80 protein-coding genes, 2 tRNA genes and 1 pseudogene (2 of these 83 cut by a window edge) are annotated in these 115,343 nt (G+C 33.8%); 48 read left to right on the top strand and 35 right to left on the bottom strand.

Translation table 11 applies throughout. The features are described 5' to 3' along the window. Positions 1–1,032, top strand: partial view of an ammonium transporter gene (locus tag AC1Q5Z_RS00620; protein WP_198856788.1) — the 3' portion only. 285 nt of this gene lie to the left of the window's left edge; only the last 1,032 of its 1,317 coding nucleotides appear in the window; its start codon lies off the left edge, out of view; the stop codon is at positions 1,030–1,032. A 347-nt stretch (positions 1,033–1,379) separates the two neighbouring features. Here AC1Q5Z_RS00620 and AC1Q5Z_RS00615 read toward each other — a convergent pair whose 3' ends face one another. The 3 genes from AC1Q5Z_RS00615 to AC1Q5Z_RS00605 all read right to left on the bottom strand — a co-directional run bounded on the left by AC1Q5Z_RS00615 (position 1,380) and on the right by AC1Q5Z_RS00605 (position 6,282). Then, positions 1,380–3,461 (bottom strand): protein-disulfide reductase DsbD family protein, encoded by a 2,082-nt coding sequence (locus tag AC1Q5Z_RS00615; RefSeq protein WP_343586267.1) that lies wholly within the window; start codon positions 3,459–3,461, stop codon positions 1,380–1,382. Continuing rightward, on the bottom strand, positions 3,461–4,771 hold the full coding sequence (gene tilS / locus AC1Q5Z_RS00610) for a tRNA lysidine(34) synthetase TilS (protein ID WP_492443334.1): 1,311 nt from the start codon (positions 4,769–4,771) through the stop codon (positions 3,461–3,463). Before tilS ends, AC1Q5Z_RS00615 begins: the two co-directional genes overlap by 1 nt. A gap of 224 nt (positions 4,772–4,995) precedes the next feature. Beyond that, positions 4,996–6,282: an anthranilate synthase component I family protein gene (locus AC1Q5Z_RS00605; protein ID WP_492443332.1), complete on the bottom strand. Its 1,287-nt coding sequence runs from the start codon at positions 6,280–6,282 to the stop codon at positions 4,996–4,998. 301 nt (positions 6,283–6,583) lie between these two features. Between AC1Q5Z_RS00605 and AC1Q5Z_RS00600 the strand changes: the two genes are divergently transcribed. Beyond that, positions 6,584–6,958 carry a DoxX family membrane protein gene (locus AC1Q5Z_RS00600; protein WP_198856784.1) on the top strand — a complete coding sequence of 125 codons (375 nt, stop codon included), beginning with the start codon at positions 6,584–6,586 and terminating at the stop codon, positions 6,956–6,958. A gap of 61 nt (positions 6,959–7,019) precedes the next feature. Here the strand turns inward: AC1Q5Z_RS00600 and AC1Q5Z_RS00595 are convergent, their stop codons facing one another. Continuing rightward, a complete protein-coding gene (locus tag AC1Q5Z_RS00595) occupies positions 7,020–7,562 on the bottom strand; it encodes a lipocalin family protein (RefSeq protein WP_198856783.1) in 543 nt (180 codons plus the stop codon). Between the two features lie 345 nt (positions 7,563–7,907). Between AC1Q5Z_RS00595 and AC1Q5Z_RS00590 the strand changes: the two genes are divergently transcribed. After that, positions 7,908–8,396, top strand: a complete 489-nt coding sequence (locus AC1Q5Z_RS00590) for a hypothetical protein (protein ID WP_492443329.1) — start codon at positions 7,908–7,910, stop codon at positions 8,394–8,396. Positions 8,397–8,449: 53 nt separating this feature from the next. On the opposite strand, the gene lpdA is transcribed toward AC1Q5Z_RS00590, so the two are convergent. The 4 genes and pseudogenes from lpdA to AC1Q5Z_RS00570 all read right to left on the bottom strand — a co-directional run bounded on the left by lpdA (position 8,450) and on the right by AC1Q5Z_RS00570 (position 11,334). Next, complete coding sequence (gene lpdA, locus AC1Q5Z_RS00585) at positions 8,450–9,853, bottom strand: dihydrolipoyl dehydrogenase (protein ID WP_198856781.1); 1,404 nt, start codon at positions 9,851–9,853, stop codon at positions 8,450–8,452. 377 nt (positions 9,854–10,230) lie between these two features. Continuing rightward, a pseudogene (locus tag AC1Q5Z_RS00580) lies at positions 10,231–10,410 on the bottom strand (type II toxin-antitoxin system RelE/ParE family toxin); the annotation flags it as partial. Between the two features lie 100 nt (positions 10,411–10,510). After that, positions 10,511–10,756, bottom strand: coding sequence for a hypothetical protein (locus AC1Q5Z_RS00575; protein WP_492443327.1), 246 nt, complete (start codon positions 10,754–10,756; stop codon positions 10,511–10,513). A 119-nt stretch (positions 10,757–10,875) separates the two neighbouring features. Then, the gene (locus AC1Q5Z_RS00570) at positions 10,876–11,334 is read right to left on the bottom strand and encodes an Lrp/AsnC family transcriptional regulator (RefSeq protein WP_198856780.1); all 459 of its coding nucleotides are present in this window, start codon (positions 11,332–11,334) and stop codon (positions 10,876–10,878) included. A gap of 203 nt (positions 11,335–11,537) precedes the next feature. On the opposite strand from AC1Q5Z_RS00570, the gene AC1Q5Z_RS00565 reads away from it, so the two are divergent. Beyond that, a complete protein-coding gene (locus AC1Q5Z_RS00565) occupies positions 11,538–12,740 on the top strand; it encodes an aminotransferase class I/II-fold pyridoxal phosphate-dependent enzyme (RefSeq protein WP_492443324.1) in 1,203 nt (400 codons plus the stop codon). A gap of 328 nt (positions 12,741–13,068) precedes the next feature. Beyond that, complete coding sequence (locus AC1Q5Z_RS00560) at positions 13,069–16,992, top strand: starch-binding protein (RefSeq protein WP_492443322.1); 3,924 nt, start codon at positions 13,069–13,071, stop codon at positions 16,990–16,992. 65 nt (positions 16,993–17,057) lie between these two features. On the opposite strand, the gene AC1Q5Z_RS00555 is transcribed toward AC1Q5Z_RS00560, so the two are convergent. Beyond that, positions 17,058–18,152, bottom strand: coding sequence for a DUF695 domain-containing protein (locus AC1Q5Z_RS00555; RefSeq protein ID WP_492443320.1), 1,095 nt, complete (start codon positions 18,150–18,152; stop codon positions 17,058–17,060). Between the two features lie 149 nt (positions 18,153–18,301). Then, positions 18,302–20,236: an amino acid permease gene (locus AC1Q5Z_RS00550; RefSeq protein ID WP_343586248.1), complete on the bottom strand. Its 1,935-nt coding sequence runs from the start codon at positions 20,234–20,236 to the stop codon at positions 18,302–18,304. A 431-nt stretch (positions 20,237–20,667) separates the two neighbouring features. On the opposite strand from AC1Q5Z_RS00550, the gene AC1Q5Z_RS00545 reads away from it, so the two are divergent. Beyond that, positions 20,668–21,828, top strand: a complete 1,161-nt coding sequence (locus AC1Q5Z_RS00545; protein WP_492443317.1) for a Gfo/Idh/MocA family protein — start codon at positions 20,668–20,670, stop codon at positions 21,826–21,828. 221 nt (positions 21,829–22,049) lie between these two features. Here the strand turns inward: AC1Q5Z_RS00545 and AC1Q5Z_RS00540 are convergent, their stop codons facing one another. Beyond that, positions 22,050–24,956, bottom strand: a complete 2,907-nt coding sequence (locus AC1Q5Z_RS00540; RefSeq protein WP_492443315.1) for an FAD-binding and (Fe-S)-binding domain-containing protein — start codon at positions 24,954–24,956, stop codon at positions 22,050–22,052. 292 nt (positions 24,957–25,248) lie between these two features. Here AC1Q5Z_RS00540 and AC1Q5Z_RS00535 point away from each other — a divergent pair, with 292 nt between their 5' ends. The 3 genes from AC1Q5Z_RS00535 (at position 25,249) to AC1Q5Z_RS00525 (ending at position 28,104) form a co-directional block, all read left to right on the top strand. Next, positions 25,249–26,355: an acyltransferase family protein gene (locus AC1Q5Z_RS00535; protein WP_492443313.1), complete on the top strand. Its 1,107-nt coding sequence runs from the start codon at positions 25,249–25,251 to the stop codon at positions 26,353–26,355. Positions 26,356–26,465: 110 nt separating this feature from the next. After that, the gene (locus AC1Q5Z_RS00530; RefSeq protein ID WP_278022476.1) at positions 26,466–27,278 is read left to right on the top strand and encodes a mechanosensitive ion channel family protein; all 813 of its coding nucleotides are present in this window, start codon (positions 26,466–26,468) and stop codon (positions 27,276–27,278) included. Between the two features lie 592 nt (positions 27,279–27,870). Then, on the top strand, positions 27,871–28,104 hold the full coding sequence (locus AC1Q5Z_RS00525; protein WP_343586239.1) for a hypothetical protein: 234 nt from the start codon (positions 27,871–27,873) through the stop codon (positions 28,102–28,104). A gap of 98 nt (positions 28,105–28,202) precedes the next feature. On the opposite strand, the gene AC1Q5Z_RS00520 is transcribed toward AC1Q5Z_RS00525, so the two are convergent. Next, positions 28,203–29,159: a DUF3137 domain-containing protein gene (locus AC1Q5Z_RS00520; protein ID WP_343586237.1), complete on the bottom strand. Its 957-nt coding sequence runs from the start codon at positions 29,157–29,159 to the stop codon at positions 28,203–28,205. Beyond that, positions 29,159–29,716, bottom strand: coding sequence for a LemA family protein (locus AC1Q5Z_RS00515; protein ID WP_492443309.1), 558 nt, complete (start codon positions 29,714–29,716; stop codon positions 29,159–29,161). Before AC1Q5Z_RS00515 ends, AC1Q5Z_RS00520 begins: the two co-directional genes overlap by 1 nt. A 206-nt stretch (positions 29,717–29,922) precedes the next feature. Between AC1Q5Z_RS00515 and AC1Q5Z_RS00510 the strand changes: the two genes are divergently transcribed. The 16 genes from AC1Q5Z_RS00510 to AC1Q5Z_RS00435 all read left to right on the top strand — a co-directional run bounded on the left by AC1Q5Z_RS00510 (position 29,923) and on the right by AC1Q5Z_RS00435 (position 45,679). Continuing rightward, positions 29,923–31,131, top strand: coding sequence for an anhydro-N-acetylmuramic acid kinase (locus tag AC1Q5Z_RS00510; protein ID WP_492443307.1), 1,209 nt, complete (start codon positions 29,923–29,925; stop codon positions 31,129–31,131). Between the two features lie 338 nt (positions 31,132–31,469). Beyond that, positions 31,470–33,044: a glycoside hydrolase family 10-like protein gene (locus tag AC1Q5Z_RS00505; RefSeq protein ID WP_198856766.1), complete on the top strand. Its 1,575-nt coding sequence runs from the start codon at positions 31,470–31,472 to the stop codon at positions 33,042–33,044. Next, positions 33,031–34,302 carry an MFS transporter gene (locus AC1Q5Z_RS00500; RefSeq protein WP_492443305.1) on the top strand — a complete coding sequence of 424 codons (1,272 nt, stop codon included), beginning with the start codon at positions 33,031–33,033 and terminating at the stop codon, positions 34,300–34,302. The genes AC1Q5Z_RS00505 and AC1Q5Z_RS00500 overlap by 14 nt, the downstream gene beginning before the upstream one ends. Positions 34,303–34,323: 21 nt before the next feature. Next, the gene (locus AC1Q5Z_RS00495) at positions 34,324–34,665 is read left to right on the top strand and encodes a tetratricopeptide repeat protein (protein WP_198856764.1); all 342 of its coding nucleotides are present in this window, start codon (positions 34,324–34,326) and stop codon (positions 34,663–34,665) included. A gap of 84 nt (positions 34,666–34,749) precedes the next feature. After that, on the top strand, positions 34,750–36,363 hold the full coding sequence (locus tag AC1Q5Z_RS00490) for a glycoside hydrolase family 3 protein (RefSeq protein ID WP_492443302.1): 1,614 nt from the start codon (positions 34,750–34,752) through the stop codon (positions 36,361–36,363). A gap of 125 nt (positions 36,364–36,488) precedes the next feature. Continuing rightward, positions 36,489–37,127, top strand: coding sequence for a peroxiredoxin (locus AC1Q5Z_RS00485; protein ID WP_012024184.1), 639 nt, complete (start codon positions 36,489–36,491; stop codon positions 37,125–37,127). Between the two features lie 185 nt (positions 37,128–37,312). Further along, entirely contained in the window at positions 37,313–37,621 is a 309-nt protein-coding gene (locus tag AC1Q5Z_RS00480; protein ID WP_008462030.1) for a thioredoxin family protein, read from the top strand. Between the two features lie 67 nt (positions 37,622–37,688). Further along, positions 37,689–37,946 (top strand): DUF6952 family protein, encoded by a 258-nt coding sequence (locus tag AC1Q5Z_RS00475; RefSeq protein ID WP_008462029.1) that lies wholly within the window; start codon positions 37,689–37,691, stop codon positions 37,944–37,946. Positions 37,947–38,379: 433 nt separating this feature from the next. After that, positions 38,380–38,877: a thiol peroxidase gene (gene tpx, locus AC1Q5Z_RS00470; protein WP_144214976.1), complete on the top strand. Its 498-nt coding sequence runs from the start codon at positions 38,380–38,382 to the stop codon at positions 38,875–38,877. Between the two features lie 14 nt (positions 38,878–38,891). Continuing rightward, complete coding sequence (locus AC1Q5Z_RS00465; RefSeq protein ID WP_198856762.1) at positions 38,892–39,266, top strand: diacylglycerol kinase; 375 nt, start codon at positions 38,892–38,894, stop codon at positions 39,264–39,266. An 18-nt stretch (positions 39,267–39,284) separates the two neighbouring features. Further along, entirely contained in the window at positions 39,285–41,744 is a 2,460-nt protein-coding gene (locus tag AC1Q5Z_RS00460) for a DNA translocase FtsK (RefSeq protein WP_343586225.1), read from the top strand. Positions 41,745–41,817: 73 nt separating this feature from the next. Beyond that, positions 41,818–42,444, top strand: coding sequence for an outer membrane lipoprotein periplasmic chaperone LolA1 (gene lolA1 / locus AC1Q5Z_RS00455; protein WP_479724222.1), 627 nt, complete (start codon positions 41,818–41,820; stop codon positions 42,442–42,444). Between the two features lie 8 nt (positions 42,445–42,452). After that, positions 42,453–43,907 (top strand): LptF/LptG family permease, encoded by a 1,455-nt coding sequence (locus AC1Q5Z_RS00450; protein ID WP_289056917.1) that lies wholly within the window; start codon positions 42,453–42,455, stop codon positions 43,905–43,907. A 2-nt stretch (positions 43,908–43,909) separates the two neighbouring features. After that, positions 43,910–45,043: a 3,4-dihydroxy-2-butanone-4-phosphate synthase gene (ribB, locus tag AC1Q5Z_RS00445; protein ID WP_198856759.1), complete on the top strand. Its 1,134-nt coding sequence runs from the start codon at positions 43,910–43,912 to the stop codon at positions 45,041–45,043. Position 45,044: 1 nt separating this feature from the next. After that, positions 45,045–45,443 carry an acyl-CoA thioesterase gene (locus AC1Q5Z_RS00440; protein WP_125721663.1) on the top strand — a complete coding sequence of 133 codons (399 nt, stop codon included), beginning with the start codon at positions 45,045–45,047 and terminating at the stop codon, positions 45,441–45,443. A 151-nt stretch (positions 45,444–45,594) separates the two neighbouring features. After that, positions 45,595–45,679, top strand: a tRNA-Ser gene (locus AC1Q5Z_RS00435). A 268-nt stretch (positions 45,680–45,947) separates the two neighbouring features. Here AC1Q5Z_RS00435 and AC1Q5Z_RS00430 read toward each other — a convergent pair. The 3 genes from AC1Q5Z_RS00430 to AC1Q5Z_RS00420 all read right to left on the bottom strand — a co-directional run bounded on the left by AC1Q5Z_RS00430 (position 45,948) and on the right by AC1Q5Z_RS00420 (position 50,097). Continuing rightward, the gene (locus tag AC1Q5Z_RS00430) at positions 45,948–46,898 is read right to left on the bottom strand and encodes an aldo/keto reductase (protein WP_492443294.1); all 951 of its coding nucleotides are present in this window, start codon (positions 46,896–46,898) and stop codon (positions 45,948–45,950) included. Positions 46,899–47,109: 211 nt separating this feature from the next. Next, positions 47,110–49,041 carry a glycoside hydrolase family 97 protein gene (locus tag AC1Q5Z_RS00425; RefSeq protein ID WP_492443292.1) on the bottom strand — a complete coding sequence of 644 codons (1,932 nt, stop codon included), beginning with the start codon at positions 49,039–49,041 and terminating at the stop codon, positions 47,110–47,112. Positions 49,042–49,065: 24 nt separating this feature from the next. Then, positions 49,066–50,097, bottom strand: a complete 1,032-nt coding sequence (locus AC1Q5Z_RS00420; RefSeq protein ID WP_492443290.1) for an aldose epimerase family protein — start codon at positions 50,095–50,097, stop codon at positions 49,066–49,068. 137 nt (positions 50,098–50,234) lie between these two features. On the opposite strand from AC1Q5Z_RS00420, the gene AC1Q5Z_RS00415 reads away from it, so the two are divergent. The 3 genes from AC1Q5Z_RS00415 (at position 50,235) to AC1Q5Z_RS00405 (ending at position 56,011) form a co-directional block, all read left to right on the top strand. Beyond that, the gene (locus AC1Q5Z_RS00415; protein ID WP_343586207.1) at positions 50,235–51,143 is read left to right on the top strand and encodes an AraC family transcriptional regulator; all 909 of its coding nucleotides are present in this window, start codon (positions 50,235–50,237) and stop codon (positions 51,141–51,143) included. 128 nt (positions 51,144–51,271) lie between these two features. Beyond that, positions 51,272–52,678 (top strand): sugar porter family MFS transporter, encoded by a 1,407-nt coding sequence (locus AC1Q5Z_RS00410; protein WP_343586204.1) that lies wholly within the window; start codon positions 51,272–51,274, stop codon positions 52,676–52,678. A gap of 18 nt (positions 52,679–52,696) precedes the next feature. After that, complete coding sequence (locus AC1Q5Z_RS00405) at positions 52,697–56,011, top strand: DUF5107 domain-containing protein (protein ID WP_343586201.1); 3,315 nt, start codon at positions 52,697–52,699, stop codon at positions 56,009–56,011. Positions 56,012–56,176: 165 nt separating this feature from the next. Here the strand turns inward: AC1Q5Z_RS00405 and AC1Q5Z_RS00400 are convergent, their stop codons facing one another. The 11 genes from AC1Q5Z_RS00400 to AC1Q5Z_RS00350 all read right to left on the bottom strand — a co-directional run bounded on the left by AC1Q5Z_RS00400 (position 56,177) and on the right by AC1Q5Z_RS00350 (position 81,094). Beyond that, positions 56,177–58,444, bottom strand: coding sequence for a GH92 family glycosyl hydrolase (locus tag AC1Q5Z_RS00400; RefSeq protein ID WP_492443287.1), 2,268 nt, complete (start codon positions 58,442–58,444; stop codon positions 56,177–56,179). 73 nt (positions 58,445–58,517) lie between these two features. After that, positions 58,518–60,851 carry a glycoside hydrolase family 95 protein gene (locus tag AC1Q5Z_RS00395; RefSeq protein WP_488754159.1) on the bottom strand — a complete coding sequence of 778 codons (2,334 nt, stop codon included), beginning with the start codon at positions 60,849–60,851 and terminating at the stop codon, positions 58,518–58,520. A 127-nt stretch (positions 60,852–60,978) separates the two neighbouring features. Then, entirely contained in the window at positions 60,979–63,924 is a 2,946-nt protein-coding gene (locus AC1Q5Z_RS00390) for a discoidin domain-containing protein (RefSeq protein ID WP_492443285.1), read from the bottom strand. 190 nt (positions 63,925–64,114) lie between these two features. Then, positions 64,115–65,647 carry a RagB/SusD family nutrient uptake outer membrane protein gene (locus tag AC1Q5Z_RS00385; protein ID WP_198856749.1) on the bottom strand — a complete coding sequence of 511 codons (1,533 nt, stop codon included), beginning with the start codon at positions 65,645–65,647 and terminating at the stop codon, positions 64,115–64,117. A 26-nt stretch (positions 65,648–65,673) separates the two neighbouring features. Continuing rightward, on the bottom strand, positions 65,674–68,700 hold the full coding sequence (locus AC1Q5Z_RS00380) for a SusC/RagA family TonB-linked outer membrane protein (protein WP_492443282.1): 3,027 nt from the start codon (positions 68,698–68,700) through the stop codon (positions 65,674–65,676). A gap of 439 nt (positions 68,701–69,139) precedes the next feature. Further along, entirely contained in the window at positions 69,140–70,732 is a 1,593-nt protein-coding gene (locus AC1Q5Z_RS00375) for a solute:sodium symporter family transporter (RefSeq protein ID WP_492443280.1), read from the bottom strand. A gap of 3 nt (positions 70,733–70,735) precedes the next feature. Next, on the bottom strand, positions 70,736–71,752 hold the full coding sequence (locus AC1Q5Z_RS00370) for a GntR family transcriptional regulator (protein ID WP_198856746.1): 1,017 nt from the start codon (positions 71,750–71,752) through the stop codon (positions 70,736–70,738). A gap of 69 nt (positions 71,753–71,821) precedes the next feature. Beyond that, complete coding sequence (locus tag AC1Q5Z_RS00365; protein WP_488754163.1) at positions 71,822–74,026, bottom strand: alpha-galactosidase; 2,205 nt, start codon at positions 74,024–74,026, stop codon at positions 71,822–71,824. 18 nt (positions 74,027–74,044) lie between these two features. Further along, positions 74,045–76,009, bottom strand: coding sequence for a sialate O-acetylesterase (locus AC1Q5Z_RS00360; RefSeq protein ID WP_343586187.1), 1,965 nt, complete (start codon positions 76,007–76,009; stop codon positions 74,045–74,047). Positions 76,010–76,019: 10 nt separating this feature from the next. Beyond that, a complete protein-coding gene (locus tag AC1Q5Z_RS00355; protein WP_343586185.1) occupies positions 76,020–77,975 on the bottom strand; it encodes an alpha-galactosidase in 1,956 nt (651 codons plus the stop codon). A gap of 437 nt (positions 77,976–78,412) precedes the next feature. Beyond that, entirely contained in the window at positions 78,413–81,094 is a 2,682-nt protein-coding gene (locus tag AC1Q5Z_RS00350) for a T9SS type A sorting domain-containing protein (protein WP_343586183.1), read from the bottom strand. 334 nt (positions 81,095–81,428) lie between these two features. Between AC1Q5Z_RS00350 and AC1Q5Z_RS00345 the strand changes: the two genes are divergently transcribed. Both AC1Q5Z_RS00345 and AC1Q5Z_RS00340 read left to right on the top strand, forming a co-directional pair. After that, a tRNA-Ser gene (locus tag AC1Q5Z_RS00345) sits at positions 81,429–81,513 on the top strand. A gap of 162 nt (positions 81,514–81,675) precedes the next feature. Next, a complete protein-coding gene (locus tag AC1Q5Z_RS00340; RefSeq protein ID WP_343586180.1) occupies positions 81,676–83,280 on the top strand; it encodes a class I SAM-dependent methyltransferase in 1,605 nt (534 codons plus the stop codon). Between the two features lie 377 nt (positions 83,281–83,657). Here AC1Q5Z_RS00340 and AC1Q5Z_RS00335 read toward each other — a convergent pair whose 3' ends face one another. The 5 genes from AC1Q5Z_RS00335 to AC1Q5Z_RS00315 form a co-directional block, all read right to left on the bottom strand. Further along, positions 83,658–85,475, bottom strand: a complete 1,818-nt coding sequence (locus tag AC1Q5Z_RS00335; protein WP_492443276.1) for an alkaline phosphatase — start codon at positions 85,473–85,475, stop codon at positions 83,658–83,660. Positions 85,476–85,873: 398 nt separating this feature from the next. Further along, the gene (locus AC1Q5Z_RS00330; RefSeq protein ID WP_492443274.1) at positions 85,874–87,409 is read right to left on the bottom strand and encodes a RagB/SusD family nutrient uptake outer membrane protein; all 1,536 of its coding nucleotides are present in this window, start codon (positions 87,407–87,409) and stop codon (positions 85,874–85,876) included. Between the two features lie 19 nt (positions 87,410–87,428). Then, positions 87,429–90,797, bottom strand: coding sequence for a TonB-dependent receptor (locus tag AC1Q5Z_RS00325; protein WP_492443272.1), 3,369 nt, complete (start codon positions 90,795–90,797; stop codon positions 87,429–87,431). A gap of 70 nt (positions 90,798–90,867) precedes the next feature. Then, a complete protein-coding gene (locus tag AC1Q5Z_RS00320) occupies positions 90,868–91,788 on the bottom strand; it encodes a FecR family protein (protein WP_492443270.1) in 921 nt (306 codons plus the stop codon). Between the two features lie 121 nt (positions 91,789–91,909). Then, positions 91,910–92,467, bottom strand: a complete 558-nt coding sequence (locus AC1Q5Z_RS00315; protein ID WP_492443268.1) for an RNA polymerase sigma-70 factor — start codon at positions 92,465–92,467, stop codon at positions 91,910–91,912. Between the two features lie 464 nt (positions 92,468–92,931). Here AC1Q5Z_RS00315 and AC1Q5Z_RS00310 point away from each other — a divergent pair, with 464 nt between their 5' ends. Further along, positions 92,932–93,861, top strand: a complete 930-nt coding sequence (locus AC1Q5Z_RS00310; RefSeq protein ID WP_343586165.1) for a bifunctional helix-turn-helix transcriptional regulator/GNAT family N-acetyltransferase — start codon at positions 92,932–92,934, stop codon at positions 93,859–93,861. Positions 93,862–93,945: 84 nt separating this feature from the next. Here AC1Q5Z_RS00310 and AC1Q5Z_RS00305 read toward each other — a convergent pair whose 3' ends face one another. Beyond that, complete coding sequence (locus AC1Q5Z_RS00305; protein ID WP_492443266.1) at positions 93,946–94,941, bottom strand: toxin-antitoxin system YwqK family antitoxin; 996 nt, start codon at positions 94,939–94,941, stop codon at positions 93,946–93,948. Positions 94,942–94,971: 30 nt separating this feature from the next. Then, positions 94,972–97,986, bottom strand: coding sequence for a hypothetical protein (locus AC1Q5Z_RS00300; protein WP_492443264.1), 3,015 nt, complete (start codon positions 97,984–97,986; stop codon positions 94,972–94,974). A 409-nt stretch (positions 97,987–98,395) separates the two neighbouring features. Here AC1Q5Z_RS00300 and AC1Q5Z_RS00295 point away from each other — a divergent pair, with 409 nt between their 5' ends. The 8 genes from AC1Q5Z_RS00295 to AC1Q5Z_RS00260 all read left to right on the top strand — a co-directional run bounded on the left by AC1Q5Z_RS00295 (position 98,396) and on the right by AC1Q5Z_RS00260 (position 107,280). Then, a complete protein-coding gene (locus AC1Q5Z_RS00295) occupies positions 98,396–100,336 on the top strand; it encodes a hypothetical protein (RefSeq protein WP_492443262.1) in 1,941 nt (646 codons plus the stop codon). A gap of 577 nt (positions 100,337–100,913) precedes the next feature. Continuing rightward, positions 100,914–103,238: a pyocin knob domain-containing protein gene (locus AC1Q5Z_RS00290; RefSeq protein ID WP_492443260.1), complete on the top strand. Its 2,325-nt coding sequence runs from the start codon at positions 100,914–100,916 to the stop codon at positions 103,236–103,238. A gap of 375 nt (positions 103,239–103,613) precedes the next feature. Continuing rightward, positions 103,614–103,808: a hypothetical protein gene (locus AC1Q5Z_RS00285; protein ID WP_308853162.1), complete on the top strand. Its 195-nt coding sequence runs from the start codon at positions 103,614–103,616 to the stop codon at positions 103,806–103,808. A 19-nt stretch (positions 103,809–103,827) separates the two neighbouring features. Then, the gene (locus tag AC1Q5Z_RS00280) at positions 103,828–104,298 is read left to right on the top strand and encodes a hypothetical protein (RefSeq protein WP_492443258.1); all 471 of its coding nucleotides are present in this window, start codon (positions 103,828–103,830) and stop codon (positions 104,296–104,298) included. Between the two features lie 21 nt (positions 104,299–104,319). Next, a complete protein-coding gene (locus AC1Q5Z_RS00275) occupies positions 104,320–104,877 on the top strand; it encodes a DUF6046 domain-containing protein (RefSeq protein ID WP_343586150.1) in 558 nt (185 codons plus the stop codon). Continuing rightward, on the top strand, positions 104,870–106,171 hold the full coding sequence (locus AC1Q5Z_RS00270; RefSeq protein ID WP_343586148.1) for a hypothetical protein: 1,302 nt from the start codon (positions 104,870–104,872) through the stop codon (positions 106,169–106,171). Before AC1Q5Z_RS00275 ends, AC1Q5Z_RS00270 begins: the two co-directional genes overlap by 8 nt. 9 nt (positions 106,172–106,180) lie before the next feature. Further along, positions 106,181–107,029, top strand: coding sequence for a hypothetical protein (locus AC1Q5Z_RS00265; RefSeq protein WP_492443255.1), 849 nt, complete (start codon positions 106,181–106,183; stop codon positions 107,027–107,029). Positions 107,030–107,031: 2 nt separating this feature from the next. Then, positions 107,032–107,280, top strand: coding sequence for a hypothetical protein (locus tag AC1Q5Z_RS00260; RefSeq protein WP_343586143.1), 249 nt, complete (start codon positions 107,032–107,034; stop codon positions 107,278–107,280). An 88-nt stretch (positions 107,281–107,368) separates the two neighbouring features. On the opposite strand, the gene AC1Q5Z_RS00255 is transcribed toward AC1Q5Z_RS00260, so the two are convergent. Continuing rightward, positions 107,369–108,169: an XRE family transcriptional regulator gene (locus tag AC1Q5Z_RS00255; RefSeq protein WP_343586140.1), complete on the bottom strand. Its 801-nt coding sequence runs from the start codon at positions 108,167–108,169 to the stop codon at positions 107,369–107,371. A gap of 282 nt (positions 108,170–108,451) precedes the next feature. Between AC1Q5Z_RS00255 and AC1Q5Z_RS00250 the strand changes: the two genes are divergently transcribed. The 9 genes from AC1Q5Z_RS00250 to AC1Q5Z_RS00210 form a co-directional block, all read left to right on the top strand. After that, a complete protein-coding gene (locus AC1Q5Z_RS00250) occupies positions 108,452–109,027 on the top strand; it encodes a hypothetical protein (RefSeq protein ID WP_343586137.1) in 576 nt (191 codons plus the stop codon). Between the two features lie 78 nt (positions 109,028–109,105). Continuing rightward, entirely contained in the window at positions 109,106–109,285 is a 180-nt protein-coding gene (locus AC1Q5Z_RS00245) for a hypothetical protein (protein WP_343586135.1), read from the top strand. A gap of 353 nt (positions 109,286–109,638) precedes the next feature. Next, positions 109,639–110,967 (top strand): DUF2586 domain-containing protein, encoded by a 1,329-nt coding sequence (locus tag AC1Q5Z_RS00240; protein WP_343586133.1) that lies wholly within the window; start codon positions 109,639–109,641, stop codon positions 110,965–110,967. 103 nt (positions 110,968–111,070) lie between these two features. Continuing rightward, positions 111,071–111,496, top strand: a complete 426-nt coding sequence (locus AC1Q5Z_RS00235) for a hypothetical protein (protein WP_492443251.1) — start codon at positions 111,071–111,073, stop codon at positions 111,494–111,496. 246 nt (positions 111,497–111,742) lie between these two features. Continuing rightward, positions 111,743–112,087: a hypothetical protein gene (locus tag AC1Q5Z_RS00230; protein ID WP_343586128.1), complete on the top strand. Its 345-nt coding sequence runs from the start codon at positions 111,743–111,745 to the stop codon at positions 112,085–112,087. 39 nt (positions 112,088–112,126) lie between these two features. Continuing rightward, complete coding sequence (locus AC1Q5Z_RS00225) at positions 112,127–113,386, top strand: hypothetical protein (RefSeq protein ID WP_492443248.1); 1,260 nt, start codon at positions 112,127–112,129, stop codon at positions 113,384–113,386. Positions 113,387–113,389: 3 nt separating this feature from the next. Then, the gene (locus AC1Q5Z_RS00220) at positions 113,390–114,055 is read left to right on the top strand and encodes a hypothetical protein (protein ID WP_492443246.1); all 666 of its coding nucleotides are present in this window, start codon (positions 113,390–113,392) and stop codon (positions 114,053–114,055) included. Then, positions 114,052–114,795 (top strand): hypothetical protein, encoded by a 744-nt coding sequence (locus tag AC1Q5Z_RS00215; protein WP_492443244.1) that lies wholly within the window; start codon positions 114,052–114,054, stop codon positions 114,793–114,795. The genes AC1Q5Z_RS00220 and AC1Q5Z_RS00215 overlap by 4 nt, the downstream gene beginning before the upstream one ends. 458 nt (positions 114,796–115,253) lie before the next feature. After that, on the top strand, positions 115,254–115,343 hold the 5' portion of the coding sequence (locus AC1Q5Z_RS00210; RefSeq protein ID WP_492443242.1) for a hypothetical protein. Its footprint extends 105 nt past the window's final position; 90 of the gene's 195 nt are visible here — the first part of the coding sequence; it begins with the start codon at positions 115,254–115,256; its stop codon lies beyond the right edge, outside the window.

The raw sequence follows: 115,343 nt of genomic DNA, 5'->3' as shown, positions 1-115,343 counted from the left end.
TTGGCTTTTGGACCAACAATTGGTGGAATTATAGGAAACCCATCTCAGAATTTATTCTTTGCAGGAGTTGGAACTAACACAGCTTGGAGTCTTGCACCAACAATTCCATTTATTTTATTCGCATTATTTCAGGCAAAATTCGCCATCATTACTCCTGCATTAATTACAGGTGCTTTTGCAGAACGTATTCGTTTCTGGGCTTATCTGTTATTCATGGTTTTATTCATTATCTTAATATATGCTCCTCTTGCTCATATGACATGGCACCCTGATGGAGTTTTCTTCAAAATGGGAGTTCTGGACTTCGCCGGAGGAACAGTAGTGCATATGAGCGCTGGATGGGCTGCTTTGGCTGGAGCTATGTTCTTAGGAAAAAGAAAAGTTCAAAAAGTTAATCCTGCTAGAATTACTTATGTATTATTAGGAACAGGTTTACTTTGGTTCGGATGGTTTGGTTTTAACGCTGGATCTGCTTTAGGAGCAAATGGTCTTGCTGCTCAAGCTTTAGGAACAACAACTGTTGCTGCCGCTGCCGCTGCTATGGCTTGGGTTTTCCTTGATAAAATTTTAGGACATAAATTATCTGCTCTAGGAGCTTGTATTGGAGCTGTTGTTGGTCTTGTTGCTATTACACCTGCTGCTGGTTTCGTAAGTATTCCTCACGCAATCTTCATTGGTTTATTCTCTGCAATTGTAAGTAATATCGTAGTAAGCAAATTCCCTAAAGGAAAAATCGATGATGCTCTTGATGTATTTGCTTGTCACGGTGTTGGTGGTATGGTAGGTATGCTTTTAACTGGAGTTTTCGCTTCAAAAGCAGTTAATCCTGCAGTTGGAGATAATCAAGGTTTAATCTTCGGAACTCCAACATTGTTCATTAACCAATTAACTGCTTTAGTGATTGTTTCAATCTTTGCCTTTGTAGCTTCTTACGCTTTATTCTTCATTGTAAACAAAATTACTCCTCTAAGAGTTACTGAAGAAAAAGAAGAACTAGGATTAGACATCTCTCAACACGGAGAATTCTTATAAAAATAAATTCCCTTTCTCACATTACTTGATAAATAAAAAAGCACTCTAAATTTGACTTAGAGTGCTTTTTGCTTTTTGAATTAAAATCAAACCTTTTTATTTTTATATATTACTTTTTTTTGATTAAAACGAAAGAGAGCCAATGAACGAGAAAAAATAAACGAGACATAATATGCATAAAAAGATAATTATTAACCAAGATCTAAAAATCTCAGACTTTGTAATCGATTCATCATCTCCTTTTTCTCGACGTGTCTTTACATTATCTTTACTAGCTAAATACCATAAAAACGCAACTAACGCAAATGCTCCACTTATTATTAAATCTAAAAAAATAGAAAACTTCATTATTTAAAATTAGCAATTCCTTCTTTTAGCCATTCTAAATATTCATCAGCGTTTACGTAGCTAATTGTCGGTTTAGAAGTATTCATATTTTTTCCTTCCAAATCTGTAATAACATATAAAGGCTGTGTATTGGTTTTATATTTTGAGATCATAAAATCTGTCCATTTATCTCCAACTGTAATAATTTTATCTCCAGCGGCGGTTGTAAATTGCTCTTCTTTTGGCAATTCACGTTTATCATCAACATAAAGAGAAATTAAAACCACATCATTTTTTAGAATTGGTAAAATTGCAGGTTCAGACCAAACGTTATTTTCCATTTTTCTGCAGTTTACACAAGCATAGCCTGTAAAATCTAGCATGATTGGTTTGTTGATTTGCTTTGCATAAGCTAAGCCATCTTCGTAATCGTGGAAAACCATAATTCCGTGCGGACCTAATTCTGCCCCTTCAGGCAAACCTTTTCCTGCTTCTGAAGAAACTGCTCCATTTCCTGATCCTCCAACTCCAAACGGACTTTCACTATATTGCGGAGGAGGCGGGAATGCACTAATTAACTTCAAAGGTGCTCCCCAAAGTCCAGGAATTAAATACATCGTGAATACTAAAGTTAGTAATCCTAAATACAATCGTCCAACAGAAATATGGTGTGTTGGGCTATCGTGAGGCAATGTAATTTTTCCGAATAAATATAAGGTCAAAGCTCCAAAAATAGCAATCCAGATTGCGATGAAAACTTCTCTTTCTAAGAAATGCAATTGTAAAACCAAATCTGCATTTGATAAGAATTTAAATGCTAATGCTAATTCCAAAAACCCTAAAACAACTTTTACCGTATTTAACCATCCTCCAGATTTTGGCAACGAATTTAACCAACCTGGAAACATGGCAAATAACATAAACGGAAGTGCTAATGCCAACGAGAAACCTAACATTCCAACAATTGGCGCAATTCCTCCGTTTGATGCCGCTTCAACTAATAAAGTTCCAACAATTGGCCCTGTACAAGAAAATGACACAATTGCCAAAGCCAGAGCCATAAACAATATTCCGATTAAACCGCCTTTATCAGCTTGTTGATCTGCTTTGTTTGCCCATGAATTAGGAAGCATGATTTCGAAAGCTCCCAAAAATGAAGTAGCAAAAATGATTAAGATAACGAAGAAAATCAAGTTAAACCAAACATCTGTAGACAAAGCGTTTAAGGCATCTGCACCAAATATTTTAGTTACAATAAGACCTAAAATTACATAAATAGCAATAATAGAAAATCCGTAGATAATCGCATTTCTAATGCCTTTTGCACGGCTTTTACTTTGTTTAGTAAAGAAACTCACTGTCATCGGGATCATCGGGAAAACGCAAGGGGTCAACAATGCTGCAAATCCTGATAAAAAAGCAATGAAAAAGATTGAAAACAAACTTCTTGCAGGCGCTGGCGCAGGAATTTCTTCTTCAGCAGCTTCTGCTGTCTTTTCAACTTTTGGCTGAACAGTTTCTTCTTTTTTAACAGTATCAATAGCCAATCCAACCACTTTGGTTTCATCAGCTTTAGCTTCAGTTACAACTGGAATTTCATCTATTTTAAAAGTCGAAGGCACTGCAATCGAGAATTTCTTGTTCGAATTGATACATACTTCTTTACAAACCTGAAAATCAAAATCTACATCGACCGTTTTTAAGTTCGGGTTTATAATTTTTATTTCTTGCTCAATGTGTGCTTTCCCTTCAAAGAAAGTTTCATCTACACCAAAAACATCATTATAAGCTGTTCTGGTTTTACCTTCTTTAGCTTTTCCAACTAGTTCGTAATTTCCTTTTTGATTTTTAAAAGTTATTTCTAATGCCAAAGGTCCGCCGTCTGGAGTAAATTGCGAATACATATGCCAGTCTTTTTCGATTGTTCCATCAAAAATTAAAACTGCATTGTTTCCTTTTTTCTCAATTTTAGAAGTCCATTTTACGGGTTCTAATATTTGTGCATTACCTTTTGCAAAAGCAAAGAAAAACACGAATAGTAAAATGGTTTTAGTCCAAATATTTTTTGACAAATTTGTCTGAAGATTTCGAGTAAAGTTCATTATTGTAATTCTATTTTTAGTATTTGATTTGTGGTTTTCTCTATTTTAAAACGTTCGTCCTGTCTTATTCCAACAACCCAAACGATTTCATTTTCAGAACATAAAATCCAAGTTTTTTCTTTTTCAATTAATGATAATTTTTCGTCTTTAAAAAGCTTGCTAACTTTTTTAGATTTTCCTCTCATTCCAAAAGGCTGAAAAACATCTCCTTCTTTCCATTTACGTAAAATCAAAGGAAAGCGGATTTTATCGGAATCGACAAATATAACCTTATTTGAACCGAATGTTGTGTGACCAACGTTACAAAGACTCATTTTTAAGGGAAAATTAACTTCTGTCTCGTTTTCGCCAATTTCATATTCGCTTTCTTCTGGCATTTCAGAAAATGGACTTAAGATGAGTGTTTCTCTATTTTTTAGCAATCTAAATTCCTCCGAAAGAACTTGTTTTCCTGATTGTCCTTCAACTAAATCATAAATATCGTTCCATGCTGTAAAACCAAATTCATTAAGCCATTGATACAGATACGATTTATAATTCGGAAGTTTTTTTAGCTGATTTAAATCGAAATGAATGTCATCACCTGCTTCTTTTGCAACCTGCTGATAAATCATAATCGACGCATCTTCACCCATTTCTTTTGACTCTTGAAGAAATGACTGTGTCTTTTGAAAAGCATCTAAGAAATTAGGATTAATTTCTTTTAAGATCGGAACCAAATTATGACGGATTTTATTTCGCAAATATTTAGTAGAAGCATTACTGCTGTCTTCACGCCATTCTATCTTATTCTCTTCTGCATATTTCAAAATTTCTTCTCTAGAAAAAGGCAGAAGTGGACGAATAATTTTATCGTTTTGTTCTGGAATTCCAGTTAAACCTTCTAATCCTGTTCCGCGAGTTAAATTGATAATAAAAGTTTCCAAATTATCATCGGCATGATGCGCTGTGAGAATATAATCGAAGTTTTCTTCTTCCAAAAGTTCATAAAACCAACTGTAGCGAAGTTCTCTTGCAGCAACTTGAGTCGATAATTTATAATCTTTTGCAAAAGCTTCAGTATCAAAATGAGTGGTAAAAATCGAGATATTATTCTGATTGCAATAGTTTTGAATAAATTCCTGATCTCCAAAACTTTCCAATCCGCGAAGTTGAAAATTGCAATGTAAAACAGCAATCTCAAAAGGCATTTTACTTAATAAATGTAATAAAACCATACTGTCTAACCCGCCACTCACAGCCAAAAAAAGCTTTTTCTGTGCTAAAAAGGGAAATCTTGAAACGATATGATTTTGAAATTTTGAAAACATCTGATAAAAGTAAAAAATTAAATTCGATCTATTTTTAAACGAAATGTTAAGCGAATATATTTTTGCCACGAATTCCACGAATTCCACAATTTTTTTTTGCTAAATTCTATAAAATAGCCACAGATTAAAAGGATTAAAATGATTAAAAAATCTGTGCGAATCTTTTTAATCTGTGGCAAAAAAAATAATTCGTGCAAATTTGTGCAATTGGTGGCGAATAAAAATTACTGCAAAACTTCGTGCATTGCTTTTGCCTTTAGCAAACATTCTTCGTATTCTTTTTCTGGAACTGAAAGCGATGTTATGGCGCTTCCAACCGAAAATGAAACATATTTATTTTCTTGATTGTATAAAATACTTCTGATTACAACATTAAAATCAAAATCGCCAACAGGTGTAAAATAGCCAACTGCGCCACTGTATAATCCTCTTTTGGTTTCTTCTAGATTCTCCACAATTTCCATTACAGAAATCTTTGGCGCACCTGTCATACTTCCCATCGGAAAGGTTGTTTTTAAGACATCTACCGGAGAATATTGCGAATCTAATCTTGAAGTAATTGTAGAAATCATTTGGTGCACTTGCAGAAAAGAATAGATTCCGCAGAGTTCTTCAACCACAACCGAACCTTTTTGTGCTGTATGCGATAAATCATTTCGAACCAAATCAGTTATCATGATATTTTCTGCTCGTTCTTTGGCATCTGAAACTAAAATATTTTTCGACTTTTCATCTTCAATTGGATCAGAAAAACGTTTAGAAGTTCCTTTTATTGGCTGAGAAATGATCTTATCTCCTTCTTTTTTTAAATAGCGTTCTGGCGATGCAGAAAGCAGATAGTTTTTAAAGTTTTTAAAGAAAACCGAAAAAGGCGGTTGTGAAATCTCATTAAGTTTCTGAAATTTTTCTAACGGATTAATATCTGCATTTTCAGCATAAAATTCCATACAGAAATTCGCTTCATACATATCTCCAACATGTATATGTTCCAGCATTTTATTCACTTTCTGAACATATAATTCTTTAGAAATGCGTTGTTGAATATTTAGCTTTTCTTTACTTTCAACTTTCGACTTTCGACTTTCGACTATTTCATTAAAATCCTCTTCAAGTTCGTCATCACAAAACATTAAATATTGTATTTCAAGTTCATTTCCTCTCAGAATAAAAATCTTTTTAGGCTGAAAGAAAAACAAATCAGGAAAATGCAAACCATCAAAATTGTTCGATTGAAGTTTTTCGACATCATTCTTTAAATCATAAGAAAGGTATCCAAAAAGCCAGTCTTTTGTATTTTGCTGATATTGTTTTAAATCTTCAAAAGCATTGTAATAATCTGTTTGTAAAGAAGTAAATGCATCTACTGCCAATATGCAGTCAAAATTGGAATACTGCTGCGGATAAGAATTGCTGTCTAAAAAAACGACTTCGCGAAATTGCTGCGCCCAACTTAAAAGCTGCTCTTTAAACAGTTTTGGATTGGCAATATTTTTATGAATGGAAACTCTCAAAAATGGTAATTTTAAAGGTCAAAATTACGACAAAATTCTGTCATTAGCGGAAAGCGAAAAAAATAATCTAACGATTTGAATTACATTACAAAACTGTTAAAAAGACATTTATTTTATAAGAAAAAATTCGTTATATTTGATATACAATTAGATTAATCCTAAAACAGCCCTAATTTGATTGTAAAATCCTTAAAAAAGAATCTCAAAAAAAAATAATTTGCGATTCTATTTTGAGCTTTTAGACTGCATCTTTTCCAATGACTTAATTATATTTTTTAACCCTAAAAAAATCCTAAGTATTATGAAAATTGCCACAATTATTGTCCGTGTTTTAATTGGCCTTTTGTTGCTTTTTGCCTCTATCAGTTATTTTTTCCATCTAATGCCTGAGCCAGAAACTACAGGAGATTTTAAAGCCTTTAATGTTGGTTTAATGGCTTCTACGTATTTAATGCCTCTAGCAAAATCTATCGAATTACTTTGCGGAATTGCATTTGTAACTGGGCGTTATGTAACTTTAGCAAACATTTTGATCTTACCAATTACGGTAAATATTTTGTTTATCAATTATTTCCTAACACCTAACGGTCTGCCAATTGCAGCGCTACTATTTCTAGGAAATTTATTTTTGATTTACAGATACTGGGATAATTATAAAAGTGTTTTTACTGCGTAAATCATTTTTTAAATAAAAACAAAAAAGCCTGTCAGATTTTATCCGACAGGCTTTTTTTGTTTTAATTCATCTTATCGTGTTTCACCCAAACTAAATCGGTTACTTTATATCCAATTTCCTGAGCTTTGATAAGAAAATCTGCTTTGATACTTTCAGGAATTGTTTTTTCTCTAGAAAGTATCCACATGTATTTTAAACTTTCTCCAGCCACAAGCGCGTATTTATAATCTGTATCGATTGCTACGACATTGTAACCAGAATAAAAAGGACCAAAAAATGAGACTTTCAGCATACCAATATTGTCCTTTTTGACAAATTTAGCTTTCCCGACACTTTGTTCCCATTTGTCTTTTTTGACATCATAGCCCTTATTATCGACTTTTATTGTATTATCCTCGTTTAAAGAATATTCGGCAGTTACATTGTTCAAATCTCTTTCCCATTTGTAATCTAATCTGGCAATTTCATACCATTTTCCGAGATATTTTTTGCTGTCAAAGTTTGTTACAGCTTTAGCATTTTTTGGAATTCCGCCTCCACAAGAGTACAATGCGATTCCTATTCCTGCTCCAATTAGAATTGGAGCGATATATTTACTTTTCATAGCACTATCTTTTTAATAATCATAAAGATAGTTCCATAAATACACATCTAATTTACAAAATTTTTGTTCAAGTTTACATTTTTAAGAAGCAAAAAAAGCAACAGAATTCGAAATTTTTAAAAAGATCCCGTTACATGAGCTACAAAGCATTAAATTTGAGCGATAATCAATAACACAAAAATGAGAATCCATTTATTACTATTTTTTATTTTTTTTTCTTTTACCTGCCAATCTCAAACTATACAAACAGTAGATTCTTTAAATAACGAAATTTGCAAGTCATTAATTCAAAATAGAATTTTAAACGATGAGATAAGACTTAATAGCATTAACAAATCTCATGTAATGCCTTTTTTGGCAAAATTTAAAGATACGATAGCGCAACGTGAAGCCTTTGAAAAAATGATCTATCGCCTGCAAAAAAACTGTAATGAATTTAATGCAATTTTCCCTAAAGACTCTACACAAAATGGATGGGGAATGCAAAATGAAAAACCTTTGGATCACATTTCAAAAGAACAATGCAATAGTTTTGACGAATGTAAAAAATTCTATTATTGGGAGGAAAGAGAAAAAAAAGTAGAAGTTACTATAGATGGAAATTTTTGGATAGAAAAATTTAGCGACAACACGTTTTCTAAACTTTTCTATAAAAAAAGAGGCAATTGCGAATTTGAACTTGAATTTATTGAAAGTAACAATTTGTCACGAAAAAACCTAAGTGTAAAGGGCGATAAATATCGATATAAAATTTATGATGAAGCAAAAAACGTTTACAGTGTTTATTCCAAAAACAAAGAAACTTATTATACTTTCAAATTAATTAAAGAATAAAAAAACCGTCAGAGTAAATTCTGACGGTTTTTCTTTATAGTTTAACGTAAAAATTATACGTGTAAAGCTCTATTTTCTGTAGCTGCCAATGCTGCTTCTTTTACCGCTTCCGCGAAAGTTGGGTGTGCGTGGCTCATTCTTGAAATATCTTCAGCAGAAGCTTTAAATTCCATTGCAGTAACCGCTTCAGCAATTAAATCTGCTGTACGAGCACCAATCATGTGAACTCCTAAAACCTCATCTGTTTTTTCGTCAGCCAAGATTTTTACAAATCCATCTAAGTCAGCACTTGCTCTTGCACGTCCTAAAGCTTTGAATGGGAAACTTCCAGATTTATATTTCACTCCAGCAGCTTTCAATTGCTCCTCAGTTTGTCCAACTGCAGCAACTTCTGGCCAAGTGTAAACTACACCAGGAATTAAGTTGTAATCGATATGTGGTTTTTGACCCGCTAAGATTTCTGCAACCATTACTCCTTCTTCCTCTGCTTTGTGCGCTAACATTGCTCCACGAACAACGTCACCAATTGCATAGATATTTGGAGTACTAGTTTGCAAATGATCGTTTACTTCAACTTGTCCTCTTTCTGAAATTTTTACTCCAGCTTTGTCAGCATTTAATCCGTCTGTGTAAGGACGACGACCAACAGAGACTAATGAATAATCCCCTTCAAGAGTGATTGTTTCTCCTTTTGCGTTTTCAGCTTGAACCACAACAGCATCGCCGTTTCTTTCTACTGATTTTACTTTGTGAGAAACGTAGAATTTCATTCCTTGTTTTTTCAATACTTTAGTCAATTCTTTAGAAAGAGCTCCGTCCATTCCTGGAATGATTCTGTCCATGAATTCAACCACAGAAACCTGAGCACCTAAACGAAGGTAAACTTGTCCAAGCTCGATCCCGATAACTCCACCACCAATGATCACTAAGTGCTTTGGAACTTCTTTTAAAGCTAAGGCTTCAGTAGAAGTGATGATTCTTTCTTTATCAATTTTAATAAACGGCAAAGAAGATGGTTTTGATCCTGTAGCAATTACAGTATATTTTGCTTCGATAGTTTCTGAAGTTCCGTCAGCTTTAGCAACAGCAATATGGGTTGCATCTACGAAAGAACCTAAACCATTGAAAACAGTAATTTTATTTTTATCCATTAAGTAGTTAATTCCACCTACGGTTTGATCTACAACAGCTTGTTTACGCGCAATCATTTTCTCTAAATTGATTTTTACATCACCAGAAACTTCAATTCCGTGATCTGCAAAATGAGCAATTTCTGAATAGTGGTGAGAAGATGATAATAATGCTTTTGAAGGAATACAACCTACGTTAAGGCAAGTTCCTCCTAATGAATTATATTTTTCTACAATAGCAGTTTTGAAACCTAATTGTGCGCAACGAATTGCTGATACATATCCGCCAGGACCTGAACCTATAATGACTACGTCAAATGAACTCATAGTTTATCTTTTTATTTTAAGCGTCACAAATTTAAGGAATAAAGTTCTTTTTGAAGTTTAATTTTCAATGTTTTTTGCGTGAAATTTTGGGTGTGGGTTTTCTGCCACGAAGGCTCGAAGACGCAAAGTTTTTTTTGAATTGTTAGTTTAACCGCAAAGTGCGTTAAGAGTCACGCAAGGTTCGCAAAGCTTATCTTTATCAATGATTATAACGCAATATTGTCATTTCGACGAAGGAGAAATCCTAGCGAGAAGCTCGACAAAGATTTGGTTCTCGTTGCGGAGTTACTTGCGAGGATTTCTCCTTCGTCGAAATGACATAAAATGAGAACAAAAACCTTTGAACCTTTGTCACTTTGAATCTTTGAACCTTCTAGTTAAGGTTTCTTTTCAGGATTTCTTGAAGTGTGAAATACAGAATAAATTACTATTTCATTTCCGATGATCTCATAAACAATAACAAAGGGAAATTTAACCAAAGTCATTTCACGATAATCTGGTTGCTTTTTAATTTCAAATAATTCTGGATTTGTTTTTAAAACCTTGAGATAAGATCTTAAATAAGTTAAAAATTACTTTCCTAAACCTTTACTTCTGCTTTCGTAAAATTCAATAGATTCATCAATTTCTTTTTCTGCTAATGGTAAAATTTTAATTTTAAAAACGATATTTAGCATTCAAACGTTGCTCGACCTCTTCCCAACTATTTGCCTCTATTTCTCCAGACAGATATTTTTCTCTTTCTTCGGCAACTAAATTGTAATGTGAATCGGGAACAATTGACTCTTTTTCATCATGATTAATGGCATCAAAAACGCTTTCCAAAATTTCTAATTTTGAATCGTCGTCAATGAATTTACCAAAATCTTTTATAAGCTTACGTCTTAATTCCATCGTTTCCATTTTTATTTGCATTTAAAGATTTATAATGATTCAATTATGTTAAAACTTATTTTACGATACAAAGTCTCAGAGAAAAAACTTAGAATCTTAGTATCTTAGCATCTCAGTATCTCAGTATCTTAAAACGAAATCACCGTCGAATTCTTCACTTCACTAATCATAAACATACTTTGTGTACTTCCTATATGCTGTAATGAAGTTAGTTTTGTGACTAAAAACTCTCTGTAAGCTTCCATATCTTTTACCAAGACTTTCAGGATATAATCATAATCACCGCTTACATGATGGCATTCAAGAACTTCGTTTAATTTGATGACTTCGCTTTCAAATTTGGTCAGAAATTCTTTGGTGTGTTGAATGAGTTTTAAATGACAGAAAACCACAAATCCCTTTTCGATTTTAGATTTATCAACTAAAGCCACATAGCTTTTTATTATTCCTTCTCGCTCTAGTTTTTTGATTCGTTCGTAAACTGCTGTTACTGACAAATTGAGTTTTAAAGACAATTCTTTATTGGTCTTTTTACTGTCGGTTTGAAGCAGAACGAGGAGTTTTTTATCGATTTCGTCAAGAATCATATCTATTGTTTTTGAAGATGAAAGAAAATCTACAGAATTGCATTTTACATGTCAAATTTAGATTAAAAATCAACAAAAAATCATTTTTATAGTTTTAAAATCTATAAAAATAACTACTTATTGACATTTTTTCTAATTAAACTTTTCTTTGACCAAAAATCTAACAGAAACGATTTAAAACTTGAAACAAAAAACTAACTATAATGAAAGATTTTAAACCAGCAGATAAAATTCAGGATCTACAATATTTTGGTGAATTTGGCGGAGTAAATCCGTCGATTTCAGATTCTTCGACTTATACTTTTTTATCGGCAAAAACCATGTTTGATACTTTTGAAGGCAATATGGAAGGCTGTTATTTGTATTCGCGCCATTCTTCGCCAAGTAATTTATATCTGGATCAAGCTTTGGCAGCAATGGAAGGAACAGAAACAGCAAATGTTTCGGCTTCAGGAATGGGCGCTATTACTCCTACTCTATTACAATTGTGCGGTGCCGGAGATCATATTGTTTCGAGCCGAACGATTTATGGCGGAACTTATGCTTTTTTAAAAAATTTTACACCTCGCTTCGGAATTGAAACGAGCTTTGTTGACATTACAAAACTCGATATTGTTGAAGCTGCGATAACTTCAAAAACTAAAGTTTTGTATTGCGAAACAGTGAGCAATCCGTTATTAGAAGTTGCAGATATTAGCGGTTTGGCTAAAATTGCTAAAAAACACAATTTGAAATTGGTTGTAGATAATACTTTTTCACCTTTATCGGTTTCTCCTGCGAAATTAGGTGCTGATATTGTAATTCATAGTTTGACAAAATATATTAATGGAAGCAGTGATACTGTTGGCGGTGTAACTTGTGCATCTAAAGAATTTATTAATTCATTGAAAAATGTAAATTCTGGCGCGAGCATGCTTCTAGGTCCAACAATGGATAGTTTGCGTTCGGCAAGTGTGATGAAAAACTTGAGAACACTTCATATTCGCATCAAACAGCACAGTCACAATGCGCATTATTTGGCTGACCAATTTGAAAAAGATGGTTTAAAAACAGTTTATCCTGGATTGAAAAGTCACCCGAGTCATAAATTGTACAAAACAATGATTAATCCAGAATATGGTTTTGGCGGAATGCTGACAATTGATGTTGGTTCTTTAGAAAAAGCCAATGAATTAATGGAGTTAATGCAAGAACGAAATCTAGGTTATCTAGCGGTAAGTTTAGGTTTTTATAAAACCTTATTTAGTGCGCCAGGAACTTCAACTTCGAGTGAAATTCCGTTAGAAGAACAAAAAGAAATGGGACTAACTGATGGTTTGATTCGCTTTTCTATTGGTTTAGATAACGATATTCAACGCACTTACGAAATGATGAAAGCTTGCATGAAAGAGCTTGGAGTCTTATAAAAACGAAACATTTCTCTATAAATAAATTTGCACGATTTTTTATTAGTTTGTTTAAATCCGCTAAAGATTTTCTTCTCTTAGCGGATTTTTTTCGTTTATAAAAAAAAACATTAAAAACTCATTTACAACAACTTAAATAGTTCAAAAATGAATTACACACTAAAAACTAACAAATTTTACGATTAATGTTTTTTAACTCATCGTTTCTAATAAAGTTGTAAACACTAAAACGTTGTAGTGATTGAATTTCAGATTATTACGTATTTCAAATGTTAATAAAATATATTTTTGTCAGAAATTTAACCACTTAACTAACTAAAATGAAATTATGAAAAAACACCTACTTTTGTTTTATGCATTGTTTGCTCCTTTTTTATTTCTGCAAGCACAAGTGCATACATCTTATTTATGGCATCTTCACCAACCGACTTATTGGGGAGATATAAGTAAGAAAAACCCAAATCGCTATCAAATCGTAAAAGAATCGCAAGACCTGAAAGTTTCTGGTGCTAACAATGACAAAAACGGTCTGGCGCATCCAACAAACAATCTTGAAGAAATTTTTGGTGCCGGAGATCGTGTTGCCGCTTATCAATTTGCACCAAAAAATGCAATTAATTCTATTCGTGATTTGAGCAAAGCTGGAGCTCAAATTACTTACGGCGGTTCTTTGATGGAAAATGTGAATGAATTAGCCCAAGCAAATCAATGGGGATATTCTAATTCTTGGACACAGAATATCAAAGATGCAAAAGCTTGGAAAACTTCTGGCGGATTTTCTCGTATGGAAGTAGTTTCGTTCACTATGCATCATGCGCTTTCGCCTTTATTGAGTGATGAAGCTTTAAAGAAAGAAATAAAAGCGCATCAATATTACAGCGCTCAATTATTTGGAAGCCACGATTCTAAAGGATATTGGCCAGCAGAATGCGCTTTTTCTGAAAGAATTATAAAAACTTTAGCTGAATGCGGTATTGAATGGTCGGTAATTGCTAACAGCCATTTATCAAGAACTTTAGCTGATTATCCAATAAAATATGGCTCTGGCGGAACCATGTGTGATCTTCCAAACAAAGCCGATCAAGTTGAAACGCTTGGAGGGACTTGGTTCTCTGCCCAAAAAGATGCCCGTGGCGGACAGTTTGCCGTACCTTATTCTTATCTTCCGTATAAAGCGAAATATGTTGATCCAGAAACTGCTCAAGAATATAAAATCACTGTAGTTCCAATGGCAGATTACGAGAGTTATGAAGATGGATACGCTGCAATAGGCACTTCATTAATTGCTCCAATTGTGGCAAAAGCATCGACTTCGCCTAGACCTCCATTGGTCTTATTTGCTCATGATGGAGATAATGCTTGGGGTGGCGGATCGTCTTATTACAATGAATCGGTAACGGGATTTTCTCATGCATCTTCTGCAAATGGAAACATCGCTACTACGATTCCACAATATCTATATGATAATCCTGTTCCAGAATCGGCGGTTGTGCACGTAGAAGATGGCGCATGGGTAAACGCAGATGGAGATTTTGGACATCCGCAGTTTACCAATTGGCTTTGGCCTTTCTACGATCCTGTTAGCAAGAAATTCAATCCGAATGGCTGGACCGAAGATATGATGAATCAAGCGATAACAACTGCTGGAGAAAACCACGCAATTATGGCTGAACAATTGGAAGGCAATAATCTTAGAATGAGCGAAATTGTAAATCCGACCTCTGCAGTAAGTCCTGCTGAAAAAGCATGGCATTTTTTAATGGCTGGATATGACAGCGGAAATGCTTATTATGGATTAGCTGAAGATCTTGAAATAAAAACAACTCTTGCTGTTAATCGATGTGTGCAATTTGCAAAACCAACTTTAGATGCCCATCCTGGAGTTGATGCAACGAAACCATCTGTATTTATTCCGCAACGTTGGCCTTATAATCCTGGTGAAAAAGGATATGGAGCGCCTTACGCTTATAAAGATTTCTTAAACTCTGCCGATTTTACGGTATATACTTTTGCTTATGATGTAAGCGGTATTGAGAAAGCCGAATTAAAATACAGAATTGATGTTGATGGAAAAAATAGTCCTAATTCTAATCAAAATGAAACTTATGCTGGAGGAAGCGAAGTAGGAAGTTGGATAACATTGCCTATGGCAGAAAGAGTTTTTCCAAAAGGAAATGTTACCAATAATCCGCAAGCCGATTTATACATGCTTCCAGATGTAATTGCAAATCAATATTCTGCCGAAATTGCAGGAATATCAGAAAAATTATTAGACTATTATGTCGAAGTAACTGATAAAAAAGGAAATACCACTAAATCTAAAATTCAGCACGTTTGGGTTGGGAAAAACTTAGATGTTGCACCAAAAATAGCTTTTACGCCTGAGGCCGGAAATTCAACTACAGCCATAGATGTAACAATTACAGCAACAGACAGCACAGATCCGAAGCCAAAATTGTATTATACAATTGACGGCTCTACTCCAACAACAGCTTCGCCAGTTGTGGAGTTGACAAAAACAATCAACATTACACAGACTACAACAATTAAAGCTTTTGCTGTTGACAAAGATGGCAATCAATCTGATATTGTAACCAAAACGTATACGATTGGAGCACTTCCAGAATTTACGGTTTATTTTAAAAAACCATCCAACTGGAATTCTGCTGTAAAAATTTATTATTGGTCACCAACAGGAACTGCTCCTGCGGTAACTTATCCTGGAGTTGCAATGACTCAAGATTGTGGAGACTGGTATAAATATACTTTCCCATCAACAGTAAGCGCTTCAAATTTATTGTTTAATGACGGTTCTTTAAAAACTGGCGATCTAAATTCAACTGGCGGAATCAAATTTTATGATAACGGTTGGCTAAGTGCTGAACCTGCAAACAGATGTCCTTCTGTAGCACCAGATTTTACATTCTCGCAAGCAGGAGGAAATTTCACTACAGGAACAACTTTAAATCTAACGCTAACAGGAAACGAAAGCACTTCTGTAATTTATTATACTCTTGACGGAACAGATCCTACTACAGCTTCTGCCTCTGCCATTGGCACTAAAGCAATTACAATAACTAGCACAACAACATTAAAGGCTTTTGTTAAGAATGCAGCGGGAGTAAGTTCTGCTATAAAAACACAAACCTATACTTTTTCTACTCCTACTACATTTACGGTTTATTTTAAGAAACCATCCAATTGGAGTTCTTCGGTTAAAATTTATTATTGGTCACCAACTGGAACTGCTCCTGCAGTAACTTATCCAGGAGTTGCAATGACGCAAGATTGTGGAGATTGGTATAAATATACTTTTCCGTCAACAGTAAGCGCTTCAAATTTACTTTTTAATGATGGTAATCTAAAAACTGGAGATTTAAGTGCTACAGCAGGAATTAAGTATTATGATTCTGGTTGGCTGAATGCAGAACCTGCGAACAGATGTCCTGTTATTGCTCCAGATTTTACCAATTCTAAACCTGGAGGAACATTTACAACTGGAACTACTGTGAGTGTTGTTTTAACAGCAAACGAAACTTCTTCTACCATTTATTACACTTTAGACGGCACAACTCCAACAACGAGTTCAGCTTCTGCAATTGGCAGTAAATCATTCGCTTTTACGTCAAATACAACTTTAAAAGCTTTTGTTGTCAATACTTCTGGAGCTGCATCAGCAGTAAAAACAGAAACTTATACTTTTACAGCCGTTCCAACGCTTACTGTCTATTTTAAACCTCCTACAACTTGGACAACTACTCCAAAAATATATTATTGGAATGCTGTACCTTCAGGAAGTGTAACAAATGCTACTTGGCCTGGCGTAACAATGACAGCAGATACTAACGGTTTTTATAAATACACCATCACTGGGCCAACATCAATTAATATCATTTTCAATAATGGTTCTAGCGGTTCGGCAAATCAAACTGCCGATTTATTAAGTAAAACTGATGGCTACTCCTATACATGGGGTTCTAGCACTTCAAGAATGGCAATTACCCCAGACACCAAAGAAGAAGAAACCTATGCGGTACGACTTTATCCAAATCCAGTAGATCATACCTTGATGGTTAATTCTACTATTGCAATTAGCCAATACACTATTGTTTCTGCACAAGGAAGCATTGTTCAGGAAGGAAAATCTAATACAAGCAGTATTGATGTTAGCCGTCTAAGTTCTGGATTGTATTTTATTACAATCCGTTTAGAAAATGGTGTAGAAACAATGCAAAAGATTGTAAAAAAATAAACTTTTTAAATCACCATCAATTTCATAAAAAAGCCGTTCTGATAATTCAGAACGGCTTTTGAATTTTATTTGGCCTGAAAATGTCTAAATGATTGCCAATATTTATCTTTATAAAGTTCGTAGCTTATATCGAAAACTCCGCTGTATTTCTTAATTAGTTCATCAGCAATTTTAGCTGGTTTTCTAAAGTCTTTACAAGTAAAAAAGATTTCTCTTTTATTGTTTGCAGTTTCTCTTCCCAAATTTAAATATCCTTCAGAATCTGGCAAACAAGCGATAATTTCTTCTTCAATTTCATCTAGAAGCTTATATGTTTTTTCATCTGGTAATCCGCCATTATCACAATCATCAAAAGGAATTGCAACAATAAAAACCCACGGATGCGATGCTTTTTTATCCCATTCTAAAATTGTAGTATTAATTAAAGCCAAAACAATAGAACCATCTTCTCTTTTTCCTTCAAAATTGGCATAACCGTCATTTTCTGTATTATGTCGGGTTCCTTCATATTTTTCAACAAATTCTTTCTCTCTCCAAATTAAATAGTCTTTTAATTTTTCGATTGGAATTAATTCTTCAGAAACATTTTCTGGTCCTATAACAACCAAATTATCGATTAAGGCAACAGAATGCAATTCACCCAAATAATTGTCTAGAAAAATATACACTCCATTAGTGACATTAGATTTTTTCTCTTCAATAAAATGATCATAAACAATTACCAAATCTATTTCATCTGGGTAACCTTCATGGATGCGAGGATAAAATTTTAAGTTTTCTTTACTAAATTCAAAATCCTGATAGGTAATTCCAATATTATTAATATCCGAAGCTGGTTTTAAAGCTGTGAATTTCCATCCATTAATTTCTGGGGCGGCATTAACTAATTCTTCAATAACATAAATGTTTTTGATTGCTCCATCTGGCGTAAGAACTAATTCGGCAGTTTGATCATCGAACATTCCAGTAAGAAAATAAATTCCTTCATGAATTTCATCTAGTTTTGGCACTAGTTTATCAAAAAAGCCTTGATGTATATTTTCCCCACTTTGAACGGTTTTAAAAAACTCTTTTTCATTTGCTAAAAACCAATTCCAGAAATCATTATAAGATTGTATTGGAGCTTCATTTTTGCCTAATATTTTATCAAGAAAACTCATGTAATAAAAAAAATAAATTAAAAATTTGAGAGCCCAAATTAGAGAAAAAACGGACTTTCGGCAAGGAAAAACCTCTTTATCTTTTTCTCAAATAAAAAAGCCATTCCAGAGATATCCAGAATGGCTTTTTTATATATTTTTTTTTGAACTTATATTTTTTCTACAAAGTTTAATTTACTGTTTTTTCTACTATAAGTAAAGTAAATAAGAAGCCCGATCAATAGCCAAACTGTAAAATAAATCCAGTTCCAAACGCTTAATTCGGCCATCATATACAAACAACAGATTAATCCTAAAAGAGGAATTAAAGAAAGATTTTTTCTAAAAGCCCAAACTGCCAATCCAACCAGAACAAATAAGAAAATCCACATAGGAATTTTGTGTTTGAACAACTGGAATCCTGTTTCGTATTTTAATGAATCTTTAATTGGAAGTCCTTTTACAACCTCAGCATATTTAACCTCATCATCTTGATATTGGCTTAATAAATGCTCCAAATCTGAAGTTTCAGAAGTTTTATTATTTACATCGATGCTCTTTAAATAATTGAAAACTTTTTGAGAATCTTCTTTATCTAAAGAAGTTACAATTGAAGTTGCATCAAAAGTTTGTGCCTCATTATTAATGAATGCCATAGTAGCCTTGCTGTTGAAAGCAAAAGCATAATACAAGCCAACAATAATTAAAACTGGTAAAATGTATTTTGAATTGATATAAGGCGTTTTGAATTTTCCTCTTGGAATTTCGGGTTTATTTTGAAGAACTAATACTCCTGCGCAAACCAATACAAAGGCAAATAAAGTTCCTATACTACATAAATCGGTTACCATTGTTAAGTTTAAAAACAATGCTGGAACCGCTACTACAAATCCTGTAACAATAGTAGCAAAAGAAGGAGTTTTAAATTTTGGGTGAACAGTTGAGAATTTCTTCGGAAGCAATCCATCACGGCTCATACTCATCCAGATACGAGGCTGCCCCATTTGGAACACCAATAAAACGCTCGCCATTGCCACAACTGCACTGACAGCAATAATTCCTGACATCCATTTTAAGTTTAATTTATCGAAAACAAATGCTAGCGGATCTCCAACATTTAATTCATGATATTTTACCATTCCGGTTAAAACCAAAGCAATAGCAATATATAAAATGGTACAAATGATAATTGCCCACATCATTCCGCGTGGTAAATCGCGCTGCGGATTTTTACATTCTTCTGCTGTTGTAGAAATAGCATCAAAACCAATATAAGCAAAGAAAACTGCTGATACTCCTTTTAAAACTCCACTAACTCCATTTGGAGCGAACGGATCCCAATTTGCCGTATCTACATAAAATATTCCGACAGCGATAACTAAAAGAACCACACAAAGTTTTACAACAACCATTAAATTGCTCGCATTACGAGATTCTTTCATTCCTCTATAAACCAAAGCAGTAATCAAAATAATAATGAATAATGCTGGTATATCTGTTACAAAATGGAAAGATCCGATCGTTGGCGCTGTTGTCCAAGCTGTATGCGCTTGCTGTAAAGCAACACTTAAATTTTCAAATGATTTTCCGCCTCGCATTAAAGCCTCGGCATCGTTGAAGCCGTTTGAAGCTGTTAAGTAATCCATCTGGATCCATTGCGGCAAATGAATGCCGCCACTCTGGAGAAGTCCTGTAAAATAATCACTCCACGATATGGCCACGGTTATGTTTCCAACGGCATATTCCATGATTAAAGCCCAACCAATAATCCAGGCAATGATTTCTCCGAAAGCCACGTACGAATACGTATAAGCACTTCCCGAAACGGGAACCATCGATGCAAATTCAGCATAAGCAAAAGCGGCAAAACTACAGGCAAGAGCAGTAAAAAGGAACAAAAATATTACGGCTGGTCCTCCGTCTGCACTCGCTTTTCCGATCGTGCTAAAAATCCCCGCACCAACAATCGCAGCAATCCCGAAAGCAGTTAAATCTTTGGTTGTAAGGTGCTTTCCTAATGCTTCATGTCCATCTGCCTCGTTTTTTGCAACCTGTTTCAGAATATCCTGCACTGTTTTTTTTCGGAATAAACTTGAAAATGCCATATATGTTTTGCTATTATAAATTGATTTAATTCAGTCGTTCTGGTTTTATTTTGCAAATAATGCAAAAATTATCCTGATTTCAAATATATAAAACGATTTTGTTTTTTTGTGATTTTTTTTCTTGCCACGAAGACACTAAGACACTAAGTTTTTTTTTGCTACTAATTACACTAATTTCTCGAATTTTCTTTTTTAACATTGATAACTCTAATCATCACAAATTTTTGTTTCACGCAGATTTTGCAGATCTGAGCAGATTTTATTTTAAAAATTACAACAAATTAAATCTGTGATATCTGCCTAAATCTTTTTAAATCTGCGTGAAACAAAAAATCTTAACATTCATCACAGTTAAGTCAAATACAAATGTAACATTTCCCAAAATGAGCTTACTAATACAAATAGCATTTAATTTTTAAAGAATCATTTTTATGGAAAAAATCACGAGACGTTCTTTTGTAAATAAATTTGGACTTGGTGTGGGAGCTTCGGTTATCATGACTTCGCTTCCTTCTTTTGTAACCGAAACAGAAAAGATTCATAAACCCTATACTGGAAAAAAAATAAATATTGCTTTGTGTGGTTTAGGAAACTATGCTTCATTATTAGCTGAAGGCCTTCAGGTTTCTAAATATTGTCAACTTAGCGGAATTGTCACAGGAACGCCTTCTAAAGCTGAAACATGGAAAAAGAAATATAATATTCCGGAGAAGAACATTTACAATTATGAAAATTTCGATTCAATCATAAAAAACAAAGATATTGACCTTGTCTATGTTGTAACTCCAAACTCGCTTCATAAAGAATTTACCGTTCGTGCTGCTAAAGCTGGAAAACATGTAATTGTAGAAAAACCAATGGCAATTACTATTGAAGATTGTGAAGAAATGATAAAAGCCTGCAACGACAATAACGTTCAATTGGCAATGGGATATCGTTTGCATTATGAACCAAATCATCTAGAAGTAAAACTATTGGGGCAAGAAAAAGTTTTGGGACAAGTTCGTTATATTGAAACTTCTCTAGGTTATAGCACTTACGATATTCACGACGTAAATAAACCTGTTGATTTAAATGCTCGAAATGAATGGAGACTTACAAAAAAGTTTGCAGGAGGTGGCGCATTAATTAATTTAGGGGTTTATTGCATTCAAGTCTCTCGTTATGTTTTAGGAGAAGAACCAATTGCTGTCACGGCGCAATTTGGAACCATAAACAACAAAAACAGATTTGCACAAGTGGAAGAAAATATCACGTGGCAAATGGAATTTCCGAGTGGTGCCGTTGCCAATTGCAGTAGTTCTTACGGTTTTGGAATTGACCGATTTCATGCTGCCGCAGATGAAGGTTTCTTCGAAATGAGTCCTGCTGTAAGTTATGGTCCATTTGTAGGTAAAAGATCTGATGGAAAACCATTTAATTTCCCAGTTATAAATCAACAGCAAACCCAAATGGATGAGATTTGTAAAGTGATTTTAGCAAACCAAAAACTCCCAAATCATATTACAGGCGAAGAAGGAATTAAAGATGTAAAAATCATCAACGCTATTTATAAAGCTGCTGAAACTGGCAAAAAAATTAGTTTAAAATAGTTTTTTTTTGCCACAGATTAAAAGGATTAAAATGATTTTTTTTAATCTTTATCTAAATAATTTTTCACGCAGATTTCGCAGATTTAAGCAGATTTAATTTTAAACTAGCGATACTTAAAATCTGCGATTATCTGCTTAAATCTGTAAAATCTGCGTGAAATAAAAATCATTTTAATCCTTTTAATCTGTGGCAAAACTTTTTCACATTTACGAGACACATCTTACTTAAGGCAATTCCTCAAAATACTAACAGGATGCTGAGCCTCACGATTAGTTCCATCATAAATTTGATGACGACAACTTGTTCCTGCTGCAGCGATTTTTACATTTCCTGCTGTAGCACGTACTTTTGGAAATAATGTATCCTCTCCCATTTGCATACTCACTTGATAATGTTCTTTTTCATAACCAAAAGAACCCGCCATTCCGCAACAGCCTGAGTTGTAAATCGTAACTGTATTATTTTTTGGCAGATTCAGCATTGCAAAAGTCGCTTCAACAGAACTTAAAGATTTCTGATGGCAATGTCCGTGAATTTTAATTTCTTTACTTTCTTCTGAAAAAGAATCGGCCGTGATTTTACCATCTATGATTTCTTTTTTGAAGAACTCTTCAATTGTAAAAGCATTTCTCGACAACTTTTCCGCAGCTTCTTTATCATCGGCTAAACGAAGATATTCATCTCTAAAAGTCAAAATTGCCGAAGGTTCAATTCCAATTAAAGGTTCGTTTTCTAAAACCAAATCTTTAAAAACACTTACATTATGATTGGCAATTTTCTTCGCTTCTTCCAAAAATCCTTTTGAAAGATAAGTTCTTCCACTTTCCTCATGATCTACAACCAAAACCTGATAGCCTAATTTCGTCAATAATTCGAAAGCATCGATTCCGATATTTACATCATAATAATTCGTGAATTCATCTACAAACAGATACAATCTTCCGTTTGGAAAATCGGTTTGTGAAGGTTTATTGTTGGCGTACCATTTTCTGAAAGTCTTTTTCGCCAAAAGCGGAACTTGTCTTTCTGGCGCAATTCCCATTGTTTTTTTCACCAAAGACTGATTCGAAATAAAATTCGTAATCGACGGGAATTTACTTCCCATTTTGTTCAATTTTGCGTTATTGGCAAAAATCTTATTTCGGGTCGTAAAACCGTTTGCTTTTTGGTATTGATATAAAAATTCCGCTTTCAAAGTCGCTACATCCACGTTACTCGGACATTCGCTTGCGCAGGCTTTACAGCTTACACACAGCTCAAAAACTTCATATAATTCTTTCTGGTCAAATTTGTTTTCTTTTTCAGAATACGTCAAATATTCTCGCAACGCATTGGCTCTCGCACGCGTCGTTTCTTTTTCATTTCTCGTTGCACGATAACTCGGACACATTGCTCCTCCGCCAGACGGCAGTTTTCTACAATCTCCAGAACCGTTACATTTTTCGGCTGCACGCAAAATTCCTAAACTATCTGAGAAATCTTGAAACGTTTTAATATCTGGTTCAACTCTTCCCGAAACTACACGATGATTCTCGTCCATCTTCAAGGCATTGACAATCTTCCCAATATTCAAAACCGAATTTGGATCGAATGCCAACTTGATTCTTTTCAGTAATTCGTAATTCTTGTCGCCAATCATAAACGGAATAAACTCTCCGCGCACAATTCCGTCGCCATGTTCACCACTTAACGAGCCTCTATATTTTTTTACCAAATGCGCTACTTCGGTCGCAATGGTTCTGAATAATTTTAAATCTGATGTTTTCTTCAAATTCAAAACCGGACGCAAGTGCAATTCTCCTGCACCCGCATGTGCGTAATAAATCGCTTCTTGTCCGTGACGCAACATCATCGCCGAAAATTCTGCAATATAAGCTGGCAAATCGCTCAATTCAACTGCTGTATCTTCAATCGAATCTGCTGCTTTATCGTCGCCTACAATACTTCCCAAAAGTCCAAGACCTGCTTTTCTCAATTCATTGGCTTTGTCAATATCGTTTCCGTAGATTTTTACTCGAGCGTAACCAAAATTATTTTGCTCTAAATCGGCAATCAAAGCATCGGCTTGTTTTTCGGCATCTTCTAAAGTGTGCGATGCAACTTCAAACAACATAATTGCTTTGGGTTCTCCAACCAAAAAGAAACGATTTTTAATGTGTTCACGATTGGTTTTGGTACAATCCAAAATCGTATCGTCAATCATTTCGCAAGTGTACAAATGATGTTTCATCGCCACCACAACCGATTCTAAAGATTCTTGAATGGTATGATAATGCCCAACAACCATAATGCTGTGAGGCGGCGGCAGATCGTCCACTTTCAGCGTCACTTCGGTTGTAAAAGCCAAAGTTCCTTCACTTCCGCAAAGTAATTTCCCAAGATTTATTGTGGGTTCAGTTCCGCTAAACAATTCCGATTTTAACAGAATATCAACGGCATAACCTGTATTTCTTCTGTGAATTTCAGGTTTCGGAAACTCTTTTACAATTTCTTCCTGAGCTTCTTTTATAGTAAGCTCGTCGTAAATTGTTTTATATATTTTATTTTCTAAAGAATCGCCTTTTGTTTTTTCGATAAATTCAGCCGAAGTCAGGTCTTTAAAAACCACTTCAGAACCATCACTTAAAAGCGCTTTTACCTCAGCAATTTTATCACGCGTAACACCATATCGAATCGAAGTTGTTCCCGAAGAGTTATTTCCCACCATTCCGCCAATCATTGCGCGGTTTGATGTTGATGTAATTGGAGCAAAAAATACGCCGTAAGGTTTTAAGAATAAATTCAGCTCATCGCGAATTACGCCTGGCTGAACCGTTACGGTTTTCCTTTCGGCATCATAACCTAATATTTTAGTAAAATGCTTCGACACATCAACCACCAATCCGTCTCCTACCGCTTGTCCCGCTAGCGAAGTTCCCGCAGTTCTTGGCGTAATCGACAGCTTATGTTCTGCTGCAAATTGAATCAGTTTGGCAATATCTTCAGTCGTTTTAGGAATGGCCACCGCATTTGGCTTAATTCGGTACACTGAAGCATCTGTAGAATAAAGCATTTTATGAAGCTCATCGAATAAAAGTGTGCCTTCTAATGATGCTGACAATTGTTGTAACTCCTTAATTATTGACATTCTGTTGAATTTATCTCCTAAAACTGATCTTGTTTACAAATGCAAAAATACTTTTATTTCCTTTCTTTTTTGTTGTAAATTAAGAAAATTAAGTGTTGCTCTTCAATGTTTATGTTATTATTTCAAACACTTTATTATCTTTAAAATTAATAATCAAAAGTAAACATTGAAATAAAAAATATTATATTATTTTCTATTAAAAAATTCGCGCATCCAATTTTAGTGCGACTCAAAAACATTTAAAGCGAAGTTTAGGGAAAATTATTATTTTTGGCGACCTAAACTAAATATAATGATTAGCTTTCTAAAAATTGATGTTGGATGTAATAGAATTTTCGGTCTAGATATCCTTAGATGTTTGGCTATATTATTTGTAGTTTTTGGACACGGAAACCTGTTTTTTTCTGGCTTAACAGCAAGGTATCTTGATTACTTCGTACTTGATGGCGTTAGCATCTTTTTTGTTTTAAGCGGGTATCTAATTGGTAGCATTCTAATTAAGGAGCTTGAGAATAAACCATTTTCTAACGAAGTCCTTATTAATTTCTGGAAAAGGAGATGGTACAGAACGCTTCCTAATTATTTCTTAATTTTATCGTTACTTATTATTCTTAGTCATTTTTTTAGCAAAGATTTTCAAATATCCCATTCTTTAAAATATTATATTTTTAGTCAAAACTTATATTATCCTCACCCTAATTGGTTTCCTGAAGCTTGGAGCTTAAGTATTGAAGAATGGTTCTACTTAATTGTTCCAATAATTTTATTATTAATTATTAGATTATTCAGCTTAAGCACAAAAAAAGCCATTTTAATTACAGCCATTTTAATCATCTTATTTGCGACTTTTTTTAGATACGTAAAAAGTTTACAAATAATTTTAGAAAACAGCAGAGATTGGGACATAAATTTTAGAAAACAAGTTTTTACCAGAATAGATAGCATTATGTACGGAGTCTTAGGTGCGTATATTGCCTATTATCAAAACAATATCTGGCATAAATACAAAAAAACATTGTTTTCATTAGGATTGATTTTATTAATATCTAATAAATTTTTTATTAAAGCAGATTTAAATTCTTTATACGCGTGTGTATTCTCTTTTTCTTTAAACTCTATTGGAACACTATTTCTTTTACCTTTTTTAAGTGAAATAAAATCCGGCAAAGGAAAAATATATAAAGCAGTCACCTATTTTTCTCTAATTTCATACTCGATGTATCTCATAAATTTAACTTTAGTTAAAAATTGGATTGTGCTACATTTAGAAATAGATTTTATAAACTCTTATGTTACATTAGTTATTAAATATTTATTGTATTGGTTCTTCACAATTGTACTATCCATTTTACTTTATAAATATTTCGAAGTCCCGACAACCAAACTAAGAGATAAATAATCATTTTTAATTTTCCATCATATTTTATAAAATTCTAAGAGAATCCTGTAAAGCATTCGGCTTACTAAAAAGGTAATTTTAAAATTTTACTTTTTTACGCCTTAACAATTATGGAAAATTTCTTTCAAGACGTTATCAGCCACCTCGAAGGTTACTACAATAGCATTGTTGATCTTACACCAAAATTTATTCTGGCCGTTTTGGTCGTTCTCGTTTCATGGTTTATTGCAAGCCGTGTGGGTATTTTTGCAGGAAACCGACTAAAAACAAAAATGCACGATCGTCTTCTGGCGGTTTTTATTGCACGTTTAATTAAATCGGTTTTAATTATTATCGGAATCTTGTTTATGTTCCGAATTATTGGTCTTGAAGGCGTTGCGCAAAGCATGCTGGCTGGTGCCGGAATTTCGGCTTTTGTAATTGGTTTTGCGCTTAAAGACATTGGCGAAAATTTCCTTGCCGGAATTCTGCTCGCTTTCAAACGTCCGTTTTCTATTGGAGATATCATTGAAAGCAACGGTGTAAAAGGTGAAGTCATTAATCTTAACCTCCGTGATACCGAAGTAAAAAGCGATTCTAAAATCATTTACATTCCAAATGCGCTTCTTATAAAAAACACTTTAATTAACTACAACAGCGAAGGCTTTCTCCTTCAAACTTTCACCGTCGGATTAGAATATGGTTCTGATTATAAACACGCTATCGAAATCGTAAAAGAAATTCTAGGAAACAGCGAAGATGTAACCGAAAAAGACCATGAAAACGCTGCCGTAATTACCGATGTTATTGCTGGTGGTATTATTCAACTCAACATTCGTTATTGGGTGAAAACTGCATCAACAACCGAAAATTCAGAATGTCGTTCTAAAATTATTGCGGCGGTTTTGAATAAATTGAAGGAAAATGGGTTTGTACTTAAATAAGGCACATGCTAGCGCGAGCGTCTCGGTCGTGAACACAAAGTATCTAATTTTATATCTAGAATTAGTTTAATAATTAAATAATTTTTTAAATATGAAACATCTTTGCGGGCACGAGCGAGACGCTCGCGCTAGCGGGGCGGGGGTCGTCCAGTACGAAGCCAAAGAGTTTTTGAAAACCTACAAATCTCCCCAATCTTGTCATTTTGACGAAGGAGAAATCTTCGCAAGAAACTCGATAAAGATTGGCTTTTCTTTACGGAGTTACTTACGAAGATTTCTCCTTCGTCGAAATGACAAACTGTGTGGAAATTTAATCGAATTTATCTTTTCTCAGGATAATCGTTTTATATTTACCGCTGAAAGAAGATTTTTCTATTTCTTGTTCATTTGTTAAAGAATAAAAATATATTATTTTTCTTACTTTTTGTTGTTGTTTTTTAATACTTTTACAACTCTTAAACTACAACATTAAGAACGAAATAAGATTTGCCCTTGTATTATGTGTTCGGTATCGGAAACGACCGTAAGCGCTGTTGTAGGCGTTAGAAACACTAATCTACAAGGGTTTTTTACTTCTAAAACTACAACATTTATGAGTACCAACACAATTTCAAAACAAACCGAAATCAAGCTTTTGAATTTCTTCAACGACAGAATCGATCCTGTAGAAATGGCTAAAACTTTAAGGCAAGTAAATTTTACACTCGCTTTATGCGTTTTGAGCGAACATGAAACATTTCAAACCGAAATCATCAAATTAAGAGACAGCTTTTACTGGCTCAATGAATTGGCAGAAACTTTAAATCCTTATTTGGAGGTGGAGTAAAAGATTAAAAAGAAAACCCTCGATTATTTAAGTCGAGGGTTTTCTTTTTATCATTTAAATCGAAATCTATTAAAAGATTTTAAAAAATATTCAAAACCTTATTCCTTCCCCCAAATCCTAGTATTCAAATCTAGTTCATGAATAATGTCCTGCATAAACTGAACTATCGAAAGATCGTAAGTAAGTAAATCTGGTGCCAAAAGCGAAGAATGAATCGGTGCTTCAAAATAATTGTGCGACAGCGGAAAAGCGATATACATTTTAGAATGAATAAAAGAAATCGAAATTGTATCGTCAGATTTTCTATTTAAATCTAGAATTCTCTCCATCATTGCAGGTGTTAGAATGTATCTTGCCTCAATTTGATCTTTAGAAAAAGTTGCAAACTTATCGTCAAATTCGGTATTTTCTAGCTGTACCACTTCACTATTTCCGAAACTAAAAACGTTTTTGGAAAACCACGAACCAATGGCATCTGCAATACCTTTTGGACGTACAACAGTCGAAACATTAAAGTTTTTATTAAAATCGGCTACGAAAATAATTCCTTTAAAAATGGTATGCCAAGTTGTTTTTGTACCGTTTTTATCGCGAGTTTCCGTTTTATATTCTGCATGGACTTCGGCAAACCAAAAAGAAGTTTTATCGGCTATTCCGCTTATTAAATCCTGCGTTTTATAGCGATCGGGTTCCGTTGTAAAAAGTTCCGAACTAATAAACTCATATTCTGGGAGTCCGCTTTGTGGTGCAATAGTCAACGTTTCGTTAATGTCCTTTAAAGCGGTTCCAACAATGTTCATTTTATATGCCGATTTGTATTTTTTGGCATCGTCATCTATTCTAAAATACATCACAATTCCAATAATCAAAGGAACCAAACAGCCAATAATGCCCAATGCAGCAAATCGAATAAACAACCCAACAACTAAAATCAATATTGCAAGACCAAATAATATATAGCAAGTCTGATAAGTCTCGGCTATTTTTTTTCGATCAACTTCTAAGGTATTCAGAATTTCCTGCAGATTGGCTTTCGAATTTATTTCTGAATCCATTAATTATTAAATAGTTCTTTTGCACTAATATTTTTACGCTCTTCTTCTGGAGTTGCCAGTACATCAATTTTAGTATAACCCAACATTCCTGCAAACATATTGCCAGGAAACATCATAATGGCGTTGTTATAATCTGTTACCGAAGCATTATAAGTTCTTCTTGCTGCTGCAATTTGTTCTTCGCTTTCTGTCCAAGTTGTTTGAAGATTTAAGAAATTGGTATTGGCTTTCAAATCAGGATAATTTTCTACCGTTACCATCAAACCTTTTACAGCAGAACTTAATTCGGTATCCAAACTCGCTTTTTCTTCATCTGTTAAATTCCCAGAAGTTGCTCTAGCACGAAGCTCTACAATTTTAGTTAATGTGCTTTGTTCGTAATTTGTGTATTGTTTTACAACTTCAACAAGATTCGGAATTAAATCGAAACGTTTTTTCAACATTACATCAATCGCAGAGAAAGCATTCGTAACCTGATTTCTTTTTCCAATTAGTGAATTGTAGATTACGATTCCGATAATAAAAAGGAAAACAAAAAGTCCTATAATAACTAACATGATTTTATTTTTTTGAATTGGTTATGGGCAAATATATAGAAAAGGCAGTAAGTTTGGATTTTAATTTTTAAGATTTATATCACAAATTTTGATTTATTAAAATGACGTTCAAAAATAAAAATTGTCTAAAATCTATAGCTTTATATCCGAAATAATCCCATTTTAGCGTTATCAATAAACTGACTTCTATAAAACCTCATTTTATAATGAATAAAAATATATCTGCACTCTATACTACAGCTCAAAAAGAAACCCGAAAAATACTTGGTTTAATGTCTGGAACTTCTCTCGACGGACTTGATATTGCTTTATGTGCTGTTTCTGGTTCTGGCGAAAATACGAATGTGAAAATTCTTGAATTTGAAACCATTTCTTATTCTGAAGACATTAAAAACGAGATTAGAAAAGTATTTGCTCAGAGAACAATCGATTTTCAGCATCTGGCTTTATTAAACGAATGGATTGGAATATTGCACAGCGACATGATTAATGATTGTCTTTCTAAATGGAATATTTCGTCAAGCGAAGTGGATTTAATTGCTTCGCACGGACAGACGGTTTTACACGCTCCAAAGTTTTTACATCAGCAGGAAAAATTTCCAAACGCAACTTTGCAAATTGGAGACGGAGATCATATTGCAGTAAAAACGGGAATTATCACCATTTCAGATTTCAGACAAAAACATGTTGCAGCGGGTGGCGAAGGTGCGCCTCTTGCAGTTTATGGCGATTATTTATTATTCGGAAAAAAAGGAGAAAATAGAATCATGCTCAACATGGGCGGAATCGGAAATTATACTTATCTCCCAGCCTCTCTTAACGCCGAGGAAGTTTTTGTAACCGATACTGGAACTGCAAACACATTAATAGACATTTTTACCAAACATTATTTCCCTGAAAAAAGCTACGATAAAGATGCTGAAATTGCGCAACAAGGAACTGTAAATCAAGAACTTTTAAACGAATTAAAAAGCGATGATTTCTTCCAAAAAAGTTTTCCAAAATCAATTGGTCAGGAGTTGTTTAATTTCGATTTCGTACAGTCGGCTTTGGTAAAATGTGGTTTAGAAAATATTTCGGCATCAGATTTGCTGGCGACTTTAACACGTTTAAGTGCTGAAACTATTGCAGAAGCAATTTATTTCACCATAAAAAACACTTCAATTCCAGCAGAAGATTTTCATATTTATATGTCTGGAGGCGGAACGAATAATCCGCTATTGGTAAAATGGTTAAAGGAATTATTGCCTTGCCAGTTTCATACTAGCGACGATTTGGGCATTTTAAGCGATGCCAAAGAAGCTGTTTTATTTGCGCTTTTAGCCAATGAAACCGTTTCTGGAGGCGATTACAATTTTGGAAACAGCAAAGGAATTCCTTCTGTAACAATGGGGAAAATTTCGTTTCCTGATTAAAGAAATAAAATTGCCATGAATTGGCACAAATTAATGTTCTTTTTATGCCACAGATTAAAGGATTTCTGGAATTAATCATTTTAATCTTTATAATCTGTGGCTAAAAAAATTGCCACGAATTGGCACAAATTAATGTTTTTTTATGCCACAGATTAATGGATTTCTAGGATTAATCATTTTTATCTTTATAATCTGTGGCTAAAAAAAGTTGCCACGAATTACACGAATTTTCACGAATTCTTTTTTAAAAGAATAATTAAGAACAAAAATTAGTGCGATTAGTGTAATTCGTGGCAAAAACAAACTATTTTTGATTCCTGTTAAAATAAACATTTGAAATGCATAAAAATCAGCGCTTAATATTTTTTCTTTTATTTTCATTTTTCATTACTTCGATTTCTAATGCACAGGAAAGTAACATGCATCCTAAAAACGAATTTAGAGGTGTATGGATTGCAACGGTTGTAAATATTGACTGGCCGAAAACAAGTATGGATAATGTCGAAAAAGAAAAAGCTGATTATCTTGAAATTTTAGAAGCCTACAAAAAACTAAATTATAATGCCGTAATTGTTCAGGTTAGAAGTGTTGGAGATGCCATTTATCCTTCAGAATTTGCACCTTGGTCACGATTTTTGACCGGAAAAGAAGGTTTGGCTCCAAACCCCTATTACGATACTTTGGCTTGGATGATTGAGCAAGCACACAACAGAGGCTTTGAGTTTCACGCTTGGCTGAATCCTTATCGTGCAACTTTCGATTTGAATAAAAATCTTTTAAGCCCAAATCACGATCTTTTTAAACATCCAGAATGGATGATCGAATATGGCGGAAAATATTATTACGATCCTGCTTTACCAGAAGTTCAAGCGCATTTAACCAAAGTCGTAAAAGAAGTGGTTGACAAATATGATATTGATGCCATTCATTTTGATGATTATTTCTATCCTTATGCTGTTCCTGGAAAAGTATTTAACGATAATGCTTCGTACCAAAAATATGGCGCAGGTTTAAGCCGTGCAGATTGGCGTCGTGCAAATGTCAGCAACTTTGTACATGCCATTTCGGCTACCATTAAAGAAAGCAAACCGTGGGTTCAATTCGGAATTAGTCCGTTTGGAGTTTGGAGAAACAAATCTCAAGATCCAAAAGGTTCTGAAACACAGTCGACTTCAAATTATGATGATTTATACGCTGATCCGATGTTATGGATGGATCAGAACTGGATCGATTATATCTTGCCTCAATTATATTGGAGCATGAACAATACTAGAGCTTCTTACTCTAAATTGGTAAAATGGTGGTCTGAGAACGCTAATCCGAATACTGCTATTTACATCGGACATGCTACGTACAAAATTAGAGGCGACGGTGATAAAAGCTGGAATTATATGACCGAAATTCCAACCCAAATTGATTTCTTAAGAACTTTCAAAAATGTTTCTGGAAGCGCCTACTTCAGCTCAAAATGGTTTATGGGCAAAAACTTCGATGTCGTTCGTCATTTAGAAGAAAACCAATATAAATATCCTGCACTTCCTGCAGCTGTTCCAAATTTACGACATGTAATTATTGACACGCCAAAATTATTGGAGTACAAAAAAGACAGTATTAAATATGATTTCACATTCCAAAGTCCTCTAAATACAAAGGTTCGCTATATGGTAGTTTATGGAGCAGAACATATTTCGAAAATTGATACTAATGATGCAACAAAAATTATTGAGAAAGTAACGATAAAAGAAGTTGACGGAAAAATCAATTTCGCAATAGCGGCAGGAAAATTAAACCTTTACAAAGCCTGTGCAGTAACTTTTATTGATTACTATGCCAATGAAAGTACTCCAATTGCAATAGATTTAAAAAAGCCATTTAAAAACTATACACCAAATCAACCTAATGAAAACAGATAACAAACCTTGGTTTTGGATTCCGCTTCTTAACTTCGCTTCTGGATTACCGTATGCTATAATTATTTCCGTTTCGGTAATTATGTATAAAAATTTAGGGATTTCTAACGAAGATATTGGTGTTTACACCAGTTTACTTTATCTGCCTTGGGTTATCAAACCTCTTTGGAGTCCGCTTATTGAATTAATCGGAACCAAAAGAAAATGGTTTTTACTAATGCAATTAATCATTTCAATTGCTTTTCTGCTGGTCGGTTTTACCATTCCGCTCAACGGATTTTTCATAATGACCTTGTCTATATTCTGGGTTGCGGCTTTTGCTTCGGCTTCTAATGATATTGCTAGCGATGGCTTTTATCTATTGGTTCTTCCAGAAGACAAACAATCTTTCTTTATTGGTATTAGAAGTACTTTTTACAGACTTTCGATGTTAGCAGGAAACGGATTGGTAGTGCTTTTTGCAGGTTATTTAGAACATAAATTTGGAGACAATACCAAAGCTTGGTCATATACCATGATTTGTGTTGGTTTACTAATGACTTTCATTACCCTTTACAATTTCATTTTTACACCAAAGAATGAAATCAATGCTGTGACAACTAAAGAAACTGCACATTCTCAAGATTTTGCAACTATTTTTATCAGTTTTTTCAAGAAAAAACAAATCGGATTGATTCTAACTTTTATCTTGGTTTTTAGACTAGGAGAATCTCAATTGCTTAAAATGCTAAGTCCGTTTTTATTAGATTCGAAAGAATTAGGCGGAATGGGATTAGACACTGAAGCTGTTGGAATTATTTATGGAACTTGTGGCGTTGCGGCTTTAACCATCGGAGGTATTTTAGGCGGAATCGCAATCTCAAAACAAGGACTTACGAAATGGATGTTTCCAATGTTTTTAGCAATGCACCTTCCAATTTTAGGTTTTATATTATTGGCTTTCTTTCATCCTACTTCAATTTATTACATTTATGCCGTTGTAATTGTAGAACAATTTGGTTACGGTTTTGGTTTTACTGCCTTTATGATGTATTTAATTCATGTTGCCGAAGGAGAATCAAAAACAGCACATTATGCACTGGCAACTGGTTTTATGGCATTAGGAATGATGCTTCCAGGAATGTCAAGCGGATTTATACAAAAATATTTAGGCTATCAAAACTTCTTTATTTGGGTTTTGCTGGCTACAATTCCAGGTCTTATTTTATCACGTTTTTTAACCTTCCCAAAAGATTTTGGGAAAAAATCAGAAGAAGTTTAACACCCAAATCAAACTTTAACTATGGAAATCAATGAAAACTTGCAGAACGAACGAAATCTGAAAGGAACTGAGTTCGAGAAAAATGGAAATCTTGAAAAAGCAATTGAATTGTATGAAGAAAATGTTGCAGAAGGCTTTAAAGGAAATCACCCTTACGATCGACTAGCAACGATCTACAAAAACGAAAACGATTTGGATAATGAAATCCGCGTTTTAGAAAAAGCAATTGTGGTTTACGAAATAATCACTATTGAAGACCGATTAGAAGGATTGCCAAAGCTTTTCCGTTTCAAAAACAGATTAGAAAAAGCAATTGAAACTAAAAAGCAATTAGCCAAACAGAAAAAGGCAAAGTTGAAATAAAAAATCAAACTATATCATAATACCCAATTATCTGTTTTATAAAGAAATGGATAATAGTGTCTTTATGAAAAAGACTTTACAATAATGAAAATCACAGCCGAAGCGTTACGACAAAAAATAGGACAATTTTTCTTTCCAGCAGTATTCATCAATGATACAGAAGAAAATATTCAGGAAACAGAAAAACTTATTAGAGAATACAATATTGGAGGATTAACCTTTTTCCATAGTCGTGCGAGTGCTGCAACCAACTATGAAAGCAAGAAAAAAGTTGTTTTTAATGATGATAGTTACGAAAAGATCAAAACACTTATTTCTCGTTATCAAAAAGCCGCTTCTACTCCACTTTTAATTAGTATTGATGCTGAATGGGGTTTAGCAATGCGAATTGAAAAAACACCTCAATATCCGTATGCAATTACGCTTGGCGCTTTACCTTCAACTAAATCGAGTTTGGTTTACGAAGTTGGAAAACAAATTGGTTTAGATTTAAAAGCGGCTGGAATTCAGTACAATTTATCGCCTTTGGCAGACATCAACAACAATCCAAATAATCCAGTTATCGGATATCGTTCTTTTGGTGAAAACAAAGAAAAAGTAGCCAATTTTTCTATTGAATATTTAAAAGGAATGTCAGAAGTTGGCGTTTTAGGCTGTCTGAAACATTTCCCTGGACACGGAAACACCAATGTAGATTCTCATTTAGGTTTGCCTGTTTTAAAAGAAACTTTAGATGAATTATTAGAAAACGAATTATATCCGTTTATTAAAGGAATAGAAAATAATGTCGATTCGATTATGATTGGGCATTTGGCAGTTCCAAGTTTAAATGACGGAAAAGACACTTCTGCAACATTATCAAAAGCAGTGATTCAAGATCTTTTACGCGACAAATTAGGTTACGATGGTTTAGTAATTTCTGATGCTTTAAATATGCACAGCGTTTCTAAATTGTACGAAACCAAAGGTCAATTAGAATGGGAAGCTTTCAATGCAGGAAACGATGTTTTATGCTTTGCCGAAAATGTTCCAGAAGGAATTGAAGCGATCTACAAAAATGCTACACCAGACCGTATTTTCGAAAGCTATAATAGAATCTTGAAAGCCAAAGAAAAAGCAGGGATTCTTTCTGGAAATACAGCCGTTTCGGGCGAATTAAACTTCGAAAAAGCATCTCAATTAAATCTAGAAATTGCTCAAAATGCAATTACGAAAATCATTGATAACGGAATTTCAGATTTAGCTATTGACGCTCAGAAAAACAACAAATTAGCCAAACTAAGTTTATATAAAAATACTGAAAACACATTTTTCAAAACGCTCAATGCAAAACTTGATTCTCCAGAATTTGCTTTTGAAAGTTTAGAAACTTCGGATATTGTTGCAATCAAAAATGAATTAGAAAATTTTGAAACCCTCATCATTTCCTTATTTGTTCCAAAAGCAAAACCTTTGAATAATTTTGAAGTAAATGACGAAGTTTTCGAACTGCTTTCTAATCTTCTTCAAACAAAAAAATGCATTATTTACGTTTTCGGAAATCCTTACGTTTTACCACTTATTCCAGATCTAAAAAAGGCTTCAGGGTTAATTCAGGCGTATCAAGATTTTGAAGAATTTCAAAAAACCGCAGGAATTCAATTTTTTGAAAAAAATAGTTTTACAAGCGTTTTACCAGTAAATATTGATATTCAATAAATTACAATTCTAAATAGTCAAAATTTATCAACTTATAAGTTTTTATAATCACATCTTATTGTAAGAACCTGTACTTATGCCCTACTTTTGCACCAGAAATAAATATTTAACGTAAAACGAAAATTATGTCTTTAGTAGGAAAAAAATTCCCAAGTATTGCAGTAGATGCTATCTCAGAAATGGGTGACAATTTAAAAATCAACATTTTTGAAGAAGCAGTAAACAACAATAAAAAAGTACTTTTATTCTGGTATCCAAAAGATTTTACTTTTGTATGTCCAACTGAATTACACGCCTTTCAAGCTGCTTTACCTGAATTTGAAAAAAGAAATACTATCGTAATTGGCGCTTCTTGCGACACAAACGAAGTTCACTTTGCTTGGTTAAATACTCCAAAAAACAATGGTGGAATCGAAGGTGTTACTTACCCAATCTTAGCTGATACAAACCGTAACTTAGCTAACATTTTAGGTATTCTTGATATCGAATCTACAAGCTACAGCGAAGACACTGACTCAGTTATCATCGAAGGTTCAAACGTAACTTACAGAGCTACTTACCTAATTGACGAAACTGGAAAAATCTTCCACGAAAGCGTAAACGATATGCCATTAGGACGTAACGTAAACGAATACTTAAGAATGGTTGACGCTTACACTCACATCCAAACTAAAGGTGAAGTTTGTCCAGCAAACTGGGAAGCTGGTAAAGAAGCTATGTCTGCAGACAGAATCAGTACTGCTGAATACTTAAGTGCAAACTAATTTTTAATTAGTTTCTAAGATACTAAGATGCTAAGGTTCTAAGATTTACTCTTAGGCCTTAGTAACTTAGAAATCTAATCCTCTCTCAAAAAATCTCAAAAAATTATAGTTGCTAAAATCCACAAAGGTTCAAAAACTCAGAACCTTAGAATCTTAGCACCTTAGAATCTCAAAAAATAAAACTTATGTTAATCGACTTAAACGAAGATACATTAGCAGATTTAGTTGCTAAAAACGAAAAAGTAGTAGTACAATATTCAGCTTCATGGTGTGGAAATTGCCGTATTATGAAACCAAAATTCAAAAAATTAGCAACAGAAAATGAAGCTATCACTTTTGTTTTGGTTGATGCAGAAAACTCTCCAGAGTCTAGAAAATTAGCTAATGTGAGCAACTTGCCAACATTTGCCACTTTCGTAAACGGACAATTAGTTGGCGAAACTCAAACCAACAAACAAGAAGTTTTAATTGACTTAGTAAACGCTATTGTTTAATTGGTTATTTGTTTATTCGTTTAATCGATTAAACAAAAAAACGATTTAACGCTTAAACAAAAAAATTATGAAATTACCAGTAATTAAGCATTTAACACAATTTATCGAAGAAAACGATCAGGATTACATCATTGAAACGATCGAAGTTCTAGAAGCGATGACTGAAATTCCTTCTCTTAAAGATGAAGAATTAGACGTAATTGGTGAATTGATTTCAAATATGTACGGTGCCCTTGAAGTTCAAAAATTAGTTGCTCAAGGAACAGATAAAAAAGAAGCTTTAAATACGTTTATGAAACGTGTTTTAGGTTCTATCGATAAATAATCGAACCTCTTTTTTCAAAGAAAAAACAAAAAAACATGACGGAGAAAGCGTTTCTAATTGGAGACGCTTTTTTTTTAGTCTCAGGTTTCAGTTCCACGCTTCACACAATCTTTGTCAGGCTGAGTTTAGTCGAAGCCCACACTGGTAATTCCACAATCTTTTAGAGTTTCTAGCGCAGCCCTCCTTCGTCGGTATAACAAACTTTGCGAATAGAACTATGGCAAAGTTGGACATAAAGATGCAGAATAAAGAGAACAATATTTTCTCAAAATAAAAGTTATTAATAGAAATAATTTGCTAAAATAAATCGCAAATTCTTGAATTTATGGCTATCAAAAAGGACTCCTTAATCTCTCCTTAAACCGTTAACAAATACTTTTACATTCAAATATTAATCCTTACTTTTGAGCCTCATTAATTTTAAACAAAAATCATGGCATCTATCACATTAGGAGGAAATCCAGTTCATACATCAGGCGAATTACCTGCAGTTGGATCACAATTAGCTGATTTCAAATTAGTACAAAACGATTTATCAGTTGCTTCTTTAAGCACTTTCGCTGGTAAAAAATTAGTTTTAAATATCTTCCCAAGTGTTGATACAGGAACTTGCGCAACATCTGTTAGAACTTTTAATGCAAGTGCAAGCGGATTAGAAAACACAACAGTTTTATGTATTTCTAGAGATTTACCTTTCGCTCAAAAACGTTTTTGTGGTGCTGAAGGTTTAGAAAATGTAGTAAACTTATCAGATTTTCAAACTGGTGCTTTTGGAAAAGCAAACGGATTAGAAATCGTTGACGGACCTCTAGCTGGTTTACACTCACGAGCAATCATTGTTGTTGATGCAGACGGAAAAGTCCTTCACACAGAACAAGTTGCAGAAATTGCAAATGAACCAAATTACGAAGCAGCTTTAGCAGCACTATAATATTTACCTCTAAAATGGAGTTTCAAAAAGACAACACCTTTGTTACAGGCCGTTTAAAAAGCATGACTTATGCTTTTAACGGTGCTGTAAAATTAATTAAGACCGAACATAGTATTATGGTTCAATTTTCATTGGGAATCATAATGACTATTTTAGGTTTTTACTTTCATATTTCACAAACCGAATGGCTTTGTCAAACTTTAGCCATTGGCTTAGTTTTAGCTATCGAAGGATTAAATACAGCAGTTGAAAAAATTGCCGATTTTATCCATCCTGATTACAGCAGACGAATCGGATTTATTAAAGATATTGCCGCAGGGGCAGTATTTTTTGCTGCAATGACTGCAATAGCAATAGGCTTGATTATTTATATTCCAAAATTTATTTAGGCAAAGGAAAACGCAAGAATGGCAAAAAATAAAAAAGAAACTGTAGATAAAAAAAACGATAAACAAGAAGGAAATAAAAGATCATTTAAGATATCCAAACAACAAAAATTTGTTCTAGGATGTCTTTTGGTTCTTTTTTCTATTGCCCTATTAGTTGCATTTATTTCTTTTTATGTTAACGGACAATGGCAAAATGATCAAAGCATTGTAAACCAGCTTGGCGATCGTTCTGAAATTGCTGAGAATTGGCTTGGCAAATTCGGAGCTTATCTTGCCGATTTGATTATCTATAGAGGTTTCGGGTTGGCGTCTTTTATTTTCGTACGTTTGTTTTTCCTTACCGGAATGTTTTTAGCATTGGAGCTTTCTACTCAAAAGCTAAAAAATACTTGGTTCTGGGATATTTTTGCCATTATTATCGTTTCTGTACTTTTTGGCTTCTTTGCTACTTCTGCACCAGAATTAGGAGGAACAATTGGTTACGAACTCAATCTATTCCTTCAAGATTATATCGGAAAGACAGGTACTTTGCTTACACTACTTTTCGGTTTAATTGTCTATCTAATTTTCAAAATCAAATTATCGCCAGAAAAAATTCAGTCCTATTTTGATTCTACTAAGAAAGAATTCAAATCGGAATTAGATACTTTAAAACCTGCTGTTCAACAGCCCGAAAGCGCTTATAATCTAGAAGAATTTTCTATTAAAGAAGAAGCAGAAGAAGAAAATGATCCTGAATTGGATAATATTCATCTTAAAACTGTCGATTCTCAATTTGAAATCAATAAGGAGGCTTTAAAACCAACCATTTCTCATTCATCAGAAATTGAGCTAACTCCAACTTTAAAACCAATTCAACCGCCACCTACACAAATTACTGCCACGCCAGAAGAAGCATTTGTAATAGAAAAAGCGGAAGAAGAAGACATTATCGAAGAAAATTTAGCTTCTCGTCTAGTTGCCGATTTCGGATTATTTGATCCAACTTTGGATTTGTCAAATTACAAATTCCCAACCATCGATTTATTAAAAGAATATTCGACTGGCGGAATTACAATTAATCAGGAAGAATTAGAAGAAAACAAAAATAGAATTGTTGATACGCTTCGTAATTACAAAATTGAAATTGCACAGATTAAAGCAACCGTTGGTCCATCGGTTACTTTATATGAAATTGTGCCAGAAGCTGGAATCAGAATTTCTAAAATTAAGAGTTTAGAAGATGATATTGCTTTATCATTATCAGCATTAGGAATTCGTATTATTGCGCCAATTCCTGGAAAAGGTACTATCGGTATTGAGGTTCCGAACAAAAACCCTACTATGGTTTCTATGAAAAGCGTTATTGGAGCAGCGAAGTTCCAAGAAGCCGAAATGGAACTACCAATTGCATTAGGAAAAACCATTTCAAACGAAACTTTTGTTGTCGATCTTGCAAAAATGCCTCACTTATTGATGGCTGGAGCAACTGGACAAGGAAAATCTGTCGGATTAAATGCGGTTTTAACTTCATTGCTATACAAGAAACATCCTGCAGAAGTAAAATTTGTTTTGGTCGATCCGAAAAAAGTAGAGCTTACACTTTTCAATAAAATTGAAAGACATTATTTAGCTAAACTTCCAGATACAGAAGACGCTATTATTACTGATAACGCAAAAGTTGTCAATACTTTAAATTCACTTTGTACAGAAATGGATAATCGTTATTCTTTATTAAAAGATGCGATGGTTCGTAATATTAAAGAATACAACGAAAAATTCAAGTCTAGAAAATTAAATCCTGAAGCAGGACACCGATTTTTACCATACATCGTTTTGGTTGTCGATGAGTTTGCCGATTTAATTATGACTGCAGGAAAAGAAGTCGAAGTTCCAATTGCTCGTTTAGCTCAATTAGCGCGTGCTATTGGTATTCACTTAATTATTGCAACACAAAGACCTTCTGTAAACGTTATTACAGGTTTAATTAAGGCCAATTTCCCTGCCAGAATTGCGTTTAGAGTAACTTCTAAAATTGACTCTAGAACTATTTTGGATACTCAAGGAGCAGATCAGCTTATTGGACGCGGAGATTTATTATACACTAATGGAAACGACGTAATTCGTGTTCAGTGCGCCTTTATTGACACTCCAGAAGTGGAAAAAATTACCGATTTTATTGGCGGACAAAAAGCATATGCTACGGCTTATTTGCTTCCAGAGTTCGTTGGCGAAGAAAGTGGCATTAATCTTGATATAGATATTTCTGAAAGAGATACTTTATTTAGAGAAGCGGCAGAGATAATTGTCAATGCACAACAGGGTTCTGCTTCTTTATTGCAGCGAAAATTAAAACTAGGATACAACAGAGCCGGTCGTTTGATCGATCAACTTGAGGCAGCAGGTATTGTTGGTCCGTTTGAAGGCAGTAAAGCACGCAGTGTAAACATCTTAGATTTAAATGCTCTTGATCAATTTTTTAATAATGAACAAAATTAATCCAATCATGAAAGCAAAAATTCAAGAAATCAACAACAATTCTATCACAAACATGACCAAAAAGTGTTTTCAAATGGCAGTTATATTGCTTTTGAGCTTCACTTCTATTCAGGCTCAAGATAAAAAAGCGAAAGATTTATTGAACGAAGTAACTTCTAAAATAAAAAGCTACGACAATATTGTTATCGATTTTAAGTATTCTTTGAACAATGCCAAAGAAAACATCAATCAAGACAGTAAAGGAAACGTAACAATGAAAGGAAACCAATATGTTTTGAATTTCATGGGCGTTACTAAAATTTTTGACGGTCAGAAAACTTACACTATTGTTCCAGAAGACGAAGAAGTTACTATTTCTAAAGTAAACGAGAAAGATGATAACGCAATCACTCCTTCAAAAATGCTTACTTTCTTTAATTCTGGCTACAAATACAACATGGACATTGTTCAGAATGTAAAAGGAAGAAAAATTCAATACATCAAATTAGTACCAACTAGCGGAAAAGACCAAAGAAAAGAAATTTTGTTAGGTGTTGACGTTCAGACAAAACACATCTACAATTTGATTGAAACTGGAAAAAACGGAACAAAAACAACTTTAACCGTTAATTCTTTTAAAACCAATCAGCCATTATCAAAAAATCAATTTACCTTTGTAGCGAGTAAATACCCGAAATACTACATCAATAAATTAGATTAATCAGAAGGTTGAAAATACTAGACAAATACTTATTAAAAACATTCTTACTTACATTTACTACGGTATTTGTAATCTTATTTTTCATATTCATACTTCAAACAGTATGGCTATTTATTTCAGAACTAGCAGGTAAAGATCTCGACTTAATATTGGTCGTGAAATTCCTGCTTTTTTCTATGCCTCGTATTATTCCTCTAGTTTTACCTTTATCGGTTTTACTAGCATCGATTATGACTTTCGGAAATCTAGCCGAAAATTACGAGTTCGCAGCCATGAAATCTTCAGGAATCTCACTACAAAGAGCTATGAGAATCTTGATCATTTTTATTTGCGTTTTAAGTATTGTTGCATTTTGGTTTGCAAATAACGTTATTCCGTATGCAGAATATAAATTTGTTAATTTTAGAAAAAACATCGCACAAGCCAAACCCGCAATGGCTATTGCTGAAGGCCAGTTTAACGATGTTGGCACTTATAACATTAAAGTAAATAAAAAATCTGGCGAAAATGGCAACCGTCTTACTGGCGTAACAATTCACGAGAAAGCAAATAATATGGGTGAAAACAAAACCGTAATTAAAGCTAAAACCGGTTTGTTAGTTAGTAATGAAAAATCAAGCATTTTAAAACTGGTTTTAAATGATGGTTATTATTACCAAGACGTTACTCCAAAAAAATATGAAGATCGTGCGAAAATGCCTTTTATAAAAGGAAAATTTAAAACACAGATCATCAATATTGACTTATCTGAACTAAATAAAGTTGACGACAGCAAAGAAAGCATTGCAGGAACAAATGGAATGCTTAATGTTAATGAATTACGTTATACTTTAGACTCATTAAACAAGAATTTAAACAACGAAATTATTTCCTTCTCTGAGAATATTAATCAGCGTGTCGGAATTAAAAAATTCTACAGAGATACTCAAAAAAACATCAAGAAGAAACCACTTCCAAATGATCTTTTATCTATTTACTCTAACAAAGACAAGGTAGATATTTTAAAAATGGCTGGAAGCAATATAACGAGCAATATATACTCTATTGACACTACTCAACAAGATTTAAAGAACAAACAACGAGACATTAATAAACACCTTCTCGCATTATACGAGAAATTCGTTATTGCTTTTGCTTGCTTTTTAATGTTCTTTATTGGAGCTCCGCTTGGTGCGATTATTAGAAAAGGAGGACTTGGACTTCCTATTGTATTTGCGGTTTTAATTTTTATTACTTTCCATTTCATCAATACATTCGGAAAAAGACTATCTCAAGAAGGCGGAATGACCCCTTTTATGGGATCATGGATGTCATCTTTCATCTTGTCTCCACTCGCAGTATTATTAACCTATCGCGCCACAAATGACAATGGGCTAATTAATTTTGATGCGATTACAACTCCGATTTCAAAACTATTTCAGAAAATCTCTGAGCGGTTTTTACCTGCTCAAAAGCAAAAATAATTATGTCAACAACAAAAATACAACTGAATACCATTGAAGAAGCTATAGAAGATATTCGTCAAGGTAAAGTAATCATTGTAGTCGATGATGAGGATCGCGAAAATGAAGGAGATTTTTTGGCTGCGGCCGAAAAAGTAACACCAGAAATGATCAATTTTATGGCTACTCACGGACGCGGATTAATTTGTACACCACTTACAGAAAGCCGATGCAAAGAATTAGATCTTCGCGCCATGGTGACCAATAATACAGATCATATGGAAACTGCTTTTACAGTTTCTGTTGATTTAAAAGGCCAAGGAGTTACTACAGGTATTTCTGCTGCCGATAGATCAAAAACAGTTCAATCTTTAGTCGATCCAAATACAAAACCTCACGATTTAGCTCGTCCTGGACATATTTTCCCTTTAATAGCTAAACAAGGCGGTGTTTTAAGAAGAACTGGACATACCGAAGCTGCAATTGATTTTGCACGTTTAGCAGGATTTAAACCAGCAGGTGTAATCTGCGAAATTTTGAATGAAGACGGAACAATGTCGCGTTTGCCAGAATTGATTAAAGTCGCTAAAAAATTTGATTTAAAACTAGTTTCTATCGAAGATTTGGTTGCTTATAGAATGCAGCATGATAGTTTGATTGTTAAAAAAGAAGATTTTGATATCGAAACTCGTTTTGGAACATTTAGATTAAGAGCTTACGAACAAACTACAAATAAGCAAATACATATTGCCTTAACAAAAGGAACTTGGAATCTTGGCGAACCTATCTTAACGAGAATCCACTCTTCTCAGGTAAATAACGACTTGCTAGGCACATTGACTAATAATGCAGAACAGCAATTAGACGATATGTTTAAAGTGATTAATGAGAACGGAAAAGGTGCTGTTATCTTCATTAATCAAGACATGACAGCTGTTAACCTTTTAAACAGAATTTCTGAACTTAAATCATTACAAGCCAACGGAACTTTAAAAGCGCCAAAAGTTATTATTGACAGCAAAGATTATGGTATTGGAGCTCAAATTCTTCATGATTTAGATATTTCTAAAATTAGATTGGTTTCAAATACAGAACAAACAAAACGAGTTGGTATGATTGGATACGGACTTGAAATTACAGAATACGTTAAATACTAATATGGGAACAGTAGAAGAAAGAATTCAAAAATCAGAAACTCGAATTTTTAAAGCCGTTTTTCCTAGCACAACCAATCATTACGACACTCTTTTTGGAGGAACGGCACTACATCTTATGGATGAAGTTGCTTTTATCTGTGCTACTCGTTTTAGCCGTAAAAAAGTTGTAACGATTTCTACTGGTCAAATTGACTTTAAAAAAGCAATTCCGGCAGGAACTTTAATCGAATTAGTCGCAAAAGTAGATAGCGTTGGAAGAACAAGCTGTAAAATTCATGTCGATATTTTTATGGAACAAATGTATTCTGAGCTTCGCGAAACGGTTGTTTCAGGAACTTTTTCGTTTGTTGCTGTCGATGAAAACAAAAAACCAACGCCAATTTTAGACGATTTGGATTAATTTTTTAAAAAATCTCTTTTTCGGAAATACTGATACTTAGATACTTGAAAATTATTTTGAAAAACTTCAAAAAAAAGTCTAAAAAAAGTTTTCAGAACCGAAAAACCGTCTTATATTTGCACCCGCAATCAGACAATGAGAGCAACATACTGGAGAAATGGCAGAGCGGTCGAATGCGGCAGTCTTGAAAACTGTTGACTGTAACAGGTCCGGGGGTTCGAATCCCTCTTTCTCCGCTTCATGAGATTTCTAAGAAAATCTTCAAAAAACAAAAACCTTTAGATCTTACGATTTAAAGGTTTTTCTGCTTTTACAATTATGTTTTCAAGACTTCTGAAGTCACCTAAATCATAGCGCCAGATCTAGCAATCATTTGGAGGTTGATTTACTACTCTAAAAGACATTAATCACTCTTTTTTTGACAATAAAATAGCATTTTGTAACAGTGACACATTTTCTTTTAAACTTTTGTTTTCAATCTCCATTTTTTTGTATAAACCAACCTTAAGTCCATTCTGGAAACTGCGTTTTATTTAAGTCAAGCTTTTCAATTTCTTTTATATCAGCACTATCAAGTTTAAAATCAAAAATGTCAAGATTTTCTATAATATGTACTTTTTGAGAAGATCTCGGAATAGCTACAATACCACGTTGGTAATGCCATCTCAAACTTACCTGCGCAGTAGTTTTACCATGTTTTTGAGCAATTTTAGTTAATATTTCATTTGTAAAAAGACCATTACGACCTTCTGCAAAAGGAGCCCATGCTTGCATTTGGATATTATGCTGTTTTAATACCTTATAGTCATTTGTCTGCTGAAAATAAGCGTGTGTTTCAATTTGATTTATCACAGGTTTTACCTCAGCATAAGATAAAAGATCTGCTAGTTGTACCGGATCGAAATTGCTTATGCCAATCGCTTTAATTTTTCCTGCTTTGTAAAGTTCTTCTATTGCTTTCCAAGATCCTTTCACATCACCTCTTGGACGATGAATTAGATACAGATCAAGATATTCAAGTTGCAGTTTTCTTAGTGTCTCTTCAAAACCTTTTTTAGCATTTTCATAACCAGCATCATCAACCCATAGTTTCGAGGTAACAAAAAGCTTTTTCCTGTCAATTCCGCTTTGTTTTATGCCTCTACCCACTGCTTCTTCATTTCCATACACTTTTGCAGTATCAAGAAGACGATAACCTGCCGATATAGCTTCGGCAACTGATTGCTGGCATACTTCTCCACTAAGGCCATATGTACCAAATCCTAGTATAGGCATTTTGACACCGTTATTCAGCTTGACATCTGGAATCTGAACATCTTTTTTTTCTACGACAACATTTCCGAATAGTTCAGGCATTCCAAAAACACCTAAGTAAATTCCTGCGGCCGCGAATTTTGCACTGGTTTGTAAAAAACTGCGTCGGTTTATTTCATTTTTTTGGTTTTGAGAACTCATATTTCTTGTATTAGTCAATTACTAAAATCAATTACTAAAAGTAAATATTATATTTTAAAAATGAAGCTCATTTTTTTGAATTCCTAAGATCTTAATACTCTATATTTCTCTTACTAAACAAATCTTATCATTGTTATTTTTTTTACGCAATAGAAAAGGCGCTTAAAAAATTTAAGCGCCTTTTTTTGCAATTCATTTTACTAATCAATTATTACTTTACAAATTCAATAATAAAACCTCCTTTTGGAGCCATATTGTATTTCCACTTAGCATCAATTGGATGAGTTTCTACTTTAAAATCCATCAACGGATCTTTACCTTCAGAAATGATTCTGAATTTTGAATACCCTTTTCCGTATTTAGTCAGATCAATAGAAACAGGCAAAGCTGTGTTAGCTCCGTTTATCCCAATAATATAAGAAAGATTATCTTTTTTACGTGACAACACGATTGATTTTCCCGGTTCTGCCACAATAGCCTCAGTTTTATCCCAAGTAGCAGGCATTTCTTTCAACAAATCTTTAAGTTCATTTGGCAATGAATTAAAAACCTCTTCCGAATCGGCAAAATGAATAATCCCTGAGGTATAAATCATAGCCATTGCCAATTCATGAACCGAGGTATTTAAACGTGTATATTTTCTAAAAGTTAAAGCAAATGGCGTGTAATCAGCTGGACCAGCAACGTTTCTTGTAAAAGGCAATACGGTATTTTGTTCTGCTGCTTTTTCTGGAAATCTTGGTTCATAAAAATAACTTTCTGTTCCTAAAATAGCTTCTGCGGTTACAAAATTCGGCCATGTTCTATGCCAGCCTCTTGGAACTGTTGTTCCATGTAAGTTTACCAATAAATGTTCTTTTGCTGCATCTTCAAAAACACCTTGCAAAGCTGCCATAACTTCTTGCCTGTCTGAACACCAAAAGTCAATTTTCACTCCTTTTATTCCCATTTCAGCCAGTTCTTTAAATCTCTTTTTTCTTTTTTCTGAATCAAAGTATTCTGCTGAAAATCCCCAAACTAATGGCTGCACTCCTTTAGACAATGCATAATCTACAATTTTCCCTTCCTTGTTGGCTTTTTCCCAACCAGCATCAAAAAGCGTGTATTTGAAACCAAATGAAGCCGAAACATCCGTAAATTTATTATACATTTCTGGCGTAAAATCTTCTGGATGCGACCACCACGACCAAGCCGCTTTTCCAGATTGAATCCAAGAAACATCTTTAATTTTAGAAGCTGGAGCTAAATCAGTAATCATTGTAGACAATAAAATATTGCCTGCATTATCTCCAATCATTATAACTCTCCAAGGCATTGTCCACGGTTCTGCAGACTCAGGATATGCATTTCCTTTATCTGGTAATGGCAAAGTAAATTTCTCATCATTTTTAGCAAAGGCAATGGTGTACATTCCGTCTTTAGAATCTGGCGCTAAATGACAGCCTGGAAATGAACCGTCTGTACCAGATTCTGCAATCAGTACCCAGTTTTTAGCATCGTTTACATTAAAAAGTGCCGGCATACACCAACCAATAGATTCGTTTCGAGCACCGCTTATTGGATCTCCTGATTTTACATTTACATAAAAATCTTCATAACCTGGTGTATAATCTCCAGCCTTATTATAAGGTTGCAACCATCCTTTTGCTTTTTGATCAATATGGAATCCTGTTATTTCATTTTTAAGAACTTTTGATCCATTCACTTTATTATCAAACTTATATCTAAAAGCAACACCTTCTTCTCCTGCAATTAAGTCTATCGTCATCAAAGCACCTTGTTTGTTTTTGAAAGTGATGCTTTTGGTTTTAAAAACATGATCAGCTGTTTTATTATTAGCCACTTTAAGTTCATATTTCTCACGTTTTTCTTCTATTGGAGAAACATTTACAACAGATAATCCAGTAGTAAAATCATCATTTTCGAAAGTCAATCCAAGTGGAGAATCAAGTATAACAGCTTTATCATGACGCGTAACTTTATAAGACAATTGCCCGTCTTCGCTTAAAGACAGTGAAATCTGATTGAGATTGTCCTTAGATTTTAGCGAAAGTGATGTATTCTGTGCCTTACAATTCGTCAGCAGAAAAAATACTGACGGCATCAGGACAATTAAAAATCGGTTTACAAACTTTTTTTTCATTATATAAATATTTAAAGGTGATAGTTAAATTTTGTCAGTTACTATATCAAAAGTATAAGCAATGGTTTCATCGTAGATTTGACCTGCTCCAAATAAAGTGTTAGGAAAATGTTCATTATTGGGACTGTCAGGATAATATTGGCATTCTAAACAAAGTCCGTCAAAAGATTGGTATAATTTAGAATGTTCACCGATTAATGCACTGTCTAAATAATCTCCTGTATAAAGCTGCACACCCGGATATGAAGTATAAACGCGCATCACTCTACCTGATTTTTCTTCAATCAATTTACAAACAAGTTTTTCATCAACATGATTGCGATCTAAAACATAGTAGAGATTTAGTCCCTTGTTTTGCATTACGTCACCCAGTTTATCATTCAGAAATAAATATTCGTCAGCTAGTATAATTTTTCCTGTCGGAATATAATCGGCTGTACTTTCTAATATTTTTGATCCTTGAATGGTTAATCTATGATTGTGAATTTTATCTTGACAAGCAGATAAATTGAAATAAGAATGATTGGTAAAATTAAGCGGAGTCGATTCGCTGGCTTCCGCCAAAAACTGAATTTTCAATTCGTTTTGATCAGTCCATTTATAAATCACTTTTAGATTTACATCTCCCGGAAAACCGCCTTCTCCACTTCTGTTTTCAAGTGAAAAAATCACAGCATCGTTTTCTATTTTAAAATCGAATATTTTAGAATTAAATCCTGCTGAACCGCTGTGATTGCTATTTTTTCCGTCGTTTTTATCCAGATAATACGTTTTATTCTCAATAGAAAACGAAGCATTATTTATTCGGTTTGCAAAACGCCCGATTGTCGCTCCGATATAAGCCTTGTCTTTTAAATAACCTTCTAAAGTAGGAAAACCCAAAACCACATTTTCTTTCTTCCCATTTTTATCTGGTACAACTATGGATTTTACTATGGCACCATAATTAAGCAGCTCCACATAATTTCCTTGGCTGTTTGTAATAGTAAATTTGAAAACTTCTTGATCTGCAAACCAGCCAAAAGACTCGTATGCAATTATATTGGTAGAATTCATATTGGTTTAAAAAAGGTCAGAAAAGATTTAAGTTAGATTAGAATTTCAAATTTACTTTTGATAATTGTGCTTAAAATGGACATTTTTTTTGAAAGCATGGATTAAATTATGATATTTGAAAAACAAGATTCAGGAAAATGAAAAACGCATCGCAAAAGGAAAAAATAAAAGTTAAAGAAGGTTTTTTAGGACAGCGCATGATTGTAATTCCTAAAAACATACTTTCCAATATCAAAAAGAATCCGCTTATTTCGGGTTTGTATTTTACCGATATTGGCGTTTTTCCTAATGCGAGCCATCATTCCATGAAGCGAAAACACGGAAGCAAACAATATATCCTGATTTATTGTTATAAAGGAGAAGGCATTATTAGCCGAGAAAACAAAACCATTACACTCAAAGCCAATACCTTTTATATTATTCCGCCAGAAGTTGCGCATGATTATTATGCTTTAAAACAAAATCCGTGGAGTATTTATTGGATTCATTTTACTGGACCACAGGCACCTTATTTTTACGATAAATTCATAACCGAATATCCTGATACCGCTCCGCAATTATCGCTTGAAGAAAGACGTATCGAACTATTTGATAACATATTAGACGTTATGGAAGACGGTTACAGCTCCAGCAATCTAGAATTTGCCAATTTATCTTTATGGCAGCTACTGAATACCTTTTTGTATGAGAAATTTTTCATTCAAAAAAACCGAAAATTTTCAGAGGATAATACTATTGAGTCGGCTATTGATTACATGAAAAAGCATCTGGAACTTTCGTTAAAAATAAACGATGTTGCAGCTTATTTTAATTATTCATCATCACATTTTTTTACCTTATTTAAGAAACAGACGGGGTATTCTCCTATACATTATTTCAATTATCTAAAAATGCAGAAAGCCTGTCAATACCTAAGTTTTACGACTATGAGCATAAAAGAAATCAGTTTTAATTTAGGTTTTAATGATCCGTTATATTTCTCCCGTTTATTCAAGAAAATAATGAGTACATCACCTATTCAATATAGAACAGAATATAAGCAGTAACGCAATTGTTTTCGAATTTTAAAACATGATGCCAAAAAATCAGATTATAATCCATCTATTCAAAAAAAATATCCATAAATCAAAGGTTCCGATTCCGCTAATTTTACAAAAGCTATTAAAACCTTTTTATGAAAAATTACAATTATACCTTTTTACTATCAATTAGTCTAGTTGCAGCACTGGGTGGTTTACTCTTTGGCTACGACTGGGTTGTTATTGGCGGAGCAAAACCATTTTACGAAATTTATTTTGGCATTTCAGATTCTCCAGCTCTTCAAGGCTGGGCAATGAGCAGTGCTCTTGTTGGCTGTGTGGCAGGTGCCGCTGTTGCAGGAAAACTAGCCGACACTTACGGAAGACGTCCTCTACTGATTGCTGCCGCCGTATTATTCTCCTTATCGGCAATTGGAACAGGAGCTTCAGAAACCTTCAACATATTTATTGTCTGGCGTATTATTGGAGGAATCGGAATTGGAGTTGCTTCTACCATTTCGCCTTTATATATTGCAGAAATCGCACCTCAGGAAACCCGCGGACTTTTCGTGTCCATAAACCAACTTACCGTAGTTATCGGAATTCTTGCAGCACAGATTACAAACATGCTAATCACAGAAGTTATTCCAACTGGTTATTCTCACGCACAGATTCTTGCTTCTTGGAACGGACAAACTGGATGGCGATGGATGTTTTGGGCAGGATTTTTCCCGGCTGTTCTTTTCTTTCTATTAATGTTTCTGATTCCAGAAAGCCCAAGATATTTGGCTAAAAAAGACAATCAAAATTCGGCAGAAGATACTCTTGCTAAAATTGGAGGAATTGATTATGCTAGAGAAGAGCTTTCAAAAATTAAAGAAACTTTTACACACGAAAGCGAAAAGACCGATTTCAAAATATTATTCGACAAAAAAGCTTTTTCGATCTTAATTATCGGAATCGTATTGGCCGCTTTCCAACAATGGTGCGGTATTAATATCATTTTCAATTACGCTCAAGAAATCTTTGTTTCGGCTGGTTACAGCATAAACGATTTGTTCATGAATATTGTGATAACAGGAAGCATTAACTTGGTTTTCACTCTAGTTGCTATGGGAACTGTAGACAAATTAGGCCGTAAAAAACTAATGCTTTTTGGTTCTGGAGCACTTGCTGTAATCTATGCTTTACTAGGATATTTTTATTACACCAATGTTACCGGATTTCCATTATTGCTATTGGTATTATTAGCCATTGCCATTTATGCAATGTCTCTTGCTCCTATTACTTGGGTTATTTTATCTGAAATTTTCCCTAACCGAATTAGAGGTGTAGCAATGTCTATTGCCACTTTTGCTCTCTGGATTGCTTCTGCCATATTAGTACAGACCTTTCCAATTTTTAACAACTATCTAGGCACGTCGGGCACTTTCTGGCTGTATGGAATCATCTGTGCCTTAGGATTTCTATTTGTTTTCAGAAAACTTCCTGAAACAAAAAACAAAAGTCTTGAAGAGATTGAGGAGCTTATGGCTGCTGATCAATCAAAACATATTCAATAATTTAAATTTCATTACATCATGCAAAAAGTAAATGTTTGGAAGGAAAAAATAATCCTGCCAACTTATGAGGTGGGCAAACCTGAAAAAAATCCTGTATTTATTGAGAAAAGAGTGTATCAGGGAAGTAACGGATCAGTATATCCTTATCCGGTTATTGAAAAAATCGCGGACGAAAAAACAGATAAAGAATATCAGGCCGTATATCTTGAAAATGAATTCATTAAAATAATGATTCTGCCTGAACTTGGCGGAAGAGTTCATATGGCTTATGACAAAACTAAAAACCGTCATTTTGTATATTACAATCAGGTTGTAAAACCTGCATTGGTAGGACTTACAGGTCCGTGGATTTCTGGCGGAATCGAATTTAACTGGCCACAGCATCACAGACCAACTACATTTGATCCTGTAGATTTTACGATTGAAGAACATGATGACGGAAGCGCAACAGTTTGGTGCAGTGAAGTTGAGCGTATGTTTAGAACCAAAGGTATGGCTGGTTTCAGACTATATCCTGATAAAGCATATTTAGAAATTAAAGCACAATTATACAACAGAACTTCATTTCCGCAGACTTTTTTATGGTGGGCAAATCCTGCTGTAAAAGTAAACGACGATTATCAATCGGTTTTTCCGCCTGATGTAAATGCTGTTTTTGATCACGGAAAACGTGATGTTTCCTCTTTCCCAATTGCAAAAGGAACGTATTATAAAGTCGATTATTCGCCTGGAACAGATATTTCACGTTATAAAAACATTCCGGTTCCGACTTCTTATATGGCGATTGCTTCAAAATATAATTTTGTTGGCGGATACGAAAATGATTCAAAAGGTGGCTTATTGCACGTTGCCAATCATCATGTTTCTCCAGGAAAAAAACAATGGACTTGGGGACATGGCGATTTTGGACGTGCTTGGGACAGAAATCTTACTGATGAAGATGGTCCGTATATCGAATTGATGTGTGGTGTTTATACGGATAATCAGCCTGATTTTACTTGGATTATGCCAGGCGAGCAAAAAGATTTCACACAGTATTTTATGCCATATCGTGATTTGGGAGTAGTAAAAAATGCAACCAAAAATGCGATGGTTAACTTAGAAAACATCGGCGATCAATTAGTTATTAAAGCATACACAACTGGAGTTTATCCAAAAACGACGGTGACTTTAAAAAATAATGGCTCAGTTTTATTCCAAAAACAATATGATGCATCGCCATACAATTCATTTGAAGAAACAATTAATTTCAATACCTCATCAGGTTTAGAAGGATTGTCAATTACTGTAACAGATGCTGATGATAAAGTTTTAGTAGATTGGAATTACGAAGCTCAAAACGAAGATGAGATTCCAGAAGCTGCAAAACCTGCTCTTGCACCTGAAGATATTGAAAACAACGAGCAATTATTCCTGACAGCACAGCATTTAGAGCAATATAGACACGCTACTTATAGTCCGATTCCGTATTACGAAGAAGCGCTTAAACGTGATTCTGGTGATGTTCGTGCTAATAATGCAATGGGATTATGGCTGATGCGTCGAGCAAAATTTGCAGAAAGCGAGCCGTATTTCAGAGCTGCTATTAAAACGCTTACACAACGAAATCCAAATCCGTACGATGGAGAAGCGTATTTCAATTTAGGATTGTCACTTAAATATCAGAATAAAAACGAAGAAGCATACGATGCTTTTTACAAATCGACTTGGAATGCAGCTTGGCAGAATCAGGGTTATTTTTATGTAGCGCAGCTTGATGCTTTAAAAGGTGATTTCGATTCAGCTTTAACTCACATTCAAAAAGCGATTTCTAAAAATACAGAAGATCATAAAGCATTGCATTTGCAGGTGGCTTTTCTTAGAAAATTAAACCAAAAAGAGAAAGCGATTCAGCTTGCTAATGCTTATTTAGAGAATGATTCTTTCAATTTTGGATTACTATTCGAAAAGTATCTTCTAAGTAATGATAAACAGGATTTAACGTATTTAAATGCACTCATTCGAAACAATATTCATACGTATATCGAATATGCTTTAGATTACAATGCAGCAGGTTTATATCAAGAAGCTTCTGCTTTATTAAGTGAAGGATTGAAAGACGAAAATACCTATCCGATGGCTTGGTATTTTGCGGGTTCGTTTTATGAAAAGCTGAATGATTTTAATCAAGCCGAAAAATGTTTCAAGATGGCTTCTCAAGCAAAACCTGATTATTGTTTCCCAAATCAGATTGAAGCTGCTTTGGTGCTTTCAGAAGTTATCGAGAAACAGACTAACGATGCAAAAGCGCTGTATTATCTAGGAAACTTTTGGTATGCATCGAAATTTTATGCTGATGCGATTTCTTGTTGGGAAAAATCGGTTTCAATTGATGATAGTTTTCCAACTGTACACCGTAATCTTTCATTGGCTTATTACAACAAATTGAACGATGAGCAAAAAGCACTAGCAAGTCTGGAAAAAGCATTTTCACTTGATTTGGAAGATGCAAGAATTCTAATGGAATTGGATCAGTTATACAAACGTTTAAATAGAGATTTGGTTTTTAGGTTGGCCTTCTTAGAAAAACATTTAGAATTGGTTATTCAAAGAGATGACGTGTATTTAGAAAGAGTTGCTTTGTATAATCTTTTAGGGAAACACGATAAAGCACTTACGTTACTGCAAAACCGAATGTTCCATCCTTGGGAAGGCGGTGAAGGAAAAGTAAGCGGACAATATTTGATTTCTTTAACTGAAATTGCGAAACAGGAAATTGCGCAAGGAAACTATGATAAAGCCATAACGCTTTTGGAACAAGCACAAATTTATCCTGATAATTTAGGTGAAGGAAAATTACCTGGAGCACAGGAAAATGATATCCATTACTGGCTTGGTGTTGCTTATGAAAAGAAAAGCGATCTACAACAAGCTAATAATTGGTGGGAAAAAGCAACGCAAGGTTTAGAAGAACCAACAGCAGCTATTTTTTATAATGACCAACAGCCTGACAAAATTTTCTATCAGGGCTTGGCTTATCTGAAATTAAATGATTTTGCTGAAGCGAATAAACGTTTTGAAAAGCTCGTAGCTTACGCAAAAAAACACGTAAACGATCATGTTACGATTGATTATTTTGCGGTATCACTTCCAGATCTTATGATTTGGGAAGATGATCTGGACAAACGAAACAAAATTCACTGCTTGTATATGCAAGGATTAGGTCTTTTAGGTCTTGATAAAAAAGCTGAAGCAGAACAAACTTTTAATAGTGTTCTAGCAGAAGAAAAAAGCCATTCAGGAGTTACAATACACCTTTCGTTATTAAAAAATGAGGAATCGGTTTCAGTTTAAGTTAGTATTTTAAGTAGTAGACCTGACAGGCTTTTAAAACCTGTCGGGTCTTGTTTTTAGTACTCCTGCGAGGTTTTAAACCCCTTGTAGGTTTGCTCTTCTTTTCGATTACAACTTATATACCTACAAGGTTTTGAAAACCTTGCAGGAAATTTGAAATAAAAATTAATTAATCGGTTTATCGTCTTTTTTAACTCCCCAATTTTTATTTGGTTTTGATCCCATGACAAACTCTAAAACACCTCCATTATCAATATCCGATTGATGAATAAAAGTCTTCGTGTAAGTCTTTCCATTTAGTTTTGCGCTCTGAATGTAAACGTTTTGATCTGATACATTTTTGGCAGTTACTTTAAACGTTTTTCCGCCTTGCAATTCAATTATTGCTTCTTTCAAAATTGGAGAGCCAATAACATACATTCTGTTTGCTGGATTTACAGGATAAAATCCCATGGCACTAAAAATATACCAAGCCGAAAGTTCACCGCAATCGTCATTTCCAGAATAACCTGATGAAGTAGTATTGTACATCTTTTTCATGATTTCAGCAGTATATTTTTGTGTTTTCCACGGTTGACCTGCATAGTTGTACAAATACGCAATATGATGGCTCGGTTCGTTTCCGTGCGCATATTGCCCAATAAAACCTGAAGCATTATCATTTACTTCTTCTGGTTTATCTTCTAAAGTAAAAAATGTATCTAGTTTTTTAGTGAACAATTGATCATTTCCAACTAAGCCAATTAAGCCTTTTACATCCTGAGGAACATACCAAAAGTATTGCCATCCATTTCCTTCTGTAAACGGATAACCGCCATTAGCGCCATATTTTAAAGGATCAAATGGCCCAATCCAATTTCCTTTATCATCTTTAGCTCTAAAAAAACCAATTTCTTTATCGTATAGATTTCTATAAAACTGAGAACGTTTTGTAAAATGATTATAATCTTCTATTTTAACTAATTTCTTTGCTAATTCAGCCACACACCAATCATCGTAAGCCATTTCTAAAGTAAGTGAAACCGATTGTGATTTTAAGTTTTCTGGAATATATCCAAACTTTTCCCAGATACCAAACGGAGATCCAGGGTGTTCGCGCATTGCTGAGTTCTTAATAGCCTCGTAAGCCAAATTGGAGTCAATTCCTGATAAATTCTTCATTACTGCATCTGCAATTACCGGAATAGCATGATTTCCAATCATACAATAATTTTCCTGTCCCCATAGTTGCCAAATTGGTAAATAGCCAAAAACTTTATAATACGCCAGCATGCTGTTTACGAAATCGGCTGAACGTTCTGGCTGAATTAATGTGTATAACGGATGCGCTGCACGATACGTGTCCCACAAAGAAAAGGTAGAATAATAAGGTTTTGAAGCATTTTTAACCGTAAAATCTGCCGAAGGATAATCTCCATTTACATCCGACAAAGTATTTGGCTGAATATAAGTGTGATACAAAGCAGTGTAGAAAATCTGTTTTTGCTCGTCTGTGCCATCAATTTTTATTTTACCGAGTTCTTTTTCCCAAACGGCATCTGCCTCTTTTACCTTTTTTTCAAAATCCCAAGCAGGAATTTCAGACTCTACATTCAATCGTGCATTTTCTATACTTGTTGCAGAGATTCCCACTTTTACCAAAACTTCCTGCTGTCTGGAAACATCAAAATCTAATATGGCTCTTATAGCATTTCCGTTTACTATTCTAGCATTATCATAACTATTACCGCCGTCTTTAACATGATTACGAATTATAGGCTGTGAAAACTCTGCATGAAAATATACTTTTCGCATAGGCGCCCAACCTGTAATAATGCGATATCCTTCAACTGTATGATTATTTGGAAATGATAATTGGGAGGCAATAATTCGCGTGTTCCAATCTGATTTTTTCATCGAATGATCTAAATCGATGATAATATGCGCTTCTTTATTTTTAGGAAAACTGTATTTATGAAAACCCGCTCGTGTAGTTGCCGTTAATTCTGCTTTTATCTGATAATCTAATAATTGAACACTGTAATAACCAGGTTTTGCTGTTTCATTTTTATGAGAGAATTTCGACTGATAGGCATTTTCTCCTTCAGCTTCTTTCACAATTGCACCGCTAAAAGGCATCAGCATTATATCAAATAATTCGGCTACGCCTGTTCCGCTTAAATGAGTGTGGCTAAAGCCTGCAATTGTGGTGTCATTGTAATTATAACCGCAGGCTACACTCCAATCTGGTGTGCTGCGCGTATCTGGACTAAGCTGCACCATTCCAAAAGGAACTGTGGCACCAGGAAAATTATTTCCAGACAAAGGCGATCCATCTGCAGCTCCTGTTCCAATAAACGGATTAACATGTGAAGCAATTCTTTCTGAATTCTGCGCACTTGCTATCACAGAAGCGAATAAACTGCCTATGCTTATTATGTTTTTTAAAATCATGATAAAAATTTTGTTTTAAAAAATTAATCCTGCAAACTCAGAAAAGACCTTGCAGGATTAGGGTTGTTATTAACTACAATTTAGAAGAGGTGGTTTCTTTTAATTCTCCATTCACTTTGATTTTTACTTTTTCAGGTGATGGCGACAGTATTTCGTATTGTATTATTTTACCATTTTTCCATTTCATATTTATGGTAAAATTGCCTTCTGCTTTTAATCCTTTTACTTCGCCTTCTTTTAGCCAAGCGTCTGGCATTGCCGGCAATAATTCGATAAATCCTGCATGGCTTTGTATTAGCATTTCTCCAATTCCTGCTGTAGCTCCAAAATTTCCGTCAATTTGAAAAGGCGGGCCAGCAGAAAGCAGATTCGGATAAACTCCTCCTCCGGCTCCGTAATTGATATTTGTTGCAAGAGTTGGCCTTAAAATAGTTTTCAATAATTTATAAGCTCTGTTTCCGTCTTTTAATCTAGACCAGAAAAGCATTTTATAAGCAATTGACCAACTTGGGCCGTCGTCTCCTCTAACTTCTAAAGTTTTCTTTGCTGCTTCTGCTAAATCTGGAGTACTTTCTGGGGTTATTAAAGAGGCTGGATATAATCCGTACAAATGAGAAACGTGACGATGTTGCGGATCTGGCTCTTTATAAGGTTTCAGCCATTCCTGAATTCTTCCGTCTGGACCAATAACTCCTGAAGGCGGTAATAATTTCAGCCTTTTTTCCAAATCATTTCGCAATTCAGAATCGATTCCGAGTTTTTCAGAAGCTGTAATTACACCATTAAACAATTCACGTACAATTTGATTGTCGATTGTCGGCCCCATGCAAACATGCGCGTCCTGACCATTTGGAAGCAAAAATGAATTTTCTGGCGATACTGATGGCGAAGTTACTAGCCAACCTGTTTCTGGATCTTTTACCAACATGCTGTTGTAAAACTGAGCTGCTCCTTTGATTATCGGATAAATTTCTGCTAGATAATTTTGGTCTTTGGTATACAAATAATGATTCCATAAATTGTTGCAAAGCCAGCCTGATCCTGCTTTTGCAATTCCCCAAGAAGCGCTTTCTCCTGGTTCTGTAAATCCCCAGACGTTCGTGATTACATGCGCCACCCATCCATCAGCATTGTAATAGGCTTTTGCCGTTTTTTCTCCGTAAGGAACCATTCCTTTTACCAAATCTTTTAGCGGAAGATTCAATTCAGATAGATTTCCTGTTTCTAATGCCCAATGATTCATCTGAACATTTACGTCAAGATGATAATCGCCATTCCACGGAGTTTGAACTTGATGCGCCCATAAGCCTTGCAAATTTGGAGGCAGCAATCCGACTCTTGTACTGCTAATGCTTAAATAACGTCCGTATTGGTAAAACAAAACAGGAAGCTCAGTATCTGAATCTGGTTCTTTTAAAAACGCATCTAAACGTTCATTTGTAGGCAATGTTTTTTGAACTGGTTTTCCAAAATTTAAAGCCACGCGATTAAACAGTTTCTGATAATTTTGAATATGTATTTTCTTCTGATCGTCGTATTTTTTCTGCATCGCTACATCCAAAATTTTATCTACAGAAGACTCAAAACTTTTATCTTTAAAATCTGTTCCTGCTGAAATGTACAGAATTACTTCAGTTGCATTTTTTACTTCAATGGTATTATTGGCATAAAAAGCGCTTCCATCTGTAATTTTAGCTTTTACTTTGGCTTTATATTTCATCCCTTTTCCGTCAATTCCATTGTTCAATTGTCCTGTCATTACAAGAGAATTGTCATTTCCGTTTTCGGTTTTAAAATGTTCTGGTCTATTCAACTGAACTGTGAAATTCAATTTTCCTTTTTTGCTTGAAGTCAATTTTACAAAAAGAGCATCATCACCAAAACCTGCAAAATATTCCCGTTTATACGTTACTCCGTCAATCGCAAATTGAGTTGAAGCAAGAGCGGTTCGAATGTTTAGATTTCTGGTGTAATTTACAGGTTGAGATTTGGTTTTATAATCAAATTTTAATGTCATGTCAGCCAAAACCTGATAGCATCCAAATTGTACATTAGCACCGTCACCGCTTCCTGAACCAGGACCTGTACAAACAAAATTTTGATTGATAAGCTGTTCAGCTTCACTGTTTTTATTGGCCAATAATAATTCTCTTATTTGCGGCAAAAAAGTATAGGCTTTATAATTATTTGCATCTTGCGAAGATCCGCTCCAAAGTGTTATATCATTTAGGACTAATTTTTCGGTTTCAATTCCGCCATCAGGCATAATTCCTAAACGCCCGTTTCCTAAAGGCAATGTTTCTTCCCATTGAGAAGCTGGTTTTGTGTACCATAGTTCTAGCTGATTATTTTGCGAATAACCTAGAAATGGCAGTAGTACAAAAAGAAACCGTTTGATTATTTTCATATTCATAGTTTTATTCTTTTGCCACAGATTAAAGAAATTATAATAATTTTTAATCTGCCCTAATTTGTATTAAAAAACTTTAAAAAATTTCTACAAGGTTTTTAGAAACCTTATAGAAATAGAACTTTTATTTATTGTATGGAATCGCTTTTACAACTGGCTTTTCTCCATTTTTTAAAGCTGATTCATCAAATTCTATTATAACTTCTTTGCTTTCTCCTTTTAACAAAGTGAAATAGCTGTCGCTTGCAATTGCGGGTAATATCTGAGTTCCTGATTTATCATTTAAAACCTGCATCTGAATTCCAAAAGCAATTCCTGATGTACTGGAAACTTTTGCTTTTACCACATATTTTCCGTTTTGTTTTACCACTTTCGAAGTTACATTTACGTTTGCTTTTGGCATTTTGTTCAATGCTGTAAAATCTTTCATATTGGTTCCTCTCCAATAAAAATTCTCACTGATTACCTTGTTCTGAGCGTCTTTTAGCTTTAAGCGAATAAAATGCACTGGACTTAAATCTGAAGTATCTGTACTATTTTCTGCTCCAAAAACCTGAAAATCGTATAAAGAATAACCCCATCCAGAACCTCGTTTTATGCCTAACATTCGAACATAACGTCCTTTTACCTCATCAAATGCTATATTTTGAAGTCCTTGTTTTCCATCTTTTATTACACTTGCATCGGTCCAGTTTTTTGCATCTGAACTTATCTGAATTTTATATTCTTTCCCAAAAGCATTTTCCCAATTTAGAGTCACGCGATTGATCACGTATTCGTTTTCAAGATCTACGTAAATCCATTCATTGTCTGTTGAATTACTTGCCCATCTGGTATTAGAATCACCGTCAACAATGTCTTTTACATTTCCTCCATCTGTAGAAGATGCTGTAACATTCTTTTGAAAAGCCAAATCTTTCTGATTCGAGTAAAACGGAATCACAAAGCTTTCTGTTGCTGTATTTGAATAAGAATCTACAACGGCATTCTGTTGGAATTTCGTCACTGCTTTTCCATCTAAATTGTAGACAATAGCTTCTGCCTTTAGATTTTTATAATCGGTTCCTGTGGTATTAATTACTTTTACTGAATTATTCACAGGACTCCACTGAATGTGCATAGGCTCACAAGCCGATTTTACGCCCCAATAGGCCCCCGTTAAATCGTAATAATAATCGTAAGTCTGCCACACCATACTTGGATAAGACGACTGGCTCATCCAGATCATAATTCCCGAAGCGTCTTCCCACATATGGTCTAGCCATCCTTCGTACATGGCTTTGTTAGTTTCAATGTTTAATAATTGGGCTTTTCTTGTGTATTCTTCCAAATTATTAGGTTTTCCATAGCGCTCGTTTATGCTTTTATCATAATTATCCGGAGTTGCATTAAATGCTTTTTGTCCAAAGAAATGCTTGTCCCACATATCGTTTCTTGGCCACCAGTCTTTTTCTGGAATAAATTTCTTGAAGCTTTCTATATTAGGAAAAACGGCTGTTCCAATTTCAGATCTTAAACCCCAGCTTGGTCGGTCGCCTGTTCCTGCATAAGGTTCTGGATATTTTGTAAAATAGAATCTAGGATCTTTATTTCCCCAAAGTCCGCTTCCGCTTAAATTTCCTGTATTGGAGCATGGCTGATAATAACGATCGTTGTTGTCGAATGTTTTAATATTTTCGGCAATCCAACCATTTAATGGAGGTTGTGGAAGACCTTCGTTATTGCCGCACCAAAGTGCAATACTTGCATGGTTTCTAACGCGTTTTATTTTCTCGATTACATTACTGTTGAAAACGTGAATATCTAATGGCAAATTTGGATTGGCATTCAGCCAGAAATCATCCCAAACCATTATACCGTATTTATCGCAGGCTTGATAAAATTCGTCGTCTGTAGTTGATCCTAACCAATTGCGAATGATATTGTAATTCATTTCTTTATGAAGTTTGACTTTCAAGTCGTATTCTTCGCCTCTGCATCTCAGCATGTATTCGCTCATTCCCCAGTTTCCTCCTTTCAAGAAAACACGTTTTCCGTTAATGGAAATATGGAGCACGCCACCTTCTGTATCATAAGTATATTTTTTGATGCCAAAAGTTATTTTCTGGCTATCTGAAACTACATTTCCAATTTTAAACGTAAACTGACAAGTGTATAAATTAGGATCTCCGTAACCGTTTGGCCACCATAATTTCGGATTTTGAATGGAAAGTTCTGGAAACTGTTCTTTTGTTAATTTTACATTTGTAATTCCATCGGCATCAAGACTTATTTTTTTGGAGAAAGTGATATTTCCTGGCATAATAACTCCGGTAAGAACACCTTCCTGATTTTGTGCTGATGAATTTTTAAGATCTACTTTTATTTCAAGATCGGCACGGGCATTTGTTGGCAAACTGGTATGAACCCAAGGATCTGCAATAGTTACTTTATCAGTGTTGCTTAAGAATACGTCATCTGTAATACCTGAATTTAATCCTGGAACATATGGCATCCAGTCCCAGCCAGCGCTAGAAATATAAGTCGGACTTCCGTAATTGTTTAAAGGCTGTTTAGGAATGCTTACCAGAATGTTTAAAACGTTTTTTGCTTTACGATGCACCAATTTTGTAATATCAAATTTTCCTCGCTGCATCATACCGCTTAAAACTGCGATTTTTTTTCCGTTAAGGTAAATTTCTCCTTCGCGATTTATTCCTTCAAAATTAAGCCAGATAATTTCTTTAGTGAAGTTTTCGGGAATCGTAAATTCTGTTCGATACCAGAAACTGCGGTCATATTTTGCTTTGTCGACTTGATAAATATTATCGCCGAAATTTGGATCTTTTTCTAATCCGCTTACTACATAAGAATTAAAGACAGTTCCCGGAACAACTGCTTTTACCCAATCGGCATCTGAATAGTTTGGAGTAAATATTTTAAGACTGTCTTTTCCAATTTCTGCTTGGGGTTTTACTTTCCAAGCAATATCAGAAGAATTTAAGCTTACTCTATTTTGAGCATAAAAATTTAACGATAAGGCGTTTAAAACAAATAAATAGAGATAAAACTGAATAGTATAGAATTTCATTGTTATTTGAATGATTATAAAATTGTAATTTATTAAAATAGGAATGCCATTTTGGGCTCAGTTTCTAACAGAAAAGCTCACTACTGTTACTACACCTATACCCAAAATGGCATTACAAATCAAAACTGTGATATTAACCAAATCACATGACCAAAAAATAAAAAATTACTATTTAAAGTTTTTTTAGATATTAATAACCAGGATTTTGATCCTCTGGACCAATTTCATCATTAAGCTTGATCTCTCCAATCGGAATAGGATAACGGTTGTGAAATTCAGCAATTGTACCGTTTTGTTTAGCCCATTTGTTGCGAGCACCTACTAATTCTACCAATTTTCCTGTACGAATAAGGTCCATTCTTCTCCAACCTTCAAAAGCTAATTCACGCATACGTTCATCCAAAATTTGAACTCTAAATTGCGTTTGAGAAAGTCCACTCCACTTCATTGCATCAGGCAATGTTCCTCCAAAAGCTCTTGTACGAACTTGATTTACATATCCTTCGGCTTCTGTTGTGTTTCCTAATTCATTTAAACATTCTGCGTAGCTAAGTAATACGTCAGAGTATCTGATATATGGTTTGTTTTTTCCTGAATTCCAAAACGATTGTTTTCCATCTACACGAATATCTTCGTATTTTTTAATGTGCGGATCCAACTCATCACCACCAAAACCAGCTGGAAGTGTTGGCACAACTCCTTTATAGGTAAAGTCATAACGAATGCTCGCCGCTTTACGCATATCACCTGCTTCCCATATTCCTCCATCAGTTTTATCTTTATAGCAATATTGAGTAGGAAGAATTAAGTCATAACCACCAAAATAAGCGTACTGATCCATGTTAGCCAAAACTCTTGAGCCTGTCTGCCATTGTATTTGGTTGTTATCTGGCCAGTTATTAGTATACTGCCATTCGTATAAAGATTCTGGAGAGTTAGCATGATCTGGGCTAAAAACATCTGCATAATTAGGCAACAAACTGTATTTTCCAGATTTAATAACTTCTTCAAACCATTGTTTTGCTTTGGCATAATCACGGTATCCTGACGCTTGTGGAGCATATAGATATACTTTCCCTAATAGTGCTTGAGCCACTCCTTTTGCAGGAAATGCAGGATTGCTCTGTGTTGCAGGAAGTTTTTCAACTGCTCTTTCCAAATCGGCAACTATATAAGAATACACCAAAGGTAGAGGCTGACGTTTTAAGCCAAATTCTGCCGATTTTGCTTTATCGTTAATTGGTATTTCTCCCCAATATTGTGTAAGCTCAAACATTAATGTAGCTCTTAAAAAACTAGCTTCCCCCATTAAAAGGTCACGTTTTGCACTATCTTCTTCAGTATTGATTCCTAATGCTCTAATAGATTGTGCCGCTACTTCAATTACTGGCCATCTGTCATTCCATAATTGCCCAATTGCCTGATTCTCCTGGCTTAAAAAACCATTGTACAAATCAAGTCCTGCTTGGTTTGCATCTCCAGTTACCTGCAAAGCTCCTTGTTGCGCTTCGTCTGTACCAAGAGAAGTATAAAGACCAGCACGGTCTTTTTGCATATTTCTCCAATTCGTTATAGCTCCTAATAGAACAGGTTCTATTTTTCCTAAACTGCCATAAGCTTGGGCCGCAGTAAGTGAACTTTTAGGGTCTTCATCCAAAAAATCTGAAGAGCAGGATCCTGATAATATAGCTAGAGCCATAAAGGCTATAATTTTTGCTTTCATAAAAATAATTTTTAAAATTAATTTGATTAAAGAGTTACATTTAATCCCATAACTATCATTCTAGACATTGGATAAGAATCTCCTCCTTCAGGATCATAGCCTTTATACTTAGTAATGATAAATAAATTAGATCCTGTTAGATAAAATCTTGCGTTTCTAAGAAAAACACTTTCTGCAACTTTATCTTTTAATGTATACGATAATGTAAGTGCATTTAATCTTAAGAATGAAGCGTCTTGAATTGCCTTATCTGTTTCGCCTAAAGTATATCTTCCTCCTCCATAATAAGCTCTTGGCACATCTGTATTGGTATTAGTAGGAGTCCAACGATCCAAAAGATCTGTGTGTGCTGCACTCATTCCTCCTGAGTTCATGTAACTTTCGTAAGTTCCGCTTGGTCTCTTACCTCCTATTGAATAAGCAAATACGGCATTTAATCCAAAACCTTTGTAATTAACATCTGTAGAAAAACCACCATAATAATCAGGATTTAAATCACCAACCACATATCTGTCCTGATCGTTTATTACACCGTCTCCATTACGATCTTTAATTTTAATATCTCCAGGCTGAACAGTTCGGCTTCCGTAATTTACTTTGCTAAGGTCTTCTCCTTGTTGTGCTATACCATCATATTGAAATACATAAACTGTGTTTACTGATTGGCCTAAGAAAAAGTTTCCTGTACGTTGGATCTCATTGTTGCTATAACCACCTAAATTGTATATCTCTGTAGCATCTCCATAAAGTTTTGTAACCTTATTTTTTGCTGATGATATGTTAGCAGAAACATTCCATCTTAAATCTTTGTTTTTAATAATGTCGCCGCTAAGCTCTAATTCGAAACCCTGATTAGTAGTAGCACCAATATTATCCAGCTTGTATTTATATCCAGATGAAACTGGCATATTGCGAATCATTAAAAGGTCGTCATTATTTATATGGAAATAGTTAGCACTTGCAGTCAGTCTGTTTTGGAAGAAACCAGCATCTAACCCAATATTAAATTGTTTTTGTTTTTCCCATCTTAAATCAAAATTATCAATATAGTTGTCAGACACATAAGTCCCAGAATTGTTGCTCACTTGTGCATTATACAAGGCAAAATATCTGTAAGGATCCACATTCTGATTACCAACCATACCATATCCTACACGAAACTTAAGCTGGCTTAATTTTTCAAATCCTTGAAGGAAATTTTCTTTAGCAATATCCCAACTTCCTGCTACTGAAGGAAAGGTTCCCCATTTGTTGTTAGGACCGAATTTAGAAGAACCATCTCTTCTTATTGTACCTGTAATATTATACTTTCCATCAAAAGTATAGTTCAATCTAGCGAAATACGATTGGTTTGAATAATTTGTAAATTTTGAACCCAACTGCGCATTATCTTTTTGATAAGCACCAGATAAAGCCATATAGGTCAAATCATCACTAACAAATCCGCGAGCTCTAACATCTGTTGAATTATCTGAGTTGCTCATCACAGAGAATCCTCCCATTAAACTTACATCATGCTTTTCAGCAAAGACTCTGCTATAAGTTGCGGTATTATCCCATTGGTAATTAAATTGTGAATATCTGTAATGATGCGCTTCTCCGTTCATAGAGTTTCTAAGCGACTGTCCTGTATAACTTGGCACATAATCAAAATTTGCCTGATCTGTAACGTCTATAGAAAGAGTAGTTCTGATATCAAGTCCTTTTACTGGTTTTAGGCTTAAAAAATTACTGCTTGTAAGTCTATTACGTGTACTTGAATTTATGATATCAAGACTTTTTATCGGATTATAAAGATTTTGGTCAAATACTTCACCATATCTAAGATAAGTAGCCTTAGGATCTATAGGCAATAATGGATTTGCTCCCAATGCCACTCCAAAAGCGCTTCCTTCTTGATAGTTAGTTTCACTTCTTGAAAAAGTAGTATTGGTACCGAACTGCAACCATGATTTTAAATCTTGCGTAAGGTTAATTTTTCCGTTATATCTTTTAAAATCAGAGTTTTTAAGAAGTCCCTCTTGGTCAACATAATTAAAGCTTACAAAATAAGTTCCTTTCTCTCCTCCTCCGCTAAAGCTTAAATTATGGTTAGTTTGAAAGCCTGAACGCGTTACTTGGTCTAACCAATTGTAACTTTTACCAGTTCTATAAGATTCCAATTCATAAGGCGCAAATACTGTAGAACCATCTGATTTAATTTGATTGATATAAGCAGCACGATCAGCCCCTGGATGTTCATCCATATAGCGATTTGCATAAGCATCAACTCTTAGATCAAATAACTGTTGGCCATTCATCAAAGGGATAGTTCTTGCAAATTCAGATACACCTGTCCAGCTATCATACTGTATTTTTGCTTCTCCTGTTCTTGAACCTTTTTTGGTTGTAATTACGATTACTCCATTAGCCGCTCTTGAACCATATAATGCGGTAGCAGAAGCATCTTTAAGAATTTCCATACTCGCAATATCGTCAGGGTTAATGTTTTCAAAATTGCTATCGGTAATCAAACCATCAATTACAAATATTGGGTTACCTCCAAAGTTTAGAGAATTATTCCCCCTAATTCTAATTGAACCTGCTTGACCAGGAACAGCACTTTGTTGCACATATACACCAGAACTACGCCCTTGAAGTGCCTGCACTACATTTGGCGTAGGAACCTCTCGAAGCTTGTCGCCAGAAACACTGCTTACAGCTCCTGTTAAATCTCCTTTTTTCATTTTGGCTCCCACGATTACTACTTCAGTCAGTTCTTGTGTACTTGGAGTCAAAGAAATATTAATTTCAGATTTACTTGCTGTTGCAGTCTTTGAATCAAATCCGATGAAACTAAATTCTAGTGTGGAGCCAGATTTTACGTTTGTTAATTTGTAACTACCATCAATGTCTGTAGCTGTAGAAATCTTAGTACCTTTTACCATAATGGTTGCTCCAGGCAAAGGTAAGTTTTCATTATCTGTAACTTTACCGGTTATGGTTTGGGAATAAACTGTACCGGCAGAAAGCATAACTACTAAGAAGCATAAGTATCTTATTGCAATTCTCATAATAATTTGGTTTTTTTAGTTAATAAATTAGAGAGTTAGTTTTTTTATTTGTTTATTGAGCATCTAGAATATGAGAAAACGAATTGACTTATACTATACTATACTACAACATTACAAACATACAAATATTTTTATTACATCCAAATTTATGTTTAAGAATTTGCTATTTTTTTCAGTGATTTATTTCGTCTTTAATACAAATACACAGGAATAAAAACGAAAAACAGAATAGATAGCGAATCGTTTTAAAGAAATATCAGACAAAACATTAGAAGTATTATGCTTAAAACAAGGAAAATCGTATGAATTTAATTCCTAGTCTAGCAAACTTAATTTTCAAAAAAAAACAAGATTTTACTTCTTAAGTGAAACAAAAAAGATGCACTATAGTGCATCTCTATCAAAAAGTTTTAAATCTTAACTTCTCTGATTCTTAGAACTATGCGACTCCCCATTTTGAAAATAATATAAAGATACTCAGCATACCAATCAATAAAAGGGCGAAATACCAATATCGATTCTTCCAGGGAGTTAATTCAACCGATTCCAGTTTAATTTCAGCATAACTGTAACTAGGATAAAATTTAGAAACCACCAACATACATACAGAAGTAAGCACAAATAGCAAGGCTAACATATGCAGATAATGCAGTTGAATATCTAGAAGGTAATTAAAAATAATATAGCTAAGAATAAAAAATATCATTCCAATTTTTGCTGCTTGAGGCGGTACTTTTTTAAATACAAAACCTACTAGAATAATAGTAAAAATTGGCACACAAAACATGCCTCCTAATTGTTGCAAATAGGTATAAAAACCTGCCTTGCTAAAAATGATAAATGGAGCTGAAAACATTGCTAGAGCCGAGACAATAATCTCAAACTTGCGTCCAGTGTAAACCAGATGCCTTTCTGTTACTTCTTTGTTTCTTTTCTCCAACCACGGTTTATAGAGGTTAAGCACAAATAATGTACTACTGCTATTAAGTCCCGCATTAAAAGTACTAATTGCAGCACCCAAAACTACAGCGGCAGTTAAACCAATCATTACTCCTGGCAATGTATCTTTTATTACTAGCGGAAAAACTTCTGCTGTATTTTCTAATTTATCGTAAAGATGAACTCCAACTAAACCAGGAATATTAATAATGAAAGGGCAAAGCAACTTTCCTAAACAAGCCAATCCCATACCTTTCTGACTATGCGATAAACTTTTGGCCGAAAGCGCCTGCTGCACAATAAATTGTTCCATTCCCCAATAGTACAGATTCATGATAAACATTCCTGTAAAAATGGTATTAAGCGGAATCTCATCTTGAGATCCGCCAATAGAATTTAAATGTTCTTTGTGTTCTGAAAGCAGAATATGGAGACCTTTAAACCAATCTCCGTTCCCTAAATATTTGAATCCAAAATACGGAAAAGCAATTCCAATTGTCAGCAATCCGATACTTAAAACCGTGTCACTAATTGATATAGCGCGCAAACCTCCTAAAACAGAATAAGCACAGCCTGTAAGTCCGATTACCCAAACCATAAACCAAATGTTCTGCCAATAGGTTAATCCTAAAGGTTGTAAAAAATTAAACATTCCGGTTAAGGCAACTGCGCCTCCATATAAAACAGCAGGAAGCAAATTGACCACATAACTGGAGAGAAATATTATCGAAACTAGTCTTTTAGTAGAATGATCGTAACGTTTTCCTAGATAATCTGGAATGGTCATGGCTCCAGTACGGAAATAAATTGGCAGGAAGAACTCAGCAACCAAAAGCATGGCTAGCACAGAACTTACGCCCCATGCTATCACGCTCATATTATTATTGTAAATAGATTCGTTTTCGCCTATAAACTGATTGGCACTGATATTGCTCAATAGTAAGGCTCCTCCAACGATAAAAAAATTATTGTTACGATCGGCAAAAAAAAGTCCATCTGTTGTCTGAACCTTTTTTTTTCGAGTTTTTAATGCTGAAATTACGGCAACTAAACCTGTTATTAGTAAAAAACTAACAATGGATGAAACGTTCATAAATTACAACGAATTTCTATCTATAAGAATTGTTGGAATGATTTCCTGAGTTTTTTTTCTGTTTAAAACAAAATCGGCTGCTTTTTTTCCCATTTCTGCGAAATCAGTAGAAAATGTCGTGACTCCATCAAAAATGATCTCTTTTACAATATCATCATTGTGTGAGATAAACCCAATGTCTTTACCAATTTTCAAACCTTTGATTTTTGAGTCTTTCAACATTTCCCAAAGTTCGAGATTATGAATGGTAAAGTACACTTTTCCTTTTTCTAGAGAACCAGCCGTATACTCCTCTTTTATAACTCCTTTGATATCATAATCTTTCATGAATCTTTTGAAGGAATTTAAAATTTCATTAGGTTCTGCAGACGACGGTTTAAAGAAGAAAACCAATTCGTCGTATTTTTTAATTTTATCTTTAAGCTGCACAAAAGCATTGTAAGACGAATCTCCAAACTCTTGTGCAACATAATTATAATCTTCATCTGTTTCTATAAAACGGTCTACCAATAACACTCTGTTTGTTGGAAGTTGTTTTAAGACATCAGGCGTTTTTTTGCTAGGAATCGGAGCAATAACAAACATTCCGTATTTTCCTTTTATATTCTGAACAATGTTTTCGAAAGTGCTAAAATTATTGTGATGGAAAAAAATATCCAATTGCACATTCTTTCCAAGCCCTTTTCTAAAATTCTCATAAAACGTTTCCTGAAAAATATCAAATGCAAAGATCAATAATGCAACTTTCAACTCCTGCTTTACATCATTAGTGGCAACAAAGTAACCCAATCTATTTTTAGATTCGATTATTCCTCTGTGAACAAGTTCTTTATAAGCTTTTGCAATGGTTTCTCTTGCAAAACCCAGTTCGCTTATAAAAGTGTTTACAGACGGAAGCAAATCGCCTTTTGTGACTACCTTTTCATCAATGGCATTAATTATCCCCTGAACCAATTGCTCATGTTTAGATAAGGAATTAATAGATTCAAGATTTTTGATCTGCTGAATAATTTGCTTCATAAAACGTTTTAATAGGTATTTATTTAGAAAATATAGTATTACAAATATATACTAATGTTTATAATTTAGTTAAGCTTTAGTAATTTTTAAAACCACGCTGCTGTTTGATGGCGTAACATTTGGATTGATTCCCACCTGCATTAAGAAATCGCCAGAATAAACTGCTGTTTCTACTACTGGTTTTTTATCTGGATATACGTTGATTTCTTCTATTTTATAATTTTGATTTGCTTGCAATCCTTTTAATTTTATTGGAAGATGTGTTCCTGCTTCATATCTTGAATTAACAGAATAGCTGAAAACCACTCCTTCATTTCCATTTTTATTGACAAACATTACAGACGCAGCATCATTTCCGTACGGGTCTTGTAAACGATATTGATCACCATGCCAAATTGTATTGCTTAAAGCATGATAATTTTTGATCGCCTGTTGAGTAAAAGTTAAGTCTTTATCGTTTAATTCTTTCACCACAATATCAAAACCTAATCTTCCCATCATCGCAACATCTGTACGGTATTTTAAAGGCTGTTTTCCCCAGTCTGTAACGTGTGCCGCGATGGTCAAGGCAGGATAAAAATAAGAGTACTCATACTGCATGTACACACGCTCTAAAGGATCTGTGTTGTCACTTGGCCAGAATTCTGTAAAATATTTCAAAGCTCCGTAATCTACTCTTCCTCCACCACCAGAACAAAGCATCATTGGTACTGTTGGATATTTTACACGAATACGCTCCAATACTTTATAAAGTCCGTTTACATAATCTGTATAAAAGTTGTTTTGTTTATCTTTTAAATAACTAGAATATGCATTGTAAATTACTGCATTACAATCCCATTTAATATAAGCCAATTCTGGATTTTCAGTAAAAAGATTGTCTACAACTCCATAAACAAAATCTTGAACTTTTGGATTAGACAAATCTAAAACCAACTGATTACGGAAATAATGTTCTGCTCTTCCTGGCTGTTTTACAATCCATTCTGGGTGTTTTTTGTATAAATCACTTGCTGGACTTACCATTTCTGGCTCAATCCAGATTCCGAATTTTACCTGATTGTCTTTGGCTGTTTTAACTAAAGTTCCAATTCCGTTTGGCAATTTCTTTTTGTTAACTTCCCAATCTCCTAAAGCCGCATCGTCATTGCTACGCGGATAAGTGTTTCCAAACCATCCGTCATCTAACAAGAACATATCTACGCCCAATTTTTTACTGTCAGCAATTAAGACTTTCAGTTTATCTTCATCAAAATTAAAATAGGTTGCTTCCCAGTTGTTCAACAATGTCAAACGATCTCCTTTTCCGTCTAAGATTTTATAGTTTCTTGACCAATCATGCAGATTACGGCTTGCGTGTCCTTTTCCTTTAGATGATAAAGTGTACCAGAATTTAGGTGTTGTAAAAACTTCGCTTTTAGCCAGTTTGTAAGCAGCCGCTGCGTTATTAATTCCAGAGATTACTCGAAGGTTATTCAACGGATCTAGTTCTAAATCAGTTCTAAAGTTTCCTGACCATTCCAAACCTGCAAATAAAACTTTTCCTTCGTCTTCTGAAGCTGGTTTATCTAAAGAGACCATAAATACAGATGGTTGGAATAAATTGGTACGTGAGCCTAATTTAGTATCCAAAGTTTTAATTCCGTGAGTAATTTTAGCTTCCTCAGATTGCATTTCTTTGGCCCATTCACCATGATATTGGTTTAAATAGAAATTGTTGTATCCTTTTAAATATAAGTTAGCCGAAGCGTATTTGTTTAAAGTAATACTTCCTTTTTCGTTATGCTGAATGGTTGTCCATTGCTCAATAACATCAGTATCGTAATACGCCTGAATAAACAAATGAACCTCAACAGGATATACTGGATCTTTTAAAGTGATTTCGGTTTGAGAAACTCCTGTACTAACCGTATTGGTTTTATGGCTTACATATAACAAATCTAACGAAGTGTTTCCGTCAGCATGAGTTACGGTAATAGCTGGCTCTAATAAATTTTTAGATCCAGAAGCAGTATAAGCGGCATTATAAATACCTGAATAATCGGTTCCTTGACGAAACTGACTTTGTATTTTGGCATAATCTGAATCGTTTGCCAATTTTTCTCCTAAATAAATAGTACTTACTTCTTTGCCTTTATTTACCTGTAAAACCAATGCATTTGATTTTGTTTTTACAGCTATAATTTCTTGTGCTGTTATTGAACTGCAATAACTCGTGAGAATAAAAAATGCTATCGCAAAAGACTGCCTTAAATTGATACTTTGTTTTTTCATTTTATTATGTATTATTTTTTACTTCTTTTCTTGTGTAATTCCTTTCCAATTATCTGTTCTAAATGATGATGCAGGAAGACCCGATGCATTTGTCAGATTTCCGTCTGGATTATCTGCCCAGTTGTATCGAACCGCTGCAGGATTTGGAACGTTCTGCGCATATACGATCACTTTTCCGTTTACTATTTTTGCTTCTGCCCAATAAAATTTCTGATCTGCTCCCGCAATAGAAAATCCTTTCAGCATACCTTCTTTAGCTTTAATTTCAGTGTTAAAATCAAAATCTAAAACAATTGTATTGTTTTCAATTTTAAAAGATTTATAAAGCGGTCCCGAATAATCGATTTTGGTATTATACACTTTTGCTAAAGCAATATTAGCGAGACGACCTCCTACATCTTGTTTGTTTTTTGGGTGAATATCTTCTCCATTTCCAATATCAGTGGTTACGGCCATTCCTGTGTTTTGCAGTTTTAAGGCCATGAATTGTGCCTCTCTTAATTCTGCCCAATCCGAATCTCCAGGTTCTTGTTTCTGCTGTTTGTAATTGGCTAACTGAACAAAGAAAAACGGAAGATTTTTATCTTTAAACTGAGTTCGCCAGTCGTTTATAAGCAGCGGAAATAATTTTTGATATTGAAAAGCTCTTTCTGCATTGCTTTCTCCCTGATACCAGATTACTCCTTTTATTTTGTAATCTGCCAAAGGAGCAATCATGGCATTGTATATTGCACTTGGCCTATTTTGCCCCTGAGCCAGATAAGGTCGTGCAGGCAAATCTTTACTGTCTGCACCTATATTGTATTTCCAATCTCCAGCTAAGGAAATAATTTCTTTATCTGATTTTAAAGCGATATTTTCTTCTCCATAAATACCTCCATTTCCTGCTCCGTCATATACTCTAATGGTAATTACGTTTTCTCCTTTTTTCAAATATTTTGATGGAATGGTATAATGACGCTCTACGTTATATCCTTTTGTTTCTCCAATATAATTTCCATTTACCCAAATCATATCATCATCATCGGCAAAATAGCTTAGAGTAAAATCTTTACTGTTATCTGAGATGCCAACCTTTTTTCTGAACCAAACTATACCGTCAAAATTTCCTAATCCGTTGCTGTCAAAAAAAGAAGGAACCTTCATTGTTTTCCATGAAGCATCGTCAAAACCAACTGAAGCCCAGATTGCTTTTTCGTTCTGATATCCTTTGTCAGCATTAGCTAGATGTTTTTCCCAAACCGCTAAATCAGCATTGTATTTTTTCTCTAAAGTTTCTCTGCTTGATTCAGATTTCATCGCTTCTATCTGAGCATCAAAATCATGAATGGTGCTTAACGCTCCAGAACTTGTCCAAGCTTCTATCAATGTTCCTCCCCAAGAAGAATGGATTAATCCGATCGGAATCTTTTTTTCTTTATAAATTTTCCTAGCAAAAAAATAAGCTGTTGCACTAAAATCTGCTATAGTTTTAGAATCGCAGACATTCCATCCATTGTGTTGCACTTTTAGTATATTTAATGGCAAAGTGCTTTCTATATGTTCTGCTTGTAATAATCGAATCTCGGGATAATTGGCGTTTGCAATTTCTTCTTTATAATTCTCTATTTTTCCCCAGCCTTCAAGCGGCATTTCCATGTTGCTTTGTCCAGAACACAACCACACTTCTCCAATTAGAATATTTTGAAGCGTTTTTACTTCTCCGTCATTTATTGCAATAGTATAAGGTCCGCCGTAAGCAGGCGTTTTTAAAACTACATTCCACTTACCATTTACAACGGTAGCTTTATATGTTTTTTTATCCCAAGAACTTGTAACTGATACTGATTGCTGATTGCTTTCTCCCCAAAACGGAACGGTGCTTTTTTGCTGCAAAACCATATTATCAGTAAAAAAAGAAGGCAACTTTACTGTAGCATTTGCTGCAACCGAAATCAGTCCTATTACAGCTAACAGAATATTATTTAAAAGATATTTTTTCATGCTGAATCTATTATCGTTTTATAATTTTATACAAATGAGCATCTTTTGAACCAAGATTTACATTTAAAGTATTGTCTTTTATTTCGCTCTTTTGAGAAGTAAAAAGATCTTCGATTTGATAACTTCCTTTTTGAATATCTAATCTCTCCAATGGTAAAGCATAGCTTTTTGCTTCGTTTCCATAATTGAAAACAGCGATATACCAATCGTTTTCTATTTTCTGCTGAAAAACTTCAGTTGTATGTTTTCCTGTATTTCCTTCTACTGGTCGAAAAGCCACGCCATGAGCCACTATCTTAAGCAACTCTTTATTCTGAAGCCACTCTTTGGCGCGTTTGCTCCAAATTCCTTCCTTACTGTAATCGTCTCCTGTGATTAATGTTCCTGTGATTATTGCAGAAATTAATCTTGCACGGTTTTCTCCCTCTGTAACATCAGCAAAAACAACATGATCGGCATCAATATAATCATACGAATAGGTTTGCCACCAGCCGTAATTCACGCTATTCAGAGTATATTGAGTCTGCTCGATAGTTTTCCAAGCATCGCATGCAATACGTCTTATATGAGCATAACGAGAGGTTGCCATATTTGGAGAAATTGCGGCATAAATAAGCATTTGTCCGTCTAGTGCATTTACCAAATGCTCCATTCCTACTTTGTAAGCCTGCATTCCTGTTGTGACATTTTTATCATAAAAAGAAGAAGATTCAGCCGCTGCATGTCCTAGAAAGTCGATTTTGATCATTTTGAAGCCGCACGCTTTTAGTTTATTAATTACATAATCAACACGTTTTAGCGTACCAGGATGTGTTGGATCAATTGCGCGTGCGCCATCAAAATCAAAATACGTATTTCCAGTTTTTGTCCACATTTCGCCAAAAGTATAATCGCTTCCTTCTGCTTTACGGTTTGGTCCGTCTTTCCAGCCCCAATCTGTAAAAGGCGCCCAATAGGCTCCCGGTTCTAATCCTTTATTTTTACAGTAATCTGCAAATTCTTTTAGTTTGCTGAAATCTCCTGTAAAACCGCCTTTTACCATATTATCCCAAAATGAATCAAGATCGATATAAGCTGTATTTCCTACTCGAAACTGCGGAATTTGATTCGCAAAAAAATCAGCAACTTTGGTCGTATTCTCGTAATTGATTTTTTCCATCAAAACGCCCCAGCTGTTCCATCCCACTGGAGTTGGCTTATCCCATTCAAAAACATATGGTTTTTCTACAATACGATTGGTTTTAGCATATTCTTCCATTCCGTTTCTCCAATCGGAATAATATCCAACAAAGAATTTTGGCGACAATACTTTGTTTCCTCTTACCAAACCGTGCGCAATGCTGTCTCGCGTTATTTCTTTTTCAGAAAAACCTGCCCAAGCCGAGAATAAAGGCTCTTTATTTTTGTTGATTGATTTTACAGCACTTTTCCAAACGGTATGTTCTAAAGAACCTACTATAAAACCATTTCTAGAAGTGTTATTAAATACTATTCCAACCTCTGCACTTGTATTATTTGAAATTGTATCTAATTTTTTAGAATTATAACTCGCCCAAGCATCATTATCATAAGGAACAAAAACAGTTTGCAAGTTTTCTACTTTATCAAAAGTAATTTTCCCTAAATCTAATGGCGCAATATAATTGGTCGCTATTTGCTTCTCGTTTCCTAAAATTTCAATTTGAGTTATAAAATAAGATTGATTATTATAGGTAAAGAAATTTTGAATTAAAGTTGGATTGTTTTTATCCTTATAAGTTAGAATGTACTTTGTTCCTTTTCCTAAATTATCTGTAAAAGCTTCTTTTGATAAAACGGCTTCAGGATAATCACTAATAGAAATTGTTTTACCATTAACAACAACCGAAGCTTTTGCTCCAGAAAAAATATTTTTACCAGATTGGCTTACTGCTATTGTTTTGTTTTTAGCATCATAAGTAATGCTGCCATTTTTTCCAAAAGTCATTTTTATGCTTTTTTGAGCCTGCATAAATGGACTAAAAAAAAGCATTATTATACCAGACAAAAACAGCTTTTTTATTAATAAACAATGTGGTTTCATTAATTTTATTTTTGGTTATTATACTATTCTATACTACAATGATACGAATTAAAATTTACCCTGCAAGAACATTGCAAAAAATACTGCTTACTTTTTTTGCCCAAATAAACATAATTGCCTAAAAATCAACATTTAACACAATTACAAAAGAGCTTGATTTTTTTTCTTCAAAATAGTCATTTTGACAATAATTATGACATAATCTCAAAAAACTAACTAAAAATATACATCTCAAAAAATTTTATAAATCAAAAATTATCATTTTAACATTCTAGCCAAAACAAAAAATCCCGATTCTCAACTAAAGTGAAAATCGGGATTTTTGAAAGTTTTAAAAGTCTTTAATTCTTAACAAACTTAAAGTTTTGCACCGGATGTCCAGTCGCTTTTACTTTTACCATATAAACACCCTTTGAAAGTCCGTTTACTGGTATTTCTGAACTAATCATGTCTTCGGCAGTAATAGCATTCTTCCAAACTTCTTTTCCGCTTATATCATATAATGAAATTGTCGCTGTACCATTAATTACTTGATCAAACTTAATTCTGAAACTGTTGGATGCAGGATTAGGAAAGACATAATTTGTAGAAGCAGTTGGCCAATTGTAACTTGGCGCACTTAGTACTCCTGCGTTCGAAATAGCATAAATAGCCGCATCTGCTTGAGGCAATTGAACACTCAATGTGCTTTGAGCGGTACTTGTCGCTCCAGAATAAAGCTCTTTGACTGTATAATTTCCTGATCCAAGTCCTAGACGACTAAAACTGATATTATTTGTCATCGTTGTATTTCCGTAATTAAAAACAGCTACATAAGTAACGTTGTTGTATGTTGCAGAAAATACATTTGCGGCATTGTATCCTGTGTTTCCATCGGCAGGAATAAAATGCATCTCGTTACGAGCAACATTCATTACATCATTATTTTGCAAAAGACTTTGTGCAGTTGTTTTCCACTGACCCGCAACAGAAAAATCATCACCTGCAATTACTGTTCCTGTAACCACGCTGCTTAATAATCTTGCACGATTTTGCCCTATTGAAGCAGTCCCAAAAACAATATGATCTGCATCTATATAATCGTAAATTTGATTTTGCCACCAGCCATAAGTTGTACTGTTCAAAGTATAATCTGTTTCGTTTATGTTTGTGTAGGCATCGCATGCTATACGTCTTACGTGCGCAAAAGGGCCAGTAGCCAAATTAGGAGATATTGCGGCTTGCACTAACATCGTTCCGCCAATTTCATCAATCAAATATTTCATTCCTTCCTGATACGCTTCCATACCCGTATGAAGCTGATTATTTGCAAAACTGTCAGCTTCAATACTCGCATGCGTTAAAAAGTCAATTTTTATCATTTCGAATCCTGCGGTTTTGAAACGATTTATAAAATAGTGAATTCTAGCCTTAGTTCCTGGACTTGTCGGATCCATAGCATAAGCTCCATCCAACTCTAAAGGATTTCCGTTAACTTTTGTCCAACACTGATTATAAGTATATGAACTTCCTTCAACCTGACGATTGTATTTTCCCCAATCTACAAAAGGAGCCCAATAAATTCCAGCCTTATAACCTTTACTTTTTGCGTAAGTGACAAATTGAGCTAGCTCAGCATCACTCATATTGTCCCAATAAGAATCAAGATCAATATATAAAGTATTGTCTTGAGTTTTAAATGCAGGACAATCATTATGAAAAAAATCTACAACTGCTTTTGCTTTCGTCAAGTTAATATTGGTTTGCATAGCTCCCCAGCTGTTCCATCCAATTGGTTTTGGCGTTGTCCAGTCAAAAATATATTTAGGTTGCATTGCTGCATTTGCTTGCGCAAATTCTTCGAATCCTGTCCTCCAATCGTCTGTAGCATTAATCATTACTTTTGGAGAAGGGCAACTTGTCTGCCCCACATTTACCCAACCATGTCCTCTTGCATCTCGGGTTACATCTTGTTTTGTCCAACCTGCAATTACCGAAACATAAGCTGATGAAGAACCGCCGCCACTTACTGTAACACCTGTTTTCCATTTTGTATGCTCCAACGAACCAATTACCAAACCTTTACGATTGGTATTATTATAAATATTAGTTACTTCAGATGCTGTAAAATCAGCCGAATTTAAAGTATAGGCATTATATCGAATCCAGGCATCGTTATCGTAAGGAACAAATACAGCTCTAGTATCTCCTGTTCCAAAATTTGGCGTTACCTGATTACTGGTTAAAGGAGACATTTTATAGCAGTTTGAACCATTTCCTGTCAGCACAACTTGTACAGCCAGATAATTTTTATTGGTATAGGTATAAAAAATCTGCTGCATTCCGAGCGAATAATTTCCACTTAAGGTAAAAATGTGCTTAGTTCCGCTTCCCACATTATCGGTAAATGATTCTGAACTATAAACCGCTGAAGCAAAATTAGTACTCACATACTGCTGATCGCTATTTGCATAAGCAGATGCATTGCTAATTACAGTCGCACCATTAAATTTTATGCTATACGTTTTATTGGTTAAATTATAAACGATACTATTATTTGTTCCAAAAGCAATAGTTTGGTTAGTTCCTGCTGCTAAAGGTGTTAAAATAAATTTGTCGAGATTAGGAGCCCATGAGTTGGTATTATCCCAAAGCAAAGTTGTTGTGCCGCTGTTCAAATAAACGCTTATGTTTTTAGAAGCAGCTGTACTCCATCCTCCACTCGGTTCGCAAGGAATCGCAATCGCCGCGGCAGAACCAGCTGTTAATCGAATCGCACGTGGATCTCCCGTACAATAAAACAATTGCAGATTGTACCAACCCGTTGCTGCTACAGTAACATTTACAGAAACGCTACCGGTGCCTCCTAAATTACCGACAATTTTTCCTGAACAGGAATCGCAGTTTTGAATGTCAGCATTTCCTGTGCGGGTGCCATTTTCAAATTCGTAACTCTGACTCCAACTGCAAATCGTTAATAAAAACAGCATTAAAGTCAGTAGTTTTTTAACCGATACTTTTTCTTTTGTAATTTTTTCTTGCATAGTTTTTCAATATTAGTTAGTAAGATTTAGTACTATCCTGTACTATACCACAATAATAAGAAAAATATTAGTATAACATTAAAAATCAGACGATTTAATTGTTTAGTTGAAACAAATTAAACAGAGAGCCAATAAAACTGATGTCTTTTCTCTGCTAAAATATTTTTAGATTACAAAGTCTCTTTCTCTGTTGACTTTGAAACCCTTAACTTTATTGATCGCTGTTCTTTTTACTACTCTATTATTTTCTTTAGAAATAATTCAAAAAAAATTTTCACAATTAAAAAAACGCCTTATATTTGCACTCGCAATCACGAAACGATTGCGACACACTGGAGAAATGGCAGAGCGGTCGAATGCGGCAGTCTTGAAAACTGTTGACTGTAACAGGTCCGGGGGTTCGAATCCCTCTTTCTCCGCTGAATTTTAAAAAACCTCAATATTCTATTGAGGTTTTTTTTGCTTTATGCAGAAGTTTATTCGGCTTTTCAATTCAATTTATAGCAAAACCTTAGCATAAAAATCAGGTGCATTAAGTAAGAAAAAAATCATTATTTTTAACTAACCTTCATTTTTGCATTATGACCGATAAATCACAACTCTTAAGTTCCATTTTCAGGCATCTTGACGGCTTAGTTACTGCGCCTGTAGCAATAGCGTTAAAAAATAAATCTGTACTAGATTTTATCTTAAATAAAAAGCAAACCACTTTATCTGAACTCACATCGGTTTTTAATGCCAACGAAGGCTATCTAAATATCGCTTTACGAGTTCTCGCTTCTCAAGGATTTTTAGATTATGAAATCAACAATAAAACTCAGACTATTTCAATTTCTGTAAATGAGAAAACCGAAATTGCTTTTTCATTATTTCATCTTTACGGAGATGTTGTAGAATTGCTTCAATTATCTATACATTTTCATCCGCGTTTGTTTGAAGACACTCCTTTTGAAAAACTCAATATCATTTTTGAAAAATATAAAAAGAGATACGAAATTGAGCCTTCCAGTGATCCTCTAACGAATAGCATTCAAGAGCAAATTTTAAAACATATTGAAGGTTATCTGATTGGGCCAACAATAGTACGTTTGGCAATGAACGGAATGTTTCATAAGTATTTTATGGAAACTTCTTTCAGACCCGAAGAGTTTCATAAATCACCCGAAAATTTTAAAAAGATTTTAGACTTTTTTGTTCATCTGGGATGGTTTCTAGAAAAAAATGGCAATTATCAATTTACCGAAGCTGGTTTATTTTTTGCTAAAAGAGCCAGCGCTTATGGAGTTACGGTTTCCTATCTGCCAACATTTGCTAAAATTGAAGAATTGATTTTTGGAAATCCGGATATTTTAAGAACTGCCGAAGGTGAAAACGAACTTCATGTGGATCGCGAAATGAACGTTTGGGGAAGCGGTGGCGCTCACGACACTTATTTTAAAGTAGTCGATGAAATCCTTATAAAGCTTTTTAATCTTCCTATTGAAGAACAGCCAAAAGGAATTCTCGATATGGGTTGCGGAAATGGCGCTTTTCTACAACATATTTTTGAAGTAATTGACAGGCAAACTTTAAGAGGAAAAATGCTCGACGAATATCCGCTGTTTATAGTTGGGGTTGATTATAACCAAACCGCTTTGAAAGTAACCAGAGCCAATCTGATAAATGCAGACATTTGGGCAAAAGTAATTTGGGGAGATATCGGACGTCCTGATTTACTGGCTGACGATTTAAAAGAAAATTATAATATCGACCTAAAAGATCTGTTGAATGTAAGGACTTTTCTAGATCATAATAGAATTTGGCAAGATCCGAAGCATAGTAACGAAAACAGAGTCAGTACCTCAACTGGTGCATTTGCTTACAGAGGAAAAAGAATTAGCAATAATCTGGTTGAAGATAATCTTTTAGAACATTTGCAAAAATGGTCTCCTTATGTACGCAAATTTGGTCTTCTTTTGATTGAACTCCACACCATAAATCCGAAACTTACGGCCAATAATTTAGGTCGAACTCCAGCAACAGCTTATGATGCCACACATGGTTTTTCGGATCAATATATTGTTGAAATTGATGTTTTTAATGCGATTGCGGCAGAAGCAGGATTATTTCCAGATAAATCCATTTTTAAACGCTTTCCAGATGCAGATACGGCAACAGTAAGCATCAATTTATTGAAAGGAAAATAAGTGAAATGTCAAAATGTGAAATATGAAAAGCAGATAAACTATATTTTTTTATCCCACTAGAACTTTTACAAAAACATTTTCAAGCTCTGGAAGAGCGAAATATTTATAGATGAAATTTAAACACAAATTAAAAAAAGCACCAGCGGAACGATATATTTCACCCCTCTGGGGCTCTTTCTTAAACCGTAATTCTGTTTCTATAAATATTTCGTCCCGCTGGGACTTTACAAAGACATTTTCAAGCTCTGGAAGAGCGAAATATTTATAGATGAAATTCAAGACACCAATCAAAAATCTCCAGAGGAGCGAAATATTTCTGTAATTAAAAAAGGAGCTTCCTTTTAAGAAGCTCCTTTAATTTGAATTTATCTAAGAAATTATTTCCCTCCAATCAACTCCATAATTTTGTCGTAAATCGCTGTATTCTGATAAACTCCCATGAATTTCTCAGATCCTGGTCCATAAGCAAAAACAGGAACTGGAATTGCCGTGTGATCGTTGGTGCTAAAGCTTCCGTGAACATAACCTTTTTCAATATTTCCGTCAATTAGAGATAATCCGCCAGTTTCGTGATCTGCGGTTACGATCAAAAGCGTTTCTGGGTTTTTATCTACAAATTCCATTGCCTGACCAACCAATTTATCAAAATCAAGCATTTCACGAACTACATATTCCACATTATTTTGGTGTCCGCCGTAATCAATTTGAGCGCCTTCTGCCATAATAAAAAACGGATTCTTTGTTTTTGAAAAAGTAGTTGTCGCTTTCGCCAAAGATTTCGTTAGAAAATCTCCTCTTCCATTTTTTATAGAAACTACCGCTGCGTCTTCTAAAACAACAAATTTGCTGTTTTTAATCGTATCTAAACTCGAGAATTTATCTGAGAAAGTGTATCCTTTTTCGATTAAAACTTTAGACAAATCTTTACCATCTTTTCTAGAAATAAATTCTTTCTGACCTCCTCCAATCAAAATATCTGACGGACTTGAAAGAAAATCGTTCGCAATTGGTTCGCTAAAACTTCTTTCTGGCTGATGCGCATAAAATGCAGCCGGAGTTGCATCTGTAATATTTCCAGCAGAAATAATTCCTATTTTATAGTTTTTCTTTGCCAATTGTTCAGCAATGGTTTGAAGCGGTTTCCCCTGTTCATCAACACTTATAAAACGGTTATTGGTTTTATGTCCCGTTGCCATTGCTGTTGCTCCTGCCGCAGAATCTGTAATATAACTATCGGAAGCTTTTGTGATCGAGAATCCTTGAGTTGGAATATTGAATAAACTCAATTGTCCTTTGTTTGCTGTATAACCAGAATAGATTTGAGCTAATCCCATTCCATCTCCAATTAAGAGAATAACGTTTTTTGGGCGTTTATTCTTGAAAATATTTTTAGGAACATAAGCTTGATGAAACTCTGTATTCTGGTAAAATGTCGTTTTAATGTTATTTATAAATTGAGTTAGTTCGTCTACTTTATCAGTTCCTATAAAATCAACTTTTAAATTCATTAAAGTCATATACGTATTCACGTTGTCTTGCGTAGCCCAGAATCTCACTTTTTTGTTTTGATCGTGGACTTTTTTGATAATTGCCTGAATTTTTTCAGCATCTGGCTGCGTCAAAACACCTTTTCCGTTCCAAACTGTGATTTCATGCAAATCTTCGCTGATCATTTCAACTCTCGCTAATTGATCTGAAGTATAATTTTCATTCAATCTTCCATCAAAATAAATGAAATCTGGATATTCCTTCCATAGTGACGGTAAAGGTCTGTTTCCAGAAATAACCACTTTTATGTTTTTATTCGAAATAATATCTGGAAAAGTTTTTAATTGTTGTGTAATTGCTTTTAGAGTCGAGTCGGCATCAGACTTAATATCAATCATTAAAATTAAGGGTTTATTGCTCGGATACGCTTTTCCTTCCAATGTTTTTAATTTGTTAGAAAGTGGCTCCAGATACATACTTTTTAGCGTATTGTGAGAAGCAATTTCTTTAGAAGTGTGAGCCACAAACAATTCATTATTTACTAAAAAGACATCGGCTTCTATAACGCCTGTTTCGTTAGAATAAGCACCATAAAAAGGTAATTTACTTTCGTAATCGTTATGAGAATGAATATTTGAAGAACTGTATTCTTGCGCTTGAACGAACAAGCAAAATTGAAGGCAAAAAAGGGTGATTATTTTTTTCATCGAAAATGATTTTTATTCTTTTAAAGCTGTAGGCAACTTTATTAGAAATGGGTTTATGCTATTTATTTTTTAACACATAGAAACATAGCTTTTCTTTATGCGTAAAGGCGTTTCACTAGTTTAAATGCACATAGTAAAAAGTAATCTTGTCATTTCGACGAAGGAGACTCGAGCGATAGCGAACAGGCGAAGCAAATCTTCGTAAGCAACTCGGCAAAGATTGGGGATTTAGATTGTGGAGCTTCTAGTGAGGATTTCTCCTTCGTCGAAATGACAAGATTGTGTGAATGCGTACGACTTGCTATTCCTCGGAATGACAAGCTTTGCTTTTTTACAACTGCAGTCTCCTGACCAAGACTGCAGTGTAAAAAACTAAAAAAACACAATGAAATTACGTATTACCAGCCTTGGTTTTGAGTCAAAGCCCCTTTGCTTACTGCAATTTCATCTGGTGGTATTGGCCAAACATGATGAATTGCAGGATTGAAATTACGAGCAGGATAAATTACGCTTCCGTTATAGTGGTGCAATGGTTTTGCGTACGTTTCTTTTGCATCTCCCCAACGCACTAAATCGAAATGGCGATCTGTCCATTCTCCTGCCAACTCGCATCTTCTCTCTCTTTTTAAATCGACCATTGTAGCTCCAGAAATATCTGTAAGACCTGCACGGTGACGAATCATATTGATTTCTGTATCTGCATTTTGCCCTTTCATTAATTTCGCTTCCGCTAACATCAAAATCACATCAGCATAACGTAAAAGAGGAACATTTAAAGCAGTTGAAGGCTTGTCTCCATTCGCATTTACATAACGAATATCTACTCCGCCCGAAGTTGTTTTGGGATAACTGAACGGCTCCATATATTTTTTAAACTGATAACCAGTTCTATTACTTGAACTTACTACGTGATTTCCTTCATTAAAAGTTACGGTCTCTCCGAAGTAAACAAATTTGTCTCCTTTTTGTAAAATCGTAGCACTACGTCTTTTGTCGTTTGGCACATAGGTATCAAATAATTCTTTTGTCGGATAGAAATTTCCCCATCCATTGTAAACTCCCCATCCTTTATCTTCTAAACAAACTCCAGGAAAAATAGAGCCTAAAGAAGTATTCTCAGCACTTGAAGTTACAGACCAGATATATTCTGAAGACCAGTTGTTGCTGATTTTAAATACATCTTCAAAATTATCCAATAATTTGTGTTTTCCACTAGCCACGATCATGTTTGCATATTTAATGGCGTTGTCCCAATCTTTTGCATACAAATAGGTACGAACCAAATAAGCCCAAGCGGCAGTTTTGTGTGCGCGTCCGTAATTGTCTGGTGTAAGCTGATCAAAATAAGGCAACAAATCTGCTGCTTTGATTAAATCTGCTGCAATGTAAGCGTAATTTTCGGCTACATTTTTTGCGCGAGGCACAAAGGCATTTGTTGGATTTTCTCTGTCTTGAATTGGAATTCCCGCACGATCGTCTCCGTAATGGTATGCCAATTCTAAATGCATTACAGCATGATTAAAATAAGCCTCTCCCAACATTCCGTTTTTTGTACTTTCGTCTAATGCAATATTTGGAATATTACGAATCACGTCATTACAGCGTTTCATAATTTCGTAGTGAATTCTCCAGATATCTTTAGTATCCGATTCTGATCCGTCTACAATAAAATTTTTAATTCTTTCTGCATTTTGTCTTGGTTTAGTTCCGATATCATCGCTGGCATTATTCAGCCAAAAGAAACCACGACCGTACATATTATCATCAGAATACAAAGCATAAATTGCATTTACTCCTGCTTTTGCATCTGCTGGCGTTTTCCAGAAATTCCCGCTCGAAGGAGCTCCTTGCGGCACAACATCAAGTTCGCTTTCGCAAGCCGAAGTACTTACCAAAAGCACAAAACTCAATAATAAAAGACTTATTTTTTTCATTTTAATTGTTTTTTATTTTTTAAAAAGTTGCGTTAACACCTGTCATGTAAATACGAGAAAGCGGATAACGTCCTAAATCCATTCCGAAGTTTTTAAGTCCAACTTCAGGATCCATTCCAGAATAATTAGTAATCGTAAATAAGTTTTGTCCCGAAATAAAGAATCTCAGTTTCGCTTTTCCGTTCAACCAGCTTTCTTTAACGGTATAACCAATCGAAACGTTTTTCAATCTTAAGAAAGAAGCATCTTCGATAAACAAATCAGAAATACGTCCGAAGTTGTTATTGTTATCTGTTGACGAAAGAACTGGAACATTGGTATTGGTGTTTGTTGGAGACCAAGCTTCTTTAGATTCAGACAATAAGTTATAACCTGGGAAAGAAGCATTTAAACCTGTATGTTTTACAGCATTGAAAACGCTATTTCCTGCAGCTCCGTTAAAAAAGATATTCATATCAAATCCTTTGTATCTGAAATTGGCATTCAAACTATACGTTGTTTTTGGAAAAGGACTTCCTAACACTACTCTATCGCTATTGTTGATTACACCGTCTCCATTTTCATCTTTAAATTTAATATCTCCAGCAACTGCATTTGGCTGATACATTACACCATCTTTGTTTACATACGCTTTCACCTCATCATTACTTTGAAATAATCCGTTTGTCTGATATCCGTAGAAAGCTCCAACTGGACTTCCAACTTGATAAATATTGGCTAATGGCAAACTACGAACTCTGCTTAAACCAAGCGGCTCTAATGAATTCAAATCGTCTTTAATAGAAACAATTCTATTGCTTAAGAATCCAGCGTTTGCCGTAACATCAAATTTAAATTCTCCGCGAGTTTTTTGGTACGTCAAACTCACCTCAATTCCTTTGTTTTCTACATCTCCTGAGTTTACAATTCTTCCTTGTGGCGTTCCAGAAACTCCAGGCAATTGGTCACGAACCAACATGTCTTTGTTTTTCTTTACATAAGCATCAACAGATCCAACCAAGCTATTATTTAGCATCGTGAAGTCTAAACCAATATTGGTCTGCTCAGAACTTTCCCATTTTAAATTCGGGTTTGATAATTCGCTTTCAGCATAACCATAATTAATTGATGGTACAGCTCCAATTAAAGCTTGAGTTTGTACCAAAGGCACACTAAACTGATATGGCCCAAGGTTTCCTAAGTTTCCAATTTGTCCCCAGCTTGCACGAAGTTTTAAATTGCTGATGATTGGCTCGATACCTTTCATGAAATTTTCTTCAGAAATTAACCAACCTGCAGAAACAGAAGGATACACTTTCCAACGGTTATTTTCTAATAATTTTGAAGTTCCGTCACGACGAACAATTCCCGAGATTAAATATTTCTGATTGAAATCGTAATTGATTCTTCCCACATAAGAAGAAATAATTTCATCTGATCTTCCAGCTGCCGTCTGCTGAATTAATTTTGCATTTAATAAATAACGCTGTGATGGATCTTCATTATCAAAACCAGTTCCTTCAATGGTATAAAAATCTCTTTTTGTTTCCTGATATGTATATCCAGCTAGAGCTTTCAAATTGTGTTTTCCAAATGATTTCTCATAAGAAATAGTCTGCTCGCTCAATAAATCTGTAGTAGTTATATTTTTCAGCGTCAATCTGTTGAAATCGAAGATCTTTCCTGGTTCTGTAACTTTTACTGTAAAGTCTGATGCATTATCTTGAATTCTAGTGTACCCCCAGTTCGATTTCACTTTTAATCCTGGAACAATTTCCCATTCTGCATACGGATTGATCAAAATTGTTGAAATAGGATTTTTATTGTCTAATCTTTTCAAATACGCTACCGGATTGATAACGTCTCCATAAGAACCAATATATTTTTCTGGAACACCGCCAAACTGACCTGAACCATCTTCTCTATAAATTGTTGCATTTGGCGGATACAAAATTGCTGCTTGAATTGCTCCTGTATACGAACTTGACGTATTAGCAGTCTGACCATCTGTTAATGAATACGAAATATTTTCTCCAATTGTGAAATTATCCGCCAATTTGAAAGAAGAATTTGCTCTTACCGTATAACGTTCTCCATAAGTATTTAGCAAAATACCTTCGTTTTTTCTATAACTTCCAGAAAGAAAGAAATTAGATTTTTCTGTTTTTCCGTTTACCGAAAGCGACAAATCTTGAATTTCTCCTGTACGGAAAATTTCATCCATCCAGTTGGTTTTTGTTGTTCTTGCAGTTGGTTCAAATGCAGGATCAAAAGCAGGAATTCTTGGCAAACCTGCATTATCTCTTGCCAAATTCATAGCATCAGCATATTCTGCAGCGTTTAAAACCTGTAATTTTTTAGCAACATTCTGAAAACCTCCTTGGTAGTTTACATTCACATTAATTTTATCTGAAACTCCTTTTTTAGAAGTAATTAAAATTACCCCACCAGAAGCTCTTGCACCATAAATTGCTGCAGAAGCCGCATCTTTTAAAACGTTTATTGAAGCAATATCATTTGGGTTTATAGTATTTAAAGAACCGCTGTAAATGATTCCGTCTAAAACGATTAAAGGCGTTTCAGCGTTCAAAGATCCAATACCACGAATGTTGATTGTTGGCGATGCAGTCGGATCTCCACCATCATTAATTACCGTAACTCCGGCAACTGTTCCTTGCAATAATTCGGCAGCGTTGTTGTATGTTCTGCTAGAAGTTTCTTTCATAGAAACAGAACCAACAGCTCCTAAAACTTCATTTTTTTTCACACTTCCGTAACCCATAACTACAACTTCTTGAAGCTGTTTTACATCGGCTGCTAATTTTACCGTGATATTTTGCGAACTAGTAACTTTTACTTCTTGCGTTATATAACCTACATAAGAAAAAACAAGTATCGCTTCTGAAGCGTTTATTTCTAATTTGAATGTTCCATCAAAATCTGTTGCTGTTGCTGCGTCTGAACCTTTATCTTTAATTCCAACTCCTGGTAATGGCATATTATCATCTCCGCCAAAAACAGTTCCCGAAACAGTAATTTTATTCTGATCAGCAAAAGCAACTTTCTGATTTTTCTTGATTACAATATTGTTGCTCACGATCTCATATCGAAGCGCATTTCCGCAAATTTTATCCAGCGCTTGTTCTAATGTTACGTTATTCAGTTTTAAACTTAATTTCTGATTGGCGTTTACTTGGCTGCTTTCGTACATAAAATGTACATCAACCTGATTTTCAATTTTTTGAAATATATTTTTTATACTCTCATTATCAACTTTTAAAGTCACTCTTTTGTTAATGTCAACATTCCCAGCTTTTACTGTTAGTGCGGCAAAAAACAAAGTCATAAATAGGAATAATTTTGTTCCTATTGTCCTTATGCTGGCATACCGCATTTGCTTTTCATTCATAGTTTTTAGATTTAGTGTAATTGTTTTGTTTATAGTTTGCTACGTAGTTTTATTTTTATTGTTTAAAGAATTATTCGATTTTGTAAACCCCAGAATCCATTTTGTATTGGGCATTAACGATATTGCACACTAGTCCAATTACCTGATCGGCAGGAAGTTCTTTAAAATAAGCGCTAATCTTTAAATCGTTTAAATTCTTGTTTTTGACTTCAATCGCAACATTGTAATTACGATTGATTGTGGCCACAACTTCAGAAAGAGGTGTTTCTTCAAAAACCATAATATTTTTTCGCCATAGCGAAATGGTATTCAACGGAACATCTTTAAAAGCTTGAAGCTTGTTGTTTTGCGATTTAAAAATCACTTTCTGTCCCGGAGTTACATATACATTTTCGTCTGTTACAGTCGATTTAACATTTACTCTTCCGGTTGCAACCGAAACTTCTTGTGTAGTTTGATCTGGATACGCTTGAACATTAAAACTGGTTCCGAGAACTTTGGTATCCATTTTATTGGTATGAATAATAAAAGGATGTTTTTTGTCTTTGGCTACATCAAAAAAAGCTTCTCCACTTAAATACACTTCTCTAGTATCGCCTTTAAATTCCTTTGGATATTTAAGAACACTTCCTGCATTTAGCCAGATTTGTGTTCCGTCACTTAATTCTATATGAGCATGTTCTCCTAGTTTTACTGCAAACTGTTTATTTTCTACAGCATTTTTTGTCGAATAGAAAAACACCGATAATCCAACAAGGAAAACCAAGGAAGCCGCAACAGCCCAGTTTTTATATTGAAGCGAAATAACTTTGTTGGTATTCTTTATTTGTCTTAATTCTTTTTTCAGTTTTGAACGGTCCGCTTTAACCGTTTCCATATTATCAAAAAAATCATCTGTACGGTCGTACCATTTATTCCACATTTCTTGTCCTTTCGGCGAATACTTTCCTTCTAAAAAATTTTTGATTTCGTTATTTAAATTTTCAGGCATTATAATTTCTTTATGTCTTTATGTCTTTAATAGTATGTCTTGGGAATTGTAATTTTAGGTAGGCGCAAAAGGTTACGCTTCTGTTAAGAAAAAAATTGGATTCTTAATCTGAAGTTTACTTTTAATTGAATTCGCCCAAATAAGTGCGCATGAATTTCAGCGAATATGTAATATGGTATTTTACAGTCTCGATTGAAACATTCAATTCTTCGGCTATTTCTTTATTGGTGTAATGTTTTACGCGACTAAGAATAAAAACCTCTTTTGATTTTTTAGGAAGTAACGATGCCGCTTCGTCAACCGCTTTTTGCAATTCATCATAATAAATAGAATCTTCGATCGCGTTGTAGCTTATTTGCGAAACCGTATTTTTTTCTAAAACTTCTTGAATGTATTGATCGGTAACTTCGTGCGATTTGATATAGTCTAAAGTCATATAACGCACCGAAGTATAGATATAGGCAGCAAAACTTTTCTGAATCACAATTGTTTTGCGTCTTTCCCAAATAGAGGTAAAAACTTCCTGCACAATTTCTTCTGAAATGGCAATCGATTTCATTCGGAGATATACAAACCGAACAAGCAAATCTCGATATCTGAAATAAAGTTCATCAAAAGCTTTATCCTTGCCCGATTTTAATAATTCAACAAGTTCTTCGTCTGTAAACTTCTTATACATGATACATTATTTTGGTATGAATAATCAAATCAAAAGTGTGAGTCAAAACACTTTTTCTGATTTCCTCTTGATAATGATCGTGCTGTTTAAAAAATGGCATATATAAAGTATTGGTTTCTTCTTATATGTCTCCAAAATTAAAGCTGAGGGTAGGTTGATTAGGTTACGTTTACATTAATAAAACCACTCAAAAGCGAAACATATTATTAACATTTGAGGGCAAAAGCAAACTGAAAAATAAGAGTTTGTACTATTTCGCGTAAAAAATGAAATACTTTGTTTGGTATAACAATCTTTCTCCTATAAAAAGCAAAAAAAGTGCTTAACAAATAATTAATAGGAATGCATTAAAATGAGTTTATTCTTTTCAAAATTTCATTTTCAAAAAATAAAAAGATTAAGTTTAGTTGACAAAAGCAACTAGTTTTATATATTTGTACCTCAACAATACAATATTACAAATCATGAATACTACAACTTCAAAAATTAGAAGTTTTAACCGATTCTATACTTCTCACTTAGATATTTTAAGCCAACATTATCTAGAAAGTGATTATTCATTGACCGAAGTACGTATTCTGTACGAAATCAGCGAAAGCAAAACTATTACGGCACAAAACATTACTGAAACCCTTAATCTCGATAAAGGATATGTTAGCCGAATTTTAAAGCGTTTTTTAAAAGAAAATCTTATTTCAAAAATTGCTTCTGTAGATGATAAACGTGCTTTTAACATTGAGCTCAGCGATTCAGGAAAAGCATTGTTACATTCGTTAAATAAAAAAGTAGATCAGCAGATTGAAGATAAAATCGAAAAATTGAATTTCTTTGAAAAAGAGAATCTGATTAATTCGATGCATACAGTAAAAAACTTATTGTCTGAAAATAAACCGCTTCGAAGTGATATTACATATCGCCATGAAATTAATCCTGGTGATATTGGCTATATTATTTATCTACATGGATTTATTTATGGTAATGAATCGAATTTTTCTAATGAATTTGAAAAGTATGTCATCAAGACTTTTTATCATTTCTTAGAAAATTATTCGCCAGAAAAGGATCGTATTTGGATGGCGGAATACAATAGTAAAATTGTTGGCTGTATTGCTATTGTACATCAACCTAATGAAGAAGCGCAATTGAGATGGTTTCTTCTCGATCCCGCTTTTAGAGGTCTCGGAATTGGTAAAAAACTCTTAACCGATGCCGTTGATTTTTGCACAGAAAAGAAATTTAAAAACGTTTTTCTGCTTACCACAAGTTTACAAGACAAAGCGCTTCAAATGTATAAAATGATGGGATTCGAACTTACAAAATCGGAAGAAGTTCAGGAATGGGGGAAGACGTTTTATGAGGAGCGATATGATCGTAAATTGAATTACAAAAAATAAGCCTCCAAAATCTAATAGATTTTGGAGGCTATTGCCATTTGATTTGAACTGCATATTTTTTGCACCAAATTGTTGGAGTATTTCTTATTTTTTGTTCACCAATGAAGCCTTATAATCCTTATAGTACTTGTCTTCTTTTTTAATAAGTTCTTCACGTTGAGAAATAACACTTTGCTTATCCTTATTTTCACTCCATGTTAAATATAGACTGTCATATGCCTTTTCTCTAGAAGGAAATTCTTTGGTCCGAATTAATTTTCCATCAACATTATAGTATTTCCAGATTCCTCTTTTTTGGGTTATATAATATTTAGAACTAAAATTTTGGGGTATTTCATTTAATCCTGCTTTTTCTATATTGATCTGAATTCCTTTCTCTTTTAATTTTCCATTCTCATGATAATACTCCCACGTTCCCACTTTTAAACTGTCCTGAAATGCTCCTAATTCTTTCAAATGGCCATTCTTGTAATAATTTTTCCAAATACCCATCTTTTTATTTGATGAATAACCTCCTTCCGATTCTAACTCTCCTGTAGGATAAAAGTGTTTCCAATCATAATTCTTAGCATCATCTTCTATGATTCCAATCGCTTTAATGGTCTTGTTATTAGAATAATAAAAAGTGTCTTTATCTTTTAGATAGGCTTTTCTTTCTGCTTCTATTTTCTTTCTTTCCGCCCTTACTTCTTCTACATCTTCTTCTTTTATATAATCTGCATTATTACTCCCGTCTGGGGTAATATCAAGTCTTGCCCCATGTATCCAAAAAATCTGATTGCCAAGTGTTCTGCCAAATTCTGCTTTTCCCATACCAGATATAATTTCTAAATATTCCTTACTGTATTCTTCCCAGTTTAGAATATGAATTTTATTGTCTTCTCGGGTCCACTTCCCTGAATGGCTTCTCTCGACTGTATCCTTTTTATAATAATGATAAAAAGTACCGTCAGCCCTAAAATCTACATAATGTAGTGCTTTATCGTCTTCGATATTATAGTATTTCCCTAAAACTTCTTTTTGGCAAGAAGTAAATCCGCAAACTATAATTAAAAAAAACAGGGCTATTTTTATTTTCATTTGTTTTAATTTTCCTGCAATATACTACTTTTATGGAAGCTCAAAAGTAAAATAAATCCTTTGTTTGATTGTTGATAGTTTGGCTTCTTTTCCTCCTTCATTATTCCTTTCTATATCACCTGCTATGTGAAGTATAAAGGATCTTCTTCCTGTTTGGTTAAAGACATATCCTTCAATTTTTTTGTTTCGAATATGTACTAAGGCAAAAGCTCCACCAATAAATATTTGTGCTAAATTAGAGTTTAAATGTTTGTCTATTGATTCAATAGCATATTCGAAAGTTGGACTGAACTCTAAATCAATTTTCAAATCTTTACTATCAGGTTTGTTTTCAAAATCATAATTGGTTTGTCGCAATAATTTTAAAGTCTCATCCATAATTTCTTCCATCATTCTACCTTTTAAGAGCTGTTGCGCAAATTTATGCTGATGGTAATCAAAATTACGGATTTCTGGTCCCTCACCCATTGCGAATTCATATAAGAGAATCGCAACTGTTTCTTCGTAACTTTTTTCAAATGACATTTTCTTTTTACCATCTCTAAGTTTTCCAACTCCAGGGTAAATACGTTCTGCCGTTTTAACCAAAGCATTTACAGCAATTTTATCTGGCAATCCTTTGCCTTCTTCTTTCACTACTCCTACTGTTTTTTGAATCTCTTTCGCTATTTTTTTTCTTAATTTTTCACTTATTTCATGAATTTCGCTCATATCATTAAATAAGTTTTCCACTAAATCAGTATAATCTTGATTACCATTTTTTGTACTTTCTGTTATTTCAAGTTCCTTTTTTAGGTACTCATAAAGTTCTTTCAAATCATTATAAAGTATGTTATCAATGGTAAGAGCTGCTTCTGAAACTTCGTCACCAATATCTGATAATGATTTTTTAATTTGTCTCTTTATAGCATTTATTGACTTTTTAATCTCTTCATTAATAGATTTTTTTACATCATCCTTAACTTTATTAAGTTCTTTACTATTACCCGCACCCTTATCTATATTTGTCTTTATTCTCTCTAATCGTTCTAATATTTTATACTCTTTCAGATGTTTCACTTGCTCTTTTACAGCATTCTCTTGATTAATTATAAAGTACTCTTCTGTTTCAGCATTATAACTTTGAGGCTTTTTGATGATTTTATCGAGACTTTCTGCTTTAAAAGTATCGCTCAGTTTTAAATAATACAATTCTTTTACCATAACTTGGCCTAATTTTACCCTGTCATCATATTTTGCGAAATTGAAGGTTACTTTTCCGTCTACAGTAAAATACTTTTCCATAATATCCTGTGTTAGATCAGGAGCCATCCAAAGCGTAAAATTTTCGTTAATTTCTGCGACAATTTCATCTAATTCATCATTTCCAGTAACACCAGCTTCGCTTAATGATTTTTTCATTAGATTAATATCTAAATCTTGAAAAGAAGAGTTTATATAATCCTGAACCATAGTTTGTTCAAACTCTACTAATTTAAAATCTAATTCCTGTTTAGTTAGATTTTTAAAACTTTGTTTATTTCCTTTTGCATCAATAAATTCACCACTTAATCTACCTTTTCCTTCTAAAAGCAGTTTTACATTATTCATGTTTTCTGCAAAGAGATATTTATTACCTCCTTTCAAAAACTCATCGCTCTTGTCTGATAAATACCACAAATTCATCATTTCGGCAGATCCTAATGCAATTTCTCCGTCTATTGCGGATGCTATAGAGCCCATTGTAACTCTTGCTGCAGCATCAAACCATTCTGATATAATTCCTTTAGTTTTTAAATAAGCATCGACAAACTTGTAGTAAGCATGACGCTGTGCAATTGTATTATACAAATAATGTTGAGCATTCATTGTATTGTATATGGAAGCATTCCAGAAAGTAGAGCCGCTTTTATCTGGATAATCAATTCTATCAAAATCATACCACTGACCTTCTTTTAATTTCGGATATTTTTTTTCTTTATTTCTTCTCTTTTCACCTTGTGCATATTTTATTTCCACTTCGTCCAGTAATGTTTCCGACCAGATATAATAAATACTTTGCACACCTAAATCTGGATACACCTTTTTAGGGCTTAGATTCGGATATATTTCTTTTCTTGTTTGAATAGTAATTTTACTTGGAAGTTCTGGAAAAACAGATTTTAGGAGTATAAAAAGCTCATCATGTTCTGAAAAAAGTTTATTAATATCAATATTCGATTTTTTAATTTCAAAGATCAATCTTTTATAATAGGCTCTTATACGGGAATCTTCATTTTCTTTGGATAATTCTAATAATTTTAAAATCATTAATTCCTTGACGTCTTCCCAGTTTACATTATTGAATTCAGATTCGCCAATTACAGGAAGATGCCATTTTTGAAGCGCAAAATACATTTTAGTAAAACGTTCATGACCTTTTTTCTGGTAAAAAGCTTTAACTGTTGCACTTTCAGAAAAAGCTTTATCAATAAGAGTCCAATATTCTATAGTTTCATGATTATTTTCTTTAATTGCCTGATCTAATTTCTTTTTGATTTCAGCTTTGATAAGCTCCACCGATGGCTCATTATTATTTGATTGAAGCATTTGTGGTACCCCCAGCATTTGTTTTGTATCGATACTTTCATAAATCTGACTAAATGCATTGCTTAAAACTGTATTTTCTGCTTCTGAAACCGGAAGAGTATTGCTAGTTGATCCGAAAGAACTCATAATTGCACTTTCAGTATTATCAAAAGCGCCTCCTCCGATTGAAGCGTTAATGGTCGATGCAGTAAACAAATTTGACCCCAGAGCTGAAGAAGTATTGCTAAACGATGGAGCTGTTTTTATTGCAGTATTGTTATCGAAAACGCCTTCTCCAGCCGAGTCTAAAGTATTGTTCATGACATTGTTTAAAGCATTTTGCTCCTGCCAAATTTGTACGATATCTTTTTGCTCGTTGATTTCTTTTGAAACCTGAGCTAGTTCTTTTATAAAGTTTTTCGTTAACACTTCGGAACTTTCTAAAGGAGAATTATTTTTTATTAAAATATTGAAATTGTGAACTGTATTTTTATCCATAATGAAGCTGTTTTTCTGGAGACAAAAGTACGCTCATTGTTTATGTTTTAAAAATTACAACGCCTTTGAATTCAGTAGTTTCAGCAGGTTTTCTTTCTACTGAAACTACTGAAAACCATTAGCTTTTTTGAATTAAAAACATACTTCTTTTCCTACTTTTGCCTCTTCCAAAAAACAAATGCCAACATTGCATTTTTTTACCTCATTGCAATTGCATCTTCCTTTGAATTCATAAAAAATACCACTCGACTTTTATTATTAATCAACTTAAAATAGCCGTTATGGATTTTTTATTTTCAATTGGCATACGGAAAAGGCCAAAAATTCCCGACAAGAGTAATTTTGATTGTTTACTATCGAAAAAATCTTTCTTAAAAATTCTTTACTCAACTCTAAAAATGATTCTTATATGTATAGTCATTTTCCATTCCCAAAAAGAGTTGAATTATCAAAACCTTATAATTACAATTTAAACATGGCAATTCAGGCATTAAATACCATTAAAAAATGGTTTCAAACAGGTTTGAAACCCTCTCAAAATCAATTCTGGGATACTTGGGATTCTTTTCGACATAAATTAGAAAAAGTTCCTTTAGAAGATGTTGAAGAACTTGAATCAAAACTAAATACAAAAGCAGAAAAAACAGAACTGGACGAACATAAAAATGACAACACTGCTCATTCTGAACTTTTCGCAGCTAAAGAAGATAAATCGCAAAAAGGTGTCGCTTTAGGCTATGCTCCTCTGGATGAATTTTCTAAAATTGCTTATCAATATTTAAACATTGTAGATAATCTTACCTCTGGAGGTACAACATCTATACTTTCTGCTCAACAGGGAGTTGTTTTACAAAACCAAATTGACAGCATCAGAACATTATTGTCTTCTGATAATCCTGAGCTTGATACGTTTCAAAAAATTGCTGACACGATTGAACAGATTCAAATGTCATTGGACACTATTTTGGTAAATGATTTAACAACGGGAGGCACTACAAAAGCTTTAACAGCCGAAATGGGTAAGCAATTAGAAGCCAGTAAAGAAGACAAATCTCAAAAAGGTGTTGCTGACGGATATGTTCCTCTAGATGATTTCGCAAAAATTGCCAACCAATATTTAACCATAATAAACGATTTGACTACTGGAGGTTCAGAATCTATGCTAAGTGCTGAACAAGGAATTGTTTTACAAAATCAAATTGACAGCATTAATACTTTACTTGTTGCTGATAATGTTGATCTTGACACAATTCAGGAAATTGTAGATGCTATTGAGAAAGTACAAATTTCGCTAAATACTATTTTAGTAAATGACCTTACGACTGGAGGCGTAACGAAGGCTTTGACGGCTGAAATGGGTAAAAAACTTAATAAAATTAAGCTTACTGCAACTATAGCTACTGATGAAGAAACTCAAATAACAGCTACAGTCTCTGAAGATAATAAAGTAGTGAGCCGCTCTAAACTTTTTAACTGGTGGAAATGGATTTTATCAAATGTTCAAACAATTAACGGAATTTGGACCTTTAATTCTGGTATTAAAGTAATCGGTTCGAGAAAAGGCCCTGGTTTAGTTGTAGTAGGTACTGATTTGTCAATAGTACCTCAATTTGGAGCTATTGAAAGATATACTGACGGAAAATTATACAATTCAGACGGAGTTTCACGATATAGAATATTAGACGACAGAGATACGAATAATTTTATACTTATAAAATATAAGAAATTACAAGAGACTTTTCTTAGTATTTATTCCTATAAAGATTACACTGAAATATCCCAATACAATACAGAAACTTTTACGCAATATGAAGTCCCTCCATATGTCTTTGAAAACTCCTTTGGGCATGTTGTTTTCAAAACGCTCAATAGTTATTACACATCTTTAAACAACGATTTATTGGTAGCTCCTATTTCTATCCGTTTTGAGGCATATTTATGTAATTCAGGCGGTTACAAATTTTCCAGAAATGATTCTATAAGACTCTTCTCCACTGTAGTTTCAAATGGGGAAAAAATTGATACCATGCACAGCAATGAAATCGACATAAGCACAGGGCAAACCTCAAGCTATTACCAAGGTAACTTCGTAACAGGTTCTTATTTATCTTTTGGCGAGCCAACATTTGACTATTTAGGCAATAAGATCTCCGAAGAAAAACGCTTGTATTATCTCCAAAATTATAGCTATACAGGGCAATATGCTAATGAATACATAAGTTCTATTCCTTTATATCTGGAGTATAGGCTCTCTGTTGAGTACAAAGACAAAACCAACAATATAAGAGAAAATGCAAGAACCGTGGCAAGTTTCACAAATCATAACGTAATAATCTATAAATTACAATAATTGTAAAACTAATGAAATAAAACACTGTCCTAAAAAAAACAAACGGCTACTCTTTTGGGGCAAAAAATCAAATTATTTCGAGTTTTTGGGCAAGCGCAAACACGATAAAACACTTTCTGTGGTTGGTTGAATTCTAGATTATCAGTATTGGAAAAAAGGAGGTCATTGCATCAATTCAATAATTTAAGAACCTAAATATTTTTTCTTTAAATAAAACCGTTAACAATGAGAGACAAAATCTCTTAATTGTTAACGTTTTTTTATTCTACTGAAACTACAGAATACAGAGCTCTTTTTTTTCGTTTTTTAGTATTCTTCTAACCTACTTTTACACCCTCAAAATTTAATAACGCATTGCTTTTACGTAAAGAAAACTACTCCTGTTATTCTTAAAGCATTTCCAAAAGAACATTTTATAAATTTCAATTATAACAAATACCACTATGAGTTATGTATTATCAAAAGGTATTAGAAAAATACCTAAAATTCCAGACAAAAATTATTTAGAAAATCCCCTAAATCAGAAATCAACTCCCTAAAAAATCCAAAAACAACAACTTAATTAGACATTACTATCATGGCTATACAAACATTAAATACCATAAAAAACTGGTTCAAAACCACTTTAAAACCTTCTCAACAACAATTCTGGGACACTTGGGATTCGTTTAGACATAAACTTGACAAAGTTCCTGTAAAAGAGGTTGAGGGAATAGACGAATTATTAAATGCAAAAGCAGATAAAAGCGTTTTAAATGAACATATTACTGATATAAACGCGCATGCTTCTTTATTTGAACTAAAAGAAGACAAATCACAAAAAGGTATAGCTGGTGGATATGCACCTTTAAACAGTTTTACAAAACTAGCAAGCCAATATTTAGACATTGTAAATGATTTGGTTTCTGGAGGAGTTTCTTCACTTTTAAGTGCTGAGCAAGGAGTAGTTCTGCAAAATCAAATTAAAAACATAAACGCCACTTTGGCTTCCGATAATATTAATCTAAATACTTTTCAGGAAGTTGTTGACACTATTGAGTCAATTCAAACTTCTTTAAGCACTATTTTAGTAAACGATCTTACTACAGGGGGGGTTATGAAAGCATTGACTGCTGAAATGGGAAAAATATTGCAATCTAATAAAGTAGACAAAGTTGCAGGAAAAAGTCTGCTTTTAGACTCAGAAATTGATCGTTTAATAACCCTTGCAAATTATACACATCCTGATAATCATTCGCCGGATATTATTCTTCAGGATGCTAACAATAGATTTGTAACTGATAATGAAAAAGAAATTTGGAATGAAAAACAATCTGCATTAGGATTTCATCCTGAAAATATTATCAATAAAAATGTTGCTAACGGATATGCAGGACTTGGAGCAGATGGAAAATTAATTTCTTCACAAATTCCTTCTATTACTATTAACGACACCTTTGTAGTCGATTCACAAGTTGAAATGCTATCTTTAAATGTAGAAACTGGAGATATAGCGGTTAGATCTGATTTAAGCAAATGTTTTATTTTAAAAGGTTCTAATCCAGAATTGCTTGAAGATTGGCAGGAATTGCTTACTCCAACTAGCGATGTAACAACTGTTTTTGGGCGTAATGGTTCTGTAACAGCTCAAACAGGAGATTATACTGCCGACCAAATTAATGAAACACCAACAAGACGATTTCAATCTACAAATCAACAATTATTTAACGATGCAACTTCGAGCATTCAAACGCAATTAGATTCAAAAATTTCTAATGTCACACATACAGGAGATGCAATTGGAGCAACAGCTTTAACTGTAAAAGGAATTAACGGAACTTTGCTTTCGCAATTGCCAACAGGTCTTTTAAAAAATACAACATCTACAGGAGTCCCAGTTATAGCAAAAGCTAGAATCGATTATGCAGAACCAACTGCTTCTCTTCCAACAGGTATCTTAAAAAATACAGCTTCGACAGGAGAACATAGTATTGCAACAGCTGGTGATTTTCCAATATTAAATCAAAATACAACTGGAACAGCAAATAATGCAACAAATCTTGCAGGTCAACCATCTACTTATTATGCGCCGATTTCTTCACCTGCTTTCCTTGGTACACCAACAGCTACTACAGCGCCACCAGAAACATCTAACAACCAATTAGCAACAACTGCTTTTGTTTCTAATTCAAACTTTGGAAATGTAAAAACAACTGGAATGCAGACCATAAGCGGTCATAAATATTTTACCGATTTTTTAATTGCCGATTATGGAACACTTTTTTTAAAATCTCCAACATCTTCCGCTTATCAAATGGTAACTGCATTGGAAAATGGAATACGATTTAGTCCTAATTCTCAAGCCGATTTCTTAACTGAAGCAACATCTAATGGAATAAAATTTGGAACAAAAAGTATTCAGGCACAACTTAATACAAATAATTTGACATCATCAAAAATCTTTTTAATGCCAGATCAAGCTGGAACTATAGCATTAAAAGGCGATTTTTTAGCTACGCCCCCAAGTAATACTACAAGTCCTTCGTTTATAATACCAAATAGTAATTTAACAACTACTCCTGTAAATGGAGCAATAGAACGTGATGCAAAAGGAATATTATGGGAAACCCATAATGGCGTAAGAGAAAAATTAAGTGTTACAGATGTTCCGTATAAAAGTATTACAAATTTGAACACTCTATTTACAAGTTACAGAAGAAGTTCTGTTAATACCTGTCAAGTAAATTATCAAAGTGAATTTGCACCTGATGCATTACCTTCATGGGGAATATTAACAAGCTGTAAAACAGATGATGAAGGGGAATTTGGAGTTCAGACGTATGTATCTATGGGTTCAATACCAAATACTTATGTTCGAAACTGTAATAACGGAACGTGGTCGGCATGGGTTAAACTAAACTAGTCTCCAAATCTGAAATATAGATTTTTCCTAAATTGTAAATAAAAAATACATCAAAAGCTTAGAGGCAGTTTGCAAATCTCCTTATGCTTTTGATGTATTTTTCTTTAGCAAGAAATACTATCAAACTAATCTCTCTAAATTATTCTCAAAATAATCGAAGATTAAAATTTCTTACTGAAACTACTGAAAACCAAGAGCTAATTATTCTTTTTCCGGCTTCATATATCTTACTTTTACATACTCTAATTCATCTATTAGAATTCCCAAAATACGTACAATTACACAATTTACTTTTAAGATATTCTCCTAAAAGTCAGTCCTTCAATTGTATTAATCATTCAAATAATTATATCACCTTTTAAATATTTATCAACCATGGATTATGTACCAAAAGATTTAGGAGAAACGCCTAAAATACCAGACATGAGCAACTTTAAAAATCCTTTGGAGTCACAATCTTCAGGAAGCATTTTTATCGAAAATTTCAATATTACACCTTCGACTGCAACTGAAAAAAGTGAAAGTTTAGCTGAAATCATAAAAAAAGAAAGCAAAGACAGCTGTATTTAATCTCTTAAAAAACAAAATAATGACAGACGAAATATTTATTCAAAACCTTAAAGAAAAACACGGTCAGATATTAAAACTTACTTCTGATGATCAATCAATTACAGCTTATTGCAAAAAACCAACTTTCGAAATCTATCTGAAATATCAAAACTTATACAAAGATAATCCACATGAAGCGATTCTATTTTTATTTAAAGAATGTCTACTTGAGAAAGAAAATTATAATGACGAGTTCATGCTTTCTTCAGGAAACTTAATCATCGAAGTGATCAAAAAAGCTAGTGAATTCATCATTAATCCCACTCCACAAAAAGATGAGTTCAAAAAATCTGCGGCGCTTATTCGATATGCTTTTCAAGTAGATCCATACAAACTTCCTATGGATGAGTTTTATAAACTCCTCGAGGAAGCACTCTGGTTGCAAAAACACAATGACAACAGAATGGAAAACACTATGATTGCGGCTTTTGCCAAAACATTTTCAAACTAAAAAATAAAAAACAAAATCATTATGAAATTCAATTTTAATGTAAGCGAAATTTTAGAAACCAAAGACATTGAATACAGCGGTATTAATTATAACGAATCTGAATCGAAAGATTTTATAATAGACAAAACTGGCGGTGAATTTAATCTTCGCGTTTTCGCTCCTTTGGTTTTTGAACCTCTAGTAAAAAACGACCTCAACCTGCCGAGTTTAAGAGTCGACGCAGTTACAGTAAATCTAAGCCGTTCTAAAATTATTAAAAAAGAAGGCGTTGAAGGAAGAGATTCAACCATTAAGGAACATATTACAAATGGCGATTTTAGTATTTCTATTGAAGGTTTAATTGCTAATGAAACTGGAGACGAATATCCGAAAGAAAAACTGTTCTTATTGAAACAATTTCTAAATGCTCCATATTCATTAAGAGTAACACATGCAATTTTAAACCGATTTGGAATCTATGAATTAGTTATTGATTCTTATTCGATTCCTTCTATTTCGGGAACAAAAAATATCCAAAAATTTACGGCCAGCGCCACATCAGATGAAACCGTTGAATTAATAATCAGAGACAATGTTTAAACTCAATGCCAAAATTAAAGTTTATGAAACCGTACGCCTTATTCCTACGACTAAATTTTATGAATTCAATTATGTCAAAAATGTAAGCATTAACAGTTCGTACAAATCGCTTACCGATACGGCAACTATTGTAATGCCACAGAAAGTGTATACCGATACAAAAGGATTTGATCAAAGTTTGTTTACAAATGCCAGCGGAGAAGAAAAAACAATCCATGATTTCTTTAAAATTGAAAATTATGTTGAAATATTCTTAGGATATGATGGTGATTACAAGCCTGCTTTTAGAGGTTACATTACAGGAGTTCAATCAGATACCAATGCTGTAATAACTTGTGAAGATACAATGTATGCTTTTAAAAAAGTAAAAGCAGTAAAAGACAATAATGTTCAGGATAAAAAGGACAATCTTAATTTTGTTGCCGTAAATCCAGCCACAAATGTTGACAATTTTAATCCTAAAACATTTTTCGAAAAAAGAATTAAAGAACTAAAACTGCCTTTTAAAATCAACGCCTTAGATGAAAATATTGGGAATATTATCGTTAATAGAAATCATAGTTTGGCTCAGGTTTTTGAAATGTTGAAAGACAAAGGAATTTATACCTATTTTAAAACCGAAATAACTGGCCCTGTTCTTACGATTACCAATAATCCGCAACAACACACGGCCAATGAATTATCAGGTTTTATTGATCGTAATTTTATCAAAAGCCCGTTGGCCGGATCACTTGTGAAAAAATTAATTAACGAAGGTCTTAATCTTCTTGCTTCTCAATTAAACAAAGCCATTCAGTCTATTTCTGGAGGTTTTTCTGGAAGAGTAAATTTTAGATTCCGTCATAATATTATCGAAGATAAATTGGTTGTTGTCAACGAATCAAGCAAAAATACACGAACTAGAGTTGAAAAATATTTTAAGAATTCAAACAGTCCGATTTATGTCGAATTAGGAGATCCTAACGGCCAGCTTTTAAAAACACATGTTTTACATAGCGATAATGAAAATCTGCCTAATGATCCAGCCTTGTTTGAAAAAACAACAACAGAAATCGCTTCAGAATTATATCAATACGGCGCTTTGCGAGCAATGCAGTCTAAACCAAACGGCTTTGAAGGTTACATCCTGACTTTCGGAGAACCATTTGTGCGTCCGACAGATAAGGTGATTCTTGAAAATGCAAAAGACAAAGAAAAAAATGGAACTTTTCAGGTTGAAAAAGTAGAACGCAATTATGGCGAAAACGGCTATAGACAGAAAATTTATTTAGGAAGAAGAGTCGAATCTGTATAAAAATTGAAAATGGGAAATATAAAAGATTTAATAAAAAATGTTGCCAGCAGTAATCAGAATATTGAAACTTTTGCGGCCAAAGTCATCGAAATAAACAAAGAAGAAGAATCGCTCCATAATCCAGAAGATGCATATACGGTAAACATTATGCGAGCCGATGGCGCCATTATTAAAAATGTGCGTCTAAAAGCTTCTATTCAAGATCTGGAACAGGGAATTATTACGATTCCTAAAAAAGACAGCTGGGTTTTGGCTTCTATTATTGATGGTGTTGAAACGAGGGCATTTATTTCGCAATTTTCTGAAATCGAACGCAGCTTCATTCGTTTCAAAAATGATAACAATCAGTACTTAGAAATCGATATTGATGCTGATAAATTCCAAATGCTATTTAAAGAAAAGGAAGCAGGAGAAAACGACACAACCTCAACTGCACAACCTTCTTACAAGAGCATTGCACAAATAGAATTTTTCGGAAGACAACCAAACATCAGCGTTTCTTTTTATGATGAAAATGGGAAAGAAATTTCTAAAAACAGTTTCAATATCAATGGCCAATATATCAGTATTAATGAGGGCAATACTGTTTTTAATTTGCAAGACAAAGAAGTGAAAGTAACTATAACAGATGGTTTTGAAGCAATGGTTTCTGACGCTAAAACTTCCTTTAAAAAAGGCGATTTAACCTTTGAAATGGATGATAAATTTAAAATTGATAAAGATGGAAACAATCTATTACTTGAATTAGAGAATTTCATAACAGAAGTTTCAAGGATCGTCGTTGTACAAGGTGTAGGTCCAAATGTTACAAATCTGCTTAAAATAAAATCTAATTTAAATAATTTACTAAAAAAATAAAAATGGGACTACAAATATCAGCATTGGAAGATGCTATCTTAGAGGCGTTAGAAAAAAATTCACAAATATCGGTAAATGTAAATAATGGAAATGATAATGCCAATCAATCAAAAACTGCAAGGGAAAAAACAGCACAAAAATTAGCTGAAGCTATCGATACTTTTGTTAGATCTGGACTTGTAACTACAACAGTTGCCACAACAGGATCAGCGTCGGCACAAACTGGAACAGGGACTGGGTATATTTCCTAAATCTATATAAATTAAAATGAAAAAGGTCTCTTGTATTATTTACAAGAGACCTTTTTCATTTTTAAAACTTTTTAGAAAATCATAAATACTAATTCAACTTCTTTTTCAAAGCCTCTTCCAATTCATAATACTTACTTTCTAAATCATGAATCTTTTCATAAATATTAATTGGGTCGGGCATTTGTCTAGATGCGTACATACTTGCGTACCAAACTTCCAGAATATCTTCGGCATAAATAGAATACATCGGATAATTTCCGTCTCTATTATCAGATTTCAGAATCAATTTTCCGCTTTCTCTAATTCTGTTTAAAACCCTTTTTACCACTACTCCATCATTCTTACTAACAATTACATAAATTCTTCCGTCAAGAATATCATCAAAATTATCTACATATTTTCCGAAAAGGTAATCACCATCATGTATTGTAGTTGACATCGAATTTCCTTTAATCTCAAAACATCTATAAGTTCCGTTTTTAAGCATCGGCATACTAAAAGAAGGAAGACTTTCCATATATTCCGGATCGGCATAGCCGTCTAGATATCCTGCTCGGGCTTTGACTCCAACAAAATTGATGTTTTCATCGCCTTCTTCATTTACTGTAATAATTTTCGGTACATGCAAACTAACTGCATTACTAGATTTATTTGTAAAAATATCTTCACTGTCTCCAAAAAAATATTCTGGGTTAACATGACAATGTGTAATAATACTTTGGAGAAGATCAAAACCTGGTTTGGTTCTTTTTCTTTCTCCATCAGCTTGTAGTCTTCCAATTGTGATACTGTCTATAGTTGTACTTGTAACTCCAATTAACTTTGCAAATGAGTTGTTATTCAACTTCATTTCGTCTATAATACGTTTTATTTTATCATGTATTTCCATGCTGCAACTCGTTTATTATTTTATGTAATATGTTTTACTTAAAGCAAAACTTCAAGTATATGTTGCAAAACTACACAATATATGGCTAATAATCACAATTTTAAATAAAAATTTTATAAAATACTGATTATCAGTGTTTAAATTTTAGTCAAAATATGAATTATCATACATATTCATAGTCAAACAGTTAAATCATATTACTGAAATTACTGCATATTTATATGTAATATGTTTGCAAAAACAAAACATATGTTTTATTTTTGCTTAAAAATAATCCAACATATGATTTTAAAAGAATTTTATAACGAAAAGAAAAACGCCATTGAAACAGAATTTAATTCTGATGCGTTAACAGTTCACTTATATAGTGACGCTGTTTTTAAAACATCTATAGAAAAACCTATAGTAATGTTTAAATATGATAATATATCTTGGGAAACATCTTCTGAAAAAAACTATAAGGCTGATGTCTCTTTTTGCCTTTATGCTGTAATGCCAATCGGAAACGCTTCTACTGCAAATTATGAAGAGGTTTTTGAAATTGCGCAACGCATTGATAAATCTATATTATCAATAAACAATAATAATACACTTATCGATACTAATTCGACTTTTAAAGTAAAAGAGAAACAATGTACCAATGAGTTTGACTATTGGAATAAAAACGATTATTTCATTTGGGAGATTACTTACAAAACTACTTTGATCGAAAACACTTTAAAAAAGAAATACATCCTTTTCAATAACGGGTTGAGCAACGAAGAATTGGAAGAACTTGGATACAATCTAACTTCAGATATTATTGAAATAAACCCTAATCAAGTTGAAGGAAATGTCGATTTAAACAGCAATATTTAGTCTGAAAGAACTGCAGCACAACTATATACAAAGCCATTCGAAACAAAAAAACAAACACACATTCCAAACCGAAAAATCATGAAAAGAAGCAGAACATTATTAGACAAAAGGAGAGATTATGTTATGAATTATATTAACACTAATCAAGCCAAACAAATGAAAGTTGTAGTTGCAGAACTTTCAGACACTTTGTTCCTTACGGAGCGTACAATTTATACCATTATAAATGAAGGTCTTTCTACAGAAGCAAAAGCATAAAGCACTGAAACTACTGGTATTGGCACTTCAAAAAGTTGGAAAATCCCGTATTGAGCCTTAAATTTGCTCTCACAAAGAAAAGATAAATTTTACCGTATGGCCTAGGGTAAAATTGAACTTAATGAACCATATATTACATAAGGTTCAAAGCCTACAATCCAAAACTTTTGGATTAAGAATACAATCACATTTTCAAGTCATAAATATTCATACTAACAAATTTAACTATTTGTTACAGCCATTCTTTTGCCTTTTCTGAGCAAAAACCCAAAAACCCAAAAACCCAAAAACCCAAAAACCCAAAAACCCAAAAACCCAAAGACACATTTTAAACATTTAAAACAATTTATATTATGAGTACATTAAACGATGTAGTAATTACCAAATTATCAGGCGGATTAGGAAGAAGAAGCCCTGAGCAGGATATGGTTTCAGGATTGCTTTTTAGCGGATTAGAAACTTCAAGTTTAAAATTTGATACAATCAAACGCATTGCTTCTCTAGAAGACGCAGAAGCTCTTGGTATCAATGAAAGCTACGACATCAACGGACAATCTGCTTATTATCAAATTCAGCAGTTTTTCAGAATGAATCCTTCTGGCGATTTATATGTTATGCTTGTAGGCACAGAAGTGTATGGCGATACTGTCAAAAAAGCAATGAGCATGCAGGAAAAAGCAAATGGAAACATTCGTCAAATGGCAATTATCTTTTCTGGAGAAACCACATTTGCTCAAACAAAAGCTGCATTAGCGATTGCACAAGAACAAGCAGATCTTGCCTATACCGATTATATGCCATTTGAAATCATTTTAGAAGGAAAAGGTTTTGATACTGCTGTAGAAACAGATTCACCTTCTTTAGCTTTATTAAACTCAGAGAATGTTTCTGTCGTGATTGCAATGGATGTTGAAAAAGCATTTGAACAAAAATTAATTCAACAAGACACCAACAAAGCTTACATTTTGAAATCAGGTGAAGAATTAGTTCCTTCTCAAAGCTCTTCAGACATTTACAACGTAAGAGATGCTGATGGCTTGAAAAAAGAAGGTTCAGTTGTTCTTGAATTTGTATTCCAAGAGTCATACAAAAATACTGCTGCTGTAGGATTAGCTTTAGGAGCTTTATCTAAAGCAAAAGTATCTGAAAATATTGCTTGGATCGAAAAATTCAACCTAACGGGTAACGGTTTTGCAAAACCAGGTTTTGTAGGAGGAAAAGAAATCAAATCACTTGGAGATTTGAGAACTCTAAACGAAAAAAGATACATTTTTACGCAGACTCACACAGGTTTAGCCGGAGTATACTTTAACGATAGCCACACTTGTACAACTGGAACTTCGGATTTTGCTTATATCGAAAACAACCGTACTGTAAATAAAGCAACTCGTTTATTGCGTACTGCTTTATTGCCAAAATTGGCTTCTCCGGTTTTAGTAGATATTGATGGTAAATTACCTCAATCTGTTTCTAAAAGTTTCGAAGATTTATGCAGAAATGCATTAGAAGGAATGGTGGCTAATCAGGAAGTATCTGCTTTTGATGTTTATGTAGATCCGAAACAAAACATTTTGGCAACTTCTGAATTAAAAGTAAAAGCTGAAATCACTCCAATTGGAACTGCTCGCAAAATTATGGTCGATTTAGGATTCAAAAATCCTTTCGGAATCGATAAGGCATAATTTTTACAAAATACAATTCCTGAAAATTAAAACAATAAAGACATCTAAATGTGATAGTCACTAAACGTTGTCTCAAATATCAAAAACAAACAAAAGCTACACTATGAATAAATTGCCATTAATTAACGGACAACAACACAGCTGGTCATCAATTGAAGTAAGCATTGCAGGTAACATTGTTACTGGAATTACAGCAGTAAATTACAGCGATTCGGTTTCTAAAGAAAATCATTACGGAGCTGGTGATATGCCTGTACACAGAGGAAGAGGAAAATACGAAGCAAAAGCTTCTATCACTTTATACAATTACGAAGTAGAAGCCATTTTAGCAGCTTTGCCAAAAGGACAAAGATTACAGGACATTAACCCATTCAGCATCATTGTAAGTTACTTAGACGATAGTAACGAAGTTATCACGCATACAGTGAGAAACTGCGAATTTAACTCAAACAGCAGAGGAATCAACCAGGGAGACACTAAGATTGCTGTTTCTTTCGATTTGATCTGTTCTCATATTGAGTGGAACTAATCTGCTAAAAATACTTTCCTAAACCATAAAAGCTGTTTAAGAAAACCGACTCAAAAGAGAAAACCAAACTCATCGCGTTACGCAAAAAAGAAGTTCTAAGCAACATGATTTTTGCAGCAAATTATTTTATCAGCTCTTTTAGCAGTCCGTTTTAAACAGTCTAATTACTTCAGAAGACTGCCTTGAGCATTTCGTCCTGAAATACAGCTCAGGCAGTCTCTTTTTTTTAATAAAAAACATTTCAGAATGAAAAAAACAGCTCCAGAAAAAACCGAAGTTCTTGACGGAAATATTACTCAAGCACAATTAAACCAATGGAAATTCAAACATAATAAAGTAGTCAAACTCACTATCAAAGATGATGATGACACTACCCTTTTTGCCTATTTCAAAAAACCAGATATCAGTATTCGTTCGGCGGTGTTGCAAGCTTCTAAAATGGATGAATTTAAAGCTCTTGAAGTCCTTTTTAAAAATTGTTATCTAGGCGGTGACGGTAAAATCGAACAAGAAGACGATTTACGTCTTAACATCACCACAGCATTTTCAGATCACATTCAGCCAAAACCCGTAAAAGTAGAAATTCTCTAAAAAAGCATCTTTTTATCTCTTTCTGTAAAAACCAAAATCATGATTATTAAAAACCATACTATAGAACTAAATGACACCAGCGCTTCTGAAATGGCTAGGTTTAGACAAATTATGCTCAACATTTGGCGACAGCAGATTGAGGATGATAGGAATGCTGTCGAGATGGAGAAGTTTTTGAAAGAACGATATGAAAAAACTTCAGAATCTAGTAAACAATATACTACAAATAAACTTGGAGAAGTTACATTAAATAGCGATCTTCGTGACTCAAATAGCAAGAATAATCTTAAGAAAGATAGAGTTTCGTTATTAATGGAAGAATTTGCTACGATAGACAATATGACTATAGATTCTAATGTAAACGGTCATTTTTATAATAAAGATGGAAGTTTCGAAGGAAAAGTAAATATTTCAAATAATAAAGGAAACGTTAATGATGTGTATGTCTGCGATGGAAAAGGAAATGAAAAAAACACATTTGTAAATGCAGTTAGATTAAGCATAACGCATGAAAATTTTTGCTACATTGCTGGAGTAATAAATGCTGAAGATTCGAGTACTTTTGAAAGTGCCGCTGCAACCACTCAAGCAACATTTAATGCCGTTAAGTTTGAAAAGGGAGATAAGCTATCTTTGGAAGAACAGAGTAAACTTGCAAAAAAATTACTTCAAATAAATGGAGATATGGCTTATTCAACTGTTCCAATATCAAAAAAGTTACCCTTAGATGACAATAAAAATAGTGACTTTTTTAAAAATGCAAGAAAAGGGCTAATACATGTTCTACAAGGAAAAAAAGATTACTCGGAAGGCGCTGTCTTATGGGATGGTATTGATTTTGCTGATAAAGGAATAACTCATAATAAAGCCACTGTAGATGGTGGAATAAGCATATCTAAAGAATTATGGATTAAATTTGTAAATAATTCCGATTATAAGGCTGATAAGGATAAAATTTTAAGACTTAATAGAGGAAATAAAGAAAAAGATAAAACTAAAATTGAAGCCTTAAAAACTATTCCTTTCGAAGAAAAGAAAGACATTCCAACAAATGATTATTCATATAATATTTTTGATTTTGGAGAAAAGAAAAATACTATTTGGGATATTTCAGTAAATTCAAGAGAATTAAAAAATATCGATTATTACGAAACAGTTGGTACTGGAAAATATAATAAAGGAAGAACTCTTAATAAAGCGACAGTCGTTTTAGGAAAACATATATTTTGGAAACCGTATAAAGATCATTCAAACAATGAAGGATACTATTGGAAAGGAATGATGAACCATAAATTGTAATAAATGAAAAACAAAATTATAATCGGTTTATTGATTTGCTTTATCAGTTGTAAAATGGATAATCGCAAATCTCTTACTGAAGAAAAAAAAATAAAAAAATCAACTGACACAGTTTTTTTTAATGAAAAAGGTGATACAATAAAATCACAAATTTCTTTTCTTAAAAACAACTATAAATTAATTATTTTTCCAACTTTAGATAAAAATGAACGAGTAATTAAATTTAGATTGATTAATGAAAAAAAAGACAATACATATGTATTAGTTGAATCTCTCCAAGAAAATCATAGACCCTATTATGAAGGAGTTGATTTTCAAAATTATTTTGCTTTACATAGTAATGGTGGAGGAACAAGCAAGTCCTACTTTTGGTTGTATAATAAAGAAACTGGTGATGAAATTTTAACGGGTATTAGCGGGGATTTTGATTTAAAAAATGAGCTAATTTTATATACAGATGAGGATAATGGATATCAAAAATTCATTTATGATGTAAACACAAAATTAAAGACACTGGTTGATATTCCAAAATCATTTGCTGATGAACATGAATGCACTCGTAATGACTATTTTGAAAAGTCTTCTTATATAAAAAGAGTGACAGATAAATATTATTTTATAGCATTTAAGGATTGCTCACCTACGGTTGAATTTAAAGTGAAAAAATGAAAATTCAAAAACTTCTCATTCTTCTAATATTAACAACAATTGTAGGTTGCAATAAAACGGCAAAAAAAGACAAATCTGTATCTGTAGACAAAAAACCTACAGTGAAAAAATATTCTATAACTACTTTGACTATAAACAATCAAAAGATATGTAATTATTATTTTGATGAATCTCAAAAACTAGTTAAATCTCAAGAGTTTAGTAGCAATGGGGAATCGTATCAGGAAACTAATCTAGAATATAAAAATGGTAAATTTGATTACGCTTTCTCCGGATCTGATAAAAATAAGAAAGACAACTGGTCTTCCAATTACTATTCAAATATTGAATCATATAATGATTTTTTAACTACAAAAAACATTAAAATAGACAATCCTTTTATGCTCTCCAGTGAAGTAAAGGATATTCAAAATTTACTGGCCAATATTGAGAGTTTTCAAAAAACAAGCAAAAATAATCAAACGATTTTCAAATCTAAAAAACTAAATCTTAATATAAGATTTAGTCCATCCAAAATAACATTATTTATTCCTCTTAACTCTATTATTAACAATTTCGAATATGTACTAGATAAAAATGGATATTTGATCAAAGAAACTATTGCCTTTAATGACGGTGTATTAACTATAAAGTTTCTCTACAATAACCAAAAGATTAGCAAAATCATTTATTCTTTAAGATATAACAATGGAGAAATGCTAGTGTCAAATCAAAACTATATTTATCTTAAAAATAACTAACAGTCTAATGAATACATAAAAACAAATAGTTGAAAACTTAAAAAAATGGTTAAAAACCACAAATGTAATTTCATATGATAAAGATATAGATTTTAAATGCAGGGATAAAGAAATCAAAGAATTAAGAGATGGGAAAACCAATAAAGAAGTTTATGTTGTATCCTTTAAAACTGAAGATAATATAGAATATGATGAAAACGGCAAGATTATTTCCTTATTTGAAGGAATGTATTGTTTTGCTTATTTCGATGCGGAAACATTAGAATTACTTTACATACACAAAAAAGCTGGTTATATAGAAGTTGATGGTTCATATTAAATTAAAAAAAACATTATTAGATGAATCCAAAAGAAAAAATAATTGAAACCTTAAAAAAATGGATTATAGAGACAAATATTATTTCCTATGACGATCGTATTGGATTGGATTGGATTGCGGAGACAAGGAATCAGCAGTATTGAGAGATGGAAAGACAAAAGAAGTTTATGTCGTAACTTTTAGTACAAGGAGCAAAATAGGATATGATGAAAACGGGGAAATTAATTTT

Source organism: Flavobacterium sp. GW823-FHT06G12, from assembly GCF_058794775.1.
Note: the sequence above shows the minus strand (reverse complement) of the source record. Positions and strands in the feature narration are given on the sequence as shown.

Excerpts from the sequence above, each read along its gene's own strand:
- AC1Q5Z_RS00325 (WP_492443272.1), bottom strand. The coding sequence starts at position 90,797 with ATGAATGAAAAGCAAATGCGGTATGCCAGCATAAGGACAATAGGAACA.
- AC1Q5Z_RS00355 (WP_343586185.1), bottom strand. The coding sequence starts at position 77,975 with ATGACTTTTGGAAAAAATGGCAGCATTACTTATGATGCTAAAAACAAA.
- AC1Q5Z_RS00485 (WP_012024184.1), top strand. The coding sequence starts at position 36,489 with ATGTCTTTAGTAGGAAAAAAATTCCCAAGTATTGCAGTAGATGCTATC.
- AC1Q5Z_RS00255 (WP_343586140.1), bottom strand. The coding sequence starts at position 108,169 with ATGGAAATACATGATAAAATAAAACGTATTATAGACGAAATGAAGTTG.
- AC1Q5Z_RS00370 (WP_198856746.1), bottom strand. The coding sequence starts at position 71,752 with ATGAAGCAAATTATTCAGCAGATCAAAAATCTTGAATCTATTAATTCC.
- AC1Q5Z_RS00595 (WP_198856783.1), bottom strand. The coding sequence starts at position 7,562 with ATGAAAAGTAAATATATCGCTCCAATTCTAATTGGAGCAGGAATAGGA.
- AC1Q5Z_RS00530 (WP_278022476.1), top strand. The coding sequence starts at position 26,466 with ATGGAAAATTTCTTTCAAGACGTTATCAGCCACCTCGAAGGTTACTAC.
- AC1Q5Z_RS00290 (WP_492443260.1), top strand. The coding sequence starts at position 100,914 with ATGGCTATACAAACATTAAATACCATAAAAAACTGGTTCAAAACCACT.
- AC1Q5Z_RS00235 (WP_492443251.1), top strand. The coding sequence starts at position 111,071 with ATGAATAAATTGCCATTAATTAACGGACAACAACACAGCTGGTCATCA.
- AC1Q5Z_RS00440 (WP_125721663.1), top strand. The coding sequence starts at position 45,045 with ATGGGAACAGTAGAAGAAAGAATTCAAAAATCAGAAACTCGAATTTTT.
- lolA1 (WP_479724222.1), top strand. The coding sequence starts at position 41,818 with ATGGCAGTTATATTGCTTTTGAGCTTCACTTCTATTCAGGCTCAAGAT.
- AC1Q5Z_RS00550 (WP_343586248.1), bottom strand. The coding sequence starts at position 20,236 with ATGGCATTTTCAAGTTTATTCCGAAAAAAAACAGTGCAGGATATTCTG.
- AC1Q5Z_RS00240 (WP_343586133.1), top strand. The coding sequence starts at position 109,639 with ATGAGTACATTAAACGATGTAGTAATTACCAAATTATCAGGCGGATTA.
- AC1Q5Z_RS00390 (WP_492443285.1), bottom strand. The coding sequence starts at position 63,924 with ATGAAATTCTATACTATTCAGTTTTATCTCTATTTATTTGTTTTAAAC.
- AC1Q5Z_RS00545 (WP_492443317.1), top strand. The coding sequence starts at position 20,668 with ATGGAAAAAATCACGAGACGTTCTTTTGTAAATAAATTTGGACTTGGT.
- AC1Q5Z_RS00305 (WP_492443266.1), bottom strand. The coding sequence starts at position 94,941 with ATGAAAATAAAAATAGCCCTGTTTTTTTTAATTATAGTTTGCGGATTT.
- AC1Q5Z_RS00395 (WP_488754159.1), bottom strand. The coding sequence starts at position 60,851 with ATGAAAATAATCAAACGGTTTCTTTTTGTACTACTGCCATTTCTAGGT.
- AC1Q5Z_RS00315 (WP_492443268.1), bottom strand. The coding sequence starts at position 92,467 with ATGTATAAGAAGTTTACAGACGAAGAACTTGTTGAATTATTAAAATCG.
- AC1Q5Z_RS00535 (WP_492443313.1), top strand. The coding sequence starts at position 25,249 with ATGATTAGCTTTCTAAAAATTGATGTTGGATGTAATAGAATTTTCGGT.
- AC1Q5Z_RS00555 (WP_492443320.1), bottom strand. The coding sequence starts at position 18,152 with ATGAGTTTTCTTGATAAAATATTAGGCAAAAATGAAGCTCCAATACAA.
- AC1Q5Z_RS00560 (WP_492443322.1), top strand. The coding sequence starts at position 13,069 with ATGAAAAAACACCTACTTTTGTTTTATGCATTGTTTGCTCCTTTTTTA.
- AC1Q5Z_RS00320 (WP_492443270.1), bottom strand. The coding sequence starts at position 91,788 with ATGCCTGAAAATTTAAATAACGAAATCAAAAATTTTTTAGAAGGAAAG.
- tilS (WP_492443334.1), bottom strand. The coding sequence starts at position 4,771 with ATGTTTTCAAAATTTCAAAATCATATCGTTTCAAGATTTCCCTTTTTA.
- AC1Q5Z_RS00225 (WP_492443248.1), top strand. The coding sequence starts at position 112,127 with ATGATTATTAAAAACCATACTATAGAACTAAATGACACCAGCGCTTCT.
- AC1Q5Z_RS00385 (WP_198856749.1), bottom strand. The coding sequence starts at position 65,647 with ATGAAAGCAAAAATTATAGCCTTTATGGCTCTAGCTATATTATCAGGA.
- AC1Q5Z_RS00230 (WP_343586128.1), top strand. The coding sequence starts at position 111,743 with ATGAAAAAAACAGCTCCAGAAAAAACCGAAGTTCTTGACGGAAATATT.
- AC1Q5Z_RS00575 (WP_492443327.1), bottom strand. The coding sequence starts at position 10,756 with ATGGAAACGATGGAATTAAGACGTAAGCTTATAAAAGATTTTGGTAAA.
- AC1Q5Z_RS00310 (WP_343586165.1), top strand. The coding sequence starts at position 92,932 with ATGAATACTACAACTTCAAAAATTAGAAGTTTTAACCGATTCTATACT.
- AC1Q5Z_RS00380 (WP_492443282.1), bottom strand. The coding sequence starts at position 68,700 with ATGAGAATTGCAATAAGATACTTATGCTTCTTAGTAGTTATGCTTTCT.
- AC1Q5Z_RS00475 (WP_008462029.1), top strand. The coding sequence starts at position 37,689 with ATGAAATTACCAGTAATTAAGCATTTAACACAATTTATCGAAGAAAAC.
- AC1Q5Z_RS00515 (WP_492443309.1), bottom strand. The coding sequence starts at position 29,716 with ATGTTAGTTATTATAGGACTTTTTGTTTTCCTTTTTATTATCGGAATC.
- tpx (WP_144214976.1), top strand. The coding sequence starts at position 38,380 with ATGGCATCTATCACATTAGGAGGAAATCCAGTTCATACATCAGGCGAA.
- AC1Q5Z_RS00520 (WP_343586237.1), bottom strand. The coding sequence starts at position 29,159 with ATGGATTCAGAAATAAATTCGAAAGCCAATCTGCAGGAAATTCTGAAT.
- AC1Q5Z_RS00460 (WP_343586225.1), top strand. The coding sequence starts at position 39,285 with ATGGCAAAAAATAAAAAAGAAACTGTAGATAAAAAAAACGATAAACAA.
- AC1Q5Z_RS00300 (WP_492443264.1), bottom strand. The coding sequence starts at position 97,986 with ATGGATAAAAATACAGTTCACAATTTCAATATTTTAATAAAAAATAAT.
- AC1Q5Z_RS00600 (WP_198856784.1), top strand. The coding sequence starts at position 6,584 with ATGAAAATTGCCACAATTATTGTCCGTGTTTTAATTGGCCTTTTGTTG.
- AC1Q5Z_RS00365 (WP_488754163.1), bottom strand. The coding sequence starts at position 74,026 with ATGAAAAAACAAAGTATCAATTTAAGGCAGTCTTTTGCGATAGCATTT.
- AC1Q5Z_RS00430 (WP_492443294.1), bottom strand. The coding sequence starts at position 46,898 with ATGAGTTCTCAAAACCAAAAAAATGAAATAAACCGACGCAGTTTTTTA.
- AC1Q5Z_RS00340 (WP_343586180.1), top strand. The coding sequence starts at position 81,676 with ATGACCGATAAATCACAACTCTTAAGTTCCATTTTCAGGCATCTTGAC.
- AC1Q5Z_RS00335 (WP_492443276.1), bottom strand. The coding sequence starts at position 85,475 with ATGAAAAAAATAATCACCCTTTTTTGCCTTCAATTTTGCTTGTTCGTT.
- AC1Q5Z_RS00270 (WP_343586148.1), top strand. The coding sequence starts at position 104,870 with ATGTTTAAACTCAATGCCAAAATTAAAGTTTATGAAACCGTACGCCTT.
- AC1Q5Z_RS00565 (WP_492443324.1), top strand. The coding sequence starts at position 11,538 with ATGAAAGATTTTAAACCAGCAGATAAAATTCAGGATCTACAATATTTT.
- AC1Q5Z_RS00405 (WP_343586201.1), top strand. The coding sequence starts at position 52,697 with ATGCAAAAAGTAAATGTTTGGAAGGAAAAAATAATCCTGCCAACTTAT.
- AC1Q5Z_RS00495 (WP_198856764.1), top strand. The coding sequence starts at position 34,324 with ATGGAAATCAATGAAAACTTGCAGAACGAACGAAATCTGAAAGGAACT.
- AC1Q5Z_RS00265 (WP_492443255.1), top strand. The coding sequence starts at position 106,181 with ATGGGAAATATAAAAGATTTAATAAAAAATGTTGCCAGCAGTAATCAG.
- AC1Q5Z_RS00570 (WP_198856780.1), bottom strand. The coding sequence starts at position 11,334 with ATGATTCTTGACGAAATCGATAAAAAACTCCTCGTTCTGCTTCAAACC.
- AC1Q5Z_RS00250 (WP_343586137.1), top strand. The coding sequence starts at position 108,452 with ATGATTTTAAAAGAATTTTATAACGAAAAGAAAAACGCCATTGAAACA.
- AC1Q5Z_RS00245 (WP_343586135.1), top strand. The coding sequence starts at position 109,106 with ATGAAAAGAAGCAGAACATTATTAGACAAAAGGAGAGATTATGTTATG.
- AC1Q5Z_RS00480 (WP_008462030.1), top strand. The coding sequence starts at position 37,313 with ATGTTAATCGACTTAAACGAAGATACATTAGCAGATTTAGTTGCTAAA.
- AC1Q5Z_RS00400 (WP_492443287.1), bottom strand. The coding sequence starts at position 58,444 with ATGATTTTAAAAAACATAATAAGCATAGGCAGTTTATTCGCTTCTGTG.
- AC1Q5Z_RS00505 (WP_198856766.1), top strand. The coding sequence starts at position 31,470 with ATGCATAAAAATCAGCGCTTAATATTTTTTCTTTTATTTTCATTTTTC.
- AC1Q5Z_RS00500 (WP_492443305.1), top strand. The coding sequence starts at position 33,031 with ATGAAAACAGATAACAAACCTTGGTTTTGGATTCCGCTTCTTAACTTC.
- AC1Q5Z_RS00420 (WP_492443290.1), bottom strand. The coding sequence starts at position 50,097 with ATGAATTCTACCAATATAATTGCATACGAGTCTTTTGGCTGGTTTGCA.
- AC1Q5Z_RS00510 (WP_492443307.1), top strand. The coding sequence starts at position 29,923 with ATGAATAAAAATATATCTGCACTCTATACTACAGCTCAAAAAGAAACC.
- AC1Q5Z_RS00350 (WP_343586183.1), bottom strand. The coding sequence starts at position 81,094 with ATGCAAGAAAAAATTACAAAAGAAAAAGTATCGGTTAAAAAACTACTG.
- AC1Q5Z_RS00330 (WP_492443274.1), bottom strand. The coding sequence starts at position 87,409 with ATGAAAAAAATAAGTCTTTTATTATTGAGTTTTGTGCTTTTGGTAAGT.
- AC1Q5Z_RS00215 (WP_492443244.1), top strand. The coding sequence starts at position 114,052 with ATGAAAATTCAAAAACTTCTCATTCTTCTAATATTAACAACAATTGTA.
- AC1Q5Z_RS00525 (WP_343586239.1), top strand. The coding sequence starts at position 27,871 with ATGAGTACCAACACAATTTCAAAACAAACCGAAATCAAGCTTTTGAAT.
- AC1Q5Z_RS00375 (WP_492443280.1), bottom strand. The coding sequence starts at position 70,732 with ATGAACGTTTCATCCATTGTTAGTTTTTTACTAATAACAGGTTTAGTT.
- ribB (WP_198856759.1), top strand. The coding sequence starts at position 43,910 with ATGTCAACAACAAAAATACAACTGAATACCATTGAAGAAGCTATAGAA.
- AC1Q5Z_RS00490 (WP_492443302.1), top strand. The coding sequence starts at position 34,750 with ATGAAAATCACAGCCGAAGCGTTACGACAAAAAATAGGACAATTTTTC.
- AC1Q5Z_RS00360 (WP_343586187.1), bottom strand. The coding sequence starts at position 76,009 with ATGAAAAAATATCTTTTAAATAATATTCTGTTAGCTGTAATAGGACTG.
- AC1Q5Z_RS00280 (WP_492443258.1), top strand. The coding sequence starts at position 103,828 with ATGACAGACGAAATATTTATTCAAAACCTTAAAGAAAAACACGGTCAG.
- AC1Q5Z_RS00540 (WP_492443315.1), bottom strand. The coding sequence starts at position 24,956 with ATGTCAATAATTAAGGAGTTACAACAATTGTCAGCATCATTAGAAGGC.
- AC1Q5Z_RS00425 (WP_492443292.1), bottom strand. The coding sequence starts at position 49,041 with ATGAAAAAAAAGTTTGTAAACCGATTTTTAATTGTCCTGATGCCGTCA.
- AC1Q5Z_RS00590 (WP_492443329.1), top strand. The coding sequence starts at position 7,908 with ATGCCTTTTTTGGCAAAATTTAAAGATACGATAGCGCAACGTGAAGCC.
- AC1Q5Z_RS00415 (WP_343586207.1), top strand. The coding sequence starts at position 50,235 with ATGAAAAACGCATCGCAAAAGGAAAAAATAAAAGTTAAAGAAGGTTTT.
- AC1Q5Z_RS00260 (WP_343586143.1), top strand. The coding sequence starts at position 107,032 with ATGGGACTACAAATATCAGCATTGGAAGATGCTATCTTAGAGGCGTTA.
- AC1Q5Z_RS00285 (WP_308853162.1), top strand. The coding sequence starts at position 103,614 with ATGGATTATGTACCAAAAGATTTAGGAGAAACGCCTAAAATACCAGAC.
- AC1Q5Z_RS00465 (WP_198856762.1), top strand. The coding sequence starts at position 38,892 with ATGGAGTTTCAAAAAGACAACACCTTTGTTACAGGCCGTTTAAAAAGC.
- AC1Q5Z_RS00295 (WP_492443262.1), top strand. The coding sequence starts at position 98,396 with ATGTATAGTCATTTTCCATTCCCAAAAAGAGTTGAATTATCAAAACCT.
- AC1Q5Z_RS00410 (WP_343586204.1), top strand. The coding sequence starts at position 51,272 with ATGAAAAATTACAATTATACCTTTTTACTATCAATTAGTCTAGTTGCA.
- AC1Q5Z_RS00275 (WP_343586150.1), top strand. The coding sequence starts at position 104,320 with ATGAAATTCAATTTTAATGTAAGCGAAATTTTAGAAACCAAAGACATT.
- AC1Q5Z_RS00220 (WP_492443246.1), top strand. The coding sequence starts at position 113,390 with ATGAAAAACAAAATTATAATCGGTTTATTGATTTGCTTTATCAGTTGT.
- lpdA (WP_198856781.1), bottom strand. The coding sequence starts at position 9,853 with ATGAGTTCATTTGACGTAGTCATTATAGGTTCAGGTCCTGGCGGATAT.
- AC1Q5Z_RS00615 (WP_343586267.1), bottom strand. The coding sequence starts at position 3,461 with ATGAACTTTACTCGAAATCTTCAGACAAATTTGTCAAAAAATATTTGG.